Source organism: Streptomyces sp. NPDC055013 (assembly GCF_053608645.1).
In genome coordinates this window covers 57,326-170,853 of the sequence record NZ_JBSGVW010000012.1, presented here as the reverse complement: position 1 = coordinate 170,853, position 113,528 = coordinate 57,326, and the positions used below count along the sequence as shown (strand labels likewise).

General features: G+C 71.0%; 103 protein-coding genes and 1 tRNA gene (2 of these 104 running past the window's edge). 60 read left to right on the top strand and 44 right to left on the bottom strand.

Annotated features, from left to right (window positions below):
• A protein-coding gene (locus ACWGDB_RS18015; RefSeq protein ID WP_453823319.1) for an AAA family ATPase crosses the window boundary here: on the top strand, positions 1–421 show its 3' portion. 374 nt of this gene lie to the left of the window's left edge; 421 of the gene's 795 nt are visible here — the last part of the coding sequence; the start codon falls outside the window, past its left edge; its stop codon occupies positions 419–421.
• A gap of 176 nt (positions 422–597) precedes the next feature.
• Here the strand turns inward: ACWGDB_RS18015 and ybaK are convergent, their stop codons facing one another.
• From ybaK to ACWGDB_RS17995, 4 genes are all read right to left on the bottom strand, one after another.
• Positions 598–1,101 carry a Cys-tRNA(Pro) deacylase gene (gene ybaK, locus ACWGDB_RS18010; RefSeq protein WP_453823318.1) on the bottom strand — a complete coding sequence of 168 codons (504 nt, stop codon included), beginning with the start codon at positions 1,099–1,101 and terminating at the stop codon, positions 598–600.
• A gap of 32 nt (positions 1,102–1,133) precedes the next feature.
• Complete coding sequence (locus ACWGDB_RS18005) at positions 1,134–1,871, bottom strand: LON peptidase substrate-binding domain-containing protein (RefSeq protein WP_453823317.1); 738 nt, start codon at positions 1,869–1,871, stop codon at positions 1,134–1,136.
• Positions 1,872–1,882: 11 nt separating this feature from the next.
• Positions 1,883–2,932: a hypothetical protein gene (locus ACWGDB_RS18000; protein WP_453823316.1), complete on the bottom strand. Its 1,050-nt coding sequence runs from the start codon at positions 2,930–2,932 to the stop codon at positions 1,883–1,885.
• 160 nt (positions 2,933–3,092) lie between these two features.
• Entirely contained in the window at positions 3,093–4,685 is a 1,593-nt protein-coding gene (locus ACWGDB_RS17995; RefSeq protein ID WP_453823315.1) for an oxidoreductase, read from the bottom strand.
• Between the two features lie 192 nt (positions 4,686–4,877).
• Between ACWGDB_RS17995 and hisD the strand changes: the two genes are divergently transcribed.
• From hisD to ACWGDB_RS17940, 11 genes are all read left to right on the top strand, one after another.
• On the top strand, positions 4,878–6,203 hold the full coding sequence (gene hisD, locus ACWGDB_RS17990) for a histidinol dehydrogenase (protein WP_453823314.1): 1,326 nt from the start codon (positions 4,878–4,880) through the stop codon (positions 6,201–6,203).
• Positions 6,200–7,336, top strand: a complete 1,137-nt coding sequence (locus ACWGDB_RS17985) for a histidinol-phosphate transaminase (RefSeq protein WP_453823313.1) — start codon at positions 6,200–6,202, stop codon at positions 7,334–7,336. The genes hisD and ACWGDB_RS17985 overlap by 4 nt, the downstream gene beginning before the upstream one ends.
• Complete coding sequence (hisB, locus tag ACWGDB_RS17980; RefSeq protein WP_030951295.1) at positions 7,333–7,926, top strand: imidazoleglycerol-phosphate dehydratase HisB; 594 nt, start codon at positions 7,333–7,335, stop codon at positions 7,924–7,926. The genes ACWGDB_RS17985 and hisB overlap by 4 nt, the downstream gene beginning before the upstream one ends.
• A 3-nt stretch (positions 7,927–7,929) precedes the next feature.
• Positions 7,930–8,094 carry a hypothetical protein gene (locus ACWGDB_RS17975; RefSeq protein ID WP_362378252.1) on the top strand — a complete coding sequence of 55 codons (165 nt, stop codon included), beginning with the start codon at positions 7,930–7,932 and terminating at the stop codon, positions 8,092–8,094.
• Positions 8,091–8,735 (top strand): imidazole glycerol phosphate synthase subunit HisH, encoded by a 645-nt coding sequence (gene hisH / locus ACWGDB_RS17970; protein ID WP_453823312.1) that lies wholly within the window; start codon positions 8,091–8,093, stop codon positions 8,733–8,735. The genes ACWGDB_RS17975 and hisH overlap by 4 nt, the downstream gene beginning before the upstream one ends.
• 4 nt (positions 8,736–8,739) lie before the next feature.
• Positions 8,740–9,462 (top strand): bifunctional 1-(5-phosphoribosyl)-5-((5-phosphoribosylamino)methylideneamino)imidazole-4-carboxamide isomerase/phosphoribosylanthranilate isomerase PriA, encoded by a 723-nt coding sequence (gene priA, locus ACWGDB_RS17965; RefSeq protein ID WP_328882271.1) that lies wholly within the window; start codon positions 8,740–8,742, stop codon positions 9,460–9,462.
• 16 nt (positions 9,463–9,478) lie between these two features.
• On the top strand, positions 9,479–9,892 hold the full coding sequence (locus ACWGDB_RS17960) for a RidA family protein (protein WP_383596704.1): 414 nt from the start codon (positions 9,479–9,481) through the stop codon (positions 9,890–9,892).
• Positions 9,889–10,644: an imidazole glycerol phosphate synthase subunit HisF gene (hisF, locus tag ACWGDB_RS17955; protein ID WP_453823311.1), complete on the top strand. Its 756-nt coding sequence runs from the start codon at positions 9,889–9,891 to the stop codon at positions 10,642–10,644. The genes ACWGDB_RS17960 and hisF overlap by 4 nt, the downstream gene beginning before the upstream one ends.
• A gap of 117 nt (positions 10,645–10,761) precedes the next feature.
• Entirely contained in the window at positions 10,762–11,352 is a 591-nt protein-coding gene (locus ACWGDB_RS17950) for an ArsR/SmtB family transcription factor (RefSeq protein ID WP_453823310.1), read from the top strand.
• Positions 11,353–11,362: 10 nt separating this feature from the next.
• A complete protein-coding gene (locus ACWGDB_RS17945; protein ID WP_453823309.1) occupies positions 11,363–12,613 on the top strand; it encodes an MFS transporter in 1,251 nt (416 codons plus the stop codon).
• Between the two features lie 69 nt (positions 12,614–12,682).
• Positions 12,683–12,847, top strand: coding sequence for a hypothetical protein (locus ACWGDB_RS17940; protein WP_453823308.1), 165 nt, complete (start codon positions 12,683–12,685; stop codon positions 12,845–12,847).
• 35 nt (positions 12,848–12,882) lie between these two features.
• Here ACWGDB_RS17940 and ACWGDB_RS17935 read toward each other — a convergent pair whose 3' ends face one another.
• On the bottom strand, positions 12,883–13,518 hold the full coding sequence (locus ACWGDB_RS17935; RefSeq protein WP_453823307.1) for a TIGR03085 family metal-binding protein: 636 nt from the start codon (positions 13,516–13,518) through the stop codon (positions 12,883–12,885).
• 74 nt (positions 13,519–13,592) lie between these two features.
• On the opposite strand from ACWGDB_RS17935, the gene hisI reads away from it, so the two are divergent.
• The 11 genes from hisI (at position 13,593) to lgt (ending at position 22,461) form a co-directional block, all read left to right on the top strand.
• On the top strand, positions 13,593–14,021 hold the full coding sequence (gene hisI, locus ACWGDB_RS17930; protein WP_453823306.1) for a phosphoribosyl-AMP cyclohydrolase: 429 nt from the start codon (positions 13,593–13,595) through the stop codon (positions 14,019–14,021).
• Positions 14,022–14,032: 11 nt separating this feature from the next.
• Entirely contained in the window at positions 14,033–15,520 is a 1,488-nt protein-coding gene (locus tag ACWGDB_RS17925) for an anthranilate synthase component I (protein ID WP_453823305.1), read from the top strand.
• An 83-nt stretch (positions 15,521–15,603) separates the two neighbouring features.
• Entirely contained in the window at positions 15,604–16,248 is a 645-nt protein-coding gene (locus tag ACWGDB_RS17920; RefSeq protein WP_453823304.1) for a TIGR02234 family membrane protein, read from the top strand.
• 116 nt (positions 16,249–16,364) lie between these two features.
• Complete coding sequence (locus tag ACWGDB_RS17915) at positions 16,365–16,613, top strand: HGxxPAAW family protein (protein WP_453823303.1); 249 nt, start codon at positions 16,365–16,367, stop codon at positions 16,611–16,613.
• A 78-nt stretch (positions 16,614–16,691) separates the two neighbouring features.
• Positions 16,692–17,138 carry a DUF2752 domain-containing protein gene (locus ACWGDB_RS17910; RefSeq protein WP_453823302.1) on the top strand — a complete coding sequence of 149 codons (447 nt, stop codon included), beginning with the start codon at positions 16,692–16,694 and terminating at the stop codon, positions 17,136–17,138.
• Between the two features lie 135 nt (positions 17,139–17,273).
• Positions 17,274–18,083, top strand: a complete 810-nt coding sequence (trpC, locus tag ACWGDB_RS17905) for an indole-3-glycerol phosphate synthase TrpC (protein ID WP_383596731.1) — start codon at positions 17,274–17,276, stop codon at positions 18,081–18,083.
• A 21-nt stretch (positions 18,084–18,104) separates the two neighbouring features.
• The gene (trpM, locus tag ACWGDB_RS17900) at positions 18,105–18,272 is read left to right on the top strand and encodes a tryptophan biosynthesis modulator TrpM (protein WP_164932276.1); all 168 of its coding nucleotides are present in this window, start codon (positions 18,105–18,107) and stop codon (positions 18,270–18,272) included.
• 108 nt (positions 18,273–18,380) lie between these two features.
• Positions 18,381–19,667 (top strand): tryptophan synthase subunit beta, encoded by a 1,287-nt coding sequence (gene trpB, locus ACWGDB_RS17895; RefSeq protein WP_453823301.1) that lies wholly within the window; start codon positions 18,381–18,383, stop codon positions 19,665–19,667.
• A complete protein-coding gene (gene trpA, locus ACWGDB_RS17890) occupies positions 19,664–20,482 on the top strand; it encodes a tryptophan synthase subunit alpha (protein WP_383596736.1) in 819 nt (272 codons plus the stop codon). Before trpB ends, trpA begins: the two co-directional genes overlap by 4 nt.
• Before the next feature lie 119 nt (positions 20,483–20,601).
• Entirely contained in the window at positions 20,602–21,378 is a 777-nt protein-coding gene (locus ACWGDB_RS17885) for a DsbA family protein (protein ID WP_427841516.1), read from the top strand.
• Between the two features lie 99 nt (positions 21,379–21,477).
• Complete coding sequence (gene lgt / locus ACWGDB_RS17880) at positions 21,478–22,461, top strand: prolipoprotein diacylglyceryl transferase (protein WP_453823300.1); 984 nt, start codon at positions 21,478–21,480, stop codon at positions 22,459–22,461.
• 58 nt (positions 22,462–22,519) lie between these two features.
• Here lgt and ACWGDB_RS17875 read toward each other — a convergent pair whose 3' ends face one another.
• Genes ACWGDB_RS17875 through ACWGDB_RS17845 form a run of 7 tightly spaced genes read right to left on the bottom strand, consistent with a single transcriptional unit; the run spans position 22,520 to position 30,442 of the window.
• Entirely contained in the window at positions 22,520–23,353 is an 834-nt protein-coding gene (locus ACWGDB_RS17875) for an HpcH/HpaI aldolase/citrate lyase family protein (RefSeq protein WP_453823299.1), read from the bottom strand.
• Positions 23,350–24,576, bottom strand: coding sequence for a CaiB/BaiF CoA transferase family protein (locus ACWGDB_RS17870; RefSeq protein ID WP_453823298.1), 1,227 nt, complete (start codon positions 24,574–24,576; stop codon positions 23,350–23,352). Before ACWGDB_RS17870 ends, ACWGDB_RS17875 begins: the two co-directional genes overlap by 4 nt.
• Positions 24,573–25,466, bottom strand: a complete 894-nt coding sequence (gene rbsK / locus ACWGDB_RS17865; protein WP_453823297.1) for a ribokinase — start codon at positions 25,464–25,466, stop codon at positions 24,573–24,575. The genes ACWGDB_RS17870 and rbsK overlap by 4 nt, the downstream gene beginning before the upstream one ends.
• Positions 25,463–26,860 (bottom strand): ADP-ribosylglycohydrolase family protein, encoded by a 1,398-nt coding sequence (locus tag ACWGDB_RS17860; protein WP_453823296.1) that lies wholly within the window; start codon positions 26,858–26,860, stop codon positions 25,463–25,465. Before ACWGDB_RS17860 ends, rbsK begins: the two co-directional genes overlap by 4 nt.
• Entirely contained in the window at positions 26,848–28,023 is a 1,176-nt protein-coding gene (locus tag ACWGDB_RS17855) for an ADP-ribosylglycohydrolase family protein (RefSeq protein ID WP_453823295.1), read from the bottom strand. The genes ACWGDB_RS17860 and ACWGDB_RS17855 overlap by 13 nt, the downstream gene beginning before the upstream one ends.
• 8 nt (positions 28,024–28,031) lie before the next feature.
• Positions 28,032–29,378, bottom strand: a complete 1,347-nt coding sequence (locus ACWGDB_RS17850) for an ADP-ribosylglycohydrolase family protein (protein ID WP_453823294.1) — start codon at positions 29,376–29,378, stop codon at positions 28,032–28,034.
• Positions 29,375–30,442, bottom strand: coding sequence for an ADP-ribosylglycohydrolase family protein (locus ACWGDB_RS17845; protein ID WP_453823293.1), 1,068 nt, complete (start codon positions 30,440–30,442; stop codon positions 29,375–29,377). The genes ACWGDB_RS17850 and ACWGDB_RS17845 overlap by 4 nt, the downstream gene beginning before the upstream one ends.
• 273 nt (positions 30,443–30,715) lie before the next feature.
• Here ACWGDB_RS17845 and ACWGDB_RS17840 point away from each other — a divergent pair, with 273 nt between their 5' ends.
• The 3 genes from ACWGDB_RS17840 (at position 30,716) to ACWGDB_RS17830 (ending at position 37,872) form a co-directional block, all read left to right on the top strand.
• Positions 30,716–31,447 carry a VIT1/CCC1 transporter family protein gene (locus ACWGDB_RS17840; RefSeq protein ID WP_453823292.1) on the top strand — a complete coding sequence of 244 codons (732 nt, stop codon included), beginning with the start codon at positions 30,716–30,718 and terminating at the stop codon, positions 31,445–31,447.
• A gap of 373 nt (positions 31,448–31,820) precedes the next feature.
• On the top strand, positions 31,821–36,419 hold the full coding sequence (gene gltB, locus ACWGDB_RS17835) for a glutamate synthase large subunit (protein WP_453823368.1): 4,599 nt from the start codon (positions 31,821–31,823) through the stop codon (positions 36,417–36,419).
• Positions 36,412–37,872: a glutamate synthase subunit beta gene (locus ACWGDB_RS17830; RefSeq protein WP_383596767.1), complete on the top strand. Its 1,461-nt coding sequence runs from the start codon at positions 36,412–36,414 to the stop codon at positions 37,870–37,872. Before gltB ends, ACWGDB_RS17830 begins: the two co-directional genes overlap by 8 nt.
• A 132-nt stretch (positions 37,873–38,004) precedes the next feature.
• Here the strand turns inward: ACWGDB_RS17830 and ACWGDB_RS17825 are convergent, their stop codons facing one another.
• The gene (locus ACWGDB_RS17825) at positions 38,005–38,925 is read right to left on the bottom strand and encodes a rhomboid family intramembrane serine protease (RefSeq protein ID WP_453823367.1); all 921 of its coding nucleotides are present in this window, start codon (positions 38,923–38,925) and stop codon (positions 38,005–38,007) included.
• A 208-nt stretch (positions 38,926–39,133) separates the two neighbouring features.
• Here ACWGDB_RS17825 and ACWGDB_RS17820 point away from each other — a divergent pair, with 208 nt between their 5' ends.
• Together ACWGDB_RS17820 and qcrB are read left to right on the top strand one after the other, a co-directional pair.
• Positions 39,134–39,859, top strand: a complete 726-nt coding sequence (locus tag ACWGDB_RS17820) for a vWA domain-containing protein (protein WP_453823291.1) — start codon at positions 39,134–39,136, stop codon at positions 39,857–39,859.
• Positions 39,860–39,943: 84 nt separating this feature from the next.
• Complete coding sequence (qcrB, locus tag ACWGDB_RS17815; RefSeq protein ID WP_453823290.1) at positions 39,944–41,590, top strand: cytochrome bc1 complex cytochrome b subunit; 1,647 nt, start codon at positions 39,944–39,946, stop codon at positions 41,588–41,590.
• Here qcrB and ACWGDB_RS17810 read toward each other — a convergent pair.
• Together ACWGDB_RS17810 and ACWGDB_RS17805 are read right to left on the bottom strand one after the other, a co-directional pair.
• Positions 41,568–42,536, bottom strand: coding sequence for an acyl-CoA dehydrogenase family protein (locus tag ACWGDB_RS17810; protein ID WP_453823289.1), 969 nt, complete (start codon positions 42,534–42,536; stop codon positions 41,568–41,570). The genes qcrB and ACWGDB_RS17810 overlap by 23 nt on opposite strands.
• Positions 42,537–43,147: 611 nt before the next feature.
• Positions 43,148–44,287, bottom strand: coding sequence for an acyl-CoA dehydrogenase family protein (locus ACWGDB_RS17805; RefSeq protein WP_453823288.1), 1,140 nt, complete (start codon positions 44,285–44,287; stop codon positions 43,148–43,150).
• 68 nt (positions 44,288–44,355) lie between these two features.
• On the opposite strand from ACWGDB_RS17805, the gene ACWGDB_RS17800 reads away from it, so the two are divergent.
• The 3 genes from ACWGDB_RS17800 to ACWGDB_RS17790 are packed head-to-tail and all read left to right on the top strand — an operon-like array spanning position 44,356 to position 46,973.
• A complete protein-coding gene (locus ACWGDB_RS17800) occupies positions 44,356–45,138 on the top strand; it encodes an SDR family oxidoreductase (RefSeq protein ID WP_453823287.1) in 783 nt (260 codons plus the stop codon).
• A gap of 15 nt (positions 45,139–45,153) precedes the next feature.
• Positions 45,154–45,789, top strand: coding sequence for a TetR/AcrR family transcriptional regulator (locus ACWGDB_RS17795; RefSeq protein WP_391403234.1), 636 nt, complete (start codon positions 45,154–45,156; stop codon positions 45,787–45,789).
• A 26-nt stretch (positions 45,790–45,815) separates the two neighbouring features.
• Positions 45,816–46,973 carry an acetyl-CoA C-acetyltransferase gene (locus ACWGDB_RS17790; protein ID WP_453823286.1) on the top strand — a complete coding sequence of 386 codons (1,158 nt, stop codon included), beginning with the start codon at positions 45,816–45,818 and terminating at the stop codon, positions 46,971–46,973.
• 2 nt (positions 46,974–46,975) lie between these two features.
• Here ACWGDB_RS17790 and ACWGDB_RS17785 read toward each other — a convergent pair whose 3' ends face one another.
• From ACWGDB_RS17785 to ACWGDB_RS17765, 5 genes are read right to left on the bottom strand one after another with little or no spacing between them, the layout of a single operon-like run.
• Positions 46,976–47,617 carry an SIMPL domain-containing protein gene (locus ACWGDB_RS17785; protein ID WP_453823285.1) on the bottom strand — a complete coding sequence of 214 codons (642 nt, stop codon included), beginning with the start codon at positions 47,615–47,617 and terminating at the stop codon, positions 46,976–46,978.
• On the bottom strand, positions 47,614–48,678 hold the full coding sequence (locus ACWGDB_RS17780) for an NAD(P)H-dependent flavin oxidoreductase (protein WP_453823284.1): 1,065 nt from the start codon (positions 48,676–48,678) through the stop codon (positions 47,614–47,616). Before ACWGDB_RS17780 ends, ACWGDB_RS17785 begins: the two co-directional genes overlap by 4 nt.
• Entirely contained in the window at positions 48,678–49,427 is a 750-nt protein-coding gene (locus ACWGDB_RS17775) for a CoA-transferase subunit beta (protein ID WP_453823283.1), read from the bottom strand. Before ACWGDB_RS17775 ends, ACWGDB_RS17780 begins: the two co-directional genes overlap by 1 nt.
• Positions 49,424–50,260 carry a CoA transferase subunit A gene (locus ACWGDB_RS17770; protein WP_453823282.1) on the bottom strand — a complete coding sequence of 279 codons (837 nt, stop codon included), beginning with the start codon at positions 50,258–50,260 and terminating at the stop codon, positions 49,424–49,426. Before ACWGDB_RS17770 ends, ACWGDB_RS17775 begins: the two co-directional genes overlap by 4 nt.
• Positions 50,261–51,019 (bottom strand): enoyl-CoA hydratase family protein, encoded by a 759-nt coding sequence (locus ACWGDB_RS17765; RefSeq protein WP_453823281.1) that lies wholly within the window; start codon positions 51,017–51,019, stop codon positions 50,261–50,263.
• Between the two features lie 54 nt (positions 51,020–51,073).
• Here ACWGDB_RS17765 and ACWGDB_RS17760 point away from each other — a divergent pair, with 54 nt between their 5' ends.
• Both ACWGDB_RS17760 and ACWGDB_RS17755 read left to right on the top strand, forming a co-directional pair.
• Positions 51,074–51,826: an SDR family oxidoreductase gene (locus ACWGDB_RS17760; RefSeq protein WP_453823280.1), complete on the top strand. Its 753-nt coding sequence runs from the start codon at positions 51,074–51,076 to the stop codon at positions 51,824–51,826.
• Between the two features lie 13 nt (positions 51,827–51,839).
• Positions 51,840–52,745, top strand: a complete 906-nt coding sequence (locus tag ACWGDB_RS17755) for an SDR family oxidoreductase (protein ID WP_453823279.1) — start codon at positions 51,840–51,842, stop codon at positions 52,743–52,745.
• 31 nt (positions 52,746–52,776) lie between these two features.
• Here the strand turns inward: ACWGDB_RS17755 and ACWGDB_RS17750 are convergent, their stop codons facing one another.
• A complete protein-coding gene (locus ACWGDB_RS17750; protein WP_383596802.1) occupies positions 52,777–53,673 on the bottom strand; it encodes a hypothetical protein in 897 nt (298 codons plus the stop codon).
• A gap of 160 nt (positions 53,674–53,833) precedes the next feature.
• Between ACWGDB_RS17750 and ACWGDB_RS17745 the strand changes: the two genes are divergently transcribed.
• Complete coding sequence (locus tag ACWGDB_RS17745; RefSeq protein WP_453823278.1) at positions 53,834–54,631, top strand: S1 family peptidase; 798 nt, start codon at positions 53,834–53,836, stop codon at positions 54,629–54,631.
• A 22-nt stretch (positions 54,632–54,653) separates the two neighbouring features.
• Here the strand turns inward: ACWGDB_RS17745 and ACWGDB_RS17740 are convergent, their stop codons facing one another.
• Positions 54,654–56,423 carry a glycoside hydrolase family 35 protein gene (locus ACWGDB_RS17740; RefSeq protein ID WP_453823277.1) on the bottom strand — a complete coding sequence of 590 codons (1,770 nt, stop codon included), beginning with the start codon at positions 56,421–56,423 and terminating at the stop codon, positions 54,654–54,656.
• A gap of 88 nt (positions 56,424–56,511) precedes the next feature.
• On the opposite strand from ACWGDB_RS17740, the gene ACWGDB_RS17735 reads away from it, so the two are divergent.
• From ACWGDB_RS17735 to ACWGDB_RS17710, 6 genes are all read left to right on the top strand, one after another.
• Positions 56,512–57,399, top strand: coding sequence for a helix-turn-helix domain-containing protein (locus tag ACWGDB_RS17735; RefSeq protein ID WP_453823276.1), 888 nt, complete (start codon positions 56,512–56,514; stop codon positions 57,397–57,399).
• A gap of 24 nt (positions 57,400–57,423) precedes the next feature.
• Positions 57,424–57,777 carry a chorismate mutase gene (locus tag ACWGDB_RS17730; protein WP_453823275.1) on the top strand — a complete coding sequence of 118 codons (354 nt, stop codon included), beginning with the start codon at positions 57,424–57,426 and terminating at the stop codon, positions 57,775–57,777.
• Positions 57,778–57,938: 161 nt separating this feature from the next.
• Positions 57,939–58,472 carry a response regulator gene (locus tag ACWGDB_RS17725; protein ID WP_453823274.1) on the top strand — a complete coding sequence of 178 codons (534 nt, stop codon included), beginning with the start codon at positions 57,939–57,941 and terminating at the stop codon, positions 58,470–58,472.
• A gap of 56 nt (positions 58,473–58,528) precedes the next feature.
• Complete coding sequence (gene pepN, locus ACWGDB_RS17720) at positions 58,529–61,033, top strand: aminopeptidase N (RefSeq protein ID WP_453823273.1); 2,505 nt, start codon at positions 58,529–58,531, stop codon at positions 61,031–61,033.
• A 677-nt stretch (positions 61,034–61,710) separates the two neighbouring features.
• Positions 61,711–63,084 (top strand): pyridoxal phosphate-dependent decarboxylase family protein, encoded by a 1,374-nt coding sequence (locus tag ACWGDB_RS17715; protein ID WP_453823272.1) that lies wholly within the window; start codon positions 61,711–61,713, stop codon positions 63,082–63,084.
• Positions 63,081–64,535, top strand: coding sequence for a lysine N(6)-hydroxylase/L-ornithine N(5)-oxygenase family protein (locus ACWGDB_RS17710; protein ID WP_453823271.1), 1,455 nt, complete (start codon positions 63,081–63,083; stop codon positions 64,533–64,535). The genes ACWGDB_RS17715 and ACWGDB_RS17710 overlap by 4 nt, the downstream gene beginning before the upstream one ends.
• Before the next feature lie 28 nt (positions 64,536–64,563).
• On the opposite strand, the gene ACWGDB_RS17705 is transcribed toward ACWGDB_RS17710, so the two are convergent.
• Positions 64,564–66,369: a bifunctional metallophosphatase/5'-nucleotidase gene (locus ACWGDB_RS17705; protein WP_453823270.1), complete on the bottom strand. Its 1,806-nt coding sequence runs from the start codon at positions 66,367–66,369 to the stop codon at positions 64,564–64,566.
• Between the two features lie 150 nt (positions 66,370–66,519).
• Between ACWGDB_RS17705 and ACWGDB_RS17700 the strand changes: the two genes are divergently transcribed.
• On the top strand, positions 66,520–67,233 hold the full coding sequence (locus ACWGDB_RS17700; protein WP_453823269.1) for an SIMPL domain-containing protein: 714 nt from the start codon (positions 66,520–66,522) through the stop codon (positions 67,231–67,233).
• Between the two features lie 143 nt (positions 67,234–67,376).
• Positions 67,377–68,813: a pyruvate kinase gene (gene pyk / locus ACWGDB_RS17695; RefSeq protein WP_453823268.1), complete on the top strand. Its 1,437-nt coding sequence runs from the start codon at positions 67,377–67,379 to the stop codon at positions 68,811–68,813.
• A 47-nt stretch (positions 68,814–68,860) separates the two neighbouring features.
• Here pyk and ACWGDB_RS17690 read toward each other — a convergent pair whose 3' ends face one another.
• Both ACWGDB_RS17690 and ACWGDB_RS17685 read right to left on the bottom strand, forming a co-directional pair.
• Entirely contained in the window at positions 68,861–69,607 is a 747-nt protein-coding gene (locus ACWGDB_RS17690; RefSeq protein ID WP_453823267.1) for a helix-turn-helix domain-containing protein, read from the bottom strand.
• Between the two features lie 106 nt (positions 69,608–69,713).
• Positions 69,714–69,788, bottom strand: a tRNA-Leu gene (locus ACWGDB_RS17685).
• 101 nt (positions 69,789–69,889) lie between these two features.
• On the opposite strand from ACWGDB_RS17685, the gene ACWGDB_RS17680 reads away from it, so the two are divergent.
• A complete protein-coding gene (locus ACWGDB_RS17680) occupies positions 69,890–70,546 on the top strand; it encodes an ANTAR domain-containing response regulator (protein ID WP_453823266.1) in 657 nt (218 codons plus the stop codon).
• A gap of 88 nt (positions 70,547–70,634) precedes the next feature.
• On the opposite strand, the gene ACWGDB_RS17675 is transcribed toward ACWGDB_RS17680, so the two are convergent.
• The 7 genes from ACWGDB_RS17675 to ACWGDB_RS17645 all read right to left on the bottom strand — a co-directional run bounded on the left by ACWGDB_RS17675 (position 70,635) and on the right by ACWGDB_RS17645 (position 79,873).
• Positions 70,635–71,351, bottom strand: a complete 717-nt coding sequence (locus ACWGDB_RS17675; protein ID WP_453823265.1) for an ABC transporter ATP-binding protein — start codon at positions 71,349–71,351, stop codon at positions 70,635–70,637.
• Positions 71,348–72,220 carry an ABC transporter ATP-binding protein gene (locus tag ACWGDB_RS17670; protein ID WP_383596843.1) on the bottom strand — a complete coding sequence of 291 codons (873 nt, stop codon included), beginning with the start codon at positions 72,218–72,220 and terminating at the stop codon, positions 71,348–71,350. Before ACWGDB_RS17670 ends, ACWGDB_RS17675 begins: the two co-directional genes overlap by 4 nt.
• A gap of 5 nt (positions 72,221–72,225) precedes the next feature.
• Complete coding sequence (locus ACWGDB_RS17665; RefSeq protein WP_453823366.1) at positions 72,226–74,037, bottom strand: branched-chain amino acid ABC transporter permease; 1,812 nt, start codon at positions 74,035–74,037, stop codon at positions 72,226–72,228.
• A gap of 23 nt (positions 74,038–74,060) precedes the next feature.
• Positions 74,061–74,990, bottom strand: a complete 930-nt coding sequence (locus tag ACWGDB_RS17660; RefSeq protein ID WP_383596845.1) for a branched-chain amino acid ABC transporter permease — start codon at positions 74,988–74,990, stop codon at positions 74,061–74,063.
• Positions 74,991–75,104: 114 nt separating this feature from the next.
• Positions 75,105–76,334: a branched-chain amino acid ABC transporter substrate-binding protein gene (locus tag ACWGDB_RS17655; RefSeq protein WP_453823264.1), complete on the bottom strand. Its 1,230-nt coding sequence runs from the start codon at positions 76,332–76,334 to the stop codon at positions 75,105–75,107.
• Positions 76,335–77,058: 724 nt separating this feature from the next.
• Positions 77,059–77,547, bottom strand: a complete 489-nt coding sequence (locus tag ACWGDB_RS17650) for a PaaI family thioesterase (protein ID WP_453823263.1) — start codon at positions 77,545–77,547, stop codon at positions 77,059–77,061.
• Between the two features lie 46 nt (positions 77,548–77,593).
• Positions 77,594–79,873: an FdhF/YdeP family oxidoreductase gene (locus ACWGDB_RS17645; RefSeq protein WP_453823262.1), complete on the bottom strand. Its 2,280-nt coding sequence runs from the start codon at positions 79,871–79,873 to the stop codon at positions 77,594–77,596.
• Positions 79,874–80,053: 180 nt separating this feature from the next.
• Between ACWGDB_RS17645 and polA the strand changes: the two genes are divergently transcribed.
• Positions 80,054–82,780: a DNA polymerase I gene (polA, locus tag ACWGDB_RS17640; protein ID WP_453823261.1), complete on the top strand. Its 2,727-nt coding sequence runs from the start codon at positions 80,054–80,056 to the stop codon at positions 82,778–82,780.
• 536 nt (positions 82,781–83,316) lie between these two features.
• On the opposite strand, the gene ACWGDB_RS17635 is transcribed toward polA, so the two are convergent.
• Positions 83,317–84,183, bottom strand: a complete 867-nt coding sequence (locus ACWGDB_RS17635) for a DUF4184 family protein (protein ID WP_453823260.1) — start codon at positions 84,181–84,183, stop codon at positions 83,317–83,319.
• 337 nt (positions 84,184–84,520) lie between these two features.
• On the opposite strand from ACWGDB_RS17635, the gene ACWGDB_RS17630 reads away from it, so the two are divergent.
• From ACWGDB_RS17630 to ACWGDB_RS17620, 3 genes are all read left to right on the top strand, one after another.
• The gene (locus ACWGDB_RS17630; RefSeq protein ID WP_453823259.1) at positions 84,521–86,260 is read left to right on the top strand and encodes a lytic transglycosylase domain-containing protein; all 1,740 of its coding nucleotides are present in this window, start codon (positions 84,521–84,523) and stop codon (positions 86,258–86,260) included.
• Positions 86,261–86,432: 172 nt separating this feature from the next.
• On the top strand, positions 86,433–86,567 hold the full coding sequence (locus ACWGDB_RS17625; RefSeq protein WP_328428444.1) for an SPW_0924 family protein: 135 nt from the start codon (positions 86,433–86,435) through the stop codon (positions 86,565–86,567).
• Positions 86,568–86,592: 25 nt separating this feature from the next.
• Positions 86,593–87,585: a DUF3068 domain-containing protein gene (locus ACWGDB_RS17620; protein WP_453823258.1), complete on the top strand. Its 993-nt coding sequence runs from the start codon at positions 86,593–86,595 to the stop codon at positions 87,583–87,585.
• Here the strand turns inward: ACWGDB_RS17620 and hrpB are convergent.
• Positions 87,575–90,052: an ATP-dependent helicase HrpB gene (hrpB, locus tag ACWGDB_RS17615; protein WP_453823257.1), complete on the bottom strand. Its 2,478-nt coding sequence runs from the start codon at positions 90,050–90,052 to the stop codon at positions 87,575–87,577. The two genes, ACWGDB_RS17620 and hrpB, sit on opposite strands and share 11 nt — an antisense overlap.
• Positions 90,053–90,056: 4 nt before the next feature.
• Complete coding sequence (locus tag ACWGDB_RS17610) at positions 90,057–90,899, bottom strand: class I SAM-dependent methyltransferase (protein ID WP_453823365.1); 843 nt, start codon at positions 90,897–90,899, stop codon at positions 90,057–90,059.
• Between the two features lie 378 nt (positions 90,900–91,277).
• On the opposite strand from ACWGDB_RS17610, the gene rpsA reads away from it, so the two are divergent.
• From rpsA to ACWGDB_RS17590, 4 genes are all read left to right on the top strand, one after another.
• Positions 91,278–92,777 (top strand): 30S ribosomal protein S1, encoded by a 1,500-nt coding sequence (rpsA, locus tag ACWGDB_RS17605; protein WP_427841551.1) that lies wholly within the window; start codon positions 91,278–91,280, stop codon positions 92,775–92,777.
• 238 nt (positions 92,778–93,015) lie between these two features.
• The gene (locus tag ACWGDB_RS17600) at positions 93,016–93,954 is read left to right on the top strand and encodes a PAC2 family protein (protein ID WP_453823256.1); all 939 of its coding nucleotides are present in this window, start codon (positions 93,016–93,018) and stop codon (positions 93,952–93,954) included.
• Positions 93,955–94,032: 78 nt separating this feature from the next.
• Positions 94,033–94,668, top strand: a complete 636-nt coding sequence (gene coaE, locus ACWGDB_RS17595) for a dephospho-CoA kinase (RefSeq protein ID WP_453823255.1) — start codon at positions 94,033–94,035, stop codon at positions 94,666–94,668.
• 50 nt (positions 94,669–94,718) lie between these two features.
• Positions 94,719–95,099 carry a tetratricopeptide repeat protein gene (locus tag ACWGDB_RS17590; RefSeq protein WP_328428450.1) on the top strand — a complete coding sequence of 127 codons (381 nt, stop codon included), beginning with the start codon at positions 94,719–94,721 and terminating at the stop codon, positions 95,097–95,099.
• Between the two features lie 7 nt (positions 95,100–95,106).
• Here the strand turns inward: ACWGDB_RS17590 and ACWGDB_RS17585 are convergent, their stop codons facing one another.
• Positions 95,107–95,382 carry a DUF6343 family protein gene (locus ACWGDB_RS17585; protein ID WP_453823254.1) on the bottom strand — a complete coding sequence of 92 codons (276 nt, stop codon included), beginning with the start codon at positions 95,380–95,382 and terminating at the stop codon, positions 95,107–95,109.
• A 46-nt stretch (positions 95,383–95,428) separates the two neighbouring features.
• On the opposite strand from ACWGDB_RS17585, the gene ACWGDB_RS17580 reads away from it, so the two are divergent.
• Together ACWGDB_RS17580 and ACWGDB_RS17575 are read left to right on the top strand one after the other, a co-directional pair.
• Entirely contained in the window at positions 95,429–96,340 is a 912-nt protein-coding gene (locus ACWGDB_RS17580; RefSeq protein ID WP_453823253.1) for an acyltransferase domain-containing protein, read from the top strand.
• 110 nt (positions 96,341–96,450) lie between these two features.
• Entirely contained in the window at positions 96,451–96,924 is a 474-nt protein-coding gene (locus ACWGDB_RS17575) for a DoxX family protein (protein WP_453823252.1), read from the top strand.
• A gap of 83 nt (positions 96,925–97,007) precedes the next feature.
• On the opposite strand, the gene ACWGDB_RS17570 is transcribed toward ACWGDB_RS17575, so the two are convergent.
• Positions 97,008–97,538, bottom strand: coding sequence for an RNA-binding S4 domain-containing protein (locus ACWGDB_RS17570; protein ID WP_453823251.1), 531 nt, complete (start codon positions 97,536–97,538; stop codon positions 97,008–97,010).
• Between the two features lie 96 nt (positions 97,539–97,634).
• Here ACWGDB_RS17570 and ACWGDB_RS17565 point away from each other — a divergent pair, with 96 nt between their 5' ends.
• Both ACWGDB_RS17565 and pip read left to right on the top strand, forming a co-directional pair.
• Entirely contained in the window at positions 97,635–98,339 is a 705-nt protein-coding gene (locus tag ACWGDB_RS17565; protein ID WP_453823250.1) for a uracil-DNA glycosylase, read from the top strand.
• 37 nt (positions 98,340–98,376) lie between these two features.
• Positions 98,377–99,339 carry a prolyl aminopeptidase gene (gene pip, locus ACWGDB_RS17560; RefSeq protein WP_453823249.1) on the top strand — a complete coding sequence of 321 codons (963 nt, stop codon included), beginning with the start codon at positions 98,377–98,379 and terminating at the stop codon, positions 99,337–99,339.
• On the opposite strand, the gene ACWGDB_RS17555 is transcribed toward pip, so the two are convergent.
• Complete coding sequence (locus tag ACWGDB_RS17555) at positions 99,336–100,001, bottom strand: GntR family transcriptional regulator (RefSeq protein WP_383596902.1); 666 nt, start codon at positions 99,999–100,001, stop codon at positions 99,336–99,338. The genes pip and ACWGDB_RS17555 overlap by 4 nt on opposite strands.
• 184 nt (positions 100,002–100,185) lie before the next feature.
• On the opposite strand from ACWGDB_RS17555, the gene ACWGDB_RS17550 reads away from it, so the two are divergent.
• Both ACWGDB_RS17550 and ACWGDB_RS17545 read left to right on the top strand, forming a co-directional pair.
• Complete coding sequence (locus ACWGDB_RS17550; RefSeq protein WP_453823248.1) at positions 100,186–101,664, top strand: NCS1 family nucleobase:cation symporter-1; 1,479 nt, start codon at positions 100,186–100,188, stop codon at positions 101,662–101,664.
• A gap of 5 nt (positions 101,665–101,669) precedes the next feature.
• A complete protein-coding gene (locus ACWGDB_RS17545) occupies positions 101,670–102,389 on the top strand; it encodes an aspartate/glutamate racemase family protein (RefSeq protein ID WP_453823247.1) in 720 nt (239 codons plus the stop codon).
• On the opposite strand, the gene ACWGDB_RS17540 is transcribed toward ACWGDB_RS17545, so the two are convergent.
• From ACWGDB_RS17540 to ACWGDB_RS17525, 4 genes are all read right to left on the bottom strand, one after another.
• A complete protein-coding gene (locus ACWGDB_RS17540) occupies positions 102,390–102,857 on the bottom strand; it encodes an N-acetyltransferase family protein (protein ID WP_453823246.1) in 468 nt (155 codons plus the stop codon).
• Positions 102,854–103,267 (bottom strand): RidA family protein, encoded by a 414-nt coding sequence (locus ACWGDB_RS17535; protein WP_453823245.1) that lies wholly within the window; start codon positions 103,265–103,267, stop codon positions 102,854–102,856. Before ACWGDB_RS17535 ends, ACWGDB_RS17540 begins: the two co-directional genes overlap by 4 nt.
• 103 nt (positions 103,268–103,370) lie before the next feature.
• Positions 103,371–106,721 (bottom strand): S8 family peptidase, encoded by a 3,351-nt coding sequence (locus ACWGDB_RS17530; protein ID WP_453823244.1) that lies wholly within the window; start codon positions 106,719–106,721, stop codon positions 103,371–103,373.
• Positions 106,722–106,819: 98 nt separating this feature from the next.
• Positions 106,820–107,383 (bottom strand): dihydrofolate reductase family protein, encoded by a 564-nt coding sequence (locus ACWGDB_RS17525; RefSeq protein WP_453823243.1) that lies wholly within the window; start codon positions 107,381–107,383, stop codon positions 106,820–106,822.
• Between the two features lie 239 nt (positions 107,384–107,622).
• On the opposite strand from ACWGDB_RS17525, the gene ACWGDB_RS17520 reads away from it, so the two are divergent.
• Positions 107,623–109,575, top strand: a complete 1,953-nt coding sequence (locus ACWGDB_RS17520; protein WP_453823242.1) for an FUSC family protein — start codon at positions 107,623–107,625, stop codon at positions 109,573–109,575.
• A 6-nt stretch (positions 109,576–109,581) separates the two neighbouring features.
• On the opposite strand, the gene ACWGDB_RS17515 is transcribed toward ACWGDB_RS17520, so the two are convergent.
• The gene (locus tag ACWGDB_RS17515) at positions 109,582–110,106 is read right to left on the bottom strand and encodes a class I SAM-dependent methyltransferase (RefSeq protein WP_453823241.1); all 525 of its coding nucleotides are present in this window, start codon (positions 110,104–110,106) and stop codon (positions 109,582–109,584) included.
• 7 nt (positions 110,107–110,113) lie between these two features.
• Entirely contained in the window at positions 110,114–111,100 is a 987-nt protein-coding gene (locus ACWGDB_RS17510) for an endonuclease/exonuclease/phosphatase family protein (RefSeq protein ID WP_453823240.1), read from the bottom strand.
• A gap of 137 nt (positions 111,101–111,237) precedes the next feature.
• Here ACWGDB_RS17510 and ACWGDB_RS17505 point away from each other — a divergent pair, with 137 nt between their 5' ends.
• The gene (locus ACWGDB_RS17505; protein WP_453823239.1) at positions 111,238–112,590 is read left to right on the top strand and encodes an amidohydrolase; all 1,353 of its coding nucleotides are present in this window, start codon (positions 111,238–111,240) and stop codon (positions 112,588–112,590) included.
• A gap of 40 nt (positions 112,591–112,630) precedes the next feature.
• Positions 112,631–113,528: the 5' portion of a cytochrome P450 family protein gene (locus ACWGDB_RS17500; RefSeq protein ID WP_453823238.1), read on the top strand. Its footprint extends 287 nt past the window's final position; 898 of the gene's 1,185 nt are visible here — the first part of the coding sequence; it begins with the start codon at positions 112,631–112,633; its stop codon lies off the right edge, out of view.

Sequence of the window (113,528 nt, the reverse complement as noted above, 5' to 3'; positions counted from 1 at the left end):
GGAGTCCGAGGGGGAGCAGGCTGTCGGGGTGGACGGAACGTTCACTCTGCTTGCGCTTGCGTTCGGGCTGGTCAGTGCGGTGGGTGTGTTCCTGTGGCGGCGGCGTGGGGGTGTGCCGTTGGTGGTCGCGCTGGCGGTCGGGGGGTTTCTCGGGTCGTTGCTGGCATGGCGGGTCGGGGTGTGGCTCGGGCCCACCGAGAATGTGATCGCTCACGCGCAGGATGTGGGCAAGGGGGTTACGTTTTCGGCGCCCTTGAAGTTGGGGGCGAAGGGGGTGTGGCTGGCGTGGCCTCTTGCCGCGTTGGTGGTGCACCTCGGGCTGACGGCGTTGTTCGGGCCTCGGGACGCGGATCCGTATCAGAGGCCGGGGCCCTCTGAGGGGCATCAGCAGGCGGGGCCGTACGGGGTGCCGCCGGCGTAGGGCCGGCGATGACGGCACCCCCGCTGTCGGCCTGAAGGGCCTCGTCCTCTGGTCATCCCCCTACGCCGGGCGGCGCCCATGGTTCGAGCGGCCCTTTTTGATGCGCCACTTGCGTTTCCGGGTTTTCTTCGACATGTCTCTCGTACTTAACCGAGGAGACCGGGTTCGTCGAGGGGTCACGCACGTCCGATGGGGGCCAGGGTCGCGTTCGTGAGGGTGGTCAGGTCGGTGGGGGAGAGTTCGACCTCCAGACCGCGGCGGCCCGCCGAGATGCAGATCGTGGGGTGGGCGGAGGCCGAGGTGTCCAGGACCGTGGGGAGCCTCTTGCGCTGGCCGAGGGGGGAGATGCCGCCCCGGACGTACCCCGTGGTGCGTTCCGCCAGGGCCGGGTCGGCCATCGCGGCGCGCTTGCCGCCGACCGCCGCCGCCAGGGCTTTGAGGTCCAGTTGGCCGGCGACCGGGACCACGGCCACGGTGAGGTTGCCGTCCACGTCCGCGACGAGCGTCTTGAAGACCCTTTCGGGGGACACGCCCATCGCCTCGGCCGCCTCGTCGCCGTAGGAGGGGTGGGAGGGGTCGTGGTCGTAGGAGTGGGTCGTGTAGTCGATGCCCGCCGCGGTCAGGGCCACGGTCGCCGGGGTGCCGCCCGACTGCTGCTGTTTCTTTGACTTCTTCGCCATGTCGATCCGCTCAGCTCCCGCTCAGTTCCCGCTCAGTTGAGGCTCGTCGGGCCGCGCGTCAGATCCGACGCCGGCAGGGACGGCAGCGTACGGATGATCGAGGTCTCGGTGCGAAGGAGTTTCAGCTCGTCGCGCAGGCGGGACGCGATGTCGGCGGACTGGAGCAGGCGTTGCTTCGTCGGCGTGTCCAGCATCATCGCGGCCGCGACCAGGTAGGAGACGACCGAGGGCTGGTCCGGGAGTTCGGCCGTGGTGGAGAGGGAGCGTTCGCGGGCGCCCGCGAGGCGCTTCTGGTACTGGCGGAACGCGCGGAGGACGCCTTCGGCCAGGGCCCCTGCCTCCTCGCCCGACTCATCGGGCAGTTCTTCCAGTTCCGCGGTCAGGAAGGGCCCCGACGCGTCCACCGACAGCAGCCGTACCCGTGTCGTGCCCGTCGCCAGCACCTCGAAGGTGCCGTCGGCCCGCTCCCGGATGGTCGCCGCGTCCGCCACACACCCCACCCCGTGGAACGCCTTGACCGGGTCCGGGCCGAAGCCCGCCGCCGGGCCGCGGTCGGGCAGCGCCGTGGGGTCCGGCATGCCGGGGGCGCTCTGGGCCACCTCGTGGCCGTCGCGGATCGCCACGACGGCGAAACGGCGCGCTTCCTCCTCGGGGGTCTTGAGGAGGTCGCGCATCATGGCGCGATAGCGCTCCTCGAAGACGTTGAGCGGGAGCACGAGACCCGGGAACAGCACCGAGTTCAGGGGGAAGAGCGGAAGGCGGACGGTCACGGCGCCAAAGCCTAGTGGTCGCCAGAGTGAACGCGTCCGGCGAGCCCACCTGGTGGATGTCCGCCACGGGCACCGCGAGCCCGCGCGGAGGCGGCCGCCCGCCGCCGCACCTCGTCGCGCACCTCCAGGAACCCGCCCAGCGGATCGTCCGAGAACCGGCTCCAGGGGAAGGAGGTGGCGTACGGGCCGATCAGACGCAGCTGCTCCAGGGCGTCCTCCCACCGGCCCAGCCGCACCAGGACGCACGTCAGCTTGTTGCGGATCGCGGCCGGCCAGAGGTCGGCCGCCGGGAACCGGGCGGACAGCGCGATCGCCCGGTCGGCCGCCGCGTCCAGCCGCTCGGGCGGCACCCCGGGACCGCAGCCGTCGTTCAGGTACGAGAGCACGGCCCGGGTCGGCAGGGCCTGCACCAGGGAGTCGGCCGGGGCGTCCTGTGCGGCCCGGTCGGCGAAGTCGAGGCACTCGCGGTGGGAGCCGTGCCAGGACGAGGCCAGATAGCGCAGGGCGGCCACATGGCAGCCGTAGTGGAGCGGGGCGCGGCGCAGGGCCGCCTCCCACAGCTCCCCGAAGTAGGTGTGCCCGGCGCGTGAGCCGCGCGCGTGGTCCAGCGCGATCCGCCAGGGCACCGGGTCGCGGTCGTCGGCGCGGGCGGCGGCGGTGATCAGCGGGCTCACCCCACGCAGCAGTTCGGCGCGGGCCGGTGACTGCCAGGCGTGGTCCACGGCGACCTGGGCCCTGACCAGCAGGACGTCCGGATCGTGCGGGGCGGCGGCGTACCAGGCATCCAGCCACTCCGGACGCGAGCGCGCGAAGGCCGCCAGGCGCAGCGCGTATCCGTCGCGGTGGTCCCACCGCGCTTGGTGCCGCGTGGTGGCGAGCAACTCGGCGGCGGTGTCGTACGCGCCCCGCCCGGCCGCGACCAGCGCGGGTCCGAGGCGGTCGTCGGGCGCGTCGAGGAGCACCTCGTCGTCGACGGGGAGACCGACGGCGTGGTGTTCTACGGTCCTTGTCGTCCGGGACGCCCGGCCGAACGGGGGCAGCAGAGCCATGGTGTCGACCATTGAAGGACCGCTGGTCACGCCCGCGCCAGAGGGAACGGGCAAGACGTGGAAAGTTGTACGCCATCAGGTCAAGAACAGGTAAAGGTCCACTGTTCAACAACTGTCCGACATCTATATCTTCGCCCCTGCGGTCACATCATCCTCATCGGCCTCAGCAGTCTCAGCTCCGGCGCAGCATCCGTGTCGCCCCTGCTGCCACCGTCGTCGCCAGGATCCAGCCCAGCAGGATCATTGCCGCCGCCAGCCACTGCCAGGCGCCGCTCAGCTGCCAGAACCCGACCTGGCCGAGGTCGATCACGGGAAGCAGCAGGTCGAGGGCGAACAGGGTCGGGTTCCAGGCCGGATGCTCGCCGCCCTTGAGCGGCGGTGGGTCGGCGTAGGTGAAGGCCACCGAACTCGCCGCCCAGAGCACGGCCATCCACACCGCCGCCCGGCCGGGCCGATAGCCGTACGCGACCATCCAGTCCTGGGCGTATCCCACGAGCTTGGCGGCCGGTGGCAGGGTCTCGCGGCGGCGGCGCTGCTTGGCGAGGAGCACCTCGCGCGCGTCCTCGTCCTCGCCGCCGGCCCGCAGCACGGTGGCCAGCCGCTCGTACGGCTCCGGGTTGTACTCGGCGGTCGCGGCGGTCACCCACTCCAGCCGACGTTCCAGCGGGAACGGACCGCGCGGCACCAGGTTCTCGTACTGGAAGCCGCCCATGTGCAGCCGGCCGGGGCCCGGCCAGGCGTCGGCGCGGTCCATCAGGTTGACGACCCGCGCCCCGGACAGCACCACGCCGCCGCGCTCCGCCCGCTCGCCGAGGAAGCGCAGCTCGGGCGTCTGGATGCGGCGCAGCGACAGCTCCTGCTCGTCGGTGAAGGTGAACCGGGCCCGCTCCAGGTCGACCGCGTCCCCGAAGCGCCCGTCGTCGAGCCGCACCCCGCCCTGGCACTCGAACCGCTGGATGCGCGTCCCGCGCGCGGGAGTACGGCCGCTCAGCAGCGGGCTGCTGCCGACGCCCGCCGGGGTCAGGTACAGGGTGCGCCCGACGGTCAGCTGCGGGGCGTTCAGCGCGAGCCGCGTGTACGGGTTGACCAGCCGCGCGCCCCGCAGGCTCAGCGACACGCCGATGCTGGCGCCGCGCAGGCTCAGCTCACCGTGCGACTCCAGCATCTCGGCCTGGAGGTCCTGGCCGACGCTGATGCCGTCCGCGGCGATCGAGCGGCCGCTGCGGTCGCGGTAGACGATCGCCTGGTTGAGCAGCAGATCCGTGCCGATGTGGGCGTCGGTGAGCCGTACGCCGTTGTGGAAGCGGCAGCGCGGCAGGTGCAGGTCGCCCTCGGTGTTCACGCGGGCGGCCTCCAGGCGCGGCACCGCGCAGTCCACCAGCCGCAGGGTCGTGAAGCGGGCCTCCGGCAGCAGGATCTCCCGGTCGAAGCGGCAGCGGCGCATCTCGACGTACGGCTCCACCGTGCCGCCCGCCAGGTCCATCGTGCCGCTGATCCGCACGCCGACCAGCTTCAGCGCGGAGACCCGGCCGGCGAGGGCGGGCGGGCCGTCCAGCAGCAGCCAGCAGACGATACGCGCGCGTACCGTCCGCTCGTCTCCCCAGGGATGCCCGCCGTGCGGATCGTCGACGACGGTGTCGCCGCTGCTCAGGTCGTACACACTGCCGTTGCGGAAGGCCTGCCACATGCCGAGTTCGGCGGCGGTCAGGTCGTTCGGCAGGTCGTCCGGCAGGTCTCCGTCGCGGAGGCCGGCGCCTTCGGTCACGTCTCGTCCATCCCCCTTGGTTCCGCTGGTTCCGCAGTGGCTACTCACGGGTTTCGTACAACCGTTCAATGCCCGCTGAGTAACGCCCCGAACGCTAGACGTGAAGGTGATCTTCCGGGTTCCTGGAGGGTTCTGTATCAGCCATTGATACGCGCGAACGGTGCCGGACGCGGGTCTGAGAGAATTGAGCCCGTGATCTCCCGAATCGATCTGCGCGGCGACGCCCTTCCCGAGGGCCCCGCTCTGCGCGACCTGCTGCCCCGAGCCGACTTCGACGTCTCGGCCGCCCTGGAGAAGGTGCGTCCGATCTGCGAGGCCGTGCATCATCGGGGCGACGCGGCGCTGATCGACTTCGCGGAGAAGTTCGACGGGGTCCGGCTCGACCAGGTACGCGTGCCCGCCGAGGCGCTCGAAAAGGCCCTCGCGGAACTCGACCCGGCCGTGCGCGCGGCCCTGGAGGAGTCCATCCGCCGCGCCCGTCTCGTCCACCGCGAGCAGCGCCGTACGACGCACACGACCCAGGTCGTGCCGGGCGGCTCGGTGACCGAGAAGTGGGTGCCCGTCGACCGCGTCGGGCTGTACGCGCCCGGCGGCCGGTCCGTCTACCCGTCCTCCGTGATCATGAACGTGGTGCCCGCTCAGGAGGCCGGCGTCGAGTCGGTCGCGCTGGCCTCTCCGGCCCAGTCCGAGTTCGGCGGCCTGCCGCACCCGACGATCCTCGCCGCGTGCGCGCTGCTGGGCGTCGACGAGGTGTACGCGGCCGGTGGCGCGACCGCTGTCGCGATGTTCGCGTACGGCACCGAGTCCTGCCCGCCCGCCAACATGGTCACCGGCCCCGGCAACATCTGGGTCGCCGCCGCCAAGCGCTACTTCACCGGCAAGATCGGCATCGACGCCGAGGCGGGCCCGACCGAGATCGCGGTCCTGGCCGACTCGACGGCCGACCCGGTGCACGTCGCCTCCGACCTGATCAGCCAGGCCGAGCACGACCCGCTCGCCGCTGCGGTGCTCGTCACCGACTCCGTGGAACTCGCGGACGCGGTGGCCAAGGAGCTGGAGCCGCAGATCGCGGCCACCAAGCACATCGACGACCGGATCGTCCCGGCCCTCAAGGGCAGGCAGTCCGCGATCGTCCTGGTCGACGGTGTCGACGAGGGCCTCAAGGTCGTCGACGCGTACGGCGCCGAGCACCTGGAGATCCAGACGGCCGACGCGGCCGCCGTGGCCGACCGGGTGCGCAACGCCGGCGCGATCTTCATCGGCCCCTGGGCACCGGTCTCGCTCGGTGACTACGCCGCCGGCTCCAACCACGTGCTGCCCACCGGCGGCTGCGCCTGCCACTCCTCGGGCCTGTCCGTCCAGTCCTTCCTGCGCGGCATCCACATCGTCGACTACACGAAGGACGCGCTGGCCGAGGTCGCGCATCACGTGGTCACGCTGGCGGAGGCGGAAGACCTGCCGGCGCACGGTGCGGCGATCAAGGCCAGGTTCGGTTGGAAGGTACCCGAGAGCAAGTGACAGGCATCGACGATCTCCCCGTACGGGACGAGCTGCGCGGCAAGTCCCCCTACGGCGCGCCCCAGCTGGACGTCCCCGTACGGCTGAACACCAACGAGAACCCGTACCCCCTGCCCGAGCCGCTGGTCGAGCGGATCGCGGAGCGGGTGCGTGAGGCGGCCCGGAACCTCAACCGCTACCCCGACCGGGACGCCGTGGAGCTGCGCACGCAGCTCGCCAAGTACCTGACGGACACGTCCGGTCACGACGTGGGCCTGGCCAACGTGTGGGCGGCCAACGGCTCCAACGAGGTCATCCAGCAGCTGCTGCAGACCTTCGGCGGACCGGGCCGTACGGCGATCGGCTTCGAGCCGTCGTACTCGATGCACGGCCTCATCTCGCGCGGCACCGGCACCGGCTGGATCTCCGGCCCCCGCAACGACGACTTCACGATCGACCTCGCGGCCGCCGAGAAGGCGATCGCCGAGCACCGGCCCGACGTCGTCTTCATCACCACCCCCAACAACCCCACGGGCAACGCGGTCCCGCGCGAGACGGTCGTCGCGCTGTACGAGGCCGCGCAGGCCGCCAAGCCGTCGATGGTCGTCGTCGACGAGGCCTACGTCGAGTTCAGCCACGGCGACTCGCTGCTGCCGCTGCTCGAAGGTCGGCCGAATCTCGTCGTCTCCCGGACGATGTCGAAGGCCTTCGGCGCCGCCGGCCTGCGCCTCGGCTATCTCGCCGCGCACCCGGCGGTCGTGGACGCCGTCCAGCTCGTACGGTTGCCTTACCACCTGTCGGCCGTCACCCAGGCGACCGCGCTGGCCGCCCTGGAGCACACCGACACGCTGCTCAAGTACGTCGAGCAGCTGAAGAAGGAGCGGGACCGGCTGGTCACCGAGCTGCTGGCGATCGGCTACGAGGTCACCGCGTCGGACGCCAACTTCGTGCAGTTCGGGCGTTTCGACGACGCCCATGTCGTCTGGCAGCAGATCCTCGACCGGGGCGTCCTGGTCCGGGACAACGGCGTGCCCGGCTGGCTGCGGGTGACCGCCGGAACCCCCGAGGAGAACGACGCGTTCCTCGACGCCGTACGTGAACTACTGAGTTTCGTGGGGGACACCCCCGCACCCCCGGAGGAGCAGAGCGCATGAACCGCGTAGGCCGCATAGAGCGGGTGACGAAGGAGACCTCGGTCCTCGTCGAGATCGATCTCGACGGGTCCGGCAAGGTCGACGTGTCGACAGGCGTCGGATTCTACGACCACATGCTCGACCAGCTCGGCCGGCACGGTCTGTTCGACCTGACCGTGAAGACCGAGGGCGACCTGCACATCGACTCCCACCACACCATCGAGGACACCGCCCTCGCGCTGGGCGCCGCCTTCAAGCAGGCACTCGGCGACAAGGTGGGGATCTACCGCTTCGGCAACTGCACGGTTCCGCTGGACGAGTCGCTCGCCCAGGTCACCGTCGACCTCTCCGGCCGCCCCTACCTCGTGCACACCGAGCCCGAGAAGATGGCGCCGATGATCGGCGAGTACGACACCACGATGACCCGGCACATCCTGGAGTCCTTCGTCGCCCAGGCGCAGATCGCGCTGCACGTGCACGTGCCGTACGGGCGCAACGCCCACCACATCGTCGAGTGCCAGTTCAAGGCGCTGGCGCGGGCCCTGCGGTACGCCTCCGAGCGGGACCCGCGCGCGGCGGGCATCCTTCCCTCGACGAAGGGCGCGCTGTAACCGATGAACGGGCTGTCCACCATCCTGATCGTCGTCGGCCTGTTCCTGGTCGGCGGCATCATCTCGTTCGCCAAGCAGCAGATGCCGAAGAGCCTCATCGTGCTGCTCTCCATAGGCGCCGCGATGTGTCTCGTCGCGGGTGTCCTGAGGCTGGAGGTGTGGAATTGAGCGCTTCTTCGAAGAAGGTCGTCGTCTTCGACTACGGCTTCGGCAACGTGAGGTCCGCCGAACGCGCCCTCGCGCGCGCGGGAGCCGACGTCGAGATCACGCGTGACTACGACAGGGCCATGAACGCCGACGGCCTGCTGGTACCGGGCGTCGGCGCGTTCGCCGCCTGCATGCAGGGCCTGAAGGAGGCCCGCGGCGACTGGATCGTCGAACGACGGCTGTCCGGCGGGCGCCCGGTGATGGGCATCTGCGTCGGCATGCAGATCCTGTTCGCGCGCGGCATCGAGCACGGGGTCGAGACCGAGGGCCTCGGCGAGTGGCCCGGCTCGGTTGAGCCGCTGCAGGCCGACATCGTGCCCCACATGGGCTGGAACACCGTGGACGTGGCCGCCGGCTCCGAGCTGTTCGCCGGGCTGGACGCGGACGCGCGCTTCTACTTCGTGCACTCCTACGCGGTCCACGACTGGACCCTGGAGACCGAGAACCCGCTGATGACCGCGCCGCAGGTCACCTGGTCGACGCACGGCAAGCCCTTCGTGGCCGCCGTGGAGAACGGCGCCCTGTGGGCCACGCAGTTCCACCCCGAGAAGTCCGGCGACGCCGGAGCGCAGCTGCTCACCAACTGGATCGGAAGCCTGTAGAGACATGGCCAAGCTCGAACTCCTCCCCGCCGTAGACGTCCGCGACGGCCAGGCCGTCCGCCTCGTGCACGGCGAGTCCGGCACCGAGACCTCCTACGGCTCGCCGCTGGAGGCCGCCCTGGCCTGGCAGCGCTCGGGCGCCGAGTGGCTGCACCTGGTCGACCTGGACGCCGCCTTCGGCACCGGCGACAACCGCGACCTGATCGCCGAGGTCGCGAAGGCGATGGACATCAAGGTCGAGCTGTCCGGCGGCATCCGCGACGACGCCTCGCTGGCCGCCGCGCTCGCCACGGGCTGCACGCGCGTGAACCTCGGTACGGCCGCGCTGGAGACCCCCGACTGGGTCGCCAAGGTCATCGCCGAGCACGGCGACAAGATCGCGGTGGGCCTGGACGTACGGGGCACCACGCTCCGCGGCCGCGGCTGGACCCGTGACGGCGGCGACCTCTACGAGACGCTGGAGCGCCTCAACAACGAGGGCTGCGCCCGCTATGTCGTCACCGACATCGCCAAGGACGGCACGCTCCAGGGCCCGAACCTGGAGCTGCTGAAGAACGTCTGCGCGGCGACGGACCGCCCGGTGGTCGCCTCCGGCGGGGTCTCCTCGCTGGACGACCTGCGGGCCATCGCCGAGCTGGTCCCCCTCGGTGTCGAGGGCTCCATCGTCGGGAAGGCCCTGTACGCGAAGGCGTTCACCCTGGAAGAGGCCTTGGAGGCCACGTCGTGAAAACGGACACAGTGTCATGACGTCGGATGCCGTGCGGCGCGTGCAGAGCGGAAGTCCCTGGGAAGAGTCCTTCGGTTTCGCACGTGCCGTGGCGGCGGGCGACCGGGTCCTGGTCGCGGGCACGACGTCCTTCAAGGGCGACGTGCTGTACGGCGAGGGCGACCCGTACGAACAGGCCAAGGTGGCCTTCGCCAACGCGGTCGAGGCGATCGGCGAGTTCGGGCTCGACGTCGGGTCCGTGGTCCGTACGCGGATGTACCTCACCCACGCGCGTGACGTGGAGGCCGTGGGCCGGGCCCACAAGGAGTTCTTCGACGCCGTGCGCCCCGTCTCGACGCTGCTGGTCGTCGAGGGGTTCGTGGACTCGCGCATCCTGGTCGAAGTGGAAATAGAAGCATTCAGAAGGACGTTGGAGGAGCCGGTCTCATGAGCCTGGCGGTCCGAGTCATCCCCTGCCTGGACGTGGACAACGGCCGGGTCGTCAAGGGCGTCAACTTCCAGAACCTGCGCGACGCGGGCGACCCCGTCGAGATGGCCAAGGTGTACGACGCCGAGGGCGCCGACGAGCTGACGTTCCTGGACATCACCGCGTCGTCCGGCAACCGGGAGACGACCTACGACGTGGTGCGCCGCACCGCCGAGCAGGTGTTCATCCCGCTGACGGTCGGCGGCGGTGTCCGCACGGCCGAGGACGTGAACAAGCTGCTGCGGGCGGGCGCGGACAAGGTGGGCGTCAACACCGCCGCCATCGCGCGCCCCGAGTTGATCCGTGAGATCGCCGAGCGGTTCGGGCGGCAGGTGCTGGTGCTGTCGGTCGACGCGCGGCGCACGCCCGAGGGCACCTTCGAGGTGACCACCCACGGTGGCCGTCGCGGCACCGGCATGGACGCCGTCGAGTGGGCGCACCGCGCGGCCGAGCTGGGCGCGGGCGAGATCCTGCTCAACTCGATGGACGCGGACGGCACGAAGGACGGCTACGACCTGGAGATGATCCAGGCCGTACGCAAGCACGTGACGATTCCGGTGATCGCCTCCGGCGGCGCCGGCAGGCTCACCGACTTCCCCCCGGCCATCGAGGCGGGGGCGGACGCGGTGCTGGCGGCGTCGGTGTTCCACTTCGGGGATCTGCGGATCGGCGAGGTGAAGGAGACGCTGCGGACGGCGGGGCACCCCGTCCGCTGACATCGGGCTGAGCCCCGGCCGTGCTGGAAGCGGCCGGGGCTTTCTCGCCCTCAGATGCGAAAGGAAAGTTGCGCAAAAAATATTGTGCAACTTTCCTTTCGTATCTACGGTGAGGGTATGACGGACAAGGAGAGAGACCGCCGCATCACCGACCTGGGCACCCTCAAGGCGCTCGCCCATCCGCTGCGGATGAAGCTGCTCCGCGGGCTGACGATCGCCCAGGTCGCCACCGCATCACAGCTGGCCGAGCAGGTCGACGAGGCGGTGTCGCTGGTCAGTTACCACTTGCGCAAACTCGCCGAACACGGGCTCATCGAGGAGGCCGAGCCGCAGCGCGCCGACGGGCGTGAGCGCTGGTGGCGGCCCGCCTCCGACGGTGTGCGCATCCGCGACGAGGACTTCCGTGACGCCCCCGAGAAGGCGGCCGCGCACACCGCGGCGAGCCGGCTCTTCGCCGAGCAGCGCACGGACATGTACCGGCGCTGGCTCGACGAGCGCGCCCACTGGGGCCCCGAGTGGAACCGGGCGGCCGAGTCCTCCGAGTCCAGCCTGCGGCTCACGGCGGACGAACTGGCCGAGCTGAACAAGGAGTTGCTGGCTCTCCTGCGCCGGTACGACGAGCAGGGCCGGGCCGCCGACGCCGCCGGTGACAGCGAGGGCCGCGAGAACGTCGCGGTGCACACGTACGCCTTCCCGTTCCGGCCCTGAGAGGACCGACGTGGCTTCGACGCAGACCGGCTCCGCGACCGTCACCGGGGCTGAGCGTGCCGCCCACCGCGACCCCAACGTGCTGCGCTGGCTCGGCGCGTACGCGTCATCGGCCATCGGCGACAACGTCTACTACCTCGCCCTGTCCTGGACAGCCGTCCAGGCCGGTACGCCCGCCCAGGCCGGTCTGGTCACCGCGCTGAGTGCGGTGCCGCGGGCCGTGCTGATGCTGGGCGGGGGAGTGGTCGCCGACCGGTTCGGCCCGCGCAGGGTCCTGATCAGCAGCGACGCCGTGCGCTGCGCGGCCGTTCTCGCGGTCGCCGGGCTGCTGCTCGTCGGCCGGCCGGGGCTGTGGCCGTTGGCCGCGCTGGCGCTGGTCTTCGGGGCGGTCGACGCGGTGATGATGCCCGCGCTGGGCGCCCTGCCGACCCGGATCACCGGACGCGGACAGCTCGCCCGGGTGCACGGCATGCGCAGCCTCGCCGTCCGGCTGGCCAACGTCGTCGGCGCCCCGCTCGGCGGCCTCGGCGTGGCACTGGGGGGCACCGCGGGGGCGTTCGGCCTGGCCGGGCTGCTGTTCGCGGCCTCCCTGCCGCTGCTGATCGCGCTCCGGGTGGCGAAGCGGCCCGCGGACGACGCACACGCGCGTGGCAGCGCGTGGAGCGACCTGACCGGCGGTCTGCGCCACATACGCGGCCACCGCGTCCTGCTACCGCTGATCGTCGTCATCGCGCTCAGCGACCTCGGCTTCGTCGGCCCGCTCAACGTCGGCCTGGCCCTGCTCGCCGACGAACGCGGCTGGGGCGCCGGGGGAGTCGGCTGGGTGCTCGCCGGGTTCGGCACGGGGGCGGGGGCGGCCTCGCTGTTCCTCACCAGGCGCGGCCGCGTCCCGCGCGCGGGGCTCGTGCTGTCCGTGTCCGGCGTGGTCAGCGCGGTGGCTATCGGCACCCTGGCCTTCGTGCCGAACATCGAGACCGCCGTCGCCGTGGCCCTGTCCATCGGCCTGATCTCGGGACTGAACGGCGTCCTGTGCGGGGCGCTGCTGCAGGCCGAGTCCGGCGGGGCCTACGTCGGCCGTGTCACGTCCGTGGCGAACTTCTTCAGCCTCGGCGTCGCCCCGCTGACCTTCCCCCTGACCGGCGCCGCGATCGGCCTGTGGGGCACCGGCCCGGTCTTCGTCGCCAGCGCCCTGGTCTGCGGGCTCGGCGGCGCGGTCGGCCTGTGCGCGGGGAGCCTGCGCCGGGCGGAACTGCCTCGCTGACGGCGCGGACCGGAGCGTCGGCGCCGTTGCCCTGTCCGTCGGCCTGATCTCCGGGTTGGGCGGCGTCCTGTGCGGGCGCTGGTGCAGGTCGAGTCCGGCGGGGTCTACGTCGGCCGTGTCACGTCCGTGGCGAACCTCTTCTGCCTCGGCGTCGCCACGCTGACCTTCTCCCGCACCGGCGGGGCGGTCGGCCTGTGCGCGGGGAGCCTGCGCCGGGCGGAGCTGCCTCGCTGACCGGCGCAGACCGCGAGCCGCCTTCTGAGCGCCGGCTAGATCCCGAGCTGCTTCGTCTCGTGCAGCTGGGCGATCGCGTCCTTGTCGCCGTCCAGCTCGACCTTGGCGGCGCTCTGGCGGCCGTAGGAGAACAGCAGCAGTTCCGAGGGCTCGCCGGTCACCGTGACGACCGGGGTGCCGCGGTGGGCCACCGCCGTCTGGCCGTCGGGGCGGCGCAGCACCAGGCCGGTCGGGGCGGTGCGGCCCATCAGGCGGGCGGAGCGCTCCAGGCGGGACCAGAGGGCGTCCTGGAAGACCGGGTCGAGCTCGCGCGGCGTCCAGTCCGGCTGAGCGCGGCGGACGTCCTCCGTGTGGACGTAGAACTCGAGCGTGTTGGACGCCTCGTCGATCTGCTTGAGCTGGAACGGCGAGAAGCGCGGCGGGCCGGTGCGGATGAGCTGGATCAGCTCTTCGTACGGCTTGGCCGCGAACTCCTCCATGGCCTTGTCCAGGCGCGGCGCGAGCTGCTTGATCAGAATGCCGGCGGCGGCGTCGGGGCGGCGCTCGCGCACCACCACGTGCGCGGCCAGATCACGGGTCGTCCAGCCCTCGCAGAGGGTTGGTGCCTCGGGGCCCTCGGCCTCCAAGAGGTCGGCGAGGAGAAGTCGTTCACGCTTGGCGAAAGTCGACATGGAGTCAGCCTACGACCGCGTACCGGGTCCGCCCAATGGACAGCGGGCCGTCACTGTCAGTCGCGCGCGGCACAATGGCATGCATGACCACCAGCACGCCCCGTCAGCCCAGTCCGCTGGACCCCGAGATCGCCGCCCGCCTCAAGCGCAGCGCGGACGGGCTCCTGCCCGCCATCGCCCAGCAGTACGACACCGGAGAGGTGCTCATGCTCGGCTGGATGGACGACGAGGCGCTGCATCGCACGCTCACCACCGGCCGCTGCACCTACTGGTCGCGCAGCCGCCAGGAGTACTGGGTCAAGGGCGACACCTCCGGCCACTTCCAGTGGGTGAAGTCCGTGGCCCTGGACTGCGACGCCGACACCGTGCTCGTCCAGGTCGACCAGGTGGGCGCGGCCTGCCACACGGGCGCGCGCACCTGCTTCGACGAGGACGTGCTGCTCAAGGACGGCCCAGCCGGCGCTCCCGGCCACGATTCCGGCGCACCGGCCACGGATCAGTAGGGTCAGCCGCCATGGACCTTGAGACCTTCCGCAAGCTGGCCACCGACCGCCGCGTCATTCCGGTCACCCGCAAGCTCCTCGCCGACGGCGACACCCCGGTCGCGCTCTACCGCAAGCTCGCCGCCGAGCGCCCCGGCACCTTCCTGCTGGAGTCCGCGGAGAACGGCCGGTCCTGGTCCCGCTACTCGTTCGTGGGCGTCCGCTCCGCGGCCACGCTCACCACGCGCGACGGACAGGTCCACTGGCTCGGCGCCGCGCCCGTCGGCGTCCCCGTCGAGGGCGACCCGCTCGCCGCCCTGCGCGCCACCATCGAGGCCCTGCACACCCCGCGCGACCTCGCCCACGACCTGAACCTGCCGCCCTTCACCGGCGGCATGGTCGGCTACCTCGGCTACGACATCGTGCGCCGCCTGGAGAAGATCGGCCCCGGCGAGCGCGACGACCTCAAGCTGCCCGAGCTGACCATGCTGCTCACCAGCGACCTCGCCGTCATGGACCACTGGGAGGGCTCCGTCCTGCTGATCGCCAACGCGATCAACCACAACGACCTCGACACGGGCGTCGACGAGGCCTACGCGGACGCGATCGCCCGCCTCGACGCCATGCAGGCCGACCTCTCGCGCGCGGTCGCCCAGCCCCCGGCGGTGCTGCCGCCTTCGGAGCTCCCCGAGTACACCGCACTGTGGGGCGGCGAGGACTTCCAGGAGGCCGTCGAGGACATCAAGGAGCGCATCCGGGCCGGCGAGGCCTTCCAGGTGGTCCCCTCCCAGCGCTTCGAAACGCCGTGCACGGCAAGCGCGTTGGACGTCTACCGGGTCCTCAGGGCGACCAACCCGTCGCCGTACATGTACCTCTTCCGCTTCGACGGCTTCGACGTCGTCGGCTCGTCCCCCGAGGCCCTGGTGAAGGTCGAGGACGGGCAGGCCATGGTCCACCCCATCGCCGGCACCCGGTGGCGCGGGGCGACCCCGCAGGAGGACCAGGCCCTCGCCGACGAACTGCTCGCCGACCCCAAGGAGCGCGCCGAGCACCTCATGCTGGTCGACCTGGGCCGCAACGACCTGGGGCGGGTCTGCGAGCCGGGTTCGGTCGAGGTCGTCGACTTCATGTCCATCGAGCGCTACTCCCACGTGATGCACATCGTCTCGACGGTGACGGGCCGCGTCGCGCCGGGCCGCACCGCCTTCGACGTCCTGACGGCCTGCTTCCCGGCCGGCACCCTCTCCGGCGCCCCCAAGCCCCGCGCGATGCAGATCATCGACGAACTCGAGCCGTCCCGACGGGGGCTGTACGGCGGCTGCGTCGGCTACCTCGACTTCGCGGGCGACTCCGACACCGCCATCGCGATCCGTACGGCCCTGCTGCGGGAGGGCACCGCCTACGTCCAGGCGGGCGCGGGCATCGTCGCCGACTCCGACCCCGTCTCCGAGGACACCGAGTGCCGCAACAAGGCGGCCGCCGTCCTGCGGGCCGTGCACACCGCCAACCGGCTCAAGTGACCCCTCGCAGCCGCCGTCCGCGGACCCGGGTGGCGGCCGTCACCTGAACCCCGGGTGTCTGATCATTCGGGGTTCGGGTGATAGTGGGGTACGTGACTGCTGTTCCTTCTCCCCGTTCCGAAGCCCCGGCTTCCGCCCGGGCCGGCCGTGTGAGCCTCGCCGTCGCCCTGCTGTGCGGTGCGCTCGGCGCGGCCGTGGCGCTGCTCTCCACCCGGCAGCTCTGGTCGGAGGGCACCGCGATGGTGCCCGGCGGCGCCTTCCCCCTGACCGCCAAGGGCAGCGACGTCACGGGCGTCCCCGCGGCCCTGGCCATAGTGGGGCTCGCCGCGCTCGTCGCCGTCTTCGCCGTCCGCCGGGCCGGCCGCTTCATGGTCGCCGGACTGCTCGCGCTCTCCGGCGCCGGCACCGTCGCCGCGGCCCTGCTCGGCGCCTCCGACAGCTCCGCGCTGGACGAGAAGGCCGCGCAGGCCTCCGGCGACACCTCGGCCACCGTCCAGGCGCTCACCCACACCGCCTGGCCGTACGTCGCGGCCGTCGGCGGCGCCCTGATCCTGCTCGCCGGACTGCTGGCCCTGCGCTATGGCCGGCTGTGGCCCGGCATGTCCGGCCGTTACGAGCGTTCCGGCGCACCCCGGCCGCGCGGCAGGAAGGCCCCGGCCACCGACCCCGACCGGCCCGAGGAGCTGTGGAAGGCCCTGGACCGGGGCGAGGACCCGACCGGATCCTGAGACCCGTCCGGGCGCGCCGTGACCCCCGATCACCGCACGCGCACGCGTGCGGGACAATGACTGCGAGCGACCGGCTCAACCACGTACGACACGTACACAGCAACGAGGAGCAAGCAATGGCGGGCAGCAGCCACGGTCACACCCCGGCCGCCTGGACCGGTGTCACGATCGCCTTCATCGGTTTCTGCGTCTCCGGCGCCTTCATGGTGTTGGCTCAGCCCGCGGGCTTCTGGGCCGGCCTGGCTGTCGTGGTCCTCGGCGGCGTCGTCGGCTGGATCATGCGCGGCATGGGCCTCGGCCAGCCCAAGGACGCGCACGAGGCGCTCATCGAGCAGCAGCGCGAGCCGGCGAGCGTCGAGAGCTGACACGCGTACGACTTCGCTGAGGGGCGACCCGGCGCCGAACAGGGCGCGGTGGGCGCCCCTCACGCGTGTGCGGGCACAATGCATGGTGTGAACGCCAACAGCCAGAGGGTGACGCGGCCCGGCGCGGGGAGTGTGCTCGCACGGCTGGCCGTCCCGGCGGGGATCCTCGCGGCCGTCGTCGGCGCCTTCGCGTACGTCGGTGCCGTCGACCCGAACGAGCCCGGTCACTACCCCGCCTGTCCGCTGTTGCAGCTCACCGGCATCTACTGCCCCGGCTGCGGCGGACTGCGCAGTGCGCACGCCGTCGCGCACGGGGACGTCCTGGCGGCGCTCCAGGACAACGCGCTTGCCGTCATCGGCTACGGGCTCTTCGCCGTGCTGTGGACCGTCTGGGTGGTCCGTGCGGTGCGCGGGCGGCCGTTCAGGATCGATCTCGGGCCGGTGCAGCTGTGGGCCGCGGGCGCGTTGCTGCTGGTCTTCACGGTTGTCCGGAACCTGCCGTTCGGTGGCTGGCTACATCCTTGATCAACTGGAGAACGTCCAGGTAGTGGGACCGGCGTCAACCGGATGCGAGGCCTACGCCCTCCTGCGGATACCATCGCAGTGACCATAGGTTTCGTACCGCTTTCTCAGTCAACCGTCTGGAAGGGGGCCGCTCGCGTGAGTGTGCTCGACGAGATCATCGACGGAGTCCGTGCCGACCTCGCGGAGCGGCAGGCGCGCGTCAGCCTCGACGAGCTCAAGGAGCGCGCGGCGAAGGCGCCCGCGGCCAAGGACGGGGTCGCCGCGCTCAAGGGCGACGGCGTCAAGGTCATCTGCGAGGTCAAGCGTTCCAGCCCCTCCAAGGGCGCGCTGGCCGCGATCGCCGACCCGGCCGGACTCGCCGCGGACTACGAGGCGGGTGGCGCGGCCGTCATCTCCGTGCTGACGGAACAGCGCCGCTTCGGCGGCTCGCTGGCCGACCTGGAGGCGGTCCGCGCGCGCGTGGACATCCCGGTCCTGCGCAAGGACTTCATCGTCACGTCGTACCAGCTCTGGGAGGCCCGGGCCTACGGCGCCGACCTCGCCCTGCTGATCGTCGCGGCCCTCGACCAGTCGGCGCTGGAGTCGCTGATCGAGCGCGCGGTGTCCATCGGCCTGACCCCGCTGGTCGAGGTGCACGACGAGGACGAGGTCGAGCGTGCCGTGGACGCGGGCGCGAAGATCATCGGCGTCAACGCGCGGAATCTGAAGACCCTGGAGGTCGACCGCGGGACGTTCGAGCGCATCGCACCCGAGATCCCGGACAACCTCGTCAAGATCGCCGAATCGGGCGTCCGCGGCCCCCACGACCTCATCGCCTACGCCAACGCCGGCGCCGACGCGGTCCTGGTCGGCGAGTCCCTCGTCACCGGCAAGGACCCGAAGTCGGCGGTCTCCGACCTGGTGGCAGCGGGCGAGCACCCCGCACTGCGGCACGGCCGCAGCTGATCTTTCGCTAGGCTTGCCCCGATGACGCTCACGACGACGACCACGGACAGGTACGCCCGCCTCGCGCGCGGCTGCCGCCCCCGTGGCTGCCGTGCGCCCGCGCGACGCGTGCATGGCCGTCGGGTCCGATACGTCATCGGGGACGAACCTGGGCAGGTAAACGGCCGTCGATGGCAGCGCGCCCTATAGGGGCGCGGGGAACTGCGCGACAAGCCACATCGAGCCCGCAGTCAACGGACAAACCCCGCCCCCACGGCGATCAGTGTCTTTTCCACGCACTCACCGTGAGGTACACGCATGCCCAGCGACTTCTTCATCCCCGACCCGGAGGGTCAAGTCCCCACCCCCGAAGGCTACTTCGGCGCCTTCGGCGGCAAGTTCATCCCGGAGGCCCTCGTCGCCGCCGTGGACGAGGTGGCCGTCGAGTACGACAAGGCCAAGCACGACCCCGAGTTCGCCCGTGAGCTCGACGACCTGCTGGTGAACTACACCGGCCGCCCCAGCTCCCTCACCGAGGTGCCGAGGTTCGCCGAACACGCCGGTGGCGCACGGATCTTCCTGAAGCGGGAAGACCTCAACCACACCGGCTCCCACAAGATCAACAACGTGCTCGGCCAGGCCCTGCTCACCAAGCGCATGGGCAAGACCCGCGTGATCGCCGAGACCGGCGCCGGCCAGCACGGCGTCGCGACGGCGACGGCCTGCGCACTGTTCGGCCTCGACTGCACCATCTACATGGGCGAGATCGACACCCAGCGTCAGGCCCTCAACGTGGCCCGGATGCGCATGCTCGGCGCCGAGGTCATCGCCGTGAAGTCCGGCAGCCGCACCCTCAAGGACGCCATCAACGAGGCGTTCCGCGACTGGGTCGCCAACGTCGACCACACGCACTACCTCTTCGGCACGGTCGCCGGCCCGCACCCCTTCCCGGCGATGGTCCGCGACTTCCACCGCGTCATCGGCGTCGAGGCCCGCCGCCAGCTCCTGGAGCGCGCAGGCCGTCTCCCCGACGCCGCCGTCGCCTGCGTCGGCGGCGGCTCCAACGCCATCGGCCTGTTCCACGCCTTCATCCCCGACACGGACGTACGCCTGATCGGCTGCGAACCGGCGGGCCACGGCGTGGAGAGCGGCGAGCACGCGGCCACCCTCACCGCGGGCGAGCCCGGCATCCTGCACGGCTCCCGCTCCTACGTCCTGCAGGACGACGAGGGTCAGATCACCGAGCCGTACTCGATCTCGGCCGGCCTGGACTACCCGGGCATCGGCCCCGAGCACTCCTACCTCAAGGACAGCGGCCGCGGCGAGTACCGCGCGGTCACCGACGACGCCGCCATGCAGGCGCTGCGCCTGCTGTCGCAGACCGAGGGCATCATCCCGGCCATCGAGAGCGCCCACGCGCTCGCCGGGGCCCTCGAAGTCGGCCGGGAGCTGGGCAGGGACGGGCTGATCGTCGTCAACCTGTCCGGGCGCGGTGACAAGGACATGGACACGGCCGCCCGTTACTTCGGCCTCTACGACACCGACGCCGAGGTCGCCGCCGACGCCAACGGCGGCGCCGCCGAGATCCAGGGGGACGCCAAGTGAGCGGAAACATCCAGCTGTTGACGGACACCCTGCGCGCCGCCAGGGCGGAGGGCCGCTCCGCGCTCATCGCCTACCTCCCGGCCGGGTTCCCCACCGTGGACGGCGGCATCGAGGCGATCAAGGCCGCACTCGACGGGGGCGCGGACGTCGTCGAGGTCGGTCTGCCGCACAGCGACCCCGTCCTCGACGGCCCCGTCATCCAGACCGCCGACGACATCGCCCTCAAGGGCGGGGTCAAGATCGCGGACGTCATGCGCACCGTCCGCGAGGCGCACGAGGCCACCGGGAAGCCGATCCTCGTCATGACGTACTGGAACCCCATCGACCGCTACGGCGTCGAGCGCTTCACCGCCGAACTGGCGGAAGCGGGCGGAGCGGGCTGCATCCTGCCCGACCTGCCCGTGCAGGAGTCCGCCCTGTGGCGGGAGCACGCCGAGAAGCACGGGCTCGCGACGGTCTTCGTCGTGGCGCCCAGCAGCAAGGACGAGCGGCTCGCGCAGATCACCGCGGCGGGCAGCGGCTTCGTCTACGCCGCCTCGCTGATGGGCGTCACCGGCACTCGCGAGTCCGTAGGCGCTCAGGCCCAGGACCTGGTCGAGCGGACCCGGGCCACGGGCACCGACCTGTCCGTCTGCGTCGGGCTCGGTGTCTCCGACGCCAGGCAGGCCGCCGAGGTCGCCGGTTTCGCCGACGGCGTGATCGTCGGCTCGGCCTTCGTCAAGCGGATGCTGGACGCGCCGGACGACGCGGCCGGTGTCGAGGCCGTGCGGGCGCTCGCCGGTGAGCTGGCGAAGGGCGTGCGCGGGCAGGCGTAGGCAGGAGTTCGCGGCAGCGGAATACATCTTCAGACGAAGGGTCTTCCGTACGAGTCGCTCGAACGGGTGGACCTGAGGCCGGGGAGGCGCGCAGCGCCTCCCCGGTTCGTTCTGCGGGTGTGAGCGAAAAGAATCGTGACGGAAAGCGGACCGCCCGGGAGCGGCTGGCGGTCGAGCGTGAGAAGCAGAAGGCCGCCGACAAGCGGCGCCGCGCGCTGATCGTGGGCGCGAGCGTCGTCTGCGTCCTCGGACTCGCGGCGGTGATCGGAGTCGTCGCGGCGAACGCCGGCAAGGACGACAGCAGCGAGTCGGCGGGCCCGGTCGTGGGGCCCTCGGGGGCGCAGGGCAAGGACGGCCTCGCGATCCCGGTCGGCGAGGAGAGCGCCAAGTCGACGCTCACGATCTGGGAGGACTTCCGCTGCCCGGCCTGCAAGTCCTTCGAGGACGCGTACCGGTCGACGATCCATGAGCTGACGGACGCCGGCCAACTCAGGGTCGACTACCACCTGGCGACGATCATCGACGGCAACATGGGCGGCACCGGCTCGCGCAATGCCGCCAACGCCGCGGCCTGCGCCCAGGACGCCGGGAAGTTCACGCCGTACCACGACGTGCTGTTCCAGAACCAGCCCCCCGAGCCCGACGACGCCTTCGCCGAGAACAGCAAGCTCCTGGAGCTCGCGGGCAAGGTGAAGGGCCTGGACACGCCCGCCTTCCGCAAGTGCGTCGAGGACGGCACCCACAACAGCTGGGTCGACAAGTCCAACGAGGCATTCAAGAAGGGCGGCTTCAGCGGCACGCCGACGGTGCTGCTGAACGGCAAGAACATCTACCAGGACCAGACGATGACCCCGGCCAAGCTGAAGCAGATGGTGGAGGAGGCCGCCAAGGGGTGACCCCGACGGGCAGGGCCGGTTGCGGACACTGCCTGTTATGGACCCGTAGCCGGGCTGCCTGACATCGCTGCCGCCCGGCAGGGTAGCGTCGACCTTGCCATGGAACTTGCCTACATTCCCAGCCCGTCGCGCGGGGTGATCCACCTCGGTCCCATTCCGCTGCGCGGCTACGCCTTCTGCATCATCATCGGTGTCTTCGTAGCCGTCTGGCTCGGCAACAAACGCTGGATCGCCCGGGGCGGGCGATCCGGCACGGTGGCCGACATCGCGGTCTGGGCCGTGCCGTTCGGCCTGGTCGGCGGGCGCCTCTACCACGTGATCACGGACTACCAGCTGTACTTCAGCGAGGGCCGTGACTGGGTGGACGCCTTCAAGATCTGGGAGGGCGGCCTCGGCATCTGGGGCGCCATCGCCTTCGGCGCGCTGGGCGCGTGGATCGGCTGCCGCCGCCGTGGCATCCCGCTGCCCGCGTACGCCGACGCCGTCGCCCCCGGCATCGCCTTCGCCCAGGCGATCGGCCGCTGGGGCAACTGGTTCAACCAGGAGCTGTACGGGCGGCCGACCGACCTCCCGTGGGCGCTGGAGATCACGTCCTCGACGGACGGGCGGGTGCCGGGCACCTACCACCCGACGTTCCTGTACGAGTCGCTGTGGTGCATCGGCGTCGCGCTGCTGGTGATCTGGGCCGACCGCCGCTTCAAGCTGGGCCACGGCCGGGCGTTCGCGCTGTACGTCGCCGCGTACTGCGCGGGGCGCGCGTGGATCGAGTACATGCGGGTCGACGACGCCCACCACATCCTGGGCCTGCGGCTGAACGTCTGGACCGCGCTGATCGTGTTCCTGCTGGCGGTGACCTACTTCGTGGTGTCCGCGAGGAAGCGGCCCGGCCGGGAAGAGATCGTGGAGCCGGGTGCCGCCGACGGTGCGGTCGAGGGCGGTGACGAGGCCGACGGCGAGAAGGCCGATGCGGAAGCCTCGGAGCGCTCCGATGAAGTCCCGGAGGCGTCCGACGACTCCGACGCGTCGGACGCGGAGAGCAAGAAGGAAGCCGGCGACGAGGCCGAGTCGGCCAAGAAGAGCTGACGGTCGGCAGTACGTCGAAGAGGGCGCCCGGGTAACCCCGGGCGCCCTCTTCGCGTGTTCAGGTGCGGCGGGCCAGGGACAGCGTGCGCTGTGCCGTCGCGACCACCGCCGCGTCGATGAAGCTTCCGTCCGGGAGGGCCTGGGCGCCCCGGTTCGTCGCCGCCGCCTTGATGATCGTCTCTGCCTGTGCCAGCTCCTCCTCCGTGGGGAGGTAGGCGCGTTCGATCACCGGGAGCTGGCGCGGGTGGATGGCCGTACGGCCCAGGAAGCCCAGGGCACGGCCGTGCGCGCAGGTTGCCGCCAGGCCGTCCAGGTCGCGGATGTCGGGGTGGACCGACTGGGGCGGTGGGGCCAGGCCCGCTGCCCTGGCCGCGACGATGACCCGGGAGCGGGACCAGTCGAGGCCCGCGTCGCCCCGGATGCCCAGGTCGGCCCGCAGATCCGACTCGCCGAGGGCGATCCCGCGCAGGGACGGATGGGCGGAGGCGATCGCGTACGCGCGCTCGATGCCCAGGGCCGACTCCAGCAGCGCGTGCAGCGGCGGGGCGCCCCCCGCGCTGGGAGGTGTGGTCTCCGCGAGGTGGACGATCTGGTCGGCGGACCGCACCTTGGGCAGGCGGATGCCGGACAGGCCGGGGCGGGTGGCCAGGGCCTCCAGGTCCTTGGCGGCCGCCGGGGTGTCCAGGGCGTTCACACGGACATGGACGGGGACGGGATGCTCCGGTTCGGCGAGCAGGTCTGCGGTGGCCGACCGGGCGTAGTCCTTGCGGTCCGGAGCCACGGCGTCCTCCAGGTCGACGATGACGATGTCGGCGCCGGACGTCAGGGCCTTGGCCACCACATGGGGGCGGTCGCCGGGGGCGTACAGCCAGGTCAGGGGGTAGGGCGTCACAGGGCGCCCTCCTCGCGCAGGGCCGCCAGCTCGGAGGAGGTCAGGCCCAGGTCGGTGAGGATCTCGTCGGTGTCCGCGCCGTGCGGGCGGCCTGCCCAGCGGATCGTGCCGGGAGTGGCGGAGAGACGGAAGAGGACGTTCTGCATGCGGAGCGGGCCCAGTTCGGGGTCGGCGACGGTGGTGATGGTGTCGAGGGCCGCGTACTGCGGGTCGGTCATCACGTCCCGTACGTCCTGGATCGGGGCGACCGCCGCTTCCGCCTTCTCGAAGGCCGCGAGGACGTCGGCGCGGGTGTGGCGGGCGATCCAGTCGTCGACCGCCTTGTCGAGGACGTCGGCGTGGCGGGCCCGGTCGGCGCCCGTCGCGAACCACGGCTCGTCGATCAGTTCGGGGCGCCCCACCAGGTGCATCACGCGCTCGGCGATCGACTGGGCCGAGGTGGAGACGGCGACCCAGGTGCCGTCCGCGGTGCGGTACGTGTTGCGCGGGGCGTTGTTGGCGGAGCGGTTGCCGGTGCGTTCCTGGACGTAGCCCAGTTGGTCGTACCAGGTCGCCTGCGGGCCGAGCGCCAGCAGCATCGGTTCGATGAGGGCCATGTCGACGACCTGGCCCTCGCCGGTGCGCTCGCGCGCGGCCAGGGCCGTCATCACGGCGTACGCGGTGGCGAGGCCCGCGATCGAGTCGGCCAGGCCGAACGGCGGGAGCGTCGGGGGCGCGTCCGGTTCGCCGGTGAGCGCGGCGAAGCCGCTCATCGCCTCGGCGAGGGTGCCGAAGCCGGGCCGGTGGGCGTAGGGGCCGAACTGGCCGAAGCCGGTGATGCGGGCGAGGACCAGGCGGGGGTTGGCGGCGGACAGCTCCGGCCAGCCGAGGTCCCATTTCTCCAGGGTGCCGGGGCGGAAGTTCTCGATGACGACGTCCGCGGTGGCGACCAGGCGCAGGAGGGTGGCGCGGCCGCCGGGCTTGGAGAGGTTGAGGGTGATCGTGCGCTTGTTGCGGCCGAGGACCTTCCACCACAGGCCGACGCCGTCCTTCGACGGGCCGTGGCCGCGGGAGGGGTCGGGCTTCTCGGGGTGCTCGACCTTGACGACCTCCGCGCCGAAGTCGCCCAGCATCGTGGCGGCGAGGGGGCCGGCGAAGAGGGTGGCCAGGTCGAGGACGCGGAGGCCGGACAGGGGCGCCTCGGCTGCCTCCGTCACCCGGGTTGCCCGCGATGTCCCGGTCATGACGCGTACCGTTCCTCGATCTCGGGGCGGTACGGCATCGACACCGAGGCACCTTCCCGCTGGACCGACAGCGCGGCTGCCTCGGCCGCCCATCTCAGCGACTCCCGCATCGGACGCCCTTCGCCGACGGCCACCGCGAGGGCGCCCACGAAGGTGTCGCCGGCGCCGGTGGAGTCGACAGCGGTGACTTTCGGGGCGGGGACGGTCAGGGGGTCCGCGCCGCGGGTGGCGTACAGGCTGCCGGACGCGCCCAGCGTGACGACCACCTCGGGCACCTGGTCGAGCAGCGCGGTGGCCGCCTCGCGGGGGTCGGTGCGGCCGGTGAGGGCGGTGGCCTCGTGCTCGTTGGGGACCAACAGGTCGATGGCGGCCAGGAGTTCGCGGGGCAGTGGCTGGGCGGGCGCCGGGGTGAGGATCGTACGGACGCCGTGCCGGCGGGCCGCCTGTGCGCCGGCGAGGACCGCGGCCAGCGGGATCTCCAGCTGCAGCAGCAGCGTGTCGGCGGAGGCGATGACGCCCTCGTCGCCGGGGCTGAGATGGTCCAGTGTGCCGTTCGCGCCGGGGATCACGACGATCGCGTTGCCGCCCTCGTCGTCCACGACGATGTGCGCGGTGCCGGACGGGCCCTCGGCCGTGCGGAGGTCGTCGGTGTCCACGCCGGAGTGTTCGAGGGTGGAGCGCAGGTGGGTGCCGTAGGCGTCGTTGCCGACGGCGCCGATCATCAGGACGTTGCCGCCCGCGCGGGCCGCCGCGATCGCCTGGTTGGCGCCCTTGCCGCCGGGGATCGTACGGAACTCCCGGCCCGTCACGGTCTCGCCGCGCTGCGGGGCCTTCTCGACGTACGTGACGAGGTCCATGTTCGTGCTGCCGAGCACGACGATGTCGGTCATGGGTGAGCGGCCTCCAAGGGGGTGAGTCGGTGGGTCAGCTCGTGCGTCAGCCGGGCGAGGGTGTCGAAGCCGGTGCCGTTGAAGTCGGCGACGGAGGTGGTGAGGCGGTTCTTGAGGGGGGCCGTCCAGCGGTCGGGGAGGGCGGTGGGGGTGCCGGCGAGGAGGGCGGCGATGCTGCCTGCGGTCGCGCCGTTGGAGTCGGTGTCCCAACCTCCCGACACGGCACGGCAGATGGAACCGGTGAAGTCGCCGTCCGCGTGGGTGAGGGCGGCGGTGATCAGGGCGGTGTTGGGGATGGCGTGGACCCAGTGGTGGGTGTCCGCGTGGACGGCGTGAAGTTCGTCGACGACCGTGTCGAAGTCCTCGTGGGTCCGGGCGAGTCGGACGGCGTGGCGGATCGCCTCCGCCAGACGGGAGCCCGGGGGGATCACGGTGAGGCCGGTGCGCAGGCAGGCGTGGATGTCCTGGGCGCCGGTCGCCGTCGCTGCCTGTGCGATGACCGCGGCCGTGTACATCGCCGCGTAGACGCCGTTGGCGGTGTGGGTGAGGGTGGCGTCGCGGTGGGCCTGTTGCGCTGCGGCGGCCGGGGCGCCGGGGTTGGTCCAGCCGTGGACGTCCGCGCGGATGAGGGCGCCGATCCATTCGCGGAAGGGGTTGCGGTGCCGGGCCGTGTGCGGGGGCTCGATGCCGAGGAGGAGGTTGCGGTGGGCGATGCGCTCGGCCGTGAACGTGCGGCCGGGCGGGAGTTCGTCGAGCCAGAGGCGGGCCACGTCGGTGGTGGTGAAGGTCTTGCCGTGGCGTTGCAGCAGCAGGAGGTTGAGCAGGGGGTAGTTGAGGTCGTCGTCCTCGGGCATGCCGTCGATGTTCTCGGCGAGGGAGGTGGTCGCCGAGCGGCGGTTCCACGGGTGGGCGGTGAGGAGGTCCTCGGGAACGCCACGAGCGGTGAAATAGGTGCTCAGGGGCCAGTTGCCGGTGGATGCGGCCAGTTGGCGGATGGCTTCGAGGGGGAGCTTCTCCACGGGCTTGCCCAGGAGGCAGCCGACGGCCCGGCCGAGCCAGGCGGCCTCGTAGCGCGTGGGAGGGGGCGGTGCCGCGGACGTGCCGGGATCGTTCGGCCAGTCCGGGCACCGGGACTTGATCTTGTCCAGATCCGTCGGCTCGTCGTCCTTCAACCTGCTGGGCAGGTCCGCCAGTTCGTCCAGCAGGTCCTTGGCCAGTGTCCGCAGATATCTCGACGCGGGCTCCGCGGACGAGCCCGCCCGCAGTGGGGCCTGTCCGCCGCCCGCCGCCGTCCACCTCGCCGCGATCCTCGACGGCTCCCTGCCGTCCAGGGCCGCCTGGCGCAGTTCGTGGCCGAGCAGGTCCTCCGGCTGGACCCAGGTCAGTCGGAGCATGCTCGGCCCTCCAGTGCGGTGAGGGCCGCCTCGTGTGCACGGCGTCGGCGGACGTCACGGGCGTGGATCTCTCTCGTCACCTCGGTCAGCGTGCGCGCCGGTTCCCAGAGGTCGAGGCGGCTGGCCTCCGCGACCGTCTTCGACCAGTCCTCAGGGGGCGGTGAGCCCAGGGCACCGCACAGGGCGCCGGCCATCGTGGCGATGGAGTCGCAGTCGCGGCCGTAGTTCACGGCGCCCAGGACCGCTTGGCGGAAGTCGCCATTCGCTACCAGCAACATGCCCAGGGCGATGGGGAGTTCCTCGATGGCGTGCAGGCGGGAGGGGCGACGGGCGCCGAGGGAAGGCTGTCGATAGTCGGGGCCGACCGTGTCGTACGGGATGACCGCCTCCCGGAGCGGCGCCAGGGCAGACTCGAAGTCGCTGTGGGGGCTTGCCGCTTCGCAGACCTTCTCGATGGCCGTCCGCGTGCCGTCCTTGGCCAGGGAGAGACAGGCCGTGACGACCGAGTCCGGTGTCGCCCCCGGCGTGCACGCCGCTGCCACCGCCGCCGCGAAGACGCCCGCCGCCTCACGGCCGTACGACGACTGGTGGGCGCCCGCGATGTCCAGCGCCTCGGCGTACGCCGCCCTCGGATCGGCCGCGTTGACCAGGCCGACCGGGGCCACGTACATCGCGGCACCGCAGTTGACGATGTTGCCGACGCCCGCCTCACGCGGGTCCACGTGCCCGTAGTGGAGGCGCGTCACCAGCCACTTCTCCGCCAGGAAGATGCGGTGCAGAGGGAGGGCCTCCGACTCCAGTTCCGGGATCCAGCGCGGGTTCGTCATCAGGTCCGGGACCAGGTGGTCGGCGATCGCGTACGCGTCGAGGTGGTCGCGGACCGTCCCGTAGACGCGGATCAGCGCATGCGTCATCAACGTGTCGTCGGTGACGTGCCCGTCGCCCTTGTGATACGGCGCGATGGGGCGGGCCGTGCGCCAGGCGTCGCCGTTCCAGGGACCGACGATGCCGTGGACACGGCCGCCGTGGCGCTGAAGGATCTGGTCGGGGGAGTAGCCCTCCACCGGGCCGCCGAGGGCGTCGCCGACCGCCGCTCCGACCAGGGCGCCGGTGATCCGCTCATCGAGACGCGGACCACTGCTTTCTTCTGCTTTGGGCGTCATGCCCCGAATCATCCTCCTGGTCGGGCCGGTTGCGTGGCTTCCAGGAGTTCGGCGAGTTCCACCAGGTCAGTGCCGGTGAGCCGGGGGAGTACGCAGCCGGAGAGGGTGCGGCACGCGTCACGCCAGCTCGCCGGGATCGACGCGCCGCCGCCCAGCGCGCCCGTGAGCGCGCCGGCCAGGGCCGGTGCCGAGTCCGCGACCCGGGACAGACACGCGGCGGCCGGGACCACCTCGGCGATACGGCCGTCCGCCGCCACCGTGAGGGCCAGGGCCACCGGGACCGTTTCGGCCGCGGCGACGCCGTAGCTGTAGACGTGGTCGACGATTTGGTGTTCGAGGAGGGGGATCAGGGCGAAGGCGCTGTCGGCGGCCCGCGCCAGGTTCAGTGCGTGGCGGGCGTTGCGGCCGATCTCCGTCTCCTCGGGGAGTTCGGCGAGTGCGACGGTGACGCAGGCCTCGGTCGTCGCGCCGGTCAGAGCCAGGGCGAGGGCCGCCGCCATCGCCCTCGCGCCGTGTACGCCGTCGCCGTCCTGGGTGTAGCGGGCGTCGAACTCGGCGAGGTCGGCCGCGCGGCGGGGGTCGCCGGGGTGGGCCACGGCGAGGACGCAGGCCCTGACGCAGGCGGCGTCGTCGAAGTAGTGCGGGTTGTCGTGGCCGGTGGCGGGTGGGCGCAGGCCGGTGGCGAGGTTGCCGAGGCCGGCGCGGACGGAGATGCGGGCGCGCAGGGGGAGGATCGCCGACTCGACCTCGGGGGCGCGGTCGGCCGCGGCGGCCACTTCGCTGGCCACGGCGTTCCAGGTCAGGTCGATCGCGGCCCGGGTGCGGCGCTCTCGGCTGAGGTCGCCGAGGACGGTGTCGTCGCCGGCGCGCAGGAGTGCCTCGGCTGCGAAGGCCGCCCATTCCGCGTCGTCGGAGGGGCCCAGGCGGAGGGGCTCCGGGGGTTGGTTCAGAGCGAGGGGGAGGGGGAGGGTGGTGGTGGCGTTGTGTTCGGCGAATGTGTCGAGTTCGCGGGTGAGTCTTCGTGTCCACTCGGGCATGCGGGCGGCTCTGTGGCGGGCTGCCGGCCAGCCGGCGGCGTCGCCTGCGGCGAGACCCAGGAGGAGGCCGAGGACTCGTTGACCGGCCCCGGCTTCGCCTTCGGCCCGGGGTTTCTCACCCGCACCGTCCGTGCGACTTGCGTCGTCGGGTGCGGGTGGCCCCGGTGGGTGCTCGCCGTCGGCGGGCGCGGGTGGTGTTGCTGCGGGGTGCCCGGTGTCCGTGGACAGGGGTTCGGTCGGGTGTGTCAGGGGAGTGGCGGCCGGCTCGGGGGGTGCCGCGATCGGGGTTCCCTCGTCCAAGGGGGTGGGCGGTGTCATCGTCGTACTCCTTCGCCTGGGACCACGGCCTCGCCCGATACGGCTCCCCCCGCCCCCCACTTCCCGCCCTCCCCCGGCACCAGCAGCTCCGCCACATCCAGCACGTGGTGCCCGGCCATCGACGGCAGGCAGCTCCCGCGGGCCGGTCCGATCGCCGCCGCCCACTCCGTCGGGATCGACGACTCGCCCTGCGTCGCGCCCGCCAGGGCCCCCGCGACGGCCGCCGTCGTGTCCGCGTCCCGGCCCATGTTCACGGCCGTGAGGACCGCCTGGACGAAGTCGCCGTCCGCCGCCGCGTACGCCCCGAAGGCCAGGGCGACCGCCTCGGGGGCCAGGTCGGTCCAGGGGTAGCCGCCGATGACGACGCCGGAGCGGACCGCGCGTTCGCCGCGGTGGGCCACCGCCACGGCCCGGCGCAGCGAGCGGGCCGTCCAGGAGTCGTCCGGGACCACCGCCAGGGCGGAGGCCACCACGGCGATCGTCGGTGCTCCCGCCATGGCCGCCGCAACACCCGCCGCCACCGCCTGGCCGCCGTAGATGCCCTCGCCCTCGTGGCTCACCGAGCCGTCGATCGCCACCAGACGGGCCGCCTCGGCCGGGCGGCCCGCCGCGAAGACGCCGAAAGGGGCCGCCCGCATGGCGAGACCGTCGCTCCAGGCGTGCCGGTGCTGTGCCGAGATGGGCGCCGCCAGGCCCCGGCGGAGGTTCTCCAGCGTGCCGCGCTCGCTGAAGCCCGCGCCCCGGAAGGGGCCCTCCGCACGGTCCGCGATCCACTGGTGCCAGGCCGACTCCACATGGGCCGGGGTGAGGGCCGAGCCGTGGCGGGCGAGGAGGAGACCCGAGAAGATCGCGTATTCGGTGTCGTCCGTGCCGGAGGGGTTCTCGGTGACGAAGCCGGTGATACGGCCCCAGCGGGCGCGGATCTCGGAGGGCTTCATGTTCTCCGCGGGGGCGCCCAGCGCGTCGCCGACGGCCAGGCCCAGCAGTGCGCCGCGTGCCCGTCCGCGGAGTTCGGCGGCGTCCCCGGGCGCCGGGACCGAGGGAATGCAGGCGGTCGATGGCATGCGTGGCCTCTCCTCCGGGGGCTCCGCCCAGGGCGCGGAGCCCTTTGCGGATATGTCCCACCGTCGGCGGTTGACCCGAGCCTCAGAAGCCTCAGAGTCACCCGGTCGACATCTGTGCAGGGTTAGCCACGAATGAGCGTCCTAAGGGAAAAGTGCAGGTTAGCGCAGCCTTTCCTTGCTGGCGGCGGGGAATCATGAAGCGTAGATTTGTTGTTGTCAAAGAGTAGAACGTGTCTAAAGACAGCCTTGCCTGAGTTTTCTGGGGGACCTTTCATGGCCATCATCGAGACCGAAGCCGCCCTGCATGAGGCGCACCGTGACAACCACACGCACAGGGATGTGAACGGCGGCTGGCTGCGCCCCGCCGTCTTCGGCGCGATGGACGGTCTGGTCTCCAACCTCGCCCTGATGACCGGTGTCGCGGGCGGGGCGGTCAGTCATCAGACCATCGTGCTCAGCGGGCTGGCCGGTCTGTCGGCCGGCGCCTTCTCCATGGCCGCCGGTGAGTACACCTCCGTCGCCTCCCAGCGCGAGCTGGTCGAGGCCGAGCTGGACGTCGAGCGGCGGGAGCTGAGAAAGCACCCCAAGGACGAAGAGGCCGAGCTCGCCGCCCTCTATGAATCGCGGGGTGTCGAGCCGGCGCTGGCGCGGGCCGTCGCCGGGCAGCTCTCCCGTGATCCCGAGGTGGCTCTGGAGATACATGCTCGCGAAGAGCTCGGCATCGACCCCGGTGATCTGCCGTCGCCGCTGGTCGCGGCCGTGTCGTCGTTCGGGTCGTTCGCGCTGGGCGCCCTGCTGCCCGTACTGCCGTATCTGCTCGGTGCGACCGCGCTGTGGCCGGCCGTGCTGCTGGCGCTGGTCGGGCTGTTCCTGTGCGGTGCGGTCGTGGCCAAGGTGACCGCGCGCAGCTGGTGGTTCAGCGGCCTGCGGCAGCTCGCGCTCGGTGGCGCCGCGGCCGGTGTGACGTACGCCCTGGGCAGCCTGTTCGGAACGGCCGTAGGATAGCCCGGCTCGGACTTATGCGTTGGGCCGCATAAGTAGCCGTTACTCGCTGGTTTCGAATGCTTAACCACCGGGCATGAGCCGTAAGCACTGCGGGCAATGAGGCCTGTGACGCACTCGCGGGGTGGGCGACGACGCCCGCCTCCGCCCCCTGGACCGACGGACATGGACCTGTCCCGCTCGGTCCCCACATACTTCAAGCCATGTGCGCGGAACCCCCGCTATCAGCCCGTGGTGTCCGCATGTTGGAACGGATTATCCCGCTTCCCGAGAACCGCTCCATCATGTAACCTGCACGAAATTTTGCACTCACGCAGAGGGCCAACGTCGTCCCTCGGCAATTTGCATATGCCAGATGACGACGACGGGAGAGCCGATGCGTACGCCGCGCCAGCCGTCCCAGCACTCCGCGAATGGCCAGAACTGGTCGTTCATGGATGCTCGCCCTGCTGCGCAGGGTATGTACGACCCCCGCAACGAGCACGACGCCTGTGGCGTCGGCTTCGTGGCCACCCTCACCGGCGAGGCGAGCCACACGCTGGTCGAGCAGGCGCTCACCGTTCTGCGCAATCTCGAACACCGCGGCGCCACGGGCTCCGAGCCCGACTCGGGCGACGGCGCGGGCATCCTCTCCCAGGTGCCGGACGCCTTCCTGCGTGCGGTGACCGAATTCGAACTGCCCCAGGCCGGTGCGTATGCCGTCGGTATCGCCTTCCTGCCGGAGGACGGGACCCAGGACGCCGTCTCGCAGATCGAGACGATCGCGTCCGAGGAGGGCCTGAACGTCCTCGGCTGGCGTGACGTCCCCGTTGCGCCCGAACTGCTGGGCGCCACCGCCCGTTCGACGATGCCCGCCTTCCGGCAGGTGTTCGTCGGGGACGGTTCCTCGGAGGGCATCGACCTCGACCGCAAGGCCTTTGTGCTGCGCAAGCGCGCCGAGCGCGAGGCCGGCGTCTACTTCCCGTCGCTGTCGGCCCGCACGATCGTCTACAAGGGCATGCTGACCACCGGCCAGCTGGAGCCCTTCTTCCCGGACCTGTCCGACCGCCGCTTCGCCTCGGCCGTCGCCCTCGTCCACTCGCGCTTCTCCACGAACACCTTCCCGTCGTGGCCGCTCGCGCACCCCTACCGCTTCGTCGCGCACAACGGTGAGATCAACACCGTCAAGGGCAACCGCAACTGGATGCGTGCCCGTGAGTCGCAGCTCGTCTCTGACCTGTTCGGGTCCGACGACAAGGCCCTGGAGCGCATCTTCCCGGTGTGTACGCCGGACGCCTCCGACTCGGCGTCCTTCGACGAGGTGCTGGAGCTGCTCCACCTCGGTGGCCGCTCGCTGCCGCACTCCGTGCTGATGATGATCCCGGAGGCGTGGGAGAACCACGACTCCATGGACCCGGCCCGGCGCGCCTTCTACCAGTTCCACTCCACGATGATGGAGCCCTGGGACGGACCGGCCTGTGTCACCTTCACCGACGGCACCCAGGTCGGCGCCGTGCTCGACCGCAACGGCCTGCGCCCCGGGCGCTACTGGGTCACCGACGACGGCCTCGTCGTCCTCGGCTCCGAGGTCGGCGTCCTCGACATCGACCCCGCCAAGGTCGTCCGCAAGGGCCGCCTGCAGCCCGGCCGGATGTTCCTCGTCGACACCGCCGAGCACCGCATCATCGAGGACGACGAGATCAAGGCCCAGCTCGCGGCGGAGAAGCCGTACGCCGAGTGGCTGGAAGCCGGCGAGATCGAGCTGTCCGACCTGCCCGAGCGCGAGCACATCGTGCACACGCACGCCTCGGTCACCCGCCGCCAGCAGACCTTCGGTTACACCGAGGAGGAGCTGCGCGTCATCCTCGCCCCGATGGCCAAGACCGGCGGTGAGCCGCTCGGCTCCATGGGCACCGACTCGCCCATCGCCGCGCTGAGCGAGCGCCCGCGTCTGCTCTTCGACTACTTCACCCAGCTGTTCGCGCAGGTCACCAACCCGCCGCTGGACGCCATCCGCGAGGAGCTCGTGACCTCGCTGTTCTCGTCCCTCGGCCCGCAGGGCAACCTGCTGGAGCCGACGGCCGCGTCCTGCCGCAGCGTCACCCTGCCGTTCCCGGTGATCGACAACGACGAGCTGGCCAAGCTCATCCACATCAACGCCGACGGCGACATGCCCGGCTTCAAGGCAGCGACCCTGTCCGGCCTGTACCGGGTGCACGGCGGCGGCGACGCGCTGGCCGCGCGCATAGAGGAGATCTGCGCCGAGGCCGACGCCGCCATCGAGAACGGCGCCCGCCTGATCGTCCTGTCGGACCGTCACTCCGACGCCGAGCACGCGCCGATCCCGTCGCTGCTGCTCACCGCGGCCGTCCACCACCACCTCATCCGCACCAAGCAGCGCACCCACGTGGGCCTGCTCGTCGAGGCCGGTGACGTCCGCGAGGTCCACCACGTCGCCCTGCTCATCGGCTTCGGCGCCGCGGCCGTGAACCCGTACCTGGCGATGGAGTCGGTCGAGGACCTCGTCCGCGCCGGTACCTTCCTGCCGGGCATGGAGGCCGAGAAGGCCATCCGCAACCTGATCTACGCCCTCGGCAAGGGCGTCCTGAAGGTCATGTCCAAGATGGGCATCTCCACCGTCGCCTCCTACCGCGGCGCGCAGGTCTTCGAGGCCGTCGGCCTCGACACCGCCTTCGTCGAGAAGTACTTCAACGGCACGGCCACCAAGATCGGCGGCGTCGGACTCGACGTCATCGCCAAGGAGGTCGCCGCCCGCCACTCCAAGGCCTACCCGGCCTCGGGTATCGCCCCGGCGCACCGCGCGCTGGAGATAGGCGGCGAGTACCAGTGGCGTCGCGAGGGCGAGCCGCACCTGTTCGACCCGGAGACGATCTTCCGCCTCCAGCACTCCACGCGCACCGGTCGCTACGACATCTTCAAGAAGTACACCGAGCGCGTGAACGAGCAGTCCGAGCGCCTGATGACGCTCCGCGGACTCTTCGGCTTCGCGCCCGACCGGCAGTCGATCTCCATCGACGAGGTCGAGCCGGCTTCCGAGATCGTCAAGCGCTTCTCCACCGGCGCCATGTCGTACGGCTCCATCTCCAAGGAGGCGCACGAGACCCTCGCCATCGCCATGAACCAGCTGGGCGGCAAGTCCAACACCGGTGAGGGCGGCGAGGACCCGGAGCGTCTGTACGACCCGGCGCGCCGGTCGAGCATCAAGCAGGTCGCGTCCGGCCGCTTCGGTGTGACCTCCGAGTACCTGGTCAACGCCGACGACATCCAGATCAAGATGGCCCAGGGCGCCAAGCCCGGCGAGGGCGGCCAGCTGCCCGGCCACAAGGTCTACCCGTGGGTCGCGAAGACGCGTCACTCGACGCCGGGCGTGGGCCTGATCTCCCCGCCGCCGCACCACGACATCTACTCCATCGAGGACCTGGCTCAGCTGATCCACGACCTCAAGAACGCCAACCCGCAGGCCCGCATCCACGTGAAGCTGGTCTCCGAGGTCGGCGTCGGCACGGTCGCCGCGGGTGTCTCCAAGGCGCACGCGGACGTGGTCCTGATCTCCGGTCACGACGGTGGTACGGGTGCCTCCCCGCTCACCTCGCTGAAGCACGCCGGTGGCCCCTGGGAGCTCGGTCTCGCCGAGACCCAGCAGACCCTGCTGCTGAACGGCCTGCGCGACCGCATCGTCGTGCAGACCGACGGCCAGCTGAAGACCGGCCGTGACGTCGTCATCGCCGCGCTGCTCGGCGCCGAGGAGTTCGGTTTCGCGACCGCGCCGCTCGTCGTCTCCGGCTGCATCATGATGCGCGTGTGCCACCTGGACACCTGCCCGGTCGGCATCGCCACCCAGAACCCGACCCTGCGGGACCGGTTCTCCGGCAAGGCCGAGTACGTCGTGAACTTCTTCCAGTACATCGCCGAAGAGGTCCGCGAGATCCTCGCCGAGCTGGGCTTCCGCTCCATCGAGGAGGCCGTCGGCCACGCCGAGAACCTCGACGTGACCCGCGCGGTCGACCACTGGAAGGCGCAGGGCCTGGACCTGGCCCCGCTGTTCCACGTGCCCGAGCTGCCCGAGGGCGCGGTGCGCCACGCGCTGGTCGACCAGGACCACGGCCTGGAGAAGGCGCTCGACAACGAGCTCATCAAGCTCGCCGCCGACGCGCTGGCCGCGGACTCCGCGACCGACGCCCAGCCGGTGCGCGCCCAGATCAAGGTCCGCAACATCAACCGCACGGTCGGCACCATGCTCGGCCACGAGGTGACGAAGAAGTTCGGTGGCGCGGGCCTGCCCGACGACACCATCGACATCACCTTCACGGGCTCGGCGGGCCAGTCCTTCGGTGCCTTCCTGCCGCGCGGTGTCACGCTGCGCCTGGAGGGCGACGCCAACGACTACGTCGGCAAGGGCCTCTCCGGCGGCCGGGTGATCGTCCGTCCCGACCGGGGCGCCGACCACCTCGCCGAGTACTCGACGATCGCGGGCAACACCATCGCGTACGGCGCGACCGGCGGTGAGCTGTTCCTGCGCGGTCGTACGGGCGAGCGGTTCTGTGTCCGCAACTCCGGCGCGACGGTCGTCTCCGAGGGCGTGGGCGACCACGGCTGCGAGTACATGACCGGCGGTCACGCGGTGGTCCTCGGCGAGACGGGCCGCAACTTCGCGGCCGGCATGTCCGGCGGCATCGCGTACGTCATCGACCTCGACCGCGACAACGTCAATGTCGGCAACGTCAGCGCCGTCGAGGCTCTCGACGACACCGACAAGCAGTGGCTGCACGACGTGGTCCGCCGCCACCAGGAGGAGACCGGTTCCACGGTCGCCGAGAAGCTCCTGGCCGAGTGGGAGACCGCGGTCGAGCGCTTCAGCAAGATCATCCCCAGCACGTACAAGGCAGTGCTCGCCGCCAAGGACGCCGCCGAGCGAGCCGGTCTCTCCGAGACCGAGATCACCGAGAAGATGATGGAGGCGGCGATCAATGGCTGACCCGAAGGGCTTCCTCAACCACGGGCGCGAGGTCGCCAAGTCCCGCCCCGTCGACGTACGCCTCAAGGACTGGAACGAGGTCTACGTCCCCGGCTCCCTGCTGCCGATCATCAGCAAGCAGGCCAGCCGCTGCATGGACTGCGGCATCCCGTTCTGCCACAACGGCTGTCCGCTCGGGAACCTGATCCCCGAGTGGAACGACTACGCCTACCGCGAGGACTGGGCGGCCGCGAGCGAGCGGCTGCACGCGACCAACAACTTCCCGGAGTTCACCGGTCGCCTCTGCCCCGCTCCCTGCGAGTCGGCGTGTGTGCTCGGCATCAACCAGCCGGCCGTCACCATCAAGAACGTCGAGGTCTCCATCATCGACAAGGCGTGGGACGGCGGCGACGTCGCGCCGCAGATCCCGGAGCGCCTGTCCGGCAAGACCGTCGCCGTCATCGGCTCGGGCCCGGCGGGCCTCGCCGCCGCCCAGCAGCTGACCCGGGCCGGCCACACCGTGGCCGTGTACGAGCGCGCGGACCGCATCGGCGGCCTCCTGCGCTACGGCATCCCCGAGTTCAAGATGGAGAAGCGGCACATCAACCGCCGTATCGAGCAGATGCGCGCGGAGGGCACCCGCTTCCGTACCGGCATCGAGATCGGCCGCGACCTCAAGGCGACCGACCTCAAGAAGCGCTACGACGCGGTCGTCATCGCCGCCGGCGCCACGACCGCCCGTGACCTGCCGGTCCCCGGCCGCGAGCTCAAGGGCGTCCACCAGGCCATGGAGTACCTGCCGCTGGCGAACAAGGTCCAGGAGGGCGACTACGTCACCTCCCCGATCTCCGCCGAGGGCAAGCACGTCGTGGTCATCGGCGGTGGCGACACCGGTGCCGACTGCGTGGGCACCGCCCACCGTCAGGGCGCGGCCTCCGTCACGCAGCTGGAGATCATGCCCCGCCCGGGCGAGGACCGCGCGCCGCACCAGCCGTGGCCGACCTTCCCGATGCTGTACAAGGTCACGTCCGCGCACGAGGAGGGCGGCGAGCGGGTCTACTCCGTCTCCACCACCCACTTCGAGGGCGACGAGGACGGCAACGTCCAGTGGCTGCACCTCACCGAGGTCGAGTTCGTCGACGGCAAGCTGACCCAGAAGCCGGGCACGGAGCGCAAGATCCCCGCCCAGCTGGTCACGCTGGCCATGGGCTTCACCGGCCCGGACCGTGACAACGGTCTGACGGACCAGTTCGGCCTGGACCTCGACGAGCGCGGCAACATCGCCCGCGACGCGGACTTCCAGACCAACGTGCCGGGTGTCTTCGTCGCCGGTGACGCCGGCCGCGGCCAGTCGCTCATCGTGTGGGCCATCGCGGAGGGCCGCTCGGCAGCCCGCGGCTGCGACCGCTTCCTGACCGGCGCCAGCGAGCTGCCCGCGCCGATCCGTCCGACGGACCGCTCGCTGATGGTCTGACGGCACCACAAGTGACCTGACGGTCACCCATACACGTCCCGTACAAAGGCGTACGGAACACAGACGGCGCCTGCCCACAGTCCCCGACCGGACTGGGCAGGCGCCGCCGCTTTGTGCCTGAGGGGCCGCCGCTCAGCCCGTCAGCTCAGCCACCTTCGCGACCGCGGGCACCGCCAGCAGCACCAGCACTCCCACGCAGGCGGCCGACTGGATGAGGGCCTGGCGCGGGCCGCGCGGGGCGTACGCGTAGGCGAGAGTCACCGCGGCTCCGGTCAGCAGTCCGCCGAGGTGGCCCTGCCAGGAGGTGAGGCCGGCGGAGAGCAGCAGCCACAGGAGCAGGAACGCCATGAAGCGGTTGACGGCTCTCATGTCCGCGCCGATCCGGCGGGCGAGGACGTAGTAAGCGGCGCCGAGCCCGAAGATCGCACCGGACGCGCCGACCGACTCCACGTTCACGTCCCCGAGCAGCAGCTGGAGCACCGACCCGCCCAGCGTCGCCAGCAGGTACAGCGCGAGGTAGCGAACCCGCCCCAGCATCGGCTCCACGATCCGGCCGAGCTGCCACAGCGAGAGCATGTTCATCACGATGTGCAGCAGTCCGAAGGTGCCCTCGGTCGGCGGCAGGTGGAGGAAACCGCTGGTCAGCAGCCGCTCCCACTGCCCGGCGACCAGGCCTTCGGCGTGGAAGTCCGAGGGGTGGCCGGAGATGTAGAGGTAATAGCCGCCGTCCGGCCCGACCAGCCGGGCGCTGAGCATCGAGAACCGGTCCAGGATCTCCGGGCGCACCACCTCGGCCACATAGGCGAGAACGTTGAGCCCGATGAGTACGGAGGTCACGAGCGGGGTCGCGGAGATCCGCCCGCCGACGAGCGTCCGGGCCTGCCGCACCGACCGCGAGCCCTCCTTCACGCACTCCACGCACTGATGGCCGACGGCCGCCTCGCGCATGCAGTCCGGGCAGATGTACCGGTCGCAGCGGGTGCAGCGGACGTGCGACTCCACCTTCGGGTGGCGATAGCAGGTGGTGACGGCGGGCCTGTCGGCGGCGGGCACGACGACCTCGGACTTGGTGGCGTCGGGCCTGACGGCCTCGGACTCTGCGGACTCGGGCTCCACAGCCGGCTCCTCGGAGGACTGGACGGACGATGAGCCGCTGGGGACGGCGGCGATCAAAATAGCGAACACCTGTGGACTGAGGGACAGGTGGGGCCGGTGGTGCCGTAATCTCGGCAGCCGTACGGACGCACTTGGGGGAGAACGTATGGCGGCGATCAGTCTCAGCAAGGTCGAGGAGACCGCGCCCGCGCTGGTCGGCCTGTACAAGAGCGCCGGTGTGTCGCTGCGCAAGCACGGGCTGGACGGGGTGCGGGCCGCGGTCTACCTGGTGGTCGACTACTCCGGTTCGATGAAGCCGTACTACAAGGACGGCAGCGTGCAGGCGCTCGCCGACCGGGTCCTCGGGCTGTCGGCGCACTTCGACGACGACGGAACCGTGCCGGTGGTCTTCTTCTCGACCGACGTCGACGCCGAGACCGAGATCGCGCTCGCCGGCCACCAGGGGCGGATCGAGCGGATCGTGGCCGGGCTCGGGCACATGGGCAAGACCAGCTACCACCTGGCGATGGACGCCGTCATCGACCACTACCTGGACAGCGGGTCGCGGGAACCGGCCCTGGTCGTGTTCCAGACCGACGGCGGGCCCATCAACAAGCTCGCCGCGGAACGGTACCTGTGCAAGGCGGCCCCGCTTCCGCTGTTCTGGCAGTTCATCGGCTTCGGGGACCCGGCGAGCCGGCAGTTCGACTTCCTGCGCAAGCTCGACGAGCTGGCGGTACCGGGCAGGAGAGTGATCGACAACGCCGGGTTCTTCCACGCCGGTTCGGATCCGCGGCAGGTGTCCGACGCCGAGCTGTACGACCGTCTGGTCGCGGAGTTCCCGAAGTGGCTCGTGGCGGCCCGGGCGCAGGGGATCGTACGGCCCGCCTGACCCGTCGGCGGCCTGTTCGCCCCGTTGGCGCGGCCCGTGAGGCCATGTCACCCTGTGGGTGATCCGACGGGGAGGCGACGACCTATGCACGGCGCACGATCGGGGAACGAGGGAACGGCGGCGCGGCGTCCCGCACCGCCCGGCAAGGGCGAGAAGGTCGCCGACTGGGCGGACGGGCGGCTCGGGCTGTACGCGCTGGCCAAGGCCAACATGCGCAAGGTCTTCCCGGACCACTGGTCCTTCATGCTGGGCGAGGTCTGCCTCTACAGCTTCCTCATCCTGATCCTCACGGGCGTCTACCTCACCCTGTTCTTCGACCCGAGCACCACCGAGGTCGTCTACAACGGCGCCTACGAGCCCCTCAACGGGGTCCTGATGACCCGGGCGTACGAGTCCACGCTCGACATCAGCTTCGACGTGCGCGGCGGGCTGCTGATCCGGCAGATCCACCACTGGGCGGCGCTGGTCTTCGTCACCGGCATGCTGGTGCACATGATGCGGGTGTTCTTCACCGGTGCCTTCCGCAAGCCCCGCGAGCTGAACTGGGTGTTCGGCTGGACCCTGCTGATGCTCGGCATCATCACCGGCCTGACCGGCTACTCCCTCCCCGACGACCTGCTGTCCGGCACCGGCCTGCGGTTCGCGCACGGCGCGATCCTGTCGATCCCGATCGTGGGCACGTACGTGGCGTTCTTCCTCTTCGGCGGGGAGTTCCCCGGCGAGGACTTCATCGCGCGCCTCTATCCGGTCCACATCCTGCTGCTGCCCGGCATCATGCTGGGCCTGGTGGTGGCCCATCTGATCCTGGTCTTCTACCACAAGCACACGCAGTACCCGGGCCCCGGCCGCGAACAGAAGACGGTCGTCGGCATGCCCTTCCTGCCCGTGTACATGGCCAAGGCGGGCGGCTTCTTCTTCCTCGTCTTCGGCGTGCTGACGTTCATGGGCGGCATCGCCAGCATCAACCCGGTGTGGGCCTTCGGGCCCTACCGCCCCGATCTGGTGACCACGGGCGCCCAACCCGACTGGTATCTCGGCTTCTCCGAGGGCCTGATCCGGGTGATGCCGGGATGGGAGCTCAACGCCTGGGGCCACACCCTGGAACTGGGCGTCTTCATCCCCTTCTCGCTCTTCCCGCTGATCCTGATCGCGCTCGGCCTGTATCCCTTCATCGAGGCGTGGATCACCGGCGACAAACGCGAGCACCACATCCTCGACCGGCCGCGCAACATGCCCGTGCGCACCGGCCTCGGAGCGGCCTGGCTGAGCCTGTACGCGGTGCTGCTGATCGGCGGCGGCAACGACATCGTGGCCACTCATCTGCATCTGTCGATCAACGCCATCACGTGGTTCGTGCGGATCGCCGTCTTCGTGGTGCCGGTCCTCACCTTCTACGTGACCAAGCGGATCTGTCTCGGGCTGCAGCGCCGGGACCGGGCCAACGTGCTGCACGGCAGGGAGACGGGCACCATCAAGCGGCTCCCGCACGGTGCGTACGTCGAGGTCCACGAGCCTCTGTCGCAGGGGCAGCTGTTCACCCTCACCCAGCACGAGCAGGAGCCGCCGTACGAGATCGGCCCGCTCGTCGACGCGAACGGCGTCCGGCGCCGGGTCAGTCCGGTCCAGCGGGTACGGGCCCGGCTGGCGCGGGCGATGTTCGGGCCGACGACGCGGATCACCAAGCCGACGGTGGAGGAGTACCGCGAGGTCACCAGCGGCGATCACCACTGAGCACCTCGGCCCTGCACACGTCCGGGCTTCCCCACGCGGTGCGCAGCGCGCGGGCCTTGGTCAGCCACAGCGACAGGTCGTACTCCGCCGTGTAGCCGATCGCGCCGTGCAACTGCAGCGCGGTACGGGCGGCGGCGTACGCGGCCTCGCAGGCGGTGACCTTCGCGGCGGCGATGTCGGCGGGCGCCATGGTGAGCGCGGCCCCGAAAAGCAGCGGCCGGGCGAACTCCAGGCCGATCTTCGCGTCGGCCAACCGGTGCTTCACCGCCTGGAACGAGCCTATGGGGGCGCCGAACTGGGTGCGCTGCTTGACGTAGCCGACGGTTCTGTCGAGTAGCGCGAGACCGACGCCTAGGGCTTGGGCGGCGGTGGCGAGTCGGGCGTGGGCGAGCGCCTGTGCGGTGGGCGGATCCGGACTGAGGAGTTCGCCGCCGGGTTCGAGGGGGGTGAGGCGGCGGGCCGGGTCCAGGGAGGAGCGTACGGGGCCGTGGCCGGGGGAGAGGTGCAGGCCGTCGGGGGTGAGAGCGAGGCGGGTCGTGGCCACGTCGCCGTCGAGGGCATACGGCGCCGGCCACGCCAGCGTCGCCACGGCGGCCTCGCCCGCGGCCAGCGCCGGCAGGAGCCGCTTGGCGGGGCCGGGGTCGGGCAGCTCGGCGAGCAGCGCCGCCGCCGTGACCGTCTCCACCAGCGGCCCGGGGACGGCATGCCGACCCAACTCGACGAAGGCGAGGGCGAGATCGACGGGTCGCGGCCCCAGCCCGTCGTATGCCTCGGGAACCGCCAGTGCGAACACTCCCGCCTCCGCGATCCGGGCCCACAGCGCCCGGCCGCCGGCATGCTCGCCACGACTCCAGTCCCGCACGACCGACGGCGTGTCGGCCGCCGCGAGCATCGAGTCCAGCGAGCGGGCGAAGGCGCGCTGCTCGGGGTCGAGGAGAAACCTCATCAGCGGGGTCCCTTCGGGGATGGCGGTGGCGGTGAGGATGGCCGTGTCCCTGCCGGCGTCACACGGCCCCCCCGATGTCGGTGCCGTTCGCATCCGCGTCGGCGGAGCTGTGTCGTATCAGCGCCGTCCGTCCCTTCGCCGGGGTGGCGTTCCTGCTGGGGGAAACGCGGCGCGCGGGGTGTCTGCGGCGTCTGGTGCCGCTGTGCTTGCAGTGGTGTCCCTTGGTGTCGGCGGGTCTGTCGCATCGGCGCCGTCTGGTTGTCGTGGTGGTGTCCCGCTTGGCGGGATTGCTGTGTGCCTGCGGGTGTCTGCGGCGTCTGTGCCGCTGTGCTTGCAGTGGTGTCCCTTGGTGTCGGCGGGTCTGTCGCATCGGCGCCGTCTGGTTGTCGTGGTGGTGTCCCGCTCGGCGGGATTGCTGGGCGCCCCCGGGTGTCTGCCGCGCCCGGCACCCGGCTGCCCGCGGCGCCCCCGTGGCATCGGCGGAGCCCTCCGCATCAGCGCTGTCCCGCTGTCGCGGTGGTGTCCCGCTCGGCGGGAATGCTGCGCGCCCGGGTGTCTGCGGCACCCCGGCTGCCTGCAGCGCCCCCGTGGCATCGGCGGAGCCCCCCGCATCAGCGCCGCCCCTTGTGCAAGCCCAGCAACCGCTCGGCGATGATGTCGCGCTGGATCTCGTTCGTGCCGGCGTAGATGGGGCCGGCCAGGGAGAAGACGTAGCGCTCGGACCAGTCGGTGTCGGTGAGTTCGCCGTCGGGGCCCAGGAGGTCGAGGGCCGTTTCGTGCAGGGCGATGTCGTACTCCGACCAGAAGACCTTGTTCAGGCTGGACTCCGGGCCGATGGACTCGCCGTCGAGGAAGCGGGAGGCCGCGGCGAGGGTGAAGAGCTGGTAGGCACGGGCGCCGATGAGGGCGTCGGCCACGCCTTTCCTCGCGCTCTCGGGGCTGCCCCGGGTCTGCCAGAGAGCGTGGAGGCGGTCGGCGCTCGCCAGGAAACGGCCGGGGGAGCGCAGCATCAGCCCGCGTTCGTTGCCCGCCGTCGACATCGCGATGCGCCAACCCTGGCCCGGCTCGCCGATCACGTCCTCGTCCGGCACGAACACCTCGTCCAGGAACAGTTCCGCGAAGGCGGGCTTGCCGTCGAGGCGGGCGATGGGGCGGACCGTGACACCGGGGGCGCGCAGGTCGAACATCAGGTAGGTCAGACCCTGGTGGGGCTTCGTCGCGTCCGGTTCGGTGCGGAACAGGCCGAACGCACGGTCGGCGAAGGCCGCGCGTGAGGACCACGTCTTCTGGCCGGTCAGCAGCCAGCCGCCCGCCGCGCGCGTGGCCCTCGACTTCAGGGCCGCCAGGTCCGAACCCGCCTCCGGCTCCGACCAGGCCTGCGCCCAGATCACCTCACCGGTGGCCATGGGAGGCAGGACACGAGCGCGTTGCTCCTGTGTGCCGTGGTCGAAGAGGGTCGGGGCGAGGAGGCTGACGCCGTTCTGGTTGACGCGGCCAGGCGCGCCCGCCGCGTAGTACTCCTCCTCGAACAGCAGCCACCGTACGAGTGAGGCGTCCCGGCCGCCGTACGCCGCCGGCCAGTTCACCACCGACCAGCGGTCCGCGGCGAGTTCGGCCTCCCACGCCCGGTGTGCCGCGAAGCCCTCCTCGGTCTCCAACGAGGGGAGCGGATCGGGCGGCACCTGTGCGCGCAGCCACGCGCGGGCCTCGGCGCGGAACGCCTCGTCCGCGCTCGAGTGAGTCAGATCCACCGTCGCCCTCCCTCCCCGGAGCCTTGCAGCTCTTCCCTAACAAGTGTTTGGTAGGTTAGCGTGCTGCCATGACAAACGTCGAGGCGCCGGCGTACGTTCCCGGGCACGGACTGCTCCGCGGGCGCACGGCCGTCGTCACCGCGGCCGCCGGCGCCGGCATCGGCGGGGCGACCGCGCGCCGCTTCCTCGAAGAGGGCGCCCGTGTGCTGATCAGCGATGCGCACGCACGGCGCCTGAAGGAGTACGAGGCGGAGCTGGCACGCGAGTTCGAGGGTGCGGTGACGTCGGTGATGTGCGATGTCACCGACGAGACGCAGGTGCAGGCGCTGTTCGACACCGCCGTGGCCGAGCACGGCCGCCTCGACGTGGTCGTCAACAACGCGGGTCTCGGCGGGACTTCGCCACTCGTCGACATGACCGACGAGCAGTGGTCGAAGGTCCTCGACGTGACCCTGAACGGCACCTTCAGATGCACCCGGGCCGCCCTCCGCCGGATGCGGGACACCGGCGGCGTGATCGTCAACAACGCCTCCGTCGTCGGCTGGCGCGCCCAGGCCGGACAGGCGCACTACGCGGCCGCGAAGGCGGGCGTGATGGCGCTGACCCGGTGCGCCGCGATCGAGGCGGCCGATTGCGGGGTGCGGGTCAACGCGGTGGCGCCGAGCCTCGCCATGCACCCGCACCTGGCGAAGGTGACCACGCCCGAGCTGCTGGAGGAACTGACCGCGCGCGAGGCCTTCGGCCGGTACGCCGAGCCGTGGGAGGTGGCCAATGTGATCGTCTTCCTGGCCTCGGAGTACTCCTCGTACATGACGGGCGAGATCGTCTCCGTCAGCAGCCAGCACGCGTAGGACGACAATGGACCCGTGCCGACCAAGAAGAAGCCCCAGGTGACCGCCACCGGAAAGCCCGCGGCCGCCGCCGCCCAGGCGCGCCGCCGCGAACTCCTCGACACCGCCGCCGAGGTCTTCGCCGAGCAGGGCTACAACGCCACCACCGTACGCAAGATCGCCGACCACGCGGGCATGCTCGCGGGCAGCCTCTACTACCACTTCGACTCCAAGGAGTCGATGCTCGAAGAGATCCTGCGCTCCTTCCTCGACGAGCTGTGGAGCGGCTACGACGCCGTCCTGGAGGCCGAGCCGGCCCCGCGCGAGACGCTGGAGGCGCTGGTCACCGAGTCGTTCCGGGAGATCGACCGGCACCGCGCCGCCGTCGCGATCTACCAGAAGGAGAACAGACAGCTGGTGGCGCAGGAGCGGTTCGCGTTCCTCGCCGATTCGCAGCGCAAGTTCGAGAAGGCGTGGCTGTCCACGCTGGAGCGCGGGGTCGCGGCCGGGGTGTTCCGGTCCGACCTCGACGTCCGGCTCACCTACCGGTTCGTGCGGGACACGGTGTGGGTCGCCGCGTCCTGGTACCGGCCCGGCGGACAGCACACCCCGGAGGAGATCGCCCGGCAGTACCTGTCGATGGTGCTGGACGGGATCGCCGTACGCACATAACCCACTGTTCCCACCCGGGAGTTGCCATGGCCGAGGCCTACATAGTCGAAGCGGTCCGTACGCCCGTGGGGCGGCGCAAAGGAGGGCTCAGCGCGGTCCACCCGGCCGACCTGGGCGCGCATGTGCTGAAGGAACTGGTGGCGCGCGCGGGCATGGACCCGGTGGCCGTCGAGGACGTCGTCTTCGGCTGCCTGGACGCCGTCGGGCCACAGGCCGGGGACATCGCGCGGACCTGCTGGCTGGCCGCGGGGCTGCCCGAGGAGGTGCCGGGGGTGACCGTGGACCGGCAGTGCGGGTCCTCGCAGCAGGCCGTGCACTTCGCGGCGCAGGGCGTGCTGTCCGGCACCCAGGACCTGGTGGTCGCGGGCGGCGTGCAGAACATGTCGATGATCCCCATCGCCTTCGCCACCCGGCAGGCCGCCGAGCCGCTCGGCCTCACGGCGGGTCCCTTCGCGGGCAGCGAGGGCTGGCGGGCGCGGTACGGGGAGAAGCCGGTCAACCAGTTCGCCGGCGCCGAGATGATCGCCGCCAAGTGGGGGATCAGCAGGCAGGACCAGGAGGAGTTCGCGCTGCGCTCGCACCGTCGGGCGCTGCGGGCGATCGATGAGGGGCGCTTCGAGCGGGAGGTCGTGCCCTACCGGGACGTCGCAGTCGACGAGGGGCCGCGCCGGGACACCTCCCTGGAGAAGATGGCCGGGCTGAAGCCGGTGATCGACGGCGGCACGGTCACGGCCGCCTGTTCCTCGCAGGTCTCCGACGGCGCTGCGGCGATGCTGCTTGCCTCGGAGCGGGCGGTGCGCGAGCACGGGCTCACGCCCCGGGCCCGGGTGCACCATCTCTCGGTGCGCGGCGAGGACCCGATCCGCATGCTCACCGCACCCATCCCCGCCACCGCCCACGCCCTGAAGAAGACCGGCCTGTCGATCGACGACATCGACCTCGTGGAGATCAACGAGGCCTTCGCGCCGGTCGTCCTGGCCTGGCTGAAGGAGACCGGCGCCGACCCCGGCAAGGTCAACGTCAACGGCGGCGCGATCGCCCTCGGCCACCCCCTGGGCGCGACCGGCGTGAAGCTGATGACGACCCTGCTGCACGAACTGGAGCGCACGGGCGGCCGGTTCGGGCTTCAGACGATGTGCGAGGGCGGCGGACAGGCCAACGTGACGATCATCGAACGGCTGTGATGTCAGCGGCCGAGTGAGAAGCCCAGCACCACGCCCGCGGACACCTCCACCATCCCCGGAGCGAGGTCGCCGGCGGAGCTGCCGCCACCGCCGCCGTGCCCGCGGTACTGACGGAACTCGTACGACTCGGAGTCCACGTCCTGGATGTGCACCACCGTGCCGAGGGGCACGCCGGCGGCCTCCGTGTAGACCTCGGCCTTGCGCCGGGCGGCCGCCACCGCCCGGCGGCGCGCCTCGTCCCGCAGCGCGGGCTTGTCGTGCACGTCGAACTCGACGCCGTCGATGCTGCGGGCGCCGGCCTCCACCGCGTCCACGATGAGCTGCTGCAGGTCGTCCAGCGCCTCGGTCTCGACTACGTACTGAGCCTGGCAGAGGTAGCCGAGGAACTTCCGCGCGCCGCCCGCATGGCCGTACTCCGAACTGAGCCTGAGCCGGGAGCCGGAGACCGAGGAATCCGGTATCCCGTGCCGGCGCACCACCTCGCGCAGCCTTGTCACAGCCGTGCCGGCCTCGTGGAACGCCCGGTCGGGGGCGGGCTCCAGCACCTCCACCCCCAGCTTCACCCGCACCAGCTGCGGCTCCGCCCGCACACTGCCCGCACCAAAAACACTGAGCCCCCAGGGCTCCTTGATCGTCTCCGTCATGCGGGCATTGAAGCACCGCCCACGGACAGTCCGCTCATGGTTTGCGCGGCCTGGGCCATGATCCGCTCCACCAGTTCCGCGCACGACGGCAGGTCGTCGATGACTCCGGCGACCTGCCCGGACGCCATCACCCCCAGATCCGTACGGCCGTCCACCATGGCCGACTTGAGCAGCATCGGGGTGTTGGCGGCTAGCAGGACCTGGCTCCACGAGAGGTCCTTGCCGTGCCGCAGGGAGAGGCCGTCGCGGGCCAGTTGCCGCCAGGTCAGTCCGGACAGCCGCCGGAAGCCCGCTGCCCGCCGCAGGGCATGGACCAGCGCCCTCGTCCGGCCGGCGTTCTCCAACTCGGCCACCAGCTCCGTACGCAGCATCCGGTGGGGCAAGCCGTCGACCGCCCGTGTGACCGTGACGTCCCGGACCGTCGCCGCCAGATACCGCGCCTTCACCGCGTCCGGCACCGTCGAGTCCGAGGTCAGCAGGAACCGGGTGCCCATGGCGATGCCCGCCGCTCCGTAGGCCAGCGCGGCGACCAGGCCCCGGCCGTCGTGGAAACCGCCCGCCGCCACCACCGGTATGTCCACGGCGTCGACCACCTGCGGCAGCAGCACCGTCGTCGCCACCTCGCCGGTGTGTCCGCCGCCCTCCCCGCCCTGCACGATCACCGCGTCCGCGCCCCACGCCGCGACCTTCTCGGCATGCCGCCGGGCACCGATCGAGGGCACGACGACCACGCCCGCGTCCTTGAGCCCGGCGATCAGCTCACGCGACGGCGCGAGGGCGAACGAGGCGACGCGCACCCCCTCCTCGATCATGACGCCGACCCGGTCGCCGGCGTCCGCGGCGTCCGCCCGCAGATTCACGCCGAACGGCGCGTCCGTACGGGACTTGACCTCGCGTATCGCCTCACGCAGCCGGTCGACGGTCATCGTCGCGGAGGCCAGGATGCCCAGCGCACCCGCGTTCGCCGTCGCCGAGACCAGCCGAGGCCCCGCCACCCATCCCATTCCCGTCTGCACGATCGGGTGGCGGACGCCGACGAGCCGGGTCAGCGGAGTCTCCATCACGCACCGACCTCCCTGGCGCGGGTGTTCCCCGGGTCGATCACCTCGCGGATGAGCCGCAGCTCCTCGGCGGTCGGCTCGCGGGTCGTCGGCACGTCGTCGGGGACGGCGAGGTCGAAACCGGTGGCCTCCCTGACCTGCGCCGGAGTGACTCCCGGATGCAGCGAGGCCGGGCGCATGGAGTGGTCCGGCGTGGCGAAGTCGAACACGCCGAGGTCGGAGACGACCCGGGGGATGCGGTGGTACCGGGCGCCGCCCGCGCGGTCGTAACCGACTCCGCAGACCATGTCGACCTTCTCGACGAAGACCCGCCGTGAGTGCCTGGGGATCCAGTAACTGGTCGGATTGTTGAGGGTGTTGACCGGTGCGCCCCGCACCCCCAGCAGCTGCCGTTTCGGTCGCTCCCAGTCGCCGATGCACGAGATGTTCTGGTTGCCGAAGCGGTCGATCTGGCTCGCACCCATCATCACGTGCCGCCGGCCACCGCTGACCAGCGCCAGGTGCTGCCGGTACGGCAGCCAGCCCTCGGTCGTGCCGTCCGGGCGGACGAGCATCGCCTCGCCGTCGGTCAGCAGCAGGTCCGGTGTGAACGTGAGCCGGGCCAGCCGGGCCCCTACCGACGGGATGAGGCCCATCGGGCTCGCCAGGATCTCACCGGCGTCGCGCCAGGCCTCGGCGCAGGCGATCACGCAGTACTCGGCGCGGGTGGCCCGGCCCACGTCCTGACTTGTGTCCCCGAGTCGACTCATGTCCCCTCCTTGACCGCCGCCTGGTACGCCTGCTCGTCCCCGCCCAGGAAGCGTGCCGCGAACTCCGGCCAGGGAGTGGTCGCGTACGTCTTCTGGAAGGCCTCGTCGCGGCCGTAGTCGGGGGCGCAGGACGTGAAGTGCGCGCCGGTCGGGGCCTCGACCACGCCCGTCACCGTGTGCCGCTTGATGAGAAGCGACTGCGGTGCCGCCTCCTTCGTCAGCTCGGCCGTGTCGACGACCCGTTCGCAGGAGACGTACGCCTCGTCCGCCGCCGCGCAGAACAGGTCGTCGAAGTACGGGTCGGGGCCCAGATACTGACCGTTGCCCTGCCGGTCGGCGCGGTTCACGTGCACCAGGGCCGCGTCCAGGCGCAGGGCGGGCATGGCGACGAACGTCTCCCCGTCGTCGTACGGTGAGGTCACCGTCCGCAGGCCGGGGTTGACCCGCATCACGTCCGAACCGATCCCGGCCCGCACCGGCAGGAACGGCAGCCGGTTCGCCGCCGCGTGCAGTCCCCACATGAACATGGCCTCGTCTATTTCCGTCAGCTCGAAGGCGCCGCCCTCGCGTGCCGCCCGGTAGTGCGGTTCGAGGGGGATCGAGTCGAGGGTGACGAACGCCGCGACCAGTTTCCGCACCCGCCCGGCCGCGGCCAGCATGCCCACGTCCGGACCGCCGTACGAGACGACGGTGAGGTCGGTGATGTCGGACCGGAGCAGGGCCCTGACCAGGGCCATCGGTTTGCGGCGCGAGCCCCAGCCGCCGATGCCGAGGGTCATGCCGCTGCGCAGCCTCGAGGCGACCTCGTCGGCGGTCATCGTCTTGTCACTCACCTACGCACCCTTCTCTCCGAAGGTGTCACGGACCCGGTCGGCCACCCCGCTGAGGTTGGCCTCGAAGGTGAATCCCTGCTCGAAGCGGTAGCTGCGGTGCACGTCGACGGGGTCGATGCCGTTGATGGCGGCCTTGGCCAGGCGCAGCAGCTGCCCGTCCTTCGCGGCGATCTCGCCGGCCAACTCCAGGGCGGCGGCGTGCAGTTCCGCGCGCGGTACGACACGCCACACCGAGCCGTGCGCGTGCAGCTCGGCCGCGGTCGCCGTGCGCGAGGTGTAGTACAGGGCGCGCATGAGGTGCTGGGGGACCAGCCGGGCCAGATGCGTGGCCGCGCCCAGTGCTCCCCGGTCCAGCTCGGGCAGGCCGAAGACGGCGTCCTCGCTCGCCACGATCGCGTCCGCGTTGCCCACCAGGCCGATGCCGCCGCCCAGGCAGAAGCCGTGCACCGCCGCCACGACGGGCACCTCGCAGTCGTACACGGCGCCGAAGGCCAGCGCGCAGGCGTGGTTGGCGCCGATCAGGGCACGGTGCCCGTCCTGCTGTATCTCCTTGATGTCCACGCCCGCGTTGAACCCGCGCCCCTCGGCCGTGAGCACGACACACCGGATCTCCGGATCGCGGCCGGCCGCCCGCACGGCGTCGGCCAGGGCGAACCAGCCGTCCACCGGCAGGGCGTTCACCGGCGGGAAGTCGACCGTGACGACGGCGACTCCATTCTTGTCCGCCCCCTTTTCCGGAGACGAGGTGGAGACACTCATGGCCGCATCAGCTACCTTTCCACCAAACGTTTGTTAGGTGAAGGGTAGCCGGGAATGGGACTGGACGGGAAGGTCGTGGTCGTCACCGGCGGTACGCGCGGTGTCGGCGCCGGGATTGCCAGGGCGTTCGCGGAGGCCGGCGCGGACGTCGTCGTCTGCGCGCGCAGACCACCCGAAGTCCCGCTGCCGGGAGCCGAGTTCAGGCCGCTCGACCTGCGCGACCCCGAAGCCGTACGGGTCTTCTTCGCGGCCCTGCCCCGCCTCGACGTCCTGGTCAACAACGCGGGTGGCACGCCGTACCGGCGGTTGACGGACGCGGATGCCGCCCGGCACGCGCGCGTGATCGAGCTGAACCTCGTCGCGCCGCTGACGGCGTCCCTGGCGGCGTACGAGCACCTGAAGCGCGCGCGGGGCTCGGTGGTGATGATCGGCAGCGTCAGCGGCGGCCGTCCGTCGCCCGGGTCGGCGGCCTACGGGGCGGCCAAGGCCGGGTTGGAGAGCGTGGCCCGCTCGATGGCGGTGGAGTGGGCGCCCGAGGTGCGGGTCAACACGCTGGTCGTCGGCATGGTCCGCACGGAGCAGTCCCACCTCCACTACGGCGGCGAGGACGGCATCGACGGCGTCTCCCGCACCGTCCCGCTCGGCCGCCTCGCCGAACCGTCCGACGTCGGCGCGGCCGCCGCCTTCCTCGCCTCCGACGCCGCCGCCTACATCAGCGGGGCGAGCCTGCTCGTGCACGGCGGGGGCGAGCGGCCGGTGTTCCTGGATGCCGCGACGGTCAACAAGGAGGCGACGCATGAAACCTGAGGGGAGACATGACATGAGCCGGATGTGTGAGGGGCGGGTCGTCGTCGTGACGGGTGGGGGGCGCGGGCTCGGGCGTGCGCATGCGCTCGCGTTCGCGGCCGAGGGGGCGAGGGTCGTCGTCAACGACCTCGGTGTCGGCCTCAACGGCGCCCCGGCCGCCGACAGCCCCGCCCGGCATGTGGTCGCCGAGATCCACGCGGCGGGAGGCGAGGCCGTTGCGCACGGGGGTGACGTGACGACCGGTGCCGGAGCGGCGTCCCTGGTGGCGACCGCGCTGGAGACGTACGGGCGGCTCGACACGCTCGTCAACAACGCCGGGTTCCTGCGTGACCGGATGCTGGTCAACCTCGACGAGGACGACTGGGACGCCGTCGTACGGGTCCACCTCAAGGGCCACTTCCTGCCCCTGAAGCACGTGGCCGCGCACTGGCGGGCGGAGGCGAAGGCGGGCCGCGCCCCTGTCGCCCGGGTCGTCAACACGAGCAGCGGGGCGGGGTTGCTGGGCTCGCTCGGGCAGGGCAACTACAGCGCCGCGAAGGCCGGAATCGTCGGGCTGACCCTGGTCGCGGCGGCCGAGTTCGCCCGCTACGGCGTCCAGGTCAACGCGATCGCCCCGGCGGCGCGGACCAGGATGACGGAGCGTGCCTTCGCCGAGACGATGACGGCCCCCGAGGACGGCTTCGACGCCATGGCTCCGGAGAACGTCTCCCCGCTGGTGGTCTGGCTCGGTTCGGCCGCGAGCGACGGCGTGACGGGGCGGGTCTTCGAGGTGGAGGGCGGGCGGATCACGGTGATGGAGGGGTGGCGGGCGGGGCCGACGGCGGACAAGGGGGCGCGGTGGACTCCGGAGGAGGCGGGGGAGGCGGCGGTGAAGCTGCTGGGGGAGGCGGGGGTGCCGGGGGCGGTGTACGGGGCGTGAGGTTGCATCGCCCTCTGGACGGGGCGAAGCGCTACGTGTCGCACTCCAACACCCTCCGGCACAACCCGCACCGCGCCCGAACCCTCCCCCGCACCGGCACCCGAATCCGCTGCTGACACGTGGGACACGGGAACGACACCCGCAGCGGCCCCCGCCCGTCCGGCGTGAACGCGTACGGCACGCCCGCCCCCGGCCCGGCCCCGTGATGGTCCTGGGCGTGACGCCGATCGCGGGCGTAGCGACGGCGCCCCGCCCACCCGGCCGCCGTCAGCGGAGGCTGCTGCTCGTCACGGCGGGCCTCGGCCATGCCCTTCACGTACGCCGTGTACGCCTGCGGACTCGTGAACCACACCGACGGATCCTCGGCGAAGACCAGCGCCCGCTTGGCGAGCACGTACCCGAACTCCTCCGGCGTCAGATACCCCAGCTTCTGCGAGGACGCCGAGTCCTCCCGGTAGGCGTCGAGAAGCAGCCAGCCCGCGCCCAGATAGGTCGTCGCCGTGTCCGTGAGGATCTCGTTGTCGCGCGTGCCGGGGAAGGACAGCCCGAGGCGATGCAGATACACGTGCATCACCTCATGGGCCAGGGCCGCGCCGATGTCCCGGCGATGGGTGCGGAAGCGGTCGTTCAGCTCGATGAAGTACTCCGGCCCGGCGGTGAGTTCGACGCTTGCCGCATGGGTCATCTCCCGGAAGCTGACGATCAGTCGGGCGTCCGGCAGGCGGTAGTGCCGCACCAGTTCGCGGGCCACCCGCTGCGCACCCAGATACAGATCGTCCGTGTCGCAGAACGCCACATCGGCCGGCAGCACACTGGTCCCGAACGTCTGGACCGTGTCGTGGGAAAGCCGCCTGTAGAGCGCGGTGATCGAGGCCCGCACCGTCTCCAGGTGCGGGAAGCCGTGCTGGACCGGTCCGCCGTTCGCCACGCCCTTACCCCCAAGACGCCGTGAACCCGATTCCACTCTACGGGGATGTGAGGGGAATTTCCCTGGTGGGGTTCCACGTCCGGAGCGTGAGATCCGTCCTTGCCAGAAATGCCACCCGATCTTCATACTGCGGGCCGCTCAACACGCCATGAAAGGACGTATGTTGACCCACAGCTCGCCGAAGAGAACCGGCATAACCCTGGCGAAGAGGGCCGCGGCGGTGGGCGCCGTCGCGCTCGCGATCGCCTCCCTCCAGCCCCTCAGCGCACAGGCCGCGTCCACCCGCATCGTCGGTGGAACGCCCGCCGCGCAGAATGAGTTCCCGTTCATGGTCCATCTCTCGATGGGCTGCGGCGGGGCGCTCTACAAGAAGGACGTCGTCCTGACCGCGGCTCACTGCGTGCCCGGCTCCGGCAACAACACCAGCATCACGGTCACCGCGGGTGTCAACGACCTCAACTCCGCCTCCGCGATCAAGGTCAAGTCGACCAAGGTCAAGGTGGCCCCGGGCTACAACGGCACCGGCAAGGACTGGGCGCTGATCAAGCTCGCCCGGCCCATCGACAAGCCGACGCTGAAGATCGCCACCACGGACCGCTACAACCGCGGCATGTTCACGATCGCCGGTTGGGGCGACACCAAGGAGGGAGCCAACACGGGCACGACCAAGCTGCGTAAGGCGACCGTTCCCTTCGTCGCCGACCGCGTGTGCAAGCGCCACTACGGAAACCGGCTGGTGTCGAAGGAGGAACTGTGCGCCGGCTACCAGCGCGGCGCCGTCGACACCTGCCAGGGCGACTCCGGCGGCCCCATGGTCCGCAAGGACGACGCGGGCAAGTGGATCCAGGTCGGCATCGTGAGCTGGGGCGACGGCTGCGCCCGCCCCGGTGTGCCCGGCATCTACACCGAGGTCAGCCACTTCGCGAAGGACATCGCCCGCGCGGCGGGCGCGCTGTAGGCAGCCGAGGCACCTGCGAGCGTCAGACGGCCCGGAGGACCGGGGCCGGCGCCCCGCCGGACCGGGCCGTCCCCTCCAGCTCCAGCAGCCACACGTCGTTGCCGCCCTCCCGCAGGACGGGCCCAGGGACGTACAGCGAGCACTGGGGGCCGGTGGACCAGTAACGGCCGAGGTTGAAGCCGTTGATCCACACGAACCCGCGGGTCCGGCCCGGCAGCTCCAGACGGGCGTCACCGGCGCCCCGCACCATGACGGTGCCCCGGTACAGCCCCGGGGCACCGTCCCCGGGCAGTTCCCGTGACGGCACCGCCCGGACCCTCTCGATCTCGTCCAGCGCCTCCAGCCGCAGCCCACGCGCGCATACGTCGTGCAGATACTGCCGCTCGTGCAGGACGCCCCCGGTGATTCCCTTGGGCTCGCCCAGCCGAGGCCCGTAGTTGACCCGCCCCAGGGACTCCACCCACAGCTCCACGCGCGCGTGCCCCGCGACAGGCTCCTCGAGGCGGGCGTCGTCCTCCGTGAGCACCCCGGCCCGCTCCCCGTCGACGTACACCACGGCGAGGTCCCGCAGCCCGCGCACCGTCAGCGGATACGGCTGCCGCGGCCCCGGCACCGTCACCTCGTAGCGCACCAGGCCCCGCTCGACGCCCAGTTCCTCGAAGGCGGGCGGGACAGGACCGGACGTCTCCGGGCCGCCCAGCGTCTCCAGTACGTCGCCCAGCGGCGCCCAGTCGGTCAGGACCGCCTCGGCCGGCGCACCCAACGGCGCGGGCGCGGGCGGGACTTCGGGCAGGGGGCCGTCGGCGTGCTCGGCGAGGATCTTCCGGAAGGCCCGGAACTTCTCCGTGGGGCGGCCGTACTCGTCGATCGGGGCGTCGTAGTCGTACGACGTCACATCGGGCTCCAGCGGCCCGTCGTGCAGCGCGCCGCCGCCCCGGTTGGCACCCGCCCAGCCGGCGAAGCTCGTGCCGCCGTGCGCCATGTACAGGTTCACCGACGCCCCGCACTCCAGGATCTCCCGCAGGGCAGCCGCCGCGGCCCCGGGATCCCGTACGACGTGCTCGCCGCCCCAGTGGTCGAACCAGCCGCACCAGAACTCCATGCACATCAGCGGACCGTCGGGGCGGTGCCGGCGCAGCGTCTCGAACGCCGCACGCGCGTGGGAGCCGAAGTTCACCGTCGCCAGGACCCCCGGGACCGAGCCCCCGGAGAGCATGTGGTCCTCGGGGCCGTCCGAGGTGAAGAGCGCAGCCGTGACGCCCTCGGTGCGCAGCAGGTCCGCCAGCCACCGCAAGTAGACCGCGTCGGAACCGTAACTGCCGTACTCGTTCTCCACCTGCACCATGATCACCGGACCGCCGCGGTCGAGCTGCCGGGGCACGATCTCGGGCAAGAGGTGCCGGAACCAGCTCGCGACGTGCCCCAAGTAGCGCTCGTCACGGGTACGCGCGCGTGCGCCCACCTCGGCCGTCAGCCAGTACGGCAGCCCGCCGTTCTCCCACTCGGCGCAGATGTACGGCCCCGGCCGCACGATCGCCCACAGCCCCGCCTCCCGGGCCGCGTCCAGGAACCGGCCGAGCGCCTGCACGTCCCGGTGCCGGCCCGGCTGCGGCTCGTGCAGGTTCCACGGCACGTACGTCTCCACGCAGTTCAGGCCCATCGCCCGCAGCATCGACAGCCGGTGCCCCCACTGCGCCTCGTGCACCCGGAAGTAGTGCAGCGCGCCGGACAGCAGCCGCACCGGCCGCCCGTCCAGCAGGAAGTCTTCGTCCCCCACCGTGAACTCGCTCATGCGCCCACCCTCGCCTCTGGCGCAGGTCAGGGTCCATGGACAAAGATCAGCGCTGCTTGGACCGAAGGAGCGGACGGGAGGCACGCGGATGTATCACACCTGGATGCGTTTCTTCACGCCCGGCCCCGCCCACCACCGCCTCGGCCTCGCCTGCCTCGGCGTGGGCCTCCAGTACGGCGCCCTGCCGACCGTCGGACCGAGGGTCCTGGACCATCATGTCGCCGTCGTGATCAGCACCGGCAGCGGCTGGTACGCCGCCCCCGACGGCCGCCGTACGACCGTCACCGCACCCGCGCTGCTGTGGCTGACCCCCGGCGTGCCGCACCACTACGCGCCCGACCCCGACACCGGCTGGGACGAGGGCTTCGTCGACTTCACCGGGCCCGCCGCACCGACGTACACCGAACTCGGCTACATCGAGCCGGGCCGGCCCGTCGTGCCGCTGTCCGACGCCGCCGGCCCACGTGCCGTCATCGGGCGCATCGCCCGCGCCGCCCGCCGCGACAACCCCCTGCTGGAGGTGGAGACCGGCGCCGCCGTCCACGAGCTCCTCGTCGCCCTGCGCCGCGCACGCGCCGACCTCGCCCCCGACGGCGACCAGGTCCTCAAGGCCCTCGCCCGCGACGCGTGCCTGCCGCTGACGGTCGCCGACCACGCCGCCCGGCACGGCATGACCCTCGCCGAACTGCGCACCGCCGTGCGGCGCGGCGCCGGGTGCAGCCCCAAGGACTATGTGCTCGGCATCCGCCTGGGCCGCGCCAAGGAACTGCTCGCCGCCACCGAACTGCCCGTCGCCGCCGTCGCCCGCCGCGTCGGCTACGACGACCCCGCCTACTTCTCCCGCCTGTTCACCCGCCGCGTCGGCATGGCCCCGGTCCGCTTCCGCGCCCAGCAGGGCCGCACCGTCCCCGGCGGCTGGAGCAACCAGGTCCCCGACCCCGACGATCCACCCGTGATCGAACGAACGACCAACTGAGCGGGCCCCGTAGGCTGGGCGCCCATGACCAGCAACACGTCCTCCAACGACGTCGACCCGGCCGTCCGTGAAGAGCTCGCCCGGCTGCGCGACAGCATCGACAACATCGACGCCGCCGTCGTCCACATGCTCGCCGAGCGCTTCAAGTGCACCCAGCAGGTCGGCCACCTCAAGGCCGAGCACCAGCTCCCGCCCGCCGACCCGGCCCGCGAGTCCCGCCAGATCGCCCGCCTGCGCACCCTCGCCGAGAACGCCAAGCTGGACCCGGCCTTCGCGGAGAAATTCCTCAACTTCATCATCGCCGAGGTCATCAGGCACCACGAGAGCATCGCCGAGGACACCGTCAACGGCGCCGCGTCCGCGCCGAACCGCTCCTAGGCCCGGCCGGGACGACGGGATGCAGACAGACCCGCCCCGAGGGAGTGACACGGCGGCCCGGGAGGGGCATGCTGCGCTGTGCACCGCATGTCAGCTGACGCGCACTCCCCGTCAGCGCCCCGGACATACCCTGGATGTCCACGCGGGAGGGACGTCGGGCCATGCCGTCGGATGCCAAGATCCTCATCGTCGACGATCACGAGGACACGCTGTACGCGCTGGAGAGTGCCCTGGCCCCGCTGGGGTACCTGCTGGCCCGGGCCACCAGCGGTGACGAGGCGCTCAAGCAGGTGCTCCGCGGAAAGGTCGGCCTCCTCCTCCTGGACGTGCGCATGCCCGGCGTCAGCGGCCTGGACGTCGTGCGCTACATGCGGCGGGTGGAGCAGACCCAGCACATACCGGTCATCCTCCTCACCGGCTTCGGTGCGGACCAGGAGCTGACCTCCACCGCCTTCCGGCTCGGCGTCGCCGACCTCGTGCTGAAGCCCATCGACCCCTGGGCGCTGCGCACCAAGGTCCGCTACCTGTACGACGCCCATGAGCGCCACCGCGCACTGGTGGCGGAGGTCCGGGAGTTACGCGCCCTGGTCAAGGGCCATGCCGAGGTCGAGGAACCCGGCCCGCGCCCGGCTCCGCCCCATCCGGACGCCCGCCTTCCGCCGCAGCGCGACACCCCGGCGGGGAACCGGACATAGCGCACGTAGTGATCCACCCCTGTGCCTTGTCAGCGGCATCAGGCAGCATGTCCTGCATGTCCGTACTGACGCGCGACGAAGCGCAGACCCGTGCCCAGCTTCTCGATGTCCACCGCTACACGATCGAACTCGATCTGACCACCGGGGACACGACCTTCGACTCGCGGACCGTCATCAGGTTCACCACGCGCGCCGACGCGGACACCTTCGTCGAGATCAAGCCTGCCGAGCTGCGCTCCGTCACGCTGGACGGACACCCCCTCGACCCGGAGACCCTGGACGACAACCGGCTGCCCCTGAAGAACCTCACCGCCGGTGAGCACGAACTGCGCGTCGACGCGGCCATGCGCTACTCCCGCACCGGCGAGGGCATGCACCGCTTCACCGACCCCACCGACGGCGAGAGCTACGTCTACACCCAGTTGGCGATGGACGACTGCAAGCTGGTCTTCCCCGCCTTCGACCAGCCCGACCTGAAGGCCGTCTTCGACCTCTCCATCACCGCTCCCGAAGGCTGGACCGTCCTCGCCAACGGCGTCACCGAGCACCTCGGCGCCGGCCGCTGGCAGGCCGCGACCACCCCGCCGATCTCCACCTACCTGGTCGCCGTCGCCGCCGGCCCCTGGCACTCGGTGCGCACCGAGCACCGCGGCCTGCCCTTCGGCCTGCACTGCCGCCGCTCCCTCGCCCCCTACCTGGACGTGGACACCGACGAGCTCTTCCAGGTCACCCGGCAGTGCTTCGACCGCTTCCACGAGAAGTTCGACGAGCCCTACCCCTTCGACTCCTACGACCAGGCGTTCGTCCCCGAGTTCAACGCCGGCGCCATGGAGAACCCCGGACTGGTCACCTTCCGCGACGAGTTCGTGTACCGCTCCGCCGTCACGGACACCGAGCGGCTGGTCCGCGCCATGGTCATCGCCCACGAGATGGCCCACATGTGGTTCGGCGACCTCGTCACCCTGCGCTGGTGGGACGACATCTGGCTGAACGAGTCCTTCGCCGAGTACATGGGCTACCAGATCTGCGCCGAAGCCACCCGCTTCACCGACACCTGGGTCGACTTCGGCATCGCCCGCAAGGCCTGGGGCTACGACGCCGACCAGCGCCCCTCCACCCACCCCGTGGCCCCCGAGGCCGTCGACGACACCGCCGCCGCCATGCTCAACTTCGACGGCATCTCCTACGCCAAGGGCGCCTCCGCGCTGCGTCAGCTCGTGGCCTGGCTCGGCGAGAAGGACTTCCTCGCCGGTATCAACACCCACTTCGCCCGCCACAAGTTCGGCAACGCCACCCTCGCCGACTTCATCGACTCCCTGGCCTCCGCCACCGAGCGCGACGTCCACGCCTGGGCCGACTCCTGGCTGCGCACCACCGGCGTCGACACCCTCACCCCGGCCGTCACCCCCGGCGACAACGGCACCTACACCCTCACCGTCGATCACGCCGGCAGCCGCACGCACCGCCTCAGCGTCGGCCTGTACGACCAGGACCACGGCGACAACAGCGGCAACCTCACCCTGCGCGAACGCCTCGACCTCGACGTCCCGCAGAGCGCCCCGCAGCCCATCGGCAAGCGCCCGGCCCTGCTGCTGCTCAACGACGGCGACCTGACCTACGCCAAGGTCCGCTTCGACGCCGGGTCCTTCGAGACCGTCCGGGGCAGCCTCGCCGGCCTGCCCGACCCGCTCACCCGCGCGGTCGTGTGGAACGCCCTGCGTGACGCCGTCCGGGACGGCGAACTGGCCGCCGGCGCCTACCTGGAGGCCGCCCGCGCCCACCTGCCGCGCGAGACCGACCTCACCGTCGTCCAGGGCGTCCTCGGCTTCGCCGCCACCCAGGTCGCCGACCGCTACCTCACCCCTCAGGAGCGGCCCGCCGCCCTGGCCACCCTCTCCGCCCTGTGCCGCGACCTCATCCGCCGCACCGAGGACGGCGACAACCCCGGCCTGCGCCTGATCGCCGTACGCCACTTCATCGACGTCGCCGCCCACCCCGACACCATCGCCGCCTGGCTCGCCGACGGCACCGTGCCGGGCGGACCCGAACTCGACCCCGAGCTGCGCTGGCGCGTCCTGGGCCGCCTCGCCGTCCTCGGCGCCGTCGACGAGGCGGCCATCGCCGCCGAACTGGGACGCGACCCGAGCGCCACCGGCCAGGAGGGCGCCGCCCGCTGCCGGGCCGCGCAGCCGGACGAGGAGGCCAAGGCGAAGGCGTGGGACGCCATGTTCGCCGTCGACGGTGCCACCGCCCTGTCCAACTACCTCTTCACCGCCACCGCCCAGGGCTTCTGGCAGCCCGAACAGACCGACCTGCTGCGGCAGTACGTGCCGCGCTACTACAAGGACGCGGTCGCCGTCGCCGCCCGCCGCGGCCCCGCCATCGCGGACGCCGCCGGCCGCTACGCCTTCCCGGCGTACGCCGTCGACGCCGAGTCCCTGCGGCTCGGCGAGGAGTGCCTGCGTGACGGCGACCCGGTCCCGGCGCTGCGACGCAGGCTCGCCGACCACCTCGACGACCTGGCGCGGGCGTTGCGGGTGCGGGAGGGCCGGGAGGGCTAGGCCCTCGGCGGGGGCGGCGCCGGTCCCCACGGCCGACACGGTGGGCTGATCTTCCTTCCCGGGCTCGACGAGTCAGGGGTCGATCAGCCCACAGCCCTGGAGCAACCCGTGATCGTGGTGACCGGCGCCACCGGCGACGTCGGCCGTGCCCTCGTCGAACATCTCGCCGCGGACCGGCCGGTGCGGGCGCTGACCCGCGATCCGCAGCGGAGCCGCACCGCCCGCGGGCGCCGAGGTGGTCCGATTCGCCCGAGCAGGGGCCCATCGAGGACGACATCGCCGCAGTCGCCGAACGCGCCCTCCTCGACGACGGCCACGAGGGCGCCGCCCACCGGCTCACCGGACCCGGGGCGACAATCCCGTTCGTTCCACCGCACACGGTCACGGACCTGCTCAAGGCCTTCGAGGGCACGGCAGGCGTGCCCCGGAGATCACCGACGCGGTGGAGAGGATCACCGCCAGCCCGGCCCGCAGCTTCGCCCGGTGGGCAGAGGCCCCCGGACGACTTCCGGCACTGAGGCGCCCCTTACTGCGCCGACCTCGACGCGCCCCCTCCGACACGCGTTCCCCGTACGGAAATACCCCCTTTCGGGTTCCGATCATTGGGCTTTTCGGGCGTCATCGCGTATCCGCGTACAAGCTGGAAGTCCCTCATGTCCAGCGCCCGGGAGGCCACGATGAGCACGCTGCCGTCGCTCGCTTCAGGCCCGGAAGGTCCCCATGCCCTGCGGCCGTTGCTCGACACCGTGCTCGACGCGCTGGGCGAGGGCGCCCGCGCACGCCGGGGGCCACTGCCGCCGGGCGGCCCGGACGCGGTGGCCGGGCGCATGCGGACCGCGGTCGGGGACGTCCTGCCGGACGAGGGCGACCCGAACGCCCTCCACACCCTCGTCCGCGCCCTCGCCGAAGCCGCCGCCGACCCGGCGGACCCGCTGTGCACCGCCCACCTCCACTGCCCACCCCTCGCGCTCGCCACCGCCGCCGACCTGGCCGCCTCCACCCTCAACCCCTCCCTGGACTCCTGGGACCAGGCGCCGGGCGCGTCGGAGCTGGAGGCGCTGGTGACGGAGGCGCTCGCGGGGGAGGTCTTCGGCGCCGAGGCAGGGGCCACCGCCCTGATCACCACCGGCGGCACCGAATCCAACCAACTCGCCCTCCTCATCGACCGAGAGGCGCACGGCGCCGGAGTCAGGCTGGTGCACGGGGCCAACGCACATCACTCGCTGCCCCGTGCCGCCTGGCTGCTCGGGCTGCCGGACCCCGTCGTCGTACCCGCGCCCGCCGGTGTCCTCGACCCCGCCGCACTCGACGAGGCCCTCACACAGCTGCCCGGCCCCCACCTGGTCGCCGCCACCGCGGGCACCACCGACGCCGGACTCATCGACCCGCTCCCCGAGATCGCCGCCCTGTGCGCCGCCCACGGCGCCCGGCTGCACGTCGACGCCGCCTACGGCGGAGGCCTGCTGTTCAGCGACCGGTACCGCGAGCTGCTCACCGGCCTCGACGCCGCCGACACCGTCACCCTCGATCTGCACAAGCTCGGCTGGCAGCCCGTCGCCGCGGGGCTCCTCGCCGTCCGTGACCCGGGCGGCCTCGCCGTGCTCCACCACCGCGCCGACTACCTCAACGCCGACGACGACATCGAGGCCGGTCTGCCGGACCTGCTCGGCCGGTCCCTGCGTACCAGCCGCCGACCCGACGTCCTCAAGATCGCCGTCACTCTCAAGGCCCTCGGCCGCAACGGCCTCGGCCGGCTCGTCGAGCAAGTCTGCGCCAGAGCCGTCGATTTCGCCCACCTCGTCCACGGTCACCCCGGGTTCGAGGTCTACGACCAGCCCACCATCAGCACGGTCCTGTTCCGGCCCGCACACGCCACCGACGACGCCGTCGCCGCCGTACGCCGAACGCTCCTCACCGACGGCCGCGCCGTCCTCGGCCGGGCCCGCATAGACGGTCGCCTGTGGCTGAAAGCGACCCTCCTCAATCCCCACACGCGCCCGGACGACCTGGCCGTCCTCCTGAAACTGGTGGAAGGAAACACCCCCGGATGACCCCGCAGACCAACCCCCCGGCCGACCGGCACCCCAACCCGCCGAGCCAGGACCCCGAGACCCCCCGCGACCTCGTCGGCATCGGTATCGGCCCCTTCAACCTCTCCCTCGCCGCCCTGGCCCACCCGCTCGCCGAACTCGACGCCGTCTTCTACGAACAGCGCACCGCGTTCGCCTGGCACCCGGGCCTCCTCATCGAAGGGTCCCGTATCCAGGTCCCGTTCCTCGCGGACCTGGTGACCCTCGCCGACCCCGCGAGCCCGTGGTCGTTCCTCAGCTATCTCAGGACCCGCGACCGGCTCTTCCCCTTCTACTTCGCCGAGCGCTTCCACATCCAGCGCGCCGAGTACGACGCCTACTGCCGCTGGGTCTGCGAGAACCTTCCCGGACTGCGCTTCGGCCACCAGGTCGACGCGGTCCGCTTCAACTCCGAACGCGACGTCTTCGAGGTCGACTTCACCCAGCTCGCCCCCAGTGGAGAGGCCGAGGCGCTGGGCCGTACGTACACGAAGAACATCGTCCTCGGCATCGGCACCGAACCGGATGTCCCCGACCCGCTCAGGCCCCTCGTCGAGGCGCCCGCCGTCCCGGTCATCCACGCCGCCGACTACCTCGAACACCGCGAGCGGCTCCTCGCCGCCGAGCACATCACCGTCATCGGCTCCGGGCAGTCCGGCGCCGAGATCTTCCTCGACCTGCTCCGGCGCCGCCCCACCGGGCGCGAGCGGATGCACTGGCTCGGCCGTACCGAGGCCTTCGCGCCCATGGAGTACTCCAAGCTCGGCCTGGAGCACTTCACCCCCGACTACACCCGCTACTTCCAGGCCCTCGGCGAACCGGTCCGCGACAAGCTCGTCGCCTCGCAGTGGCAGCTCCACAAGGGCATCGACGCCGACACCCTCGCCGCCATCCACGACGAGCTCTACCGCCGCACCCTGCACGGCGGCTGGCCCGACGCCGTCCTCACGCCGGGCGTGCAGGTCCGCACCGCGGGCCGGATCGCCACGACCAAGGTGGAGCTCCACCTGGAGCACGTCCACCAGAACACCCGCTCACGCCTCACCACCGACGCGGTCGTCCTCGCCACCGGCTACCGCGAGCGCCCCCTCACCCGCATCCTCGCCGGCCTCGACCCCTACATGCGCCTCGACAGCCGGGAACGCCCGCGCATCGACGACCAGTACCGCCTGGTCATGGACCCGTCCGTCACCGGCTCCGGCTGCAACGTCTACGTCCAGAACGCCGAGCGCCACACCCACGGCGTCGGCACCCCCGACCTCGGCCTCGCGGCCTGGCGCAGCGCCAGCATCCTCAACTCCGTCACCGGCAAGGAGACCTACCCGCTGCCCACCCGTACGTCGTTCACCACCTTCGGCCTCGAACAGCAGGAGCCCCGGATCCCCCGGGCGCGTCAGCCGAAGGTGCTGACACCGCTGATGGACGGGATCTGAGGCTCCTGACCGGTTGGTTCGACTCCGGCTAGAACACCGGCGTGCCGTTCCGCGTGAGCTTCCAGTCCACCGATGCGAAGTCCTTCGGGTCCAGCACGCCCTTCGCGGTCACCCACTCCGCGATCCGGGTGCGGATCTCCGTCGACTCCGACCACAGCTCCTGAGCCGACGCCACATGCGGGAACGCGCCGCCGCCGTTGGCCCGGTAGTTGTTCACCGCGAACACGAACTTCTGGGCGCCGTCCAGCGCGGCACCGTTGTAGACCAGGTTCTTGATCCGCGAACCCGCCGCCTGCGCGACGTCGATGTCGTACGACAGCCCCGACACGTAGTCGTAGTTGTAGTCGGGGCGGTTGCCCGCGTTCGTGAGCTTGTCGACGTCGACGGCCGCGTCGGCGGCGGTCTGCACGAAGTACTCCGCCGAGTACTCCAGGTACGCCTTGATCTGCGCACCCGTCATCAGCTTCGCGACCAGCGTGTTGTCGTACACGTACAGGCTCGACAGGTCCCGGATGGTCACGTCGCCGGCCGGGATCTCCGAGGTGCGCGAGAACGGGGAGGCCTGCGAGATGACGGGCAGCGAGGCGTGCTCCGTGCCCGCCAGGGCCGCCTTGACGACGTCCTCCTGGACCTTGGTGATCAGGTCGATGATCGGGGCGTCCTTGTAGCGGGCGTCGACCGTCGTCAGCTTCTCGGTCGCCGTGCCGACGACCTGGTTGACGTACTCCACCACGATGTCGTGGTCGTCCTTCAGCAGCTTGGTGATCTTCGGGTCGTCGGTCACCGTCTTCGAATCGCGCACCGACGCCTTAACCGTCTCGACCTTCCAGCAGCCCTTGTCGAGGACCAGCTCGAAGTCGAACAGCGACAGCCGCTGGGCGTAGCACAGCGGCTCGGACAGCACGACGGTCCTGCCCGTCTTCTCGTTCGTGACCAGCAGCTCCGCGATCTCCGTGTGCGCGTGCCCGACGAGGATCGCGTCGATGCCCGGCACCTGCTGGGCGACCAGCGCCGCCGAGTTCTCGATGTACGGCAGCTGGTCACCGTACGACGACGTCCCCGACGAACCGGAGTGCGCCGACACGACCACCACGTCCGCACCCATCGAGCGCAGCTTCGGCACCCACTTCGCGGCCTGCTCCTCCAGACCCGGGAACACCATCTTGCCCTCGACGTACGCCTTGTCCCAGATCGCGATGCCGGGGTTGGTCAGACCGAGGACCGCGACCTTGACCGGCGGGGCGCCCGGCACCCGGAACTTCTTGATGAAGTACGGAGGGAAGGCGGGCTTCAGCGTCTTCGCGTCCAGCGCGTTCGCACCCAGCAGCGGGAAGTGGCACTGATCCTCGAACTTGCGCAGCGTCTCGATGCCGTAGTTGAACTCGTGGTTGCCGAGGGCCACCGCGTCGTACCCGATGGCGTTCATCGCCGCCGCCATCGGGTGGATCGGACCACCCTTGGCGGTGATCGGGTCGACCTTGGCGTAGTAGTACGTCAGCGGGGTGCCCTGGATCGTGTCGCCCGCGTCGATGAGCAGCGTGTTGCGGCGGCCCTTCTCCTCGCGGACCTGGTTCACCAGCGTCGAGACCCGGGACAGGCCCTTCGCGTTGCCCTTGGCGTCGGAGTACTCCGCGTCCTTGAAGTAGTCCCAGTTGAAGATGTTGCCGTGCAGGTCGGTCGTGCCCATCACCGTCAGCGCGTACCGCTTCTTCGGCCGGGACCCCTTCGCCGGCTGTGCGGCCTGCGCCGCCGGGGCACTCACCGCACCGGCCACCGCCACCCCCGCTCCGGTCACGGCGGACTTCGTCAGGAACTTACGGCGGTTCAACGGCATGAGTGCTTCTCCCGGGCGAATGGTCAACAACGCGCGTAGATTCTGACCTGCCCATGGCGAGTTGCAACAGACCCCGCACGTTTCGATCTGGTGACCGAAGCTGTGAACCGCCGGGCTCTCAGCCGGCCAAGCGATGACAGAGTGGGACGTATGACCGCCCCCTCAGGAGAACTTCAGCCCGCAGTCCCCTACGGCACCCCCGACGCCCCCCGTATCGCCGTCCGCGGTGAGGCCCACCTCGAGGTCGACCCCGAGATCGCCCGCATCGGCGTCACCGTGGCCTCCCGCGGCAAGGACCGCCGCGCCGCCCTGGACGACCTCACCCGCCGCAACGCCGGCGCCCTCGACCTCATCAAGACCTACGGCGACGCGGTGGAGCACCTGGAGACCGGCGCCTTCTCCATCAGCCCCGAACTGAAGGACAAGGGCCGCGGCGAACGCATCCACGCCTACCACGGCCGCGTCCACATCACGGCCGAACTCACGGACTTCACGGCGCTCGGCGAACTCACCACACGCCTCGCCGACTTGGAGCTCACCCGCGTGGACGGCCCCTGGTGGGCCCTGCGCCCCGACTCACCGGCCCACCGGGAAGCGCGGCAGCAGGCGGTACGGGAGGCCGTGCAGCGCGCGCGGGAGTACGCGGAGGCGCTGGGGACCTCCCTGGCCGCGCTGGTGGAACTCGCCGACATCGGAGCGGAGAACGCCCCGCCGGCGTACCCGCAGACCCGCGGTGGCCGTATGCGCTCCATGGCCTACGCCGCCGAAGAGGAATCCGCCGCCCCCCTCGACCTCGAACCCCAGCGTCAGCACGTCCACGCCGAGGTCAATGCGCGATTCACCATGGCGCCGCCACACCTGTGAATAGCCCTTTCGGGGTGCTTCGAACGCTCATCGGAGCACCCCGGTGCACAATTCAACACTTGTCAATAGCCCTTCACGCAAAGGTTGTTGAGTAGTCGTGCGGCACCAATTCACTACCCGCCGGTAAGTCATAGAGTCGAAACATGCGCCGAGCGAAAATCGTCTGCACCCTGGGTCCCGCCACCGACTCGTACGACCAGATAAAGGCACTGGTCGACGCCGGAATGGACGTCGCCCGATTCAACCTCAGCCACGGCAGCCACGCCGATCACGAGGAGCGCTACCAGCGCGTGCGGAAGGCCTCCGACGAGACCGGCCGAAGCGTCGGCGTCCTCGCCGACCTTCAAGGCCCGAAGATCCGCCTCGGCCGCTTCACCGAAGGACCCGTACTCCTTGAACGCGGGGACACCTTCACCATCACCGTCGAGGAGGGCGCCGAGGGCGACCGCCAGCAGTGCGGCACCACCTACTCCGGCCTCGCCGCCGACGTCACCCCCGGCGAACGCATCCTCGTCGACGACGGCAAGGTGTGCCTGGAGGTCACCGCCGTCGACGGCCCGCGCGTGAACACCACCGTCGTCGAAGGCGGCATGGTCTCCGACCACAAGGGCCTGAACCTCCCGGGCGTCGCCGTGTCCGTCCCCGCCCTCTCCGAGAAGGACGAAGCCGACCTGCGCTGGGCCCTGCGCACCGGCTTCGACGTCATCGCGCTCTCCTTCGTCCGCAGCGGCCGGGACATCGAGGACGTGCACAGGATCATGGACGAGGAGGGCCGCAGGCTTCCCGTCATCGCCAAGGTGGAGAAGCCGCAGGCGGTCGAGGCCATCGACGACATCGTCGCCGCCTTCGACGGCATCATGGTCGCCCGCGGTGACCTGGGCGTGGAGATGCCGCTGGAGCAGGTCCCGATCGTCCAGAAGCGCGCGGTCAAGCTGGCCAAGCGCAACGCCAAGCCGGTCATCGTCGCCACCCAGATGCTCGACTCGATGATCGACAACTCCCGCCCCACCCGCGCCGAGGCCAGCGACGTGGCCAACGCCGTCATCGACGGCACCGACGCGGTGATGCTGTCCGGCGAGACGAGTGTCGGCAAGTACCCGATCGAGACGGTCCGGACGATGGCGAAGATCGTCGAGGCGGCCGAGGAGGACATCCTCGCCAAGGGCCTGCCGCCCCTGACCGACCGCAACAAGCCCCGCACCCAGGGCGGCGCGGTGGCCCGTGCCGCCGCCGAGATCGGCGACTTCCTGGGCGCGAGGTTCCTGGTCGCCTTCACCCAGTCCGGCGACACGGCCCGCCGCCTGTCCCGCTACCGCTCGCCGATCCCGCTGCTGGCCTTCACGCCCGAGCCGGCGACGCGATCGCAGCTGAATCTGACGTGGGGTGTGGAGACGTTCCTCGGGCCGCACGTGGACTCGACGGACGCGATGGTCGAACAGGTGGATGAGCTGTTGCTGAAGTACGGCCGCTGCAAGAAGGGGGACACGGTCGTCATCACGGCCGGATCGCCGCCCGGGGTTTCCGGTTCCACGAACATGGTGCGGGTGCATCACATCGGGGAGGACGACAGTCCGAAGTAGGGGGCGAGGGCCCCTCTTCGGCTTTGAGGAGGGGCCTTGTTGTTGGGTCAGTGCTTGGGGCCGACGTGCTTGTCCATGAGAGCTACGGAGGCTTTGCGGGCGATGGAGATGTTGCGGTCGTTCGCTTGTTTCCACTGAACTCCTACGGCGTCCAGCGTCCCGGTGAAGAGTCGGATGACGTCGCCCGACAGGTTGGTGAAGAAGTAGCGCGGATACTCGTAGCGCTTCTGCTCACCTGCGACGAGGCGGGTCGTCCAGTTCGTGATGCGGCAGCCGTCGGAGTGGATGAGGCCCTTGATGAATTCCCAAGGGTGCGCGTCGATGATTCCCCGCTGCCAGGGTTCGAGGGTGATGGCGCGCTCGTGCTTCTTGCCGGGGCCGTGCTGGGGGAAGAGGGAGGGCCAGTGCCGGGAGTAGCTGGTCACCACCGCGCATCCCTGCTTCTGAAGGGTGTAGACGCCGATACCGGGGCGGACCTTCGTAATGGCCTCTCGGCACTGTCGGAGGAGGCCCGGCCATGCGTCGGCACACGCGATTCGGAGGTAGAAGCCACGGCTGCGCGGGTGCTTACTGATGCAGCCGTCGCCCAGGTACAGGCCTAACAAGTAGGCGTACGCGCACTTGTCAGAGGGCGGTCCTGGGTCCGGGGCTGCCATGCGGGGCAGGGGTTCAAGCCGGTGCTGCCAGGAGCGGATCGCGGCACGTGAAATGCCCGTCTCTCGGCTCACTGAATTCAGGCTGCGGCCCTGTGAGACGAGTGCGATTGCCCGCTTGCGTGTGCTGACGTCGTACATGTGGCCACTTTGTGAGAGTGATCGCGACGACATGCAGTAAAAAGCGGATGTTCACGAGAACGTGGACATCCGCTTGTTCGGGCCGACCTTGGAATCGAAGGAAAAGTGCCCCGGGTCGGACTCGAACCGACACTGTATGGGTTTTGAATCCATTGCCTGCTGCCAATTGGGCTACCGGGGCCCGGTGAATCGAAGGTTTACCTCGACCCGCTGCCCGTCCACCATACCGTAGCTAGGTAGGCTCTTGGGAGCAGCACCCCTGCCCCTGAACGAGGAGCCCCCGTGAGCGCCCCCGAGTCGCCCCAGCCCGTAGACGCGCCTGACGACGACAAGTCGCACGTGCCTCCGCTGACGACCCGTGTCGTCATTGCGGAGGACGAGGCGCTGATCCGGCTCGATCTCAAAGAGATGCTCGAAGAAGAGGGGTACACCGTCGTCGGTGAGGCCGGAGACGGTGAGCAGGCCGTCGAACTGGCCCGTGAGCACAGGCCCGACCTCGTCATCCTCGATGTGAAGATGCCGAAGCTGGACGGCATTTCGGCGGCCGAGAAGATCGCCGAGGAGAGCATCGCTCCGGTGCTGATGCTGACCGCGTTCTCGCAGCGCGACCTCGTCGAGCGGGCCCGGGATGCCGGGGCCATGGCGTACCTGGTCAAGCCGTTCAGCAAGAGCGACGTCGTGCCGGCGATCGAGATGGCCGTATCGCGGTTCACGGAGTTGAAGGAGCTGGAGAAGGAGGTCGCCGACCTCACCCTGCGCCTGGAGACCCGCAAGCTGGTGGACCGGGCGAAGTCCGTCCTGCAGACGGAGTACGGGCTGACCGAGCCCGCCGCGTTCCGGTGGATCCAGAAGACCTCCATGGACCGCCGGATGTCGATGCAGCAGGTCGCCGAGGCGGTCATCCAGGACGCCGACGAGAAGAAGGCCGCCAAGGGCTGACGTAGCGAGGCGGCACTTCGAAGCAGCAAAGAGTGAGGCCCGTGCCCCTGACCGGGGGCACGGGCCTCATCTCATGTGAGCCGGGCGATCAGTCCTCGCCGAGGTACGCCTTGCGCACCGACTCGTCGTGCAGCAGGTCCTGTCCGCTGCCGGAGAGGACGATCTTGCCGACCTCCATGACGTGGCCGTGGTCGGCCAGGGAGAGCGCGGCCTGGGCGTTCTGCTCGATGAGCAGGATGGTGGTGCCCTGGGACTTGAGCTCCTGGATGGTCGCCATGATCTTCTGCATCATGATGGGGGAGAGGCCCATGGAGGGCTCGTCCAGCATGAGCAGCTTCGGCCGGGACATCAGCGCCCGTCCCATGGCGAGCATCTGCTGCTCACCGCCGGAGAGGGTGCCCGCTGCCTGCTTGCGGCGCTCTCCGAGGATGGGGAACAGGTCGTAGGCGCGCTTGATGTCCTTCTCGATGGCCTCCTTGTCGGTGCGCAGGAACGCGCCGAGGCGGAGGTTGTCCTCGATCGTCATGCGGGGGAAGATGTGCCGCCCCTCGGGGGAGTGGGCGAGCCCCAGCGCGACGACCTTGTGGGCGGGGATCTTCTTCAGCGACTTGCCGTCGAACTTGATCTCTCCGGACAGCGGCTGGAGCAGACCCGACAGGGTGCGCAGGGTCGTGGTCTTGCCGGCGCCGTTGGTGCCGATGAGGGTGACGACCTCGCCCGCTTCCACCTTGAACGAGATGCCCTTGACGGCCTCGATCTTGCCGTAGGCGACCCTGAGGTCCTCGACCTCGAGCAGTGCGGTCACTTGTCGTCCCCTTCCGTGGTGCTCTGCGCGTCAGCCTCCGCAGCCTCGACTTCGGCGGCTTCCGCCGCGCCCGGCGCACCCTCGAAGGGTGTGCCGAGGTAGGCGGCGATGACGCGCTCGTCGGCCTGGACGACCTCCGCGGGGCCCTCGACGATCTTCTCGCCCTGGACCAGCACGGCGACCCGGTCACACAGGTTCATGATGAACCGGATGTCGTGCTCGATGACGAGGACGGCGATGCCCTGGTCCCGGATGGCGAAGATCAGCTCTTCGGCCGCCCGGGTCTCCTGCGGGTTCATACCGGCGGTGGGCTCGTCGAGGAGGAGCAGGCCGGGCTCGCTCGCCAGTGCCCGGGCGATCTCCAGCTTGCGCTGCTCGCCGTAGGGCAGGTTGCGGGCGAGGTGGTCGGCCTTGGCGGCGAGACCGGTGAACTCCAGGAGTTCCATGGCCCGGTCCCGGGACGCGTCCTCGGCCTTCTTGAAGCCGGGCAGCCGCAGCAGGGCCGACCAGAGGCCTTCCTTGGTGCGGGTGTGCCGTCCGACCAGTACGTTCTCCAGAACGGTCATGTTGGCGAAGAGCCGGATGTTCTGGAACGTACGGGCGATGCCGGCCTGGGTGACCAGGTGCGGCTTGGGCGGCAGGACGGTGCCCTTGTAGGCGACCTTGCCCTCGGTCGGGATGTACAGGCCGGTGAGGCAGTTGAAGAAGGTCGTCTTACCGGCGCCGTTGGGGCCGATGAGGCCGACGATCTCGCCACTGTTGACGGTGAGGTTCACGTCGCGCACGGCGGTCAGACCGCCGAAGCGCATCGTGACGCCGGTGGCGTCGAGCACCGTCGTGCTGGTGGGTGCGGTCGTGGTGGTGGTCATGGCGGTCACGCCCCTGCCTTCGCGACGCCGGTCGCGCCTTCGGGCAATGGCTTGTCCTCCGGTACGTCGAGCTGTCCGGTCTCGTGGAATTCGAGCTGCTTCCTGCGGTCGGCGACCAGGCCTTCGGGGCGGAAGCGCATCAGCAGCATCAGGGCGATGCCGAAGAGCAGCAGCTGGTACTCCGCCATGAACTGCAGCTTGGCCGGGATCAGGTAGAGCAGCGCGGCGCCGATCAGCGGGCCGCTGATGGTGCCCATGCCGCCGAGGATGACGGCGGCGAGCAGGAAGGCCGAGTTCGGGGGCACGGGGCCGGCGAACTCGTACTGCTCGGGGGTGACGCTGTAGGACACGTGTGCCTGGACGGTGCCTGCGAGGCCGGCGAGGGAGGCGCCGAGTGCGAAGGCGAGGAGCTTGAGGCGGAAGCCGTTGATGCCCATCGCGGTGGCGGCGGTCTCGTCTTCGCGGATGGCGACCCAGGCGCGGCCGATGCGGGACTCCGCCGAGCGGCGGAACACCATCACGACGATGGCCGTGAACAGCAGCATCAGCAGGTAGTAGTTGGCCGAGCGGGTCAACTCGTGTCCGAGGACGTCGTGTGGCACTCCTAGGTTGAACCCGAAGATCTCCAGGTCGGGGATCTGCGGGATGCCGTTGGAGCCGTTGGTGACGTCCGGGCCGCTGTTGCCGTTCAGGTTGTTCATGGTGATGCGGAAGATCTCACCGAAGCCGAGCGTCACGATGGCGAGGTAGTCGCCGCGCAGTCGCAGGGTCGGGGCACCGATCACGACGCCGAAGATCAGCGAGGCGGCGGCGCCGGTGAGAACGGCGGCCCAGAAGGGGAACTTCACTCCGATCGTCGACGCCGGGGAGCCGGAGACCAGGGCGGCGGCGTAGGCGCCGACGCCGAGGAAGGCGACGTAACCGAGGTCGAGCAGGCCGGCGAGGCCGACGACGACGTTGAGGCCCAGGGCGACCGTGGCGAAGATCAGGATGTTCGCGCCGATGAGGGCGAACTGGTCGTTGGACTGGGTGAAGGGGAAGCAGATCGCCGCCACGAACGCCGCCGTGAGGGTGACGTTGCGGTGCTTGGCGGTCAGAGCCGACAGTCGCTTCAGGAGACCGGCGCGGGTGACGGCGGTGAAGCCGAACGCCGCGACGATCAGGAAGCCGATGAACAGCTCGGAGTACTCGGTGCCGATGCCGTACGCGAATACGTACAGGCCGAGGCCGAAGCCCACGGCGATGATCAGGATCTCCACCCAGGAGGGCAGTTCCTTGGCCCGGCCCGGGTCGGGGGCGGTGAGCGAGTGGCGGATCCGGCCCCAGAGGTTCGGGGTCGGTTCGCCCGCGCCGTAGGGCTGGTCGACCGGGAGGCCGAGGGCGCCGATCACGGCGACGAGCGCGCCGATGCCGGAGACCCAGGCGCCGGGCTCCAGGTTGACGAGGCCGCCGAGTTCCTGGGTGATCGCGCCCATGGCGTAGCCCGTGGTGCCGAACACGCCGAGGGCGGCGAGCAGGACGGGGCTGTTCTTGCCGCCGGGGGTGAGCCAGCCCATGCCCTTGATGCCGTAGCCGGAGAGGGCGAACAGCAGGGTGAGCAGGGAGCCGAAGAGGGTGAGGACCTGAAGGCCGCCGGGGTAGCCGGTGACGGTCAGGTTGCCCGGGAAGTCATCGGTCCAGGTCCAGGCGAGGAATGTGCCTATGAGGGCGAAGGCGGAGCCGGCGACGGTCAGTCCGCGTGCCGCGGCCTGCGGCAGCGGGATGATCGGAGTGGCCTCCGCGGTGGACACCTTGGCGGTGTCGGTGCTCTTGTCCATGGGGATGTCGGTGGTCATGGGTATCACGCCCGATCCGCGACGCGTTCGCCGAGCAGACCCTGAGGCCTGAACAGCAGGACGAGGATGAGCAGCGCGAACGCCCACACGTCCTTCCATGCGCCGCCGCCGAAGAGGTCCATGCCGGGGATGTCACCGATGTAGCCGGTGGCCAGGGACTCGGCGACGCCGAGCACAATGCCGCCGAGCATGGCGCCGTAGATGTTGCCGATGCCGCCGAGCACGGCGGCGGTGAAGGCCTTGAGACCCATCAGGAAGCCCATTTGGAAGCCGACCTGACCGTTCTTCAGGCCGTAGGCGACCGCGGCGACGGCCGCGAACCCGGCACCGATGGCGAACGCCATGACGATGATGCGGTCGGTGTTGATGCCCATCAGCTTCGCCGTGTCGGGGTCCTGGGCGGTGGCCTGCATGCCGCGGCCGGAGCGCGTCTTGGTGACGAACAGGCCGAGGGCGAGCATGCACAGCGGGGCGGCTATCAGGACGAAGAGGTCGCCTCGCTGGATGTTGGCACCCAGGATGTCGATGGGGTCGCCGTGGAACTGCGGGAAGGGCTGGTCCTTCTTCGCGTCCGGGTACCACATCCACACGGCCTGCTGGAGGACGATGGACAGGCCGATGGCGGTGATGAGGGGTGCCAGCCGTGGCGCGGTGCGCAGTGGCCGGTAGGCGAAGCGTTCCGCCGCCGTGCCGACGGCGACCGATACGAGGACGCCACCGATGATCATGAGGGGGACTGCTGCCCCGAGGCCGAAGCCCTCGGGGAGGACCAACCAGACGGTGAGGGCCCCGAAGCCCCCGACCATGAAGATCTCGCCGTGGGCGAAGTTGATGAGCTGGACGATGCCGTAGACCATCGTGTAGCCGATCGCGATGAGTCCGTACATCGCGCCGAGGATGAGTCCATTGGCCAGCTGTTGCGGCAGTTCGTTCACCGCAGGGCCTCCGTGGAGTGGTTCGGATATGGCGCCGCGCGGGAGCGCTGATGGGCGATCCCGCGCGGCCTGGATCAATGTGTGTTTGTGGAGTGCTCTTTACTCGTCCTCTGCTCAGCCCAGCTTGGGCTCGCCGCTGAACTCCGGCGCCCACGCGTTGCTCTTGACCTTGTACGCGGTCATCGTGTGGTTCGTGGTGTCACCGAACTCGTCGAACGAGATGGTGCCGGTGACGCCGTCGAACTTGACCTTGGCCATGGCGTCCAGGACCGCCTTGCGGCCGTCGGACGGGAGCTTGCCGTCGTTGCCCTCGACCGCCAGCTTGACGGCCTCGATGATCGACCAGGTGGCGTCGTAGGTGAGGCCGCCGTAGGCCTCGTAGTCGTCCTCGTAGCCCGCCGCCTCGTAGTCCTTGATGAACGTCTTGGCGGAGTCGAGCTGCTCGACCGGCTTGCCCACGGAGGTGGCGAGGTCGCCCTCGGCCTTCTTGTTCAGCTTCGGGAACTCACCGGAGTAGATGCCGTCGCCGCCCATGAGCGGGATGTTCTGGCCGCTGTCCTTGAGCTGCTGGCTCAGCGGACCGGCGGCCGGGTACTCGCCGCCGTAGTACAGGGCTTCGGCGCCGGTCTTCTTGATCTTGGCGACCACGGCGTTGAAGTCACGGTCTTCGGGGTTGATGTGGTCGGTGCCGACGATCTGGCCACCGGACTTGGTGAAGTTCGCCTTGAAGGAGGCGGCCAGGCCCGCGCCGTAGGTCTTCTGGTCGTCGATCAGGTAGACCTTCTTGATCTTCGCCTGGTTGTACAGGTAGTCGGCGGCGAAGGCGCCCTGGATCTCGTCCGTGGTGGCCGTACGGAAGAACGTCTTGAACTGGCGGACCGAGTCACCGGTCTTCCAGCCGTCGCCCTGGGTCAGCTCCGTACCCGTGTTGGCGGGGGAGACCTGGGTCAGGCCGGCGTCGTTGAGCGGCTTCTGCATCTGCTGCGACACGCTGGAGTTCAGCGGGCCGACGACGCCCAGGACGTCCTTGTTGCTGATGAACTTCTGGGCGTTCTGCTGGCCGACGGACGGCTGCGCCTGGTCGTCGAGGGCCTCGATCTTGAACTCGACGCCCTTGACGTACTCCTTCTCGTTGGCCGTCTTGGCGGCGAGGTCGGCGGAGTTCTTGATGCCGAGGCCGAGCGCAGACAGATCGCCGGTCGTCGGAGCGTCGACACCGATCACCACAGTGGTCTTGTCGCCGTTGCTGCTGCCGCCGTCGTCGTCACGCGACCCACAAGCCGTGAGTGTCAGCGATCCCGCCGCGAGCGCGGCGGTTATGGCAATGATCGAACGTTGACGCACGAATCAGGTCCTTTCCCTGGCACGGCGGCCCCCCATGGAACTCGCCGAGTCGAGCGCTGGGTCGAAGTGAGTTCGAATCCGATGGCGCCGTGACTGGCCGTGACTCTAAGCGCGGGTGGGGAACCTGGAGGAGGCTCTGACCAAGGCTGTGACGCTCTTGTTATGACACGGGGTAACGCAGAGCGGTGCTCCGTGGGGGGAAGAGTGGATTTCCGGCCGATTCGCCCTGTCCACATAGTGAGAACTTGCAGCGTTCGCGCGTAGCGTCTTCACGAGTGTTCACACGTTTTGGTAATTACCTGGATCGTTGCCGAAGGCTACCCAGGGGTCTCTGCGGACGTGTGGGAAGGGTGCTCGCTGCGGGAGAAGCGAGGACCCGTATTGCAGTCGTATTACGCAGAGTTACAGCCGGGAAAGTCGGTCTGAGTTCTTCGGCTGTTTTCGTGTATAGGGCATGAAAATGGAATTGGGCATTGTCGGACTCACCGCTTTCGGCCATCAACCCGGCGGCCGAGAGCGGGAGTCCGGGCGCCGCCCCGCTCCTGGGGGCCCCTCCGGACGTCATGCCTCGACGTTAGGCCGCCGGGCGTCCGGGTTCAACGGCGGGGTGGTGCCAGGGCGTTGCGTAAGGCGCGGAGTCACGCCGGGGAGTACCGGCCGCCGGGCGGGGCGGCAAAAGGCGTTGCCCTCAAGGGAGTTGCCGCGAGAGGGCCCTTGGGTCGGCTCAGCCCATCGCCCGGAGCTGTTCGCCGTCGCTCGGGTTCACGTCCCGCAGCAGGCAGGTCAGCCGGGCGCTGCACACACGCCGCCCGGCCTCGTCGCTGATCACGATCTCGTACGTCGCCGTCGAGCGGCCCCGGTGCAGGGGCGTGGCCACGCCGGTGACGATGCCGGCGCGGGCGCCGCGGTGGTGGGTGCAGTTGAGGTCGACGCCGACCGCGATCTTGGAGGTGCCGGCGTGCAGCATCGAGCCCACCGACCCGAGCGTCTCGGCCAGCACCGCGGACGCGCCGCCGTGCAGCAGCCCGTACGGCTGGGTGTTCCCCTCCACCGGCATGGTCCCCACGACCCGCTCGGCGGACGCTTCCACGATCTGGACGCCCATGCGCGTCCCGAGGTGCCCGGCGGAGAACAGGGCCGGCAGGTCGACGCCGAGCGCGGCGTACTCGTCGATGACCTCTTGCGGGAACTTCACATGCTGCTGCTCGCCCATGGGGCCCGGCTCCGTTCGTCGTGGTGTGCGTCGACTGAGCAAACGCTCAGTCGGTCGCCGATTGTTCCAGACGTACGATCACGGACTTGCTGGCCGGGGTGTTGCTGGTGTCCGCGGTGGCATCCAGCGGGACGAGGACATTGGTCTCCGGGTAGTACGCGGCCGCGCAGCCCCGGGCCGTCGGATAGTGGACGACACGGAAACCGGCCGCCCGCCGCTCGACGCCGTCCTTCCACTCGCTCACCAGGTCGACGTACGAGCCGTCGGCGATGTTCAGCCGCTGCGCGTCCTCGGGGTTGATCATCACGACCCGGCGTCCGTTCGTGATGCCCCGGTAACGGTCGTCGAGGCCGTAGATCGTGGTGTTGTACTGGTCGTGCGACCGCAGGGTCTGCAGCAGCAGCCGTCCCTCGGGCACCATCGGGTACTCGATCGGAGCCGCCGTGAAGTTGGCCTTGCCCGTCGCCGTCGGGAAGCGGCGCTCGTCGCGCGGGGCGTGGGGGAGAGTGAAGCCGCCGGGGTGGGCCACGCGCGCGTTGAAGTCCTCGAAGCCGGGGATCACGCGGGCGATGCGGTCCCGGATCGTCGCGTAGTCCTTCTCGAACTCCTCCCAGGGGGTGGCACTGCTCTCGCCCAGCACGCGGCGTGCCAGGCGGCACACGATCGCCGGCTCCGACAGCAGATGCGCGCTCGCGGGCTCCAGGCGGCCCCGGGAGGCGTGCACCATGCCCATGGAGTCCTCGACCGTCACGAACTGCTCGCCGCTGCCCTGGAGATCGCGCTCGGTCCGGCCCAGGGTGGGCAGGATCAGCGCTCGCGCGCCCGTGACGGCGTGCGAACGGTTGAGCTTCGTCGACACGTGCACGGTGAGCCGGGCGCGCCGCATGGCGGCCTCGGTGACGTCGGTGTCCGGGGTCGCGGACACGAAGTTGCCGCCCATGGCGAAGAAGACCTTCGCCTCGCCGTCGCGCAGGGCGCGGATGGCCCGTACGACGTCGTAACCGTGCTCGCGCGGGGGCGCGAACCCGAACTCCTTCTCCAGGGCGTCCAGGAAGGCCGGGGCGGGCCGCTCGAAGATGCCCATCGTGCGGTCGCCCTGCACGTTCGAGTGACCGCGCACCGGGCACACGCCCGCGCCCGGGCGGCCGATGTTGCCGCGCAGCAGAAGGAAGTTGACGACCTCGCGGATGGTGGGCACGGAGTGCTTGTGCTGGGTGAGGCCCATGGCCCAGCAGACGATGGTGCGCTGCGAGGCGAGGACCATGGCCATGGCCTCCTCGATCTCCGCGCGTGTGAGGCCGGTCGCCGTCAGGGTCTCGTCCCAGTCGGCGGCACGGGCGGCCGCGGCGAACTCCTCGTAGCCGTGGGTGTGTTCGCGGACGAACTCCTCGTCGACGGCGCCCTGCGTCTCGAGGATCAGCTTGTTGAGGAGGCGGAACAGGGCCTGGTCGCCGCCGATGCGGATCTGCAGGAACAGATCGGTGAGGGCGGCGCCCTTGAGCATGCCCTGCGGGGTCTGCGGGTTCTTGAAGCGCTCCAGACCGGCCTCGGGCAGCGGGTTGACGCTGATGATCTTCGCGCCGTCCGCCTTGGCCTTCTCCAGGGCGGAGAGCATGCGCGGGTGGTTCGTCCCCGGGTTCTGCCCGGCGACGATGATCAGGTCGGCCTTGTAGAGGTCCTCCAGCAGGACGCTGCCCTTGCCGATGCCGATGGTCTCGTTCAGCGCCGACCCGGACGACTCGTGGCACATGTTCGAGCAGTCGGGCAGGTTGTTGGTGCCGAGCTCGCGCGCGAAGAGCTGATAGAGGAAAGCGGCCTCGTTGCTGGTGCGTCCCGAGGTGTAGAAGACGGCCTCGTCGGGGGAGCCGAGGGCGGTGATCTCCTCGCCGATGATGTCGAAGGCGCGCCCCCAGGTCACCGGCTCGTAGTGCGTGCCCCCTTCGGGGAGGTACACGGGGTGCGTGAGCCGCCCCTGCTGCCCCAGCCAGTAACCGCTCCTGGTCGCGAGATCGGCGACGGAATGCGCGGCGAAGAACTCCGGGGTGACCCGGCGCAGGGTGGCCTCCTCGGCCACGGCCTTCGCGCCGTTCTCACAGAACTCCGCCTTGTGCCGGTGGTCCGGCTCCGGCCACGCGCAGCCCGGGCAGTCGAAGCCGTTCTTCTGGTTGACGCTCAGCAGCGTCAGCATGGTGCGCTTCACGCCCATCTGCTGCTGCGCGATCCGCAAGGTGTGGCCGATGGCCGGCAGCCCCGCCGCCGCATGCTTCGGCTCGGCGACCTGGGGCGCGTCCTGAACCGGATCACCCTTGGGCGGCTTGGTGGCCATCGCGCGCTCTCCTTTGTGTACACGTGTGAGGTACATCTCCGATCCTCGCACGCGGGACCGACAACGGGGGTGGGGGCCGGGCACCCGTATCGCCCTCCGCGCCCCCTCCGCGAACCCCTCCCCGCAGCCGCACCCCCCGATGGGGACCGACTGTCAGTGGGGCGTGGCAGGATCGGGGACGTGGCAGAGACAGCATCGAAGCAGACCGAGACCAACCCCGGCGGCGGCCGGCCCCGCCTGATGCTCATGGACGGGCACTCGCTGGCCTACCGTGCGTTCTTCGCGCTGCCCGCGGAGAACTTCACGACCGCGACGGGCCAGCCGACGAACGCGATCTACGGCTTCGCGTCGATGCTGGCCAACACGCTGCGCGACGAGGCGCCCACACACTTCGCGGTGGCCTTCGACGTGTCCCGCAAGACCTGGCGCTCCGCGGAGTTCACGGAGTACAAGGCGAACCGCTCCAAGACCCCGGACGAGTTCAAGGGCCAGGTCGAGCTGATCGGCGAGCTGCTCGACGCGATGCACGTCTCGCGGTTCGCCGTCGACGGCTTCGAGGCCGACGACGTGATCGCCACGCTCGCCACCCAGGCCGAGGCCGAAGGCTTCGAGGTGCTGATCGTCACCGGCGACCGGGACTCCTTCCAGCTGGTCAGCGAGCACACGACGGTGCTGTATCCGACCAAGGGCGTCTCCGAGCTGACCCGCTTCACCCCGGAGAAGGTCTTCGAGAAGTACGCACTGACGCCCGCCCAGTACCCCGACTTCGCGGCCCTGCGCGGTGACCCGTCCGACAACCTGCCGGGCATCCCGGGCGTCGGTGAGAAGACGGCGGCGAAGTGGATCAACCAGTTCGGTTCGTTCGCCGAGCTGGTCGAGCGCGTGGACGAGGTCAAGGGCAAGGCCGGGCAGAACCTGCGCGACCACCTGGAGTCGGTCAAGCTCAACCGCCGCCTGACCGAGCTGGAGCGCAACGTCGAGCTGCCCAGGACCGTCACCGATGTCGCCCGCGTGCCGTACGACCGCAAGGCCGTCGCGATGATCCTGGACACCCTGGAGATCCGTAACCCCTCGCTGCGCGAGCGGCTCTTCGGCGTCGACCCCGGATCCGAGGAGGCCGAGGCCACCCCGATCTCGACCGAGGGCGTGGAGCTGGACGGCGCCGTGCTCGGCACGGGCGAGCTGGCCCCCTGGCTGGCGGAGCACGGCGGTGAGCCCCTCGGCGTGGCCACCGTCGACGCCTGGGCGCTCGGCACCGGCTCGGTCGCCGAGGTCGCCCTCGCCGCGGCCGACGGCACGGCCGGCTGGTTCGACCCCTCGCAGCTGGACGAGGCCGACGAGAAGGCCTTCACCGCGTGGCTGGCCGACGCCGACAGGCCGAAGGTCTTCCACAACGCCAAGGCCGCGATGCGGGTCTTCGCCGAGCACGGCTGGAGCATCGCCGGCGTGCGCATGGACACCGCGCTCGCCGCCTACCTCGTCAAGCCGGGCCGCCGCTCCTTCGACCTGGACGCGCTGTCCCTGGAGTACCTCCACCGCGAGCTGGCCCCCGCCGCCGCGGCCGACGGCCAGCTGGCCTTCGGCGCGGACGACGGCGCCGAGGCCGAGGCGCTGATGATCCAGGCCCGTGCGGTCCTGGACCTGGGCGAGGCCTTCGAGGGCCGTCTTGAGGAGGTCGGCGCCGCTGACCTGCTCCGCGACATGGAGCTGCCGACCTCCGCCCTGCTGGCCCGCATGGAGCGGCACGGCATCGCGGCCGACCGGGCACACCTCGAGGCCATGGAGCAGATGTTCGCGGGCGCCGTGCAGCAGGCCGTGAAGGAGGCGCACGCCGCGGCCGGGCACGAGTTCAACCTCGGCTCGCCCAAGCAGCTCCAGGAGGTCCTCTTCGGCGAACTCGCCCTGCCCAAGACGAAGAAGACGAAGACGGGCTACACGACGGACGCCGACGCCCTGGCCTGGCTCGCCGGCCAGACCGACAACGAACTGCCGGTCATCATGCTCCGCCACCGCGAGCAGGCGAAGCTCCGCGTCACCGTCGAGGGCCTGATCAAGACGATCGCGGCGGACGGCCGTATCCACACGACCTTCAACCAGACGGTCGCGGCCACCGGCCGTCTCTCCTCGACCGACCCGAACCTGCAGAACATCCCGGTCCGCACGGACGAGGGCAGGGCGATCCGCCGGGGCTTCGTGGTCGGCGAGGGCTTCGAGTCCCTGATGACCGCGGACTACAGCCAGATCGAGCTGCGCGTGATGGCCCACCTCTCCGAGGACGAGGGCCTCATCGAGGCGTTCACCTCGGGCGAGGACCTGCACACCACGGCCGCCTCCCAGGTGTTCGCCGTGGAGCCCGCCGCGGTGGACGCGGAGATGCGCCGCAAGATCAAGGCGATGTCGTACGGCCTGGCCTACGGGCTGTCGGCCTTCGGCCTCTCCCAGCAGCTGAACATCGACGCCGGCGAGGCCCGCGCGCTGATGGACGCCTACTTCGAGCGCTTCGGCGGCGTCCGTGACTATCTGCGCCGCGCCGTCGACGAGGCCCGGGCGACGGGCTACACGGCGACGCTCTTCGGCCGCCGCCGCTACCTCCCCGACCTCAACAGCGACAACCGCCAGCGCCGCGAGGCCGCCGAGCGCATGGCCCTCAACGCGCCCATCCAGGGCACGGCGGCGGACATCGTCAAGATCGCCATGCTCAACGTCGACCGGTCCCTGCGCGAGGAGAACCTCACCTCCCGCATGCTCCTCCAGGTCCACGACGAAATCGTCCTGGAAATCGCCCCGGGCGAGCGCCGGACCGCCGAGGAACTGGTCCGCCGAGAAATGTCCAACGCCGTCCACCTCAACGTCCCCCTGGGCGTCTCGGTGGGCGCGGGGCCGGACTGGGAGTCGGCAGCCCACTGACACCACGTCTCGACGCCGGGCCGGCTACCCAACCGGCCCGGCACCGGGTTCCGCTTTGGAGGGACAGGACGACAGCGCGCCCCAAAGGGGCGCGGGGCTGTATCGATGTGCGGCTCCGCCGCGGGGGCGCGACCAGCCACAAACGACCCGCAGCCCGAGAAAAGCGCCACCACGCAGACGGTCGGATTCCGCCCAACCCCCGGAGGGACCCGTCACTCGCGTGGCCCCCGCAAAAGCGCTTCTCCCACCCCCCGCCCGTAAGGATGCGGGCATGGGTATACGCACGCTCAACCGCCGGACGGCCCCGGCACCGGCGAACGCGAACACCGAAGACGCCCCCACAGCGCGCCCCACGGTCCCACTCTTCGCCCCCGGCGCAAGCACCGCCCGCATCCCCGCCGACCTGATGGGCGCTCTGCGGCACAGGGCGACAACCCTCCGCGGCTACCTGGCGCTCGCCCGCACCGCACTCCCACGCCGCCGTCCCGGCCGTGCGGGCCGTACCGTCACCGTGTTCGTCGCGACGGCAGAAACCGTCACCGAGCCCCCGGACGGCTCGGCTCCCGACCGGCCCCATCCGCATCCGCACCCGAACTGCCAGGGCCCCGGACCGGACGCCACACCCTGACGCCCACGGCGTACAGCACCAGCCCCAGAACGAGCCCCGCGCCCGCTCCGAAGCACAGCGTGGGAATCAGCTCCCAGTACTTCGCGGTGGAACCCCAGTAGGCCCACCAGCGCGACACCCGCTGTACGGCCGCCACTGCGGCACATCCGCCGATCACCACAGCGGCCCACCACCGGTCCGGTACCGAGAGCACCGGAACACCGACCGGCGCGACAGCACCGGTCCGCCGTAGCGCCACGATCACGAATGCGGCGATGACGACCGCGGCGACCGCCGAACCGCCGTACTGCAGATACCAGTACAGCGGCGATCCCGCGATCTCCTCGCCCAGGACTGGAAAGAGCCGCATCCCCCAGCGGTCGAGGTGCGTGAACGCGTCCCACACGACATGAGTCAGTGAGCCGAGGACGGCCGAGACATACCAGCGCAGCGCCGACGACGGCCGTACGCGTGCGTGTGGTGCCCCGCAGCGCAACAGGGTGGCCACCCGCGCCTGTCGCCGCGGCGGTAGCAGGGCCACCAGCGGCTCGCGCATCAGGAGCCACAGGCCCACCAGCGCCAGGGCGATCGCCGCATCGACGGTGAACACACCCGCGAACGAGTGCGTGACATCGCCGAACTTCATCGCCTCCGGCAGGACACTCGCCACGTAATAGGTCATGTCCGGAGAGAACGACCCCGCCACCAGTGCGGCCGGTACGAGGGCGAGGCGGCCGGTTCCGTCGGTGCGTATGCCGGGCAGTACGGCCGCCGCGTGGCTGAGCGTGAACGGCAACGGGGCTCCTCGTGCGGGGTGTTGGCGGGGCCGCTCGGGCCCCGGGCGTCGGCGAAGCCAGTATGCGGGACATCCGGCGGGCGGACCGCATGTGGCCAACCGGTAAAAATCGGGCACCAACGGGTGCCCCCGCAAAGGAAGTTGTCGTAGTGTCGCCTGGGTCACCGCGCCGGGAGCATGCGGTCGAACAGATGAACAGTGGCTAAAAGGGTGCCGCGAGGGCAACTGTCGCGGCGAGTCGATCGTCACAACAGGGGCGGGCTCGGCACGGCGAGCCCGGCCGGCAGACCGGCAGGCAGAGTCGGGCGCCCGGGCGTCCACGGGAGGGGTCCATTTCATGGCGGCGCAATTCGGCAGGCTCCGCAAGGGGGCGGTGAACACGACGGTGGCCGCGGTCGTGGTCGCGGCACTGGCCGCGTCCCAGGCTCCGGGAGTGACGACCGACGACGCCGGCAGAAGGGTCACCACCGGCACCCAGCCCTCCCCGGACACACCTGCCGAGGACAGCGCGACCGGCAACTCGCCGTACTACACGGACCTGCCGCCGCTCAACAGCCCCAACCCCTCGCCGTCCGCCGGCACCCCCGTCGACCCGGGCGTCACCGAGGCGGGCATCCCCGCGACCGTCCTCGACGCGTACAAGAAGGCCCAGGCCGCGCTCCAGCAGGCCAAGCCCGGCTGCAACCTCCCCTGGGAGCTCCTCGCCGCGATCGGCAAGGTCGAGTCGGGCCAGGCCCGCGGCGGGCGCGTCGACGCCGAGGGCACCACGATCTCCCCGATCCTCGGCCCGCAGCTCAACGGCAACGGCTTCGCGAACATCGGCGACACCGACAACGGCGCCTACGACGGGGACAGCTCGTACGACCGTGCCGTCGGCCCCATGCAGTTCATCCCCTCCACCTGGGAGTGGGCCGGCCGCGACGGCAACGACGACGGCAAGAAGGACCCCAACAACATCTACGACGCCGCGCTCGCCGCCGGCCACTACCTGTGCCGCTTCGGCTGGGACCTGTCCACGCAGGCCGACCTCGACCGCGCGATCCTCAGCTACAACAACTCGCGGGACTACCTCAACCTCGTCATGACGTGGCTGGAGTACTACCGCGAGGGCACCCACGAGATCCCGGACGGCACCGGCACCCTCCCGTCGGACCGCAGCGACGACACGGCGGGCGCGAGCCCCACGCCGACGCCGCCTGCGACGCCCGGCACCCCGACGACACCCAAGCCGCCGAGCAGCCACAATCCGGGCGGCGACCACGGCTCGCCCAGCCCCAAGCCGCCGCCGGCCACCACCCCGCCGAGCACGACGCCTCCCACGCCCACCGACACCGTGCACCACCTGGAGGACGCGGGCACCGCCAAGCTCACCGCGATGGCCGGCGACACCTTCACCGAGAAGATCGGCACCCGCGCCGAGACCAAGGCCGGCAAGGCCGTCGCCAGGGTCCGGGTCCGCTTCACGATCATCGGCCCCACCGACGCCACCTTCAGCACCGGCGAGAAGTACGCGACCGTCCTCACCAACAGCGTCGGCAAGGCGACCGCGCCCGCGCTCAAGGCGGGCGAGGACACCGGCGGCTTCGTGGTCCGCGCCACCGTCGTCGGCCGTACGGTCACCGGCCTCGACTACGCGGCCACCGTCACCGAGCGCGCCGCCGACACTCTGACCCGCACCAGCGAGACCGCGCTGACCTGCACGCCCGGCGGCGAGTTCGCCGACCAGGTCGAGGTGAAGGCGACCTACAAGGACGCCGTGGCCGACAAGGTCGCGGCCACCGCCACGCTCATCAAGTCGGCGGACGACCCGGCCGAGAACGACAAGGGCCCCTACTTCAAGGACGCCGACGGCAAGGCCGTACGCACCCTGACCGGTCTGACGACGGACGCGAAGGGCCTGCTCAAGCTGCCGAAGCTGTACGCCGACGACGCCACCGGCACGTTCCTGCTCCGCATCAACACCGCGGGCGGCGCGACGCTGACCGTCGAGCTGAAGGTGGCGGCGGCCGAGACGTCGCCCAGCCCGACGCCGTCGGAATCGGCGTCCGGATCGGCATCGCCGAGCCCGAGCGCGTAGGCGCCGCAGAGTCCACCGAAGGGCGCCCCCTCCGCCACGGCGGACGGGGCGCCCTTTGTTCATGCGCTCAACCTGTTCTCATCTCGCCCGCCCGTTGCTACGGTGCCGAAACTGACGCTGTATCAGATGTCGCAGTCCCGGAGTGTCACAGTCCGGGATTCGGGAGGCCCGTATGCGCGCCCTGATCGCCGCCGCGACCGGTCTCGTCGCCGCGCTCGCCCTGGTCCTCGCAATGACCGCGATGGGCTCACCCGCGGGTGAGACATCCCCCAAGCCGCTGCTGACGACGGTGCCCACACACCCGTAACCGCCCGTCCGGGAGGGAGGCCGAGATGCGCCGCAAGGCCGGCCTGGTCCTGCTCGCCCTCGCCGTGTTCTTCGCGGCGCTGTCCCCGCTGCTGCGCTGGTACGCCTTCCCGCGCCTGGCCAAGATCCCGGCCAACCAGTACCAGGACATGGTCCTGGAGGCGAAGGACGCGACCCTCCTCGACTACGGCACGATGAAGGCCCGCAAGGTCTCCAAGGTCACCATCGTGCAGACGCTCAAGGGCAACGTCGAAGCCTCGGAGAAGATCGAGCGGACGGCCGGCAAGGACGTCGTGGTCTGGGACGGCCTGTCCTACGTCGTCGGCCCCGACGGCAAGATGGTCTCCAAGATCCCCGAGCGCTACATCTTCGACGCCCACACCCAGGAACCCGTCCACGCCACCGGCGAGATGGTCGACGGCGACCCGGTCAAGCGGCAGGGCATCGAGTTCAAGTGGCCCTTCCTGACGGAGAAACGGGACTACGAGTACTTCGACGCGCAGGCCCGGATCACCGCTCCCATCCACTACAAGGGCACCCAGGACTTCCGCGGCGTCGAGGTCTACTACTTCGAACAGACCATCCCGTGGACCGAGGTCAGGTTCCCCAGGACCATGCCGGTCGAGGGCATCACCCCGGAGTCGGTCGCCAAGACCGGCACGACCCGCTGGTACACCACCGTCCGCAAGTTCTGGGTCGAACCGCTCACCGGAGCACCCGTCTACGGCGAGGAGATCCACAAGGAGGAACTGCGCGGCGGCACCCTGCTCGGGGACCGCGACAAGGTGACGGCGTTCGCAGGCCACGTGAAGATGCGCGAGGACTACATCGCCTCCACGGTGGACCTGGTCAAGTCCAACCGCACGCTGGTCCTGCTGCTGACGTCGTATCTCCCCTGGGGCTTCCTGGCCCTGGGCCTGCTGCTCCTGGCGCTGTCCCTCTACCTGGAGGCACGCAGCCGCCGCCCCGGCGACCCGGAACCGACGAAGGACACCGAACCGGAACCGGTCAGCGCCTGAGCCTGGCGTTCGTGTGCCGGGTCGGCTCGGCGGAGGCCGGGTCCTCGGGCCACGGATGCTTCGGATAGCGCCCGCGCAGCTCCGCCCGTACGCCCTTGTAGCCGTCCCTCCAGAAGGAGGCGAGGTCGGCCGTGACGGCGGCGGGCCGGCCGGCGGGGGAGAGCAGGTGGACGAGGAGCGGCACGCCGGCGACGGACGGCGACTCGTGCAGTCCGAACATCTCCTGCAACTTCACGGCGAGGACGGGCTGTTCGGGGTTGCCGTAGTCGATCCGGATTCTGGACCCACTGGGTACGCCCATCCGCTCGGGCGCCAGCTCGTCGAGCCGCCCGGCCTCTCCGGAGGCCCACGGCAGCAGCCTGGTGAGCGCCTGCCCGGCGTCGATCCGCGCCAGCTCGGCCCGCCGCCGCGCCCGGCTCAGCTCCGGCTCCAGCCATTCGTCCACGCGCGCGTGCAGCGCGTCGTCGGAGACATCGGGCCAGGGCGCACCGAGGTGGAGGTGAAGGAAGGCGAGCCGCTGCCGCAGTACGCCCGCGTCGGGCGACCACCGCAACAGGGCGAGCCCTTCCTGACGCAGCCCTTCCAGAAGCGCATCGCGTACGAGTACGGGGTCGGCGTCCCGCAAGGGCCGCACCGCGAGCTCGATCGCCCCGAGCCGCTCGACCCGCCGGGCGACGACGTCCCCGTCGGCCCAGTGGACCTCCTGGCTCTCGGAGTACAGCGAGGCCGCCGCGGACCGGGCCGTGTCCTCGTCCGACACGGCGGCGAGCTGCACGCGCGCGTGCCCCTTGCCGACGGGACGGTCCGCGACGGCCACGGCGATCCACGGGGCGCCGCGCAGCGGGCTTCCCGCACCGAGTTCGGCGCGAGTGCCGGAGGCCATGAGGTAGGAGCCGCCGTCGGCTCTGGCGACACGCTCGGGGAAGGCGAGGGCGGCGACGAGGCCCGCGGTGCGGTCGTCCGCACTCCGCGCGGCAGAGTTCTCGCTGTTCGCCCGCAAACGCCGGACCTCCGCCCGCCAGCGCCCCGCATAGGCGTCACCGCCACGCCGAGCCGCCCGCACGGCGGCAGCCAGGTCGTCCCCGTACTCCCTCGGGGCCTCCTCGCTGAGCAGCGCGACCGCCTCGGCACCCGCACCGGAGGTGTCCAGCAGCGCCCGGCCCAGTCGGGGATGCAGCCCCAGCCGGGACAGCGCGATGCCCCGATCCGTGGCCCGCCCGTCGCGGTCCACCGCCCCGATGGCCGTCAGTACGTTCCGCGCCGCAGCCATCGCCCCACTGGGCGGCGGATCCAGCAACGCCAGCCCGGTAGCGTCCGGATCGCCCCAGCACGCCGCCTGCAACGCGAACGCCGTCAGGTCGGCCACCTTGATCTCCGGCGACGGGAACCGCGGCAGCCGCACGTCCTCCGCCTCCGCCCAGCACCGGTACACCGCACCCGGCGCCTCCCGCCCGGCCCGCCCCGCCCGCTGCCGGCCGGCCGCCTGCGAGGCCCGTACCGTCGTCAGCGCGCTCAGCCCGCGCGCGTGATCGACCCGCGGCTCCCGCGCCAGGCCGGAGTCGACGACCACACGTACCCCGGGAACCGTCAGCGACGACTCCGCGACGGACGTCGCCAGCACCACCCGGCGCCGCTGCCCGCCGGTCAGCACCGCGTCCTGCACGGTGGCCGACGCCCGCCCGTGCACCTGCAGAACCTCGACGTCCCCGAGATCCCCCAGCTGCCCGGCCACCCGCGCGATCTCGCCGACACCCGGCAGGAAACACAGCACGTCCCCCGCCCACTCGGCCAGCGCCCGCCGGACCGTCGACGCCACGTGCGTCAGCAGCGCCGGGTCGACCCGCATGCCGTGCGGGGGCCGTACGGGACGCGTCGGCGGTGCCCACACCACCTCCACGGGGTGCGAGACGCCCTCCGCCTCCACCACCGGCGCATCGCCCAGCAGCCGCGCCCACCCCTGCGCGTCCGTCGTCGCGGACGCGGCCACCAGCCGCAGCTCCGGCCGCAGCGCCTGACGTACGTCCCACAGGAACGCCGCCACCGTGTCCGCGTCCAGATGCCGCTCGTGGCACTCGTCGAGCACGACGACGTCCACACCCGCCAGCTCCTGGTCGCGCTGCAAACGCTGCAACAGCACACCGGTCGTGACGACCTCCACGCGCGCGTGGCGCCCGACGACCCGTTCGCCACGCACGGTGTAACCGACGCTCTCGCCGGCCTTCTCGCCGAGCAGCCACGCCATCCGCCGGGCGGCGGCGCGAGCGGCGATCCGCCGTGGCTCGGCCACGACGACCCGCCGCGCCGGTCCCTCGCCGAGCAGCCCGGCCAGCACCAGCGGCACCAGGGTGGTCTTGCCGGTGCCGGGCGGCGCGACGAGCACCGCGGTGCCGTGCGTGTCCAGGGCGTCGTTCAGACCGGGCAGGGCGCTGCGTACCGGCAGCGCGTCCAGGGCGTCGTAACGGATCACGCCCTCAGTCTCTCCCCCGGCCTCCGGCCGGGGGTGCCCCCATCTCGCTTCGCTCGCACACGAAGATCGCCGTCCCCGGGATCAGGTTCCCGCGCAGCGGCGACCAGCCGCCCCACTCCGAGGTGTTCCAGGCCGGCCACTCCGGCTCCACCAGGTCCACCAGCCGGAAGCCCGCGGCCACGACGTCGCGGACCCGGTCGCCGATCGTCCTGTGGTGCTCGACGTAGACCGCGCGGCCCTCGTCGTCCTGCTCGACGTAAGGAGTGCGGTCGAAGTAGGAAGCCGAGACGGACAGCCCCTCCGGGCCCGGCTCGTCGGGGAACGCCCAGCGGATGGGGTGGGTCACCGAGAAGACGAGACGCCCTCCCGGCCGCAGCACCCGGCGCACCTCCTTCAGCACCAGCACCGGGTCGGCGACGAACGGCAGCGCGCCGTACGCCGAGCACACCAGGTCGAACGAGGTGTCGGCGAAGGGGAGCGCGCCCGCGTCCGCGCACACCAGGGGGAACGCGCCGCCGATGCGCAGCGCGTGCTGGAGCTGGCGGTGCGAGATGTCCAGGGCGACCGGGCGGGCCCCCTGCGCGGTCAGCCAGCGCGAGCACTGGGCCGCGCCGGCGCCGATCTCCAGGACGTCCTTGCCCTTGAGGTCCTCCGGCGGACCGAGCAGCTCGGCCTCCACCTCGTCGAGGCCCTCGGGACCCCAGACGAATCGGTCGTCGCCGAGGAAGGTGCCGTGCTCGGTCTGGTACTCGTCCGCGTTCCGGTCCCACCAGCCACGGTTGGCGTGCGAGCTCTCCGCTACGCCGGACTCACGGCGCGTGGCCTCCGGTTCGTACTCTTGGATGATCGGCTCCCTCGTCGTACTCTTCCGTCACCCGAACGGCACGGGCCCTCGCGGTCGTGTCACGTGAGGGGTGTTCCAAGGCCTGCGTGGCCTCAGGAGACAGGTTTTGTGCCGGGTATGCGGCGATCCGCCCCGGGTGGGCGGCTTCGCGCATTGACCCTGTCCGGCTGCCCCCGTATGCTACAAGTTGCGCTGCGGGCCTGCGCACCTCAGACGTAGCAGGCTGCGCTCGCATCTGTTGTATGTCCCCTCGGTTTTCGAGGCGCCATCACCTTTCCCTGGTGAGGCGCTTCCTTGGCTGTCCGGCTTCTTCAGAGCGATACGGGCTCCCGGCGTAGCAGTACCTACGACTTCAATGTCCGTACCGGAGCCCTTTCCCACATGACGAGCAGCACCGAGACCACCGCCACCACCCCGCAGGTTGCGGTCAACGACATCGGTAACGAGGAAGCATTCCTCGCCGCGATCGACGAGACGATCAAGTACTTCAACGACGGCGACATCGTCGACGGCGTCATCGTGAAGGTCGACCGGGACGAGGTCCTGCTCGACATCGGTTACAAGACCGAAGGTGTCATCCCGAGCCGAGAGCTCTCGATCAAGCACGACGTCGACCCCAACGAGGTCGTCGCCGTCGGTGACGAGATCGAAGCCCTTGTTCTCCAGAAGGAGGACAAGGAAGGCCGCCTGATCCTCTCGAAGAAGCGTGCCCAGTACGAGCGCGCCTGGGGCACCATCGAGAAGATCAAGGAAGAGGACGGCATCGTCACCGGTACCGTCATCGAGGTCGTCAAGGGTGGTCTCATCCTCGACATCGGCCTCCGTGGCTTCCTCCCGGCCTCCCTGGTCGAGATGCGCCGCGTTCGCGACCTCCAGCCCTACGTGGGCAAGGAGCTCGAGGCCAAGATCATCGAGCTGGACAAGAACCGCAACAACGTGGTCCTGTCCCGCCGTGCCTGGCTGGAGCAGACCCAGTCCGAGGTCCGCCAGACGTTCCTCACGACCCTCCAGAAGGGTCAGGTCCGTTCCGGCGTCGTCTCCTCGATCGTCAACTTCGGTGCCTTCGTGGACCTGGGTGGCGTCGACGGTCTGGTCCACGTCTCCGAGCTCTCCTGGAAGCACATCGACCACCCGTCCGAGGTTGTCGAGGTCGGCCAGGAAGTCACCGTCGAGGTTCTCGACGTCGACATGGACCGCGAGCGTGTCTCCCTGTCGCTGAAGGCGACGCAGGAGGACCCGTGGCAGCAGTTCGCCCGGACCCACCAGATCGGTCAGGTCGTCCCGGGTAAGGTCACCAAGCTGGTTCCGTTCGGTGCGTTCGTCCGCGTGGACGAGGGCATCGAGGGTCTGGTCCACATCTCCGAGCTGGCCGAGCGCCACGTGGAGATCCCGGAGCAGGTCGTCCAGGTCAACGACGAGATCTTCGTCAAGGTCATCGACATCGACCTCGAGCGCCGCCGCATCAGCCTCTCGCTGAAGCAGGCCAACGAGTCCTTCGGTGCCGACCCGGCCTCGGTCGAGTTCGACCCGACCCTGTACGGCATGGCCGCGTCCTACGACGACCAGGGCAACTACATCTACCCCGAGGGCTTCGACCCCGAGACCAACGACTGGCTCGAGGGCTACGAGACCCAGCGCGAGGCTTGGGAGGGCCAGTACGCCGAGGCGCAGCAGCGCTTCGAGCAGCACCAGGCCCAGGTCATCAAGTCCCGCGAGGCGGACGCTGCGGCTGCCGCCGAGGGTGGCGACGCGCAGGGTGCGGCTCCGGCCGCGTCCGGTGGCGGTTCGTACTCCTCCGAGGGCCCGGACAACTCCGGCGCGCTTGCCTCGGACGAGGCGCTTGCCGCGCTGCGCGAGAAGCTGGCGGGCGGCCAGAGCTGAACGCTTGCTCGCTGAGGCCTAGCAGTTGACTGAGGGGCCGTACCTTTCGAGGTGCGGCCCCTCAGTGCTGCGCGGAAGGCTCGTCCTTCGGCTGCAGGTCGGTGGGGGCTTGTCGCGCAGTTCCCCGCGCCCCTGAAAGGGCGTTGCCCGGACCGGCAAGATCAATGAGCTGCTTCTTCGGGAATGCCCATGCCCGTACGGGTGTTGTGGCGTATGAACACGAGGAGGAGCGGTCACAGTGCTTGATCCGCAGGGTTTGTACGCATGGGAGCCGAAGGGCCTCGCCGTTGTCGACATGGCGCTTGCCCAGGAGTCGGCCGGCCTTGTCATGCTCTACCACTTCGACGGATACATCGACGCGGGTGAGACCGGCGACCAGATCGTCGACGGGCTCCTGGACTCGCTGCCCCACCAGGTCGTCGCCCGCTTCGACCACGACCGGCTGGTGGACTACCGCGCCCGTCGCCCGCTGCTGACGTTCAAGCGCGACCGCTGGGCCGAGTACGAGGATCCCACCATCGAGGTGCGGCTCGTCCAGGACGCCACCGGCGCGCCGTTCCTGCTGTTGTCCGGGCCCGAGCCGGACGTGGAGTGGGAGCGCTTCGCCGCGGCCGTCAAGGAGATCGTGGAGCGGCTCGGGGTGCGCCTCTCGGTGAACTTCCACGGCATCCCGATGGGCGTCCCGCACACCCGCCCGGTCGGCGTCACCCCGCACGGCAACCGCGTCGACCTCGTCCCCGGCCACCGCAGCCCCTTCGACGAGGCACAGGTGCCGGGCAGTGCCGAGTCCCTGGTCGAGTACCGGCTGATGGAGGCCGGGCACGACGTCCTGGGCGTCGCCGCGCACGTCCCGCACTACATCGCCCGCTCCCCGTACCCGGACGCGGCGCTCACCGTCCTGGAGGCGGTCACCGCGGCGACCGGGCTGGTCCTGCCCGGCATCGCGCACTCCCTGCGCACGGACGCCCACCGCACGCAGAACGAGATCGACCGGCAGATCCGCGAGGGCGACGAGGAGCTCACCAACCTCGTGGAGGGCCTGGAGCACCAGTACGACGCGGTCGCGGGCGCGGAGAGCCGGGGCAACATGCTCGCCGAGCCGGTGGACATCCCGTCGGCGGACGAGATCGGGCGGGAGTTCGAGCGGTTCCTGGCGGAGCGGGAAGGCGACAACTGAGGGCCGTCGGCGACGTCGGTCGAGGGGAAAGTCGGCCTGCCCGGTGCTTTGTCAGAGGCAGGCCCTAAGCTTCGGGGCATGCTGAAGGTGGGCCTGACCGGGGGCATCGGAGCCGGTAAGAGCGAGGTGTCGCGGCTGCTCGTGGGCCACGGGGCCGTGCTGATCGACGCGGACCGGATCGCGCGCGAGGTCGTCGCTCCCGGCAGCCCCGGCCTAGCCGCGGTCGTCGACGCCTTCGGCGAGGACGTGCTCACCGAGGACGGCAGCCTGGACCGGCCCAGGCTGGGCTCGATCGTCTTCGCCGACCCCGACCGGCTCGCCGTACTGAACTCGATCGTGCACCCCCTCGTCGGCGCCCGCTCCCGAGAGCTCGAAGAGGCCGCCGCCGAGGACGCCGTCGTCGTCCACGACGTCCCGCTCCTCACGGAGAACGGCCTGGCGCCGCTGTACGACGTGGTGGTCGTCGTCGACGCCGGCCCCGAGACCCAGCTCGACCGGCTCGTCCGGCTGCGCGGTATGACCGAGGAGGACGCACGTGCGCGCATGGCCGCGCAGGCGACGCGTGACAAGCGCCTGGAGATCGCGGACATCGTCATCGACAACGACGTACCACTGGAAGAACTTCAGCGACGCGTGAAGGACGTGTGGGACGAGCTCGTGCGCAGAGCCCACGGGGCCCAGGCGAGCCCTCCGCCCCCCTCGCCGCAGGAATAGCCCCGGCGCGATCGCGCGTTGAACCCTTCCAGTGAGGGAAGGACTTTGCCGTGCCCGAGACCAGCGGATCGCCCGGACGTACTCCGGAGACGCACGTCATCGACTTCCGCGCCGCCGAGCATCTGCTCGCCGCGCGGGATCCGCGGGGCGCGGTGAAGCTGCTCGACGGAGTCATCGCCGCGCACCCGGAGAACACCGCCGCCCGGCTGCTGCGCGCGCGTGCCTTCTTCGCCGCCGCGCAACTGCGGCCCGCCGAGCTGGAGTTCACCATCGTCCTGGAGCGCGAGCCGGACAACGCGTTCGCGCACTTCGCGCTCGCCCGGACCTACGAGCGCCGGGGCCGGCCCGACGAGGCCAAGCGCCACTTCCGGCTGGCGGCCGCGCTCGACCCGAACCCGCAGTACCTCAAGGCGGCACGGTTCGAAGCGTGAGCGGCAACTAGGGGTGGGGATTCTCGGGCGGCCGGTACGGCGGTATGTCACGTCCCGGCTGGTAGTGCGGGCCCTGGCGGATGTGTCTGAGGACCATGGCCATGTCGATCGTGATCACCAGCCACAGCGCCCCGAAAGCCGCCGCCCAGCCGGGGCGTCCCGCGAGCGCAAAGGCGGCGGTACCGAAGATCGCCCACACCACGCCCCACACGCACAGCCAGAAGCGGGCCCGCAGTGCACTGCGCGCTGTCCTGGGCTCACTGCCCGTACGCATCGGGATCATCGCTCCTTCCTGAAACGTACTCCTCGTACTCCACGAAGGGGGCCTCGTGCTGCCGGACACCGATGAACTGGCCGAAAGCCTGCTAGACCTCGGGGTGCCCCACGAGGACATCAACGACCTGGTACGGATGGGCCGACGGGTGACGGACGACCCGGAGCTGCGGCAGTTCCTGGAGCGGTCCGTCGACGAGCTCGTCCGGGGGATCGGGGAGGTCGGCGGCCCGGTCGACCTGCCGGACCTCGACTGGGCCTCGGGGCCCCTGCGGCGCTGCATCCCCGTGTACGTGTTCGTCGCGGCGCTGCCGTCCACACGTGCCTACCACCGGGAGCGAGGCATCCCCGCCGATGTCTCCCGGCGCACCCTCGCGGACCTCGGGCGGAACATGGCCGTGCACCGCAGACGGCATGGCCGGACGGGTGTGCAGGCACCGTGGTGGCTCGTCCACCACTTCCGGGGCGAGCTGTACCAGCTGGGGCGGCTGCAGTTCGAGCGGGCACGGCTCGGACAGCGTGCGGGGACGCGGCTCGCGGCGGCCGGGCTCGACGTGGGCCCCGACTCGGGCTGTCTCAACGTGCACATCCCCGACTTCCTCGGGCCGCTGTCACCGGCCGCGGTCGACCGGTCCCTGTCACTGGCCCGGGAGTTCTTCGCCGTGCACTTTCCGCAGGAGCGGTACGAGGTGGCGACCTGCCACTCCTGGCTGCTGGACCCGCAGCTCAGGAAGTACCTGCCCGGGGACTCCAACATCGTGCGCTTCCAGGAGCGTTTCCGCATCGCCCACGAGGACCGGGAGCAGGCCGACAGCGAGCCGGTCCAGTTCGTCTTCGGCGACCCGGAGCTGTCGGTCGAGAGCCTGCCGCGGCGCACGGCCGTGGAGCGGGCCGTCGGGGACCACCTGCGGGCGGGCGGTCACTGGTACGTGGGGCATGGGTGGCTGCCGTTCGACGGGTGCGGGTGAAATTCTTCGTACGGCGATGACGAATTGCCGTCCTACGGCGATGAGTTCCGCAATCGGGCCCGGTCTACCTCTCCGACAGCATCACGGAACGCTTCACCCAGGAGACCCCCATGTCCCAGACCGCCGCCTCCGTCACCACCGCCGCCTCCGCCACGGCCCCCACGTCCGGCACCGTCATCGCCGAGTCCGCGACCCCGCGCGGCCGCCGCGCCCGCATCGCCCTGCGCGGCCTGCAGATCCTGCTCGCCCTGTTCTACGGGATCGCGAGCGCGCTGCCCAAGCTGATCGCGCACCCGTCGGCCACCGAAGGCTTCGACGAGCTCGGCTGGGGCAGCGCGGGGATGTACACCATCGGCGCGCTCGAACTGGCCGGGGCCATAGCGCTGTTGATCCCGGTGCTGCAGTCGGTGGCGGCGATGGCGCTGAGCGCGCTGATGGTCGGCGCGTTCGTTGTCACGATCACCGCCTTCGGCGGCGAGAACGCGGCGACACCGGTCATCCTCATCGTGCCCCTCGCCCTGATCGCCTGGGCCCGGCGGCGTTCGAACGCGGATCTGCTGCGGCTGGTACGACGACGCGCCTGACGGGTTGGCTGTGCACCCGCGCGCAACGACCTCGGTGGCGTCCGGCCCGGCCTTCCCGGCCTGCCGGACGCCACCGTCGTCTGTCACCGTCCGCGCGGTCCTTCCGCGCCGCCGCCCATGAGTCCGCGGAGTCGTTCCAGCTCGCGGCGGTCCCGCTTGGTCGGGCGGCCCGTGCCGCGGTCGCGGATGCCCGCCGGGGCGACGGCCTCGCGCGGCGGGGGAGGGGGCGAGTTGTCGACGTAGCACTGAAGCGCCACCGGTGCGCCGACCCGCTTGCGGATCAGATGCTTGACGATGACGATCCGCTCCCGGTTCTCCTGGCGCAGGCGAACCTCGTCGCCGATGCGCAGGGAGTGCGAGGGCTTCACGTTCTGGCCGTTCACGCGCACATGCCCGCCCTTGCAGGCGGTGGCGCCCATGGAGCGGGTCTTGACCAGGCGTACGGCCCAGATCCAGCTGTCGATCCGTACGGACTCGCCGCTCTGCGCACCGGCGGCCTCGGCCGCGGCCACGGCGGCGGCGATCTGCGGGTCGACGGCCTGCTGCGTGTCGGCCGTGTCCGGCTGCCCCTCGGCCGTGCCGCCGGCCTTCTCCTCGTCATCCTCGGAAGCCATGCCTCGACCTTAGTCCCGTCCCGGCGCCCGCAGTGCCCGCACGCAGTCCCCGCCCGCAGTCCCCGTACGGGGCCGCGGCGGCTTTACGGTGGAGCTGTGGACGCACTGGCCGATCTCGACCGCACCATCGCGGGCTGCCGGGCCTGCCCACGGCTGGTCGACTGGCGTGAGGAAGTGGCCCGCACGAAGCGCGCCGCCTTCGCCGACCAGACGTACTGGGGCCGCCCGGTGCCCGGCTTCGGCCCGCCGGACGCCCGGCTGCTGATCATCGGGCTCGCCCCGGCCGCGCACGGGGGCAACCGCACCGGCCGGATGTTCACCGGGGACCGCTCCGGAGACGTGCTCTACCAGGCGTTGTACGACGTGGGCCTCGCCTCGCAGCCCACGTCGGTCGCCGTCGACGACGGCCTCGAACTGTACGGCGTGCGCGTCACGGCCCCCGTGCACTGTGCGCCGCCCGCCAACAAACCCACGCCCGATGAGCGCGAGACCTGCCGTTCCTGGCTGGTGCGGGAGCTGAGGCTGCTGCGCCCGACCGTGCGGGCTGTCGTCGTACTGGGCGCCTTCGGCTGGCAGGCGACCCTGCCCGCGCTGGTGGAGGCGGGGTGGAGCGTGCCCAGGCCGCGGCCGGCGTTCGCGCACGGGGCGCGGGTCCCGCTGGACGGCGCCGGCGGGCGCGACGGGCTCGACCTCTTCGGATGCTTCCACGTCAGCCAGCGCAACACCTTCACCGGCAGACTCACACCCGAGATGCTGCGGGACGTGCTGCGTGCGGCGGCGGAGGCGGCCGGCCTGAAATGAGGGGCGGGGCCGGTCGGGCCGTCGATACGGTGCCCGGATGACGCTCTACCCGGAGATCGAACCGTACGACCACGGCATGCTCGACGTCGGCGACGGCAACCACGTCCACTGGGAGACCTGCGGGAACCCGCACGGCAAGCCCGCGCTCGTGCTGCACGGCGGGCCGGGCTCCGGCTGCACCCCGTACTTCCGGCGGCTGTTCGATCCGGCCGCCTACCGGATCGTGCTGCTGGACCAGCGCGGGTGCGGGCGTTCGACACCGCACGCCAGCGCGTACGAGACCGACATGAGCGTGAACACGACGGCCCATCTCATCGCCGACCTGGAGCTGCTGCGCGGGCACCTGGGGGTTGATCGGTGGCTGGTGTGGGGCGTGTCGTGGGGGTCCGTGCTGGGGCTGCGGTATGCGCAGACGCATCCGGGGGCCGTGTCCGAGCTGGTGCTGACCGGGGTCGCCACCGGTTCGAACCCTGAAGTGGCCCTGCTGACCAGGGGATTGGGGCGGATCTTCCCGGCGGCGTTCGAGCGGTTCGTGGGTGAGCTGCCGCCCGGGGAGCGCAAGGGCAACCTCGCCGCGGCGTACAACAGGCTGATCGAGTCGCCCGACCCCGGCATGCGGGCGCGTGCGGCGCGGGCCTGGACGGACTGGGAGACGGCGTGCGTCCCCGCCCCGCCCCGGTCGGTCCCGCGGTACGAGGACGAGCGGTTCCGTATGGGTTTCGCCCGTACCGTCACGCACTACTTCGGCAACGACCACTTCCTGGGGGAGGACAACGACGAGGGTGTCGTCCTGCGGGACGCCCCGCAGCTGAAGGGCATCCCCGGCACCCTCGTCCAGGGCAGCCTCGACTTCGGCAACCTGCTCGGGACCGTGTGGCGGCTCCATCAGGCCTGGTCCGGCAGCGAGTTGGCCGTCATCCACGACGTGGGGCACGACGCGGGGGCACCGACCGTGGTGGCGGCGCTGGTGGCGGCGACGGACAAGTACGCGGGACGCTAGCGGGCCTTGCCGCCCTCGGCCTCTCCGAAGAGGTGGCGGACCGTCGAGCGGTAGTTGGCCTGCACATGGGTGAGCGTGTGGGCGCGGGCGCGCTCGGGGTCGCCGGAGGCGATGGCCTCGTACAGGTCCTGGTGTTCGGTGAGGAGCTGGGGCCACTCCTCGTTCTGCCGGGTGAGCCAGCGCAGGCGGCCGTCGACCGGTTCCATGACCGAGGTCAGCAGGCTGTTGCCCGCCATGGCGAGGATCCGGTTGTGGAACCGGGTGTTGACGTCGGTGATCTTCTCGGCGTCCCCGGCCTCGGTCGCGCTCGCCGCGGCGCGCAGCAGTTCCCGCAGATCGGCGAGGTCCTCCGGCGTCGCCCGTGACGCCGCAAGTCCGGCCGCGTACACCTCCAGCGCCTCGCGCAGCTCGAAGAGTTCCTTGACGTCGGCGGGGCTCAACCGCCGTACGACTGTCCGGCGGGGTGTCTCGAAGTGGACGAACCCCTCGGCGACCAACGCGCGGATCGCCTCGCGGACCGGCACCCGGGAGACCCCGAAGCGGTCGGCCAGCTCGCGCTCGACCAGTCGATCGCCCGGAAGCAGGCGGCCCGCGATGATGTCCTGCCGCAGCGTGGCCAGGACGCGCTCGCGGACCGCCCCGAGCGGTTCGATCTTCGTCATGGGCCCATCTTCGCCGACTCCGAGGCTGTTTTACGGAGCGTTAACAGCAGCGATATCTGTCCGAACGGTTGACGGGAGGACCATGAGCGCAGTTTGGTATACCAAACGCGTTGCCAAGTGACCGGAAAATAGCCAAGCGACCGGAAAGCAGCCCTCCTCCCGTCCCCTCCCTCCTGGAGGCCCCGTGTCCCTCGCCGACCGTGCCGAAGCCACCGGCACACCAGCGTTCGTCCCCGATCCCCGGCTCACCAACGAAGACCTCGCGCCCGCCGGCAAGCGCAACTGGAAGGTCTTCGACCTCTTCGCCCTGTGGATGTCCGACGTCCACAACCTCGGCAACTACACCTTCGCGGCCGGTCTGCTGGTCCTCGGCATGAATGTTTGGCAGGTCTTCACCTCCCTGCTCGTCGGCTTCGTCCTCATCTACGTCGGCATGAACTGGATGGGGAAGATCGGCCAGCGCCATGGCGTCCCGTTCCCCGTCGTCAGCCGCATCAGCTTCGGCGTCTGGGGCGCCAACATCCCGGCGCTGATCAGGGCCGTGATCGCCATCATGTGGTACGGCATCCAGACCTATCTCGCCTCTGTCGCCGTGAACGTGATGCTGCTGGCCGCCTGGCCCGGCCTGGAGTCCTGGACGCACAGCTCCTTCCTGGGCCTGCACGCGCTCGGCTGGGTGTCGTTCCTTTCCCTGTGGCTGATCCAGGCGCTGATCATCAGCCGGGGCATGGAGTCGGTGCGCAAGTTCCAGGACTTCTGCGGCCCGGCGATCTGGGTGGTGATGATCGCGCTGGCGGTCTGGATCCTGGCCAAGGCCGGCTGGACGATCTCGCTCACCAGCACCCCGCACCCGGTCTCCGTCGGAGAGCAGTGGCGGCAGTGGTTCGGCGCGATCGGCCTGATCCTCGCCACGTACGGCACGCTGATGCTCAACTTCTGCGACTTCTCGCGCTTCGCACCGGACTACCGGACGGTGCGGAAGGGCAACTTCTGGGGCCTGCCCATCAACTCCACCGCCTTCGTGGTCGTCTCGGTGATCGTCACGGCCGGTTCGCTGGAGGTGTTCGGCGAGGCCATCACGGATCCGGCGGAGCTGGTGGCGAAGGTCGGCAACACCTGGGTCCTCGTGCTTGCCGCCCTGACGTTCGCCATCGCCACGATGGGCGTCAACATCGTCGCCAACTTCGTCTCGCCGGCGTACGACCTCGCCAACGTCTGGCCGCAGAAGATCACCTTCAAGGTCGGCGGCATGATCAGCACGGTGGCTGCGCTCGTGGTCACGCCGTGGAATCTCTTCTCGAACCCCACGGTCGTCAACTACTTCCTGGGCGGTCTCGGCGCCTTTCTGGGCCCGCTGTTCGGTGTGATCATGGTCGACTACTACCTGGTGAAGCACGGCCGGGTGGATGTGAACGAGCTGTTCTCCGCCGAGCCGGGTTCGCGCTACTACTACCGCAAGGGCGTCAATCCCAAGGCGCTGTGGGCGTTCCTGCCGGCGGCGGGGGTCGCGGCGGTGCTGGCGCTGGTGAAGGCGTTCAGCGATGTGGCGCCGTACTCCTGGTTCATCGGGACGGCGATGGCGGCGGTGCTGTATCTGGTGCTGTGCCGCGATGAGCGGGCCGAGTCCGAGGCCGCCGCGGGGTCCGTGGCGCGGGAGGTCTGAAGGACGTGCGGATCGTCGTCACCAACTGCAACACCACGCAGGAGATGACCGAGGAAATCGTAAGAGGTGCCCGGGCCGCCGCAGGCCCGGGCACCACCGTGCTCGGACTGACCCCCGGGTGGGGGCCCGCGTCGGCCGAGGGCTGGCTCGACAGCTACCTCTCGGCCGCGGCGGTGATGGACGCGCTGCGGAGGTACGAGGGTCCCGCCTACGACGCGGTCGTCATGGCCGGTTTCGGGGAGCACGGGCGCGAAGGCGTCCGGGAGCTGGTGGACGTACCGGTCGTCGACATCACGGAGGCGGCCGCGCACCTGGCCTGTCTGCTCGGGCGCCGGTACGGGGTGGTGACCACGCTGGAGCGCTCGTGCGGGCAGATCGAGGACAGTCTCGAGACGGCCGGGGTGGGCCGCAACTGCGTCGCCGTGATCGGTACGGGGCTCGGAGTGCTGGAACTGGAGGACGCCGAACGCACCGAGTCCGCCTTCCTGGCGGCCGCCGAACGGGCGCGGGACGCGGGTGCGGAGGTGTTGGTGCTGGGCTGTGCCGGGATGACCGGGCTGCAGCGGGTCATGGGGGAGAAGCTGGGGGTTCCGGTGGTCGACGGGGTGGGAGCGGCTGTGAAACTCGCCGAGTCGCTGGTGGAGTTGGGGTTGAGGACGAGCCGGGTCGGGGGATATGCGCGGCCGTTGCCCAAGCGGCGGGTGTGGGGGCGGACGCAGGAGTGATCACCGGGAATCGGGTCGGCCGGGCTGCCAGACGTACCGCACGTCCGGCTCCTGCTCCTCGTTCCCGCTGCCGTCCGTGTACTCGGCGGCGACGAAGCCGTGGCGCTCGTAGAAGCGGTGGGCGGGCTTGTTGACCTGGAAGGTCCACAGGCTCAGCCCGTCCGGTCGGCGCCGCTTGGCGAGGTCGACGAGACGGTCGCCGATGCCCCGGCCGCGCCAGTCGGGGTCCAGGTAGAGCTGGGAGAGCTGGCCGGCGTCGAGGACCATGAGGCCGACGACCCGGTCGGCGGCCTCGGCGACCCAGGTCTCCCTGAGCAGCACCACCACCTCCCGGAAGTAGGTCCGCACGTCGTCGTCGGAGCGCGGCCGGACGACCGTCGGCAGCGCGGCGGCGAACGACCGCAGCCAGACGTCGGCCACGGCACCGGCATCGGTGGGCCTGGCACGGCGGAGCGCTACGGGAGTCATGAGAGCGGCCCCTCCGGAACGGTGGCCGTGGCCGTGATCTCCACCAACTGCCCCGTGTATCCGAGGCAGGCCACCCCGAGCAGCGTCGATGAGTGCGGACCGACGCTCAACCCGGATGCCTCGACGACCTCCCAGACGGCGGACAGCACAGCCGGCTCCCCGCTCACGACGTACACCTCGGCCGCCAGGACGTGCGCCAAGTCGCTCCCGATCGACTCCAGTTGCACCTCGAGGTTCGCGATCACCTGCTCGGCCTGCCGCACCGGGTCTCCTGCACCGACGAGGTTCCCGTCGCGGTCGAGAGGCACGGAACCGGCGAGGAAGGCGAGCCTCGTGCCGGCTTCGACGACGGAGGCGTGGGAGTAGGTGGGGGGTGGGAAGAGGGCGGGGGAGGTGACGCGTCGGATCATGGGAGCTCCTGGGCGGGTGCTGCGCGGTCGGCGGTCAATCTGCCGATCATGCGCGCCCCCGCCCCTCGTCGCATCCGAATATCCCCGCGTCCGCGCCGTCACCTCATGGAGCGAGCCGGTAGGCGTTCGTGATCGTCTCGCGCATGGTGTTGCCGCCCCTGTCCTTCAAGTCCACCCGGAAGGACACGGCCTTGGCGGTCGCCGGGTGCTTCACGCTCACCGAGCGCGCTCCGTTCGCGCCCGTCGTCACGGTGAGCGGCTTCCAGGTCCGGCCGCCGTCGTAGGAGACGTGCACGGTCAGCGCGGCGACCTGCCCGGCGGTGGCGGCCGCGCCGCTCACCTTCAGCGGCACCGTGAGCGTGCTGCCCGCCGGAGCGGTCCCCTTCAGGCTCAGCTTCGGCGCGAGCCGTACCGTCGACAGCGGCAGTCTCGCCGTGCCGTCCGATGCCGGCCGCGCCGAGGTGAACGTCCACACCCCGGCCACCTTCGTGCTGGTGGAGGTGTCCTCGGCGGAGCGGCTCGCCTCGACCGTCAGGCGGTACGGGGCGGAGGCGGCGGGAACCTCGGCGCCCACATGGTCCGTGGGCGGGGCCTCGGCGAGGATCCGGCCGCCGGATTCCAGCCGGGCGAAGCCGCCGGTGACGATCGAGGACCCCGGGTTGCCGCTGCCGTCGTTGAACAGCGGGACCCTGGCGCTGATGTAGTCGCCGGTCCGCTCGGCGCCCTGCTGTTCGGGGCTCCCCGCCGCGAGATCGGGGCCGACCACACCGGTGTTGAACCTCAGCGTGTGGCTGGAGCCCGGTTTGTAGGCCACCCACTCCTTCGTGTACTGCATGCGCTCCTCGCCGCGGGCGTTGAGCTGCGTGGCGGTCCAGGACCATCGCACGCCGGTCGTGCTGAGGTACTGCGTGCCGGCCTGCGGCAGCTTCAGCTCCAGCGGTTCCGGTGTGCTGACGGTCCGTCCGCGCTCGTCCATCGGCGTGATGTGGACCTGGCCTCTGGTCCCGGTGACGGAGGCGCCGAAGCCGAGCTTCACCTCGGCGACGTCGGCCCTGGTGACGGAGCGGGTCAGGCCGGTGAAGAAGGTGCCCTTGCGGTTGAAGGCGAACCGGTAGTCGACGTTCTTGCCTGCCGCGCCGGGGTTCTTCCACACCCCGATGAACTGGGCACGCATCGTGTCGGACGCCGGGCCGAGGGCGGCGGTGCGCATCGGCGGTACGCCGCTGCTGGACCAGGCGTTGGACACGTCTGCGGCCTCGTCGTCGTACCCGACGGTGGAGGTGACGAGCTTCGCGGCCGGGTCCGGGGCCTTCACGGCGAAGGGCTTCGCCTTGCGGGAGTCGAGGGTGACCGTGACGTCCCCGGCCACCTTCAGAACCGGCTGGACGAAGAAGCCCACCTCGTTGTCCTCGGCGAAGACCAGGCTCTCCAGCTGGTAGGAGCCCTTGGGGAGCCGCTGGACCACCGTGCCGTTCGCGCTGTACGGGAGCTCCACGCGGTCGCCGGGCCCGCCGATGGGGGCGATCAGCGTCGAGTAGGTGCCCGGGGCCGCCCCGTCGGCATCGATGTGCCGCACCCTGACGTCGTACGACTCCACCTCCCGGTCGACCACCAGACCGGTGCGTACCTCCTGGCCGGCTCCCGACGCCAGTACGGTGCCGCCGAAGACGCCGTCGACGGTGCCCTTGCGGGTGTCGGCGGTGACGGTGGTTTTCGCGGTGCCGCCGGCCGGAACGGTGAGCTGGGCGTCCTTGACGGTGAACATGCCGTCCGGGGCCGGGCGGCCCGCCGGGTCGACCCCGGAAGCACTCAGCCGCAGGGTGACGGCCTGGGTGCCGTAGTTGCGGTAAGTGAGGGTCTTGGAGGCCGGCTTGTCGTCGGCGTGCGGCCAGGCGTGCGTGCCGAAGCCGAGGGAGCCGGGCTGGGCGACGATGGTGGCCGTGGCGGCGCGTGCCAAGTCCACCCGGCCTGCGCCCTGCTGGTGGGCGTTCAGCTGCGGGTTCGGCGTTGCCGAACCGGTCAGGAGCCCCTTCAGCCGGGCCCCGCTCCAGTCCGGGTGCTGCTGGAGCACCAGCGCGGCGGCGCCCGCGACGTGTGGGGTGGCCATCGACGTGCCGGAGTTCGGAACGTAGTCCTCACCCGGGGGCAGCTCGCTCTGCGTGGTCAGGGCGGCGGTGATGTCCACGCCGGGGCCGGTGATGTCCGGCTTGGGTGTGCCGTCGAGGTTCGGGCCGCGGCTGGAGAAGTCGGCGATCTGTTCCTGTTTGTCCACGGCGCCGACGGTGAGCGCCGCGGAGGCGCTGCCGGGCGACCAGACCGTGTGGGGCCCGTCGCCCGAGTTACCCGCCGCCGCCACGAACAGGGCCTTGTCGGAGAGCCGGGCGATGGCTTCCTCCTTCGGGTCGACCCCCGGGGTGTCGACGGAGCCCAGACTCAGGTTGACGATCTTCGCGCCCTGGTCGACGGCCCATTGCATGCCGGCGACGATGCTCGAGGTGGATCCCAGGTTGTCGTCGTCCAGCACCTTGCCGTCCAGCAGCTTCACACCGGGCGCCACGCCCGTGTGGCGGCCGCCGGACTTCGCGCCGCTCCCGGCGATGATGGAGGCTACGTGCGTACCGTGCCCGAAGCGGTCCTTGACGTCGGGGGAGTCGCTGAAGTTCCTCTGGGCTGTCTCGACGCCCTTGAGGTCCGGGTGGGTCTCGTCCACGCCCGAGTCCAGGACCGCCACCGTGACGCCCTTGCCGGTGAAGCCCGACTTCCACATGGCGGGCGCACCGATCTGCGGCACGCTCTCGGCCAGGGCGCCCCGGACCCTCGCGTCCAGCCAGACGTGGGCGATGGGTCGCGCGGGGGTGGCCGTACCGCCTGCCGTACGCGCCGCAGAGCGGTTTGTGACGGCCGCCCACAGTGCCGGGGCACCGGTCTTGACCGCCGCGAAGGCCTCGCCGCCCACCGCGGGCAGGGCACGGCGCTCGCGGACGGCGACGGCCGCGAACGGGTCGCCGGCCGCCAAGTCCCTTGCACCGTCCTGCCGGTAGCCGACGATCAGCGGCAGCGTGGTGCGGTGTGCGTCGTCGTACCCGTCCTTGACCAGCTGGGCGACGTCGAAGAGCTGCCGGTCGAGCACGCCGTCGGCGACCAGGCGCAGGGCATCCTGCGGGACGACGTACGTGTGGCCGGCCTCGCGCCGCACCGAGAAGCCGATCTTCTCGCGGCCCTTGCCCCGCACGAGCCGGACCACCTGACCGTCGGAGCCGACGACCACGCGGTCGCCGGTGATCAACGTGACGGTCGCCGATGGCTTCGCCTTCGCCCGGGCCTTCGTCCCGTCCTGCGCGGCGGACCCGACGGCCTGCGCCGGCTGACCGCCAGCCGATAACGCCCCCGTGACCAGCGTCCCGGCAACCACGGCGGCCAGTGCCGCCGTTCTCGCGCGTGCTGTGAACCCCACTCGCGTTCCCCCGCCCTCGTGTGCATGCCAACGCGTTCTCCGGTATCACGCACATGGGGCGGGATCGGTTCTCCGGGGAGAGCGAGGGAGCTCCCCGGCTACCGCGCCACGCGGTAGCGGAGGTAGACGACCTTCGAGTTGAAGGTGCGGGTCTCGGCGAGTTCCAGATCCACCCGGCGTTCGTGCTGGGGAAAGAACGGAATGCCACCGCCGACCAGTACCGGGTGGACCCGGGCCCGGTACTCGTCGATCAGATCCGCCGCGGCCGCCTCGGCGGCGAGCGTCGCCCCGCCGATCGCGATGTCGCCCTCCCCGGGCTCGGCCCGCAACCGCTCGATCTCCTCCGCCAGACTGCCGGAGGCCAGACGGGCGTTGCCCTGCACCGCCGACAGCGTGGTGGAGAACACCACCTTCGGGAGCGCCTTCCAGAGCGCGGCAAAATCCAGCGTGGAGAACTCGAGCGCCGGGTGCTGGTCGGCGGTCTCCCAGTACAGCATCGTCTCGTACAGCCGGCGGCCCAGCAGATGGACGCCGACCCCACGGATCTCGTCGACGGAGAGACGGAAGACGTCCTCGGTGACGGCCGTCCAGTTGAAGCCGCCGTCCGGCCCCACGATGTAGCCGTCGAGCGAGACGCCCATCGAGTAGGTCACGCTGCGCATCAGAAGTCCTCCTCGCTGACGGGTCGACAGTACGACCGCCGACCGCCGGGTACAGCAGAACTCACCGCCCGTAGTTGCGTTCATAAAGAACATGGCGTTTCCACGCATCGTCACATCCCCGAAACCTCGGCGTCCCACAGCCTCCAAGAGCTCGCCCTACCGTGGACACCACAGCCCAGCCCAAGCCCGGCCACCGTCGCCCGAAGGCACACCCCCGCCCTCGCCCCGACAGGAGCCCTGTGTCCCGCCCCGCACGTCCGGTCCTCGCTCTTCCGCCCTGGCTCGCCCACACCCTCCGCGCCCAGCGTGGCCCCGTCCCCTGGAGCGCGGTGGTCCGGGGAGCCCTGGCCGCCGGGCCGCTCCTCCTCGTCGCCGTGCTCGCCGGCCGCGCCTCCCTCGGTGTCGTGGCCGCCATCGCCGCCATGCTCGCCGGTATCAACGACCGTCCCGGCAGCCGTCGTGTCTCCGTCCATCGGCTCGGGGTTCCCGCGCTGGCGGGGGCGCTCGGGCTCCTCGTCGGGACGACGGCCGGGGATCGCCTCGGGGCCGTTCCGCTCACCCTCCTCCTCACCGGGCTCGGGCTCTTCGCGGGAGGGATCAGCGCCGTCGGGCCCGTTGCCTCCGCCGCCGGTACGCAGCTGCTCGTCGCCTCCGCCATCGGGGCGGGGATGCCGTTGCCGGAGAGCGGGTGGCTGCGGGCGCTCGCCTATCTCGGCGGTGCCGCCTGGCTGCTGGGTCTCCGGTTGGCCCTCCCCACGCCCGGCTCCCTCGTCGGAGACTTCCGGTTCGACGGCGAGCGCGACGCCGTCGCCGATGTGTACGACGCCGTCGCGGACCTCCTCGACGCCGTCGGCACCCGCGACGCCACCGCCCGTCGCGTCGCGCTCACCGCCGCCCTCGACCATGCGCAGGACGCGCTCACCGGGCCCCGGCTGCGGCGGTACGCCTCCTCGTCCACCGAGCGGCGGCTGCACGCGCAGTACGCGGCCGCACTGCCCCTCGCCGAGGCCGCCACCGCGCTCGCCTGGGCCGGGGAAGCGGTGCCCGTGCGGGCCTCCGAAGGCCCCCGACGCCTCGCCGCCGCCGTCCGTGGCAACACCCACACCGGCCCCCTCCCGGCGCCGTCCCGCTCCGCGCCCGCCCTGCGCGCCCTGGACGATGCCCTGCTGCACGCCGCCGAGGCGTTCGACCGGGACCGGGGCAACCGCGACCTGCACAGCCGGCGTCGTACGGCCGCCGATCTCGCCCGATCCGTATTCGGGGCCGGCGGGCGGGAGTACGGCCTGCGCGTCGCCCTCTGCTTCGGGGCCAGCGCCGCCATCGCCCAGGCGCTGCACCACACCCGGTGGTACGGGCAGCACGAGCACTGGTACTGGCTCCCCGCCACCGCCGTCTTCCTCGTCAAGCCCGACCTGGGGCCGCTCGCGTCCCGGGTGCTGTGCCGGGCCGCCGGCACCGTGCTGGGAGCCCTGCTCTTCGCCGGGTTCGCGGCCGTGCTGCCCCGGCCGGAAGGGCTCATCGCGCTCGTGGCTCTCAGCGGCGCCCTGATTCCCGTGGCCACCCGGCACTTCGCCGCCCAGACCGCCGTCGTGACCGTCCTCGTGCTCGCCCTGGTCATGGTGGGCGGCGAGCCGCAGGCCTCCGTGAGCAGGATCGGCGAGACGCTGCTGGCCTGCGCGATCGTGCTGGTCGTGGGGCACCTGCCGATGCCGGGGCAGCGGGGCGGGGGCGTACGGTCCCGACTCGCGACGGCCGACCGGGCGGCACGTGCCTACCTCGCGCATGTGCTGCGGGAGTCCGAGGCCACCTCCGCGAGGCGCGCGGCCGACGCGCCCCGGATGCCGTACGAACCCACCCCGCCCCGCACCGACCCCCGTGCCGTCCGCTGGACCCTCCGCCGCGAGGCCTACCGTGCGCTCGCCGAGGCCCGTACCGCCATCGCCCTCTCCGCCGCCGAACTTCCCGCGCTCGCCCGGCACACGGAGGGCGCGGACGAAATCGTCGCCACCCTCGAACAGCTCGTCGACACGACCACCGCCTGCGCCGTGCACCTCGACGACTCGGGCCGGCTCACGCCCTGGCACAGGGCCCAGCTCACCGAGTTGCAGGAGCAACTCGCGCAGGAGCGCGACCGGGCCGGGCTGCCCGGGCTACGGGGTCCCGAGGCCCCTGACGTACCTCTCGCCGGGTGATGCCCGTCAGCCCCGTGCCCGCACGCACACCAACCTGCCGCCCGCCCCGGTCACCCCCACCCGCACCTCCGTCACGAACCCCTGCGCCGCCACGGCCGCCGCCACCTTCCCGGCGATCTCCTCGGCCCGGCGCGTGTCCGGCGGCTCCCAGCACAGAGACAGGGCCCCGCCCGGCGCCAGCCAGCCCCTCAGCGCGGCCAACTCCCTGTCGGGAACGCGCACCCAGAAGAGGTTCACGTTGACGGCGAGGATCCTGTCGAAGGACGCGTCGGGGAAGGCGGACTCCTCCAGGGAGGCCGTCTGGAAGACCGCCCTGCCCGCAGCCACGCGCTCCTCGTTGCGGCGCCGCGCCGCCTCCACCGCCGTTGCCGAGCGGTCGATCGCCGTCACCGTGCCCGAGGTGAGCCGTTCGCAGATCAGGGCGGCCGCGACTCCCCGGCCGCAGCCGATCTCCAGCACCCGGTCGCCGGGAGTGGGGTCGAGGTTCTCCACCGCCCAGGTCAGGCGCTCCGGGACCGGCCCCCGTGGCACAGCGCTGTCAGCCGCCGAACCGTATCCACACCGGCGCGTGGTCCGACCCCGGCGTCCCGACCCGCTCCATCGGGTCGTCGCCGACCGACGGCAGTTCGAGGGCCCGGCCCTGCTGGTCGGGCAGGCCCGTGCCCGCCTCCGAGACGCGGTGGACCAACCGGTGGCTGGTCAGGACGTGGTCGATCAGCTCCCCGCGGCCGAAGTTGACCCGGGAGAAGCGCCGCTTCAGGGGTATCAGCGGGGCCACGTTCCACAGCCGGAACGCATCGCCAAGATCGGGGTCCTTGAACGCGCGTTCCCTGTCGAGCTCGGACCCCGGCGGGCCGAGCAGGATCTGCGTCGTCGCGGCGTTCACCACGTCGTTCATGTCGCCGAGGACTGCCACGTCCCGCTCGCGCCCGTCGTCATCGAGCAGAAAGTCCGCGAGGCCGCGCAGGGTTGCCGCCTCGGCGGCCCGGCGGTACAGGGCATAGGCGCCGAAGCGGGCCCGTTCGGCCTCGTCGTGCGGGTGGAAGCGCGACTTGCTGCCATTGCCCGGGTACGAAAGCAGCTTCGACTTGAGGTGCGCCACAGCCGCCCGCACGGGCCCGTCCGGAGTGTCGACCTCCACCGCCAGGAAGCCGCGGCTCGCCTCCCGGTCGTGGTCGCCGGGCTGTGCGCCGTCGTCGCTCTGCACGGGGCGCAGCTTCTGCACGAACACACGCGTGTCCCGAAGCACCCGCATCGGCGTACGGCTGATGAAGCCGACACCGATACCGCGGGCGTCCCGGTGCCGGGAGAGCGCGGTGTGCCACTCCCCGCCCACCGCCCGGACCAGGTCGTCGAGCGCCTGCTCCTGCTTGACCTCCTGGACACCCAGCAGCATCGGGTCGAGTGCGGTGATCACCGAGGCGAGGGACTCCACTTTCGCCGCGTACTCGGCATCGGTGTCCGGCGCGCCGTCACCGCTGCCCGGCAACATCAGATTCTCGAGATTCCAGGTACCGAGAAGCATGTCGGGCCCCTTTCCGGAAGCCGTGCGACGGGCGGTGGTGAGGCCAGAGTGCACGTGCCCACGCCGCCGGGACAGTGCGCCGACGGGAAACGCGGTTCACCCCGTCCGGGGACACGACCGCGTCGTACGGTGACTGCATGACGCCTTCTCCCGCCGGTCTCATCATCACCCGGTGCACGGTGCTCACGCACGACGATCATGAGGGGATCGGGTTCGCCGAGGACGCCGCGATCGTCGTACGGGACGGGGTCGTCGAAGCGGTGGTCGGCAGCGCGGAGGCCGAGGGGCTGACCGCGACCGAGCGGATCGACGCCGATGGCCAGATCGCCCTCCCCGGCCTGGTCAACTGCCACACCCACGCCCCCATGGTCGCCCTGCGCGGGGTCGCCGAGGACCTGCCCACCGAGGAGTGGTTCAACGACGTCGTGTGGCCCGTCGAGTCCAACCTCACCGAGAAGGACGTGGAGTCGGGGGCGCGGCTCGCCTGCGCCGAGATGATCCGCGGCGGGGTCACCTGTTTCGCCGACCACTACTTCTCGATGGACGCCGTCGCCGCCGTGGTCGAGGAGTGCGGCATCCGTGCCCACCTCGGCGAGGCCTACTTCTCCTCCCAGGGCCCTCAAGGGCGGGAGCGGTCACTGGAGTTCGCGCTACGGAATCGCGGCGGCGCGGGCGGCCGTATCACCACCACTCTCGCCCCGCACGCCCCCTACACCGTCGACGACGCCGACCTGGCCGCAACCGCCGAACTCGCCCGCGAGCACGGCCTGCCCGTCCACCTGCACGCCTCCGAGAACCGCGACCAGGCCGAGGCGAGCCTCGCCCGCCACGGCGTCACGCCCATCGAGGTGCTCCGGCGCACCGGCCTCCTCGACGTCGACGTCCTCATCGCGCACGGCACCGGCATCCTCGACCGCGACCTGCCGATCCTGCGGAACACCTCCGGTCGCATCGCCGTCGCCAGCGCCCCCCGCGGCTACCTCAAGTTCGCCTGGCCCACCACGACACCCGTACGCGCCCTGCACGACCTCGGCATTCCCGTCGGCCTCGCCACGGACGGCGCCGCCTCCAACAACTCCCTCGACGTATGGGAGTCGATGGCCCTCACCGCCCTCATCCAGAAGTCGGCCACCGGCGACCCACGCTGGCTGACGGCCCGTCAAGCCCTGCATCACGCCACGCTTCAGAGCTCCCGTGCCGTCGGACTCGGCGAGGTGGTCGGCAGCATCGCACCCGGCCGGCGCGCCGACATCATCCTGGTCGACCTCACCGGCCCGCACACCCAGCCCGTCCACGACCTCGCCGCCACACTGGTGCACAGCGCCCGCTCCTCCGACGTCCGCACGACGATCGTGGACGGGCGCGTGCTGATGCGTGACCGGGAGCTACTGACCATCGATGTGCCCGCCGTCGTACGGGAGTTGGGGGAGCGGATGCCCGCACTCCTGGACCGCAGTCACGGCAAGCGCATCCAGGAGTACGACACCTAGCCCGAGGCGCCGCCGGCCGGAGGTACATAGTCTGAGGTCCATGGATCTCGCCGACGGCCTCCTCGATCACCCGTACGACGTGTACCGGCGCCTGCGCGACACCGCCCCGGTGCACCGCATCGCCGGCCCCGACGGCAGTCCCGCCTGGCTCGTCACCCGGTACGACGACGTCCGCGAGGCCCTCGCAGACCCACGGCTGTCCCTGGACAAACGGCATGCGGCGCCCGGCACCTACCGCGGCCTCGCGCTGCCGCCCGCCCTCGACGCCAACCTCCTCAACATGGACCCGCCCGACCACACCCGGATCCGCCGCCTGGTCGGCCGTGCCTTCACCCCGCGCCGCGTCGAACAGCTCCGCACGCCCGTACGGCGGACCGCCGACCGTCTCCTCGACGCCCTCGGCCCGCACGGCACCACCGACCTGATCGCCTCCTACGCCGCCCCGCTCCCCGTCACCGTCATCTGCGACCTCCTCGGCGTCCCGGACGAGCACCGACGGGACTTCCGGGAGTGGACCGACGCCCTGGTCGCCCCCGACCCGGCGCGACCGCACGCCGCGAAGGAGGCAGTCGTGGCGATGCTCGGGTTCTTCACCCGGCTCCTCGCCGACAAGCGCAGGGAACCCGCCGACGACCTGCTCTGCGACCTCATCGCGGTCCGCGACACCGACGGCGACCGGCTGGGCGAGGACGAGCTGATGTCCCTCGCCTTCCTCATCCTGTTCGCCGGGTACGAGAACACCGTGCAGCTCATCGGCAACGCCGTGCTCGCTCTGCTGGACCACCCCGAACAGCTCGCGGCCCTGCGTGAGGACCCGTCCCGCATACCCTCCGCGGTGGAGGAGTTCGCCCGCTACGACGGCCCCGCACTGCTCGCCATCCGGCGCTTCCCGACCGAGGAGGTGACCATCGGCGGCGTGACCGTCCCCGCCGGGGACA

Coding starts and splice junctions, on each gene's coding strand:
- ybaK (WP_453823318.1), bottom strand. CDS start 1,101: ATGGCGAAGAAGTCAAAGAAACAGCAGCAGTCGGGCGGCACCCCGGCG.
- ACWGDB_RS18000 (WP_453823316.1), bottom strand. CDS start 2,932: ATGGTCGACACCATGGCTCTGCTGCCCCCGTTCGGCCGGGCGTCCCGG.
- hisB (WP_030951295.1), top strand. CDS start 7,333: ATGAACCGCGTAGGCCGCATAGAGCGGGTGACGAAGGAGACCTCGGTC.
- ACWGDB_RS17975 (WP_362378252.1), top strand. CDS start 7,930: ATGAACGGGCTGTCCACCATCCTGATCGTCGTCGGCCTGTTCCTGGTC.
- priA (WP_328882271.1), top strand. CDS start 8,740: ATGGCCAAGCTCGAACTCCTCCCCGCCGTAGACGTCCGCGACGGCCAG.
- ACWGDB_RS17960 (WP_383596704.1), top strand. CDS start 9,479: ATGACGTCGGATGCCGTGCGGCGCGTGCAGAGCGGAAGTCCCTGGGAA.
- hisF (WP_453823311.1), top strand. CDS start 9,889: ATGAGCCTGGCGGTCCGAGTCATCCCCTGCCTGGACGTGGACAACGGC.
- ACWGDB_RS17950 (WP_453823310.1), top strand. CDS start 10,762: ATGACGGACAAGGAGAGAGACCGCCGCATCACCGACCTGGGCACCCTC.
- ACWGDB_RS17935 (WP_453823307.1), bottom strand. CDS start 13,518: ATGTCGACTTTCGCCAAGCGTGAACGACTTCTCCTCGCCGACCTCTTG.
- hisI (WP_453823306.1), top strand. CDS start 13,593: ATGGCATGCATGACCACCAGCACGCCCCGTCAGCCCAGTCCGCTGGAC.
- ACWGDB_RS17925 (WP_453823305.1), top strand. CDS start 14,033: ATGGACCTTGAGACCTTCCGCAAGCTGGCCACCGACCGCCGCGTCATT.
- ACWGDB_RS17915 (WP_453823303.1), top strand. CDS start 16,365: ATGGCGGGCAGCAGCCACGGTCACACCCCGGCCGCCTGGACCGGTGTC.
- ACWGDB_RS17910 (WP_453823302.1), top strand. CDS start 16,692: ATGCATGGTGTGAACGCCAACAGCCAGAGGGTGACGCGGCCCGGCGCG.
- trpM (WP_164932276.1), top strand. CDS start 18,105: ATGACGCTCACGACGACGACCACGGACAGGTACGCCCGCCTCGCGCGC.
- trpB (WP_453823301.1), top strand. CDS start 18,381: ATGCCCAGCGACTTCTTCATCCCCGACCCGGAGGGTCAAGTCCCCACC.
- lgt (WP_453823300.1), top strand. CDS start 21,478: ATGGAACTTGCCTACATTCCCAGCCCGTCGCGCGGGGTGATCCACCTC.
- ACWGDB_RS17870 (WP_453823298.1), bottom strand. CDS start 24,576: ATGACCGGGACATCGCGGGCAACCCGGGTGACGGAGGCAGCCGAGGCG.
- rbsK (WP_453823297.1), bottom strand. CDS start 25,466: ATGACCGACATCGTCGTGCTCGGCAGCACGAACATGGACCTCGTCACG.
- ACWGDB_RS17860 (WP_453823296.1), bottom strand. CDS start 26,860: ATGCTCCGACTGACCTGGGTCCAGCCGGAGGACCTGCTCGGCCACGAA.
- ACWGDB_RS17855 (WP_453823295.1), bottom strand. CDS start 28,023: ATGACGCCCAAAGCAGAAGAAAGCAGTGGTCCGCGTCTCGATGAGCGG.
- ACWGDB_RS17850 (WP_453823294.1), bottom strand. CDS start 29,378: ATGACACCGCCCACCCCCTTGGACGAGGGAACCCCGATCGCGGCACCC.
- ACWGDB_RS17845 (WP_453823293.1), bottom strand. CDS start 30,442: ATGCCATCGACCGCCTGCATTCCCTCGGTCCCGGCGCCCGGGGACGCC.
- ACWGDB_RS17840 (WP_453823292.1), top strand. CDS start 30,716: ATGGCCATCATCGAGACCGAAGCCGCCCTGCATGAGGCGCACCGTGAC.
- gltB (WP_453823368.1), top strand. CDS start 31,821: ATGCGTACGCCGCGCCAGCCGTCCCAGCACTCCGCGAATGGCCAGAAC.
- ACWGDB_RS17830 (WP_383596767.1), top strand. CDS start 36,412: ATGGCTGACCCGAAGGGCTTCCTCAACCACGGGCGCGAGGTCGCCAAG.
- ACWGDB_RS17820 (WP_453823291.1), top strand. CDS start 39,134: ATGGCGGCGATCAGTCTCAGCAAGGTCGAGGAGACCGCGCCCGCGCTG.
- qcrB (WP_453823290.1), top strand. CDS start 39,944: ATGCACGGCGCACGATCGGGGAACGAGGGAACGGCGGCGCGGCGTCCC.
- ACWGDB_RS17810 (WP_453823289.1), bottom strand. CDS start 42,536: ATGAGGTTTCTCCTCGACCCCGAGCAGCGCGCCTTCGCCCGCTCGCTG.
- ACWGDB_RS17800 (WP_453823287.1), top strand. CDS start 44,356: ATGACAAACGTCGAGGCGCCGGCGTACGTTCCCGGGCACGGACTGCTC.
- ACWGDB_RS17790 (WP_453823286.1), top strand. CDS start 45,816: ATGGCCGAGGCCTACATAGTCGAAGCGGTCCGTACGCCCGTGGGGCGG.
- ACWGDB_RS17785 (WP_453823285.1), bottom strand. CDS start 47,617: ATGACGGAGACGATCAAGGAGCCCTGGGGGCTCAGTGTTTTTGGTGCG.
- ACWGDB_RS17780 (WP_453823284.1), bottom strand. CDS start 48,678: ATGGAGACTCCGCTGACCCGGCTCGTCGGCGTCCGCCACCCGATCGTG.
- ACWGDB_RS17775 (WP_453823283.1), bottom strand. CDS start 49,427: ATGAGTCGACTCGGGGACACAAGTCAGGACGTGGGCCGGGCCACCCGC.
- ACWGDB_RS17765 (WP_453823281.1), bottom strand. CDS start 51,019: ATGAGTGTCTCCACCTCGTCTCCGGAAAAGGGGGCGGACAAGAATGGA.
- ACWGDB_RS17760 (WP_453823280.1), top strand. CDS start 51,074: ATGGGACTGGACGGGAAGGTCGTGGTCGTCACCGGCGGTACGCGCGGT.
- ACWGDB_RS17755 (WP_453823279.1), top strand. CDS start 51,840: ATGAGCCGGATGTGTGAGGGGCGGGTCGTCGTCGTGACGGGTGGGGGG.
- ACWGDB_RS17745 (WP_453823278.1), top strand. CDS start 53,834: ATGTTGACCCACAGCTCGCCGAAGAGAACCGGCATAACCCTGGCGAAG.
- ACWGDB_RS17740 (WP_453823277.1), bottom strand. CDS start 56,423: ATGAGCGAGTTCACGGTGGGGGACGAAGACTTCCTGCTGGACGGGCGG.
- ACWGDB_RS17735 (WP_453823276.1), top strand. CDS start 56,512: ATGTATCACACCTGGATGCGTTTCTTCACGCCCGGCCCCGCCCACCAC.
- ACWGDB_RS17730 (WP_453823275.1), top strand. CDS start 57,424: ATGACCAGCAACACGTCCTCCAACGACGTCGACCCGGCCGTCCGTGAA.
- ACWGDB_RS17725 (WP_453823274.1), top strand. CDS start 57,939: ATGCCGTCGGATGCCAAGATCCTCATCGTCGACGATCACGAGGACACG.
- pepN (WP_453823273.1), top strand. CDS start 58,529: ATGTCCGTACTGACGCGCGACGAAGCGCAGACCCGTGCCCAGCTTCTC.
- ACWGDB_RS17715 (WP_453823272.1), top strand. CDS start 61,711: ATGAGCACGCTGCCGTCGCTCGCTTCAGGCCCGGAAGGTCCCCATGCC.
- ACWGDB_RS17710 (WP_453823271.1), top strand. CDS start 63,081: ATGACCCCGCAGACCAACCCCCCGGCCGACCGGCACCCCAACCCGCCG.
- ACWGDB_RS17705 (WP_453823270.1), bottom strand. CDS start 66,369: ATGCCGTTGAACCGCCGTAAGTTCCTGACGAAGTCCGCCGTGACCGGA.
- ACWGDB_RS17700 (WP_453823269.1), top strand. CDS start 66,520: ATGACCGCCCCCTCAGGAGAACTTCAGCCCGCAGTCCCCTACGGCACC.
- pyk (WP_453823268.1), top strand. CDS start 67,377: ATGCGCCGAGCGAAAATCGTCTGCACCCTGGGTCCCGCCACCGACTCG.
- ACWGDB_RS17690 (WP_453823267.1), bottom strand. CDS start 69,607: ATGTACGACGTCAGCACACGCAAGCGGGCAATCGCACTCGTCTCACAG.
- ACWGDB_RS17670 (WP_383596843.1), bottom strand. CDS start 72,220: ATGACCACCACCACGACCGCACCCACCAGCACGACGGTGCTCGACGCC.
- ACWGDB_RS17665 (WP_453823366.1), bottom strand. CDS start 74,037: ATGGACAAGAGCACCGACACCGCCAAGGTGTCCACCGCGGAGGCCACT.
- ACWGDB_RS17650 (WP_453823263.1), bottom strand. CDS start 77,547: ATGGGCGAGCAGCAGCATGTGAAGTTCCCGCAAGAGGTCATCGACGAG.
- ACWGDB_RS17645 (WP_453823262.1), bottom strand. CDS start 79,873: ATGGCCACCAAGCCGCCCAAGGGTGATCCGGTTCAGGACGCGCCCCAG.
- ACWGDB_RS17630 (WP_453823259.1), top strand. CDS start 84,521: ATGGCGGCGCAATTCGGCAGGCTCCGCAAGGGGGCGGTGAACACGACG.
- ACWGDB_RS17625 (WP_328428444.1), top strand. CDS start 86,433: ATGCGCGCCCTGATCGCCGCCGCGACCGGTCTCGTCGCCGCGCTCGCC.
- ACWGDB_RS17620 (WP_453823258.1), top strand. CDS start 86,593: ATGCGCCGCAAGGCCGGCCTGGTCCTGCTCGCCCTCGCCGTGTTCTTC.
- rpsA (WP_427841551.1), top strand. CDS start 91,278: ATGACGAGCAGCACCGAGACCACCGCCACCACCCCGCAGGTTGCGGTC.
- coaE (WP_453823255.1), top strand. CDS start 94,033: ATGCTGAAGGTGGGCCTGACCGGGGGCATCGGAGCCGGTAAGAGCGAG.
- ACWGDB_RS17585 (WP_453823254.1), bottom strand. CDS start 95,382: ATGATCCCGATGCGTACGGGCAGTGAGCCCAGGACAGCGCGCAGTGCA.
- ACWGDB_RS17575 (WP_453823252.1), top strand. CDS start 96,451: ATGTCCCAGACCGCCGCCTCCGTCACCACCGCCGCCTCCGCCACGGCC.
- ACWGDB_RS17570 (WP_453823251.1), bottom strand. CDS start 97,538: ATGGCTTCCGAGGATGACGAGGAGAAGGCCGGCGGCACGGCCGAGGGG.
- pip (WP_453823249.1), top strand. CDS start 98,377: ATGACGCTCTACCCGGAGATCGAACCGTACGACCACGGCATGCTCGAC.
- ACWGDB_RS17555 (WP_383596902.1), bottom strand. CDS start 100,001: ATGACGAAGATCGAACCGCTCGGGGCGGTCCGCGAGCGCGTCCTGGCC.
- ACWGDB_RS17540 (WP_453823246.1), bottom strand. CDS start 102,857: ATGACTCCCGTAGCGCTCCGCCGTGCCAGGCCCACCGATGCCGGTGCC.
- ACWGDB_RS17535 (WP_453823245.1), bottom strand. CDS start 103,267: ATGATCCGACGCGTCACCTCCCCCGCCCTCTTCCCACCCCCCACCTAC.
- ACWGDB_RS17525 (WP_453823243.1), bottom strand. CDS start 107,383: ATGCGCAGCGTGACCTACTCGATGGGCGTCTCGCTCGACGGCTACATC.
- ACWGDB_RS17510 (WP_453823240.1), bottom strand. CDS start 111,100: ATGCTTCTCGGTACCTGGAATCTCGAGAATCTGATGTTGCCGGGCAGC.
- ACWGDB_RS17505 (WP_453823239.1), top strand. CDS start 111,238: ATGACGCCTTCTCCCGCCGGTCTCATCATCACCCGGTGCACGGTGCTC.